The following is a 96313-nucleotide window of genomic DNA, read 5'->3' as shown; positions in this document are numbered from 1 at the left end:
ACCGACCAAGAGGTTGCTGAGGCCGAAGCATTGCTGAATAACCGGCCGCGGGTGGTACTCGGCGGGTTGACTCCCCGGGAGGTAATCTCTGGTGTTATCCATGATGCAATGACCGCCTGACCCTACCGCCCGAAAAATGGCCTGAAAGTGTCATAAACTCACACAGTTTCAAATTTGCAGCCCTCAGTTTTTGTTACTTAACTCTGTTTTGAGTTGAACTCAGAGCCGAAAATCCCCTGTCAGTGGAAGAAAAGTCTTCCGCCGACAGGGGATTTTTGTGTAGGACCCAACGCGGACGCGGCTAGTGCCGCTCGATCAGCACGATGGTCGACCGGGCCGGCACGCGGAGCTCACCTTCCGGCTCAACGATGCGCTCGCGGGTCGGGCGACCCGTGATCTCTGTGGTGTCAATGATGACTTCCCAGCTGTGTGCGTATTCGGTGCCCGGAATTTGGAACATGATGTCCTCGTGGTGGGCGTTGAAGCACAGCAGGAAGGAGTCATCTTCAATTCTGTGACCTCGGCGATCAGGCTCGGTGATGGCATCGCCGTTGAGCCAGACCATCAACGACTTGCCGAAGTCGAAGTTCCAGTCATCGGTAGTCATGACACGGCCCTCATAGGTCAGCCAGGCAATGTCACGATCGTCGGTTTCCGCACCGAGCGGGCCACCGCGCAGGAAGCGGCGGCGTCGGAAGACTGGGTGCTCCGCACGCAGCTCAGTCAGGAACTGGGTGTATTCGACCAGTTCAGAGTTGGTACGAGTCTGATTCCAGTCGACCCAGGACAAACGGTTGTCCTGGCAGTAGACGTTGTTGTTGCCCTTCTGCCCACGTCCCATTTCGTCACCGTGGCTAATCATCGGAGTGCCCTGGGACAGCAGGAGAGTGGTCAGGAAGTTACGACGCTGGCGGGCGCGCAGCGAAATGATGCGCTCGTCGTCGGTCGGGCCTTCCACACCGCAGTTCCACGAACGGTTGTGGGACTCGCCATCGCGGTTGTCCTCGCCGTTGGCCATATTGTGCTTCTCGTTGTAGCTGACCAAGTCGTTGAGGGTGAAACCGTCATGCGCGGTCACGAAGTTAATCGACGCAGTTGGGCGACGGTCATTGTTTGCATACAGGTCCGAGGAACCGGTGATACGTGAAGCGAACTCGCCGAGCGTGGATGGCTCACCGCGCCAGAAGTCGCGGATAGTGTCGCGGTACTTACCGTTCCATTCAGTCCACTGCGGTGGGAAGTTACCGACCTGGTAGCCACCTTCGCCGACATCCCACGGTTCTGCGATGAGCTTGACCTGGCTGACAATCGGATCCTGCTGCACCAAATCAAAGAAGGCGGAGAGGCGATCCACGTCGTGGAATTCTCGAGCCAGGGTGGATGCCAAATCGAAGCGGAAGCCGTCGACATGCATCTCGGAGACCCAGTAGCGCAGCGAATCCATGATGAGCTGCAGCGAGTGGGGGTGGCGCACATTCAGGGAGTTACCGGTGCCGGTGTAGTCCATGTAGTGCTGGCGGTCACCCTCGACCAAACGGTAGTAAGCCTCGTTGTCGATGCCTCGGAAGCAGATAGTTGGGCCCATGTGGTTGCCCTCGGCGGTGTGGTTGTAGACCACGTCGAGGATGACCTCAATACCGGCATCGTGAAATGCGCGCACCATGCCCTTGAACTCGCTGACTGCGCCGCCTGGCTTTTGGGAAGCCGAGTAGTCCTGGTGTGGTGCCAGGAAACCGAAGGTGTTGTAGCCCCAGTAGTTGCGCAGCCCCTTTTCGCGCAGGTGGTCGTCCTGGAGGAACTGGTGGACCGGCATCAGTTCGATAGCCGTGACACCAAGGTCCTTGAGGTAGTCAATAATCGCCGGATGAGCGAGACCGGCATAGGTACCACGTAGCTCCTCCGGAATATCCGGGTGAGTCATGGTCATGCCCTTGACGTGGGCCTCGTAAATCACGGTCTCGTTGTACGGCGTGCGAGGTGCGCGGTCAGCGCCCCAGTCGAAGAATGGGTTGATGACCACGGAGGTCATGGTGTGTCCCAGGCTGTCGTCGGTGTTGCGCTTTGAGTGGTCATGAATGTCATAGTTGAACAGTGATGGGTGACCGTCGAATTCGCCGTCGAAAGCCTTGGCGTATGGGTCGACCAGCAGCTTGTTGGGGTCACAACGCTTACCGTTGGCCGGATCGAATGGGCCGTGTACGCGGTAGGCGTAGCGCTGACCCGGCATGATGGACGGGATGTAGCAGTGCCAGATATGCGCATCGACTTCTTCGAGCTCAATGCGTGTTTCTTCGCCTTCGGCGCTAATCAGACAAAGCTCCACCTTCTCCGCAACGTCGGAAAAGAGCGCAAAGTTGGTGCCAGCGCCGTCGTAGGTAGATCCGAGCGGGTAGGGCTCACCCGGCCATACTTGATAATCGCCGACTGTATTTGCTTGGTTCATGTGACTACCTTAACTGTTTTGTAAAAAACATGAGCCTTTTTCGGCCCCGTGTGGGCGCGCCATCCGTCCCATCTGTCGAGCGCACTTCGCAAAAACGACCCCCAAGGAAAATTTCGAGTCGAACGATTAAGAGCATAAACTTCGCGCGAAAATAAGTATTTAACCCTGCAAGTGGGCAATTTGACACTCTAAACGCACCTTGGCGGGCGCCGAATCCCCAATATTCGCGGTCACCAACGCGCGAAGATCCCCAAAGGCCTTTACTTTTGGAGTTATGAGTCCACGAACCATTGGTGTAACGGAAGTAGCGTTCCGAGATGCTCATCAGAGCCTCATGGCAACGCGAATGGCTATGGAAGACATGGTCGATGTCTGTGAAGAAATGGACAAGGCCGGTTTTTGGAGTGTGGAGTGCTGGGGCGGCGCAACCTTTGACGCCTGCATCCGCTTCCTTAATGAAGACCCCTGGGAGCGCCTGCGGACATTCCGCAAGCTGATGCCGAACAGCCGCCTGCAGATGCTGCTGCGCGGCCAGAATCTCCTCGGTTACCGCCACTACGAGGACATGGTGGTTGACAAGTTCGTCGAAAAGTCCGCTGAAAACGGTATGGACGTATTCCGTGTTTTCGACGCCCTCAACGACCCACGCAATCTCGAGCACGCCATGCGCGCGGTCAAGAACGTCGACAAGCATGCGCAGGGCACGATTTGCTACACGACGTCCCCGCTTCACGACGTCGACGGGTACGTTAAGCTCGCTGGTCGTCTAATGGATATGGGGGCGGACTCCATTGCGTTGAAGGACATGGCAGCGCTGCTGAAACCCCAGCCGGCTTACGACATCATCCGCGGCATCAAGGAAACCTACGGCGAGGACACCCAGATTAACGTCCACTGTCACTCGACCACCGGTGTCACGATGGTGACTTTGATGAAGGCCATCGAAGCTGGTGCGGATGTCGTGGACACGGCAATTTCGTCGATGTCGCTGGGCCCGGGGCACAACCCGACCGAGTCGCTGGTGGAAATGTTGGAGGGAACCGACTACACCACCGACCTGAACATGGATAACCTGATCACCATTCGCGACCACTTCCGCAAGGTGCGTCCGAAGTACGCAGAGTTCGAGTCGAAAACCCTGGTCAATACTGACATTTTCATGTCGCAGATTCCTGGCGGAATGTTGTCGAACATGGAAAACCAGCTCAAGGCCCAGGGTGCGGGTGACCGCGTCGAAGAGGTCATGCGTGAAGTACCGATTGTCCGAAAGGATGCCGGTTACCCGCCGCTGGTGACTCCGAGCTCGCAGATCGTCGGCACGCAAGCTGTGTTTAACGTGCTGATGGGACGCTACAAGGTTATGACGGCTGAGTTCGCCGACCTCATGCTCGGCTATTACGGGCAGTGCCCGGGTGAGCGCAACCCAGAGCTGATTAAGCAGGCAGCGGAACAGACCAAGAAGGAAGAAATCACGGTTCGTCCGGCTGATCTACTCGAGCCCGAGTGGGACGATCTGGTCAAGCAGGCCAAGGAGCTCGATGGTTACAACGGCACCGCCGAGGATGTCCTGACCAACGCACTGTTCCCGTCCGTCGCACCGGGATTCTTCACCACGCGCGGCGAAGGGCCGAAGAACGTCGGTAAGACTGCCGAACAGCTCAAGCGTGAGGCGGAGCAGGCCTCTGGTGCTGCCAATGCCATTCGCGAGCCAATTCGCTACAAGGTCACCGTTGGCGGTCGCTCGCAGACCGTCCAGGTGGAACCCGCCTAGGAACATCGGGAGAAGAGATAGCAATGTCGCAAAGTTCAGCAAACCAGCCGAATTCGGCGGATGCCGTCGCGCCGGGCGTCGATGCCTCGATGGCGGAGCGCCTGGATTATTTGGATGCTCAGCGTCGTCGTGTTGAGGCCGGTGGCGGTGAAGCCCGCCAGGCCAAGCAGCACGAACGTGGGAAGATGACTGCCCGCGAGCGTATCGACAACTTCGTCGACGAGGGCACTTTCCGTGAAACCGGCATGTTCATGACTCACCGCACCACCGACTTCGGCATGGACACCGCCGACGCGCCTGCCGACGGCGTGGTCACCGGCACTGCCGCGGTTCTCGGCCGGGCAGTGCACGTGGCCTCCCAGGACTTCACGGTCATGGGTGGCTCCGCTGGTGAAACGCAGTCCCGCAAGGTTGCGGCCACCATGCGCGCTGCTGCCGACAACGGCACTCCGTTCGTGTTCATCAACGACTCCGGTGGTGCTCGCATTCAAGAGGGGATTGACTCTCTGTCGGGCTACGGCCAGGTCTTCTACAACAATGTCTGGCTTTCCGGTCTGGTGCCGCAGATTTCCATCATTGCAGGTCCATGTGCTGGTGGCGCTGCCTACTCGCCAGCGCTGACCGACTTCATCATTCAGACTCGCAAGGCACAGATGTTCATTACCGGTCCGGGCGTTATTAAGTCTGTGACCGGCGAGGAAGTCACCTCCGAGCAGCTCGGTGGCGCTGATGCGCACATGGCCAAGGCCGGCAATATTGACTTCGTTGCCGACGATGACGAGCAGGCCATCCTGATTGCGCAGAAGCTCTTAAGCTTCCTGCCACAGAACAACACGGAAGAGCCGCCAATCGTGGATCCGGTATTCGACGCCGAGCCGGATCCAGAGCTCCGTGACATCGTCCCCGTCGATGGCAAGAAGGGCTACGACGTTCGCGAGGTCATCATCCGTATCGCCGACAATGGCGATTTCCTCGAGTGCCAGGCGGGTTTTGCCACCAACCTAGTCGTTGGTTTTGGGCGAGTTTTGGGCCGTACCGTGGGCTTTGTCGCCAACCAGCCGAACGTGATGTCCGGCGTGCTGGACATCAATTCCTCGGACAAGGGCGCAAAGTTCATCCGCTTCTGCAATGCCTTTAATATCCCGCTGGTCACCCTGGTTGACGTTCCTGGCTTCATGCCGGGCGTCACCCAGGAACACGGCGGCATCATCCGCCACGGCGCAAAGATGCTCTACGCATACTCCGCAGCGTCTGTGCCCAAGGTGACCGTCGTCATGCGTAAGGCTTACGGCGGTGCGTACCTGGCGATGTGCTCGAAGGATCTCGGCGCGGACTACGTATTCGCATGGCCGACCGCGGAAATTGCGGTGATGGGCGCAGAGGGCGCGGTCAACGTGGTCTTCCGAAAGGAAATTGCCGCCGCGGGCGACGAGGAAGAGCAGGCGCGCGTGCGCGACGAGCGTATCGCCGAATACAAGACACGCTTCTCGACGCCGTATGTCGCCGCCTCGCGCGGACTGGTCGACGACGTGATTGACCCGGCGGAAACCCGCCTGCGTGTGGCTGACGCACTGTCGGTTCTGCGTAACAAGCGGGAGGTTCGCCCGGCCAAGAAGCACGGATTGGGGCCACAGTAATGTCTGACGGCATCGGTGAGATTAAGGAGCTGCGAGCGCTCGTCGCTGAACTGACCGACCGGTTGGATGCGACCTCGACAAGCTTGCAGAAGGCCACGGCACGACTGAATCAGGCAGAGAGCGAGTTGGCTGAACTGCGCAAACGCGTGGACGCAGATATCCCCGAGGATACTGTCATCGCCATTTCGGCAGCAGTGTCTGCGTACCTGGGCAATCGCGGCAAGGTGAAGGCAATTCGATACAACCGCCATAAGACGTGGGCTGCGCAGGGACGCCAGATCCAGCAGCAGCGCAACCTGCGTTAGTTGGAAATTTTCGATACCCGACTTAATTGAGTCTGACTCATTGACTTTTGCTACGTGAGGATTGTTGAGCCATGAAATTGAAAGTGACTGTCGGCGGCATTGCCTACGATGTCGACGTTGAAGTAGTTGAGGAGCCCAAGCGTCTTTCGCCCATCGTGTTGGGTGGATCGTCGAGCGCTTCCGTTGAGCCGGCCACCGCTAGTGTCTCGGGTGTCTCCGCCAATTCGGTGGTGGCGCCACTGGCAGGTTCGGTCAGCAAGATTTTGGTCGAGGAAGGCCAGAAGATTGAGGCTGGGGAGGTGCTGCTCATTCTCGAGGCAATGAAGATGGAAACCGAGATTACGGCCCCGGCTGCAGGCACCGTCGGCTCTATTCATGTTGAAGTCGGCGACGCAGTGCAGGGCGGCCAGGGACTCGTCTCGATTGATTAGCCGCATTAGCCGGGGTGTAAAGATTTTGGGGTGAAGTCTTTCTAGCCCCGGTTGCTGGAAATACTTAAGGTTGCCTTAATATTTTCCTTATGAATGCCGTTCTTCTCGCCGTTTTGGTGATGCTAATCCTGGCGGTCTGCCGGGTACACGTTGTGCTAGCGCTGTTTATTGGCGCCTTAGTCGGTGGTCTTTCCGCCGGTATGGGGCTCGATGCCACAATGGTTGCCTTCCAGGAAGGCCTCTCTGGTGGTGCGAAGATTGCCCTGAGCTATGCCATGCTGGGCGCCTTTGCCATGGCAGTGGCATCCTCCGGGCTGCCCAAACTGCTGGCCGATTGGCTGATTGCCAAGATCGGTACGGAGGATGAAGGCGCTAAATCTAAGGCAGAGGCATGGACCAAGTGGGGTATGGTCGCCGGCATTTTGGCCATGGCGATCATGTCGCAGAACCTCATCCCAGTTCACATTGCGTTTATCCCGCTGATTATTCCGCCGCTGTTGCCGGTATTTAACCGCCTCAACATCGACCGTCGAATGATTACCAGTGTGATGACCTTCGGTTTGGTCACCACCTACATGTGGGTTCCGGTCGGATTCGGTTCTATCTTCCTGAACGACATCCTGCTGGGGAACATCGAGAATGCTGGCCTTGATGTTTCCAATATCAACATCATGACGACGATGGGCATCCCGGCTCTCGGCATGCTGGCCGGTCTGGCCATCGCCGTATTTTTCTCCTACCGGAAGCCACGGCATTACGAAGATCGGCCGATTGCCGAGTCCTCACATACGGAATCCCAGTCTGACGAACCGGTGTCGAAGTACCGAGTTATCGTTGCTCTCGTTGCAATCGTGGTGACCTTCGTCGTCCAGATTGTGATGAATTCTATGGGGACCGATGCCGATCCATTGCTGATTGGTGCACTCACTGGTCTGGCAATCTTCATGCTCACCGGTGCCGTGCGCTGGCGTGAGGCGGACGACGTGTTCACCGCCGGTATGAAGATGATGGCCCTGATTGGTTTCATCATGATTTCCGCACAGGGCTTCGCCTCGGTGATGTCGGAGTCCGGCCAGGTCGAGCCGCTGGTGACCGCTACTGCAGAGCTGTTTGCGGGCAACAAGCCTGCCGCTGCATTCGCCATGCTGGTCGTTGGTCTGGTGGTCACGATGGGTATTGGTTCGTCCTTCTCGACGTTGCCGATTATCGCCATCATCTATGTGCCGTTGTGTCTGTCGCTGGGCTTCTCGCCGATGGCTACCGTCGCCATCATTGGTACTGCAGGTGCTCTAGGTGATGCTGGTTCGCCGGCATCGGACTCGACGCTCGGCCCGACGATGGGTCTCAATGCCGACGGGCAGCACGACCACATTCGCGATTCGGTTATTCCGACCTTCCTGCACTTCAACCTGCCGCTGCTGGCAGCTGGTTGGGTAGCAGCTCTGGTGCTCTAGCGCCGGGGCTTGACCGTGAGCGTGATTGTTTCAGCGGGGCTTACTGACCTGCAATCCCCTTAGTCTCCGCAACCCCCGCAATTCCGGCGATAAAGAGCTCGGTTCCCAGTGCAATGCGCTGGCGGCCGAGCTCTTTTGTCTGTGTAGCCGTATCTTCAGAGGAAGTCTCGACCTCAGCGTCCTTATCGGCGGTGTTCTCGCCACTGGCATCACCATTGTCGGAAACGCCCTTGGCGCCGTTCAGGTCAAGCGCGATGGCTGTCTGCTGGTCGACTGTCGCACCGAGAATGAAGTACACGAGGACAGACGCGGTATCAGCCGCTGATGGGGTGCTGATGGAGGTTTCGGGTGCATTCTCCAGGACGTCGGCAAGCAGTTGTTCGGGGCGAATCGTGGCGGTGCCCGTAGCGAGCGCGGCCGAGACGACCTCGGCGCCATCCCGATGAGCGGTGAGGCAGGAGTAGAGCAGCTCGGCGACGGCTTCGATGTCGGCACGCCAATCGCCTGTGGCGGAAAACTCTGTGCAGGGAGCCAAGATGCGGTCAGCGACGGCGCCCAGCAGTGCCTGCTTGGAAGGGTAGTGCCAGTACATTGCGCCAGCGGCGGTACCCAAGTGGCGAGTCAGGCGGCGGATCGTGAGATCGCCGAGTCCGTACTCGTTGAGAATGGTGAGAGCTGCGTCGACAATGATGTCCTTGGTCAATTGCACACTGCCTACCGTAGACGAAAGAAGAATCATCTGGAAGATGTCTCAAGGCTGAAATGGGGAGCGTAAATCCGCGACACGACGGGAATTGAACCCTGTTCGACATTCTGTAGCTGCGGTATTAAGTTTGATAACTGAACAACTTCTGAAACGGTGTTCAAGTTTTATCCCCAGCCTCAAGGAGCATCACCCCCATGACTCAACAGCAGCAGGACATTTTGGAACTCGCCCGAGAAAAGGTGCTCGGCCGCGGTGAGGGGCTGAACTATGAGGAGACCCTGGCAGTTCTGAACCTCGATGACGACAGCATCGAGGATCTGCTGGCACTGGCGCATGAGGTGCGCTTGAAGTGGTGCGGCGAAGAGGTCGAGGTTGAAGGCATTATCTCGCTGAAGACTGGCGGCTGCCCAGAGGACTGCCACTTCTGTTCGCAGTCGGGTCTGTTCGAGTCCCCGGTGCGTTCGGCATGGCTGGATATCCCGGCACTGGTGGACGCCGCAAAGCAGACTGCAAAGTCGGGTGCGACTGAGTTCTGCATCGTTGCTGCAGTAAAGGGGCCGGACGAGCGACTGCTCAGCCAGATGGAACAGGCCGTCGCCGCCATTCAGGCAGAGGTTGACATTAATGTGGCCGCCTCTATGGGCATTCTGACGCAGGAGCAGGTGGATCGCCTGGCCAAGGCTGGTATTCACCGCTACAACCACAACCTCGAGACCGCCAAGAGCTACTTCCCGCAGGTCGTGACCACCCACACTTGGGAAGAGCGCCATGACACCCTGCGCATGGTCGGCGAAGCCGGTATGGAGGTCTGCTGTGGCGGCATCCTGGGTATGGGAGAGACGCTTGAGCAGCGTGCCGAGTTCGCTCAGGACCTGGCGGAGCTCAACCCGACCGAGGTGCCGATGAACTTCCTCGACCCGCGTCCGGGCACTCCGTTCGCCGGTCGCGAGCCGATGCCAGCCAAGGACGCACTGCGCGCCATCGGTGCCTTCCGTCTGGCCCTGCCGAAGACTATCCTGCGTTTTGCTGGCGGTCGTGAACTCACCCTGGGCGACCTGGGCGCAGAAAAGGGGCTGCTCGGCGGTATCAACGCTGTCATTGTCGGTAATTACCTGACCACTCTGGGCCGTCCGGCGGAGCAGGATCTGGACATGCTTGGCAAGGTACGACTTCCAATTAAGGCCCTCAATGCAACTGTCTAAGCCTCGGACATCTAGCCCGCGCGCGACGCGGGGTAAGAAAGTCGACTCCACGGAGCTGCTCCAGGCCATGGTGCTGGGAGACGATCCCAAGTTCGATCCTTTTACCGGCGCCGACCTCGAAGCTGGTGAAGTGCGCGAACGCTCCTATGGTGCAAAAGCTGGACTGGAGGCGCCTCGGTTCTGCCAGCTCTGTGGGCGCCGGATGGTGGTGCAGGTGCGTCCGGACGGCTGGACTGCAAAATGCTCGCGCCACGGCGAAGTGGACTCCGTTATGTTGGAGCAGCGATAAAAGGCGCTGGTTGTGCTAGTGCGCCATTCGGGCACGCTAGTACTGGATGTGCGCCGTGAGGTAAATTAGGCAACTATGACTATGAAAAATACCCGAGTCCCGCACGTTGAAAAGCAAAGCGTGGCAATGGCCTCGGGTATTGTTCTCTTTTCCGTTGTAACGGGAACGATAGCCGGAGTGGCCTGGGCATTCCTACGCCCCAAGCAGCAGGTGCAAATGCTCCCAGATAACCAACTGGCGATTATTCAGGAAACCGTTGACGCTGGTTTTATCGGGCTGCTCTGGTTTGTTGCTGTCACTGCCATCAGCGGCCTGGTGCTGGGAATTACTACCTTCCGAAACCGTGCCATCACGACTCTTGTGCAGATGCTCACGGCAATTGGATGGGCAGGTTTCTCCGCGTTGATGAGCGCAGCAGTGACGTACCTCGTCGGTCAGTCGGTTGCGGCATTGCTCCAGCCGGATCTGGCGGGAATGCAGCCGGGCGATAAGTTCTCGGTGATTCCAGACTTCAAAACCTATGTAGCACTGCTGGTCGCGCCACTGGTTGCCATGCTCGCACTGTGGTCCCGGGTGTTGTTCCAAACGGACTTCACGGAAGGCAACGAGAGCGCTGCGGACAATGCTACGGACGCAGATTCGGTCACTAAGTGAGACGGTGAGGTTCGGCGCGGGGGCCGTCGTAAAGCACTAATTCCTACTGAACAGGGGTAGTTATTGGGAAATAGGCTTATACAAGCCTTACAATTTTGGGAAATAGGTTCGTCCTCGATGTCAGTATTCGCCCCGATTTAGGGGCTTTTTCGATATTGTGTGGCGAGCTTAGGTCTCTTGCACTTGCCCGTTTGAGTCCGCTGCGAATGCCTCCGGGGGCCGTTGCCGGTAACGGTGACGGCGTTTTCTCCGGTCGTAGCCACAGCCCATTGAAGTAAGGACGTAGTTTTCCGTGAATACCAGCCTTGCGGCCAATGCTTCCAGCCTGCCGCGCCTTGAATCGGATCTGTACGAATCGGTAGTCGATAAAGATGGCCGCTACGGTGGCGTAATTGCAGATGAGCGCTGGGCCCAGGAGATTAAGCGCCTCGCCCGCGAACGCAATGCCGTAATTCTTGCGCACAACTACCAGCTGCCGGAGATTCAGGATATTGCCGATTACACAGGCGACTCCCTCGGACTTTCCCGCATCGCTGCGGAAACCGATGCCGACGTCATCGTCTTCTGTGGTGTCCACTTCATGGCGGAAACCGCCAAAATTCTGAGCCCAGAGAAGACCGTCCTTATTCCGGACGAGCGCGCCGGCTGCTCCCTGGCGGACTCCATCACCGCAGATGAACTGGCCGAGTGGAAGGCAGAGAATCCCGGCGCACTGGTGGTCAGCTACGTCAACACCACGGCAGACGTAAAGGCTCTGACCGACATCTGCTGTACTTCCTCCAACGCCGTCGACGTGGTCAAGTCCATCCCGGAAGACCAGGAGATTCTGTTCAACCCGGATCAGTTCCTCGGCGCACACGTCCGCCGTGAGACCGGCCGCGACAACATCAAGGTATGGGCTGGTGAGTGCCACGTCCACGCCAACATCAACGGTGAGGAACTCGCGCACCGCGCGGAGGAGAACGCCGATTCGCAGCTGTTCATTCACCCGGAGTGCGGTTGCGCGAACTCTGCGATTTACCTCGCAGGTGAAGGCACCATCGAGCCCGAGCGTGTGCAGATGCTCTCCACCGGCGAGATGCTGACCGAGGCGCAGAAGCTGAAGGAGAACAAGCCCAACGGCAAGGTGCTCGTGGCCACTGAGGTGGGCATGCTCCACCAGCTGCGCAAGGCCGCGCCGGATGTCGACTTTGAGCCGGTCAACGACCGCGCTTCCTGCTCGTACATGAAGCTCATCACTCCGGCGGCTCTGCTGCGATGCCTCGTCGAAGGCACCGACGAAGTCGATGTCGAGCCGGATGTCGCCGACAAGGCGCGCGCTTCGGTCGAGCGCATGATCGCCATCGGTAATCCAGGCGGAGGCGAGTAACACGTTTGGTCCGCGCCCATCATTTGACAGTTGGACACTGACGTGTGACTTCCTCGTCATCGGCGGGGGAGTCGCAGGGCTCAGTGCTGCGCGTCGGGCCCTTGAGCTCGGCCTCGACGTGTTGGTTATCGACAGCGTCGAGTGGCGTGTCGGTGCCCGCAAACAGCTGCGTTTCGCCGATGCTGCCACGAATCTCGCTCAGGGCGGGCTCGCGGTCGTCGGGCTTGACGACGACCCCAGCGGCCATGTGGCCAATGGGTTCGACGACACCACTGATTCCCATATCGCGGATACTCTCGATGCCGGTGCCGGGCACTGCGATGAAGAGGCCGTGGCTTCCATCATCCGCGCCGGCGCTGCGGCGACCGAGTGGCTGATTGGGCTAGGCGCTACATTCGACCCGGCACCGGATAACCCGGCCGTTTATTCCCGCACTAAAGAGGGCGGACACCACGCGCGGCGCATCATTCATGCCGGCGGTGACGCCACTGGTGCTGAAATCGAGCGCGCCCTAGAAGCCGCAGTTACCGGCGTGCGAGTACTGCAAAACGCCACAGCGCGCCAGCTCATCGTTGGCAAAGACGGCCGCGTGCTGGGGGCGCTGGTAGCGGATCCCCGTGGTGGCGGCGCTATTCGCGCTAGCGCAACTCTGCTGGCTACCGGCGGCGTGGGCCATATTTACCGCGCGACCACGGCCCCCTCGGGTGCCCGCGGTGAGGCTATCGGCATGGCCTCCGATGCTGGCGCAGAGATTCGGGACATGGAGTTTATCCAGTTCCACCCGACGGTGCTCTATGACGAGCGCTCGGCATCAGATGGCACCGGCCGACGCCATCTCATCAGCGAGGCGGTCCGTGGTGAAGGAGCCATTCTCGTCGACTCCCGGGGCAACAGTGTGACCGCCGGCGTTGACCCTCGCGGGGACCTGGCTCCGCGCGATATCGTCTCGCGCGCCATCGCGACCCGCATGCGCGAGCTCGGCGAGGACCACGTCTTCCTCGACGCACGTCACATCGACAACTTCGCCGCCCGCTTTCCGACGATCACAGCGGGCCTGACCGCAGCGGAGATTGATCCGACCAAGGACCTCATACCCGTGGCTCCGGCAGTCCACTACACCTGTGGTGGCATTGCCGTCGACCCATTCGGTGCAACTAGCGTGCTGGGTCTCTTTGCGGCCGGCGAATGCTCCGCAACAGGGCTCCACGGTGCCAACAGGTTGGCCTCCAATTCGTTGCTGGAGGGACTGGTCGTCGGCAAGCGGGTGGCCGAAAAAGTCGCTGAAACACACGCTGTGCCGGTCGGGGACGAGGAATTCGCAGCGGCCGTTGAAAGCCTGCCGCAGCCACGGCCAGAACTGGAGCCGCGCCAGCTTTTCCGGTTGCAGACGGCGATGCAGGAAGGCGCTGGTGTAACGCGCAATGAGCAGAGTTTGCGGCAGACGTTGGCGGTTATCGATCGGCTCCCGCAATCGGTTCAGGTCGTAGCCGCAAGGAAAGTCGTCGAAGCGGCATTGGCACGACCATATACTTTGGGGTGCCACACTTGGTTTGAAAAGGACGGGGATTAGCTAACCATGACTCTTGAGAAGGACACTCTGCGCGGGGTGCTGAACGAAAACATCACCCGTGGCCTCATTCGGACGGCACTACAGGAAGACATGAGCTTCGGGCCGGATGTGACCTCGCTGTCGACAGTCTCAGCATCTGCGCAGGCACGCGCCCGCCTGGTGGCCCGGCAAGAGGGCGTTATAGCGGCTATTGATGCGGTGGAGTGGACGCTGCAGGAGGTCATCTCGGGTGAGTTCACCGTCGAAAAGCACGTTGAAGATGGCACCCTGGTGCGTCCTGGCACAGTGCTGGCAACGATTTCTGCGCCGACTCGGGGGTTGCTGACTGCTGAGCGGACAATGCTGAATATCCTCACGCACGCCAGTGGTGTAGCTACTGCGACGCGTGAGTGGGCTGACGCGATTGTTGGTACCGGTGCCCGGGTGCGCGATTCCCGAAAGACGCTGCCGGGTCTGCGTAACTTGGAGAAGTATGCGGTGACCTGCGGTGGCGGTATTAACCACCGCTACGCTTTGGGTGATGAGGCGCTGATTAAGGACAACCACGTAGTGGCTGTCGGTTCCGTGTCCGGTGCGTTGAAGAGAGTGCGGGCTCAGTATCCGGAGCTGCCGTGTGAGGTGGAAGTCGATACCCTCGCACAGCTCGATGAAATCCTGCCGATGAAGCCGGATATTGTCATGCTGGACAACTTCGAGGTCTGGGAGACCCAGATCGCGGTGCAGCGCCGCTCGCAGATTTCTCCGGCCACCCAGCTGGAGTCCTCTGGTGGGCTGACCATCGACGTGGCGCGTGAGTACGCGTCCTGTGGTGTCGATTACCTGGCTGTGGGCGCGCTAACCCACTCGGCCAAGGTGTTCGATGTCGGACTCGACTTCGACGAGCAGTAGCTGAATCAGCCCCCGGTATCGCTTCGCAGCTTCGCCTACAGGTGACGGGCGATTTCCGCGCCAATCTCGCTTAGTGCCGATCCCCAGCGCTCCCGCGATTGCTCATCACAGGTTTCCTGTGCGCGGTAAAGTGCCTTCTCCGCAGCACCGACATCGCCCAAATGCAGGTGGCACTGTGCAATTTGTGCAAGCAGAGGCACGGCTTGGATATTGAGGTTATCGGACTGGAAAAGTCCCGCCGCCAACTCCAGGTGATCAATGGCGCGCCCTTGATGTCCTCGACGAATCTCTGCTTGGCCGTTCAAGGTGTGCCACATCGCCCAGCGCAGGTGGCGCGGTGGGGTGTCCGCGGTCGGCTCGAAGCCGTCTTTCTCCAGGTTATCCAGCAAATCCAACCAGTCCGCGGCCTTGTCCATCAGCTTCGGTGCAGAGCCACGGATGGGGCGTCCCAGACTGTCGGTCTGCGGGGCATCAGCCTTGTCGCCGAGCTCCTCGAACCCCTGCATCAGAGTTAGGGCTGCTTCCCAGAGGTTGTTTTCCTCAGCCAATGCCGTGGCGGCGTCGAAAAGCTGCTGCGGGCTAGAAGTCGCGGAATCACCAGAAGTAGTCATGACCTAACACTCTACTTTGTGCCACCGCCAGCACCGAAGTGGGCGGGGCGCTAGTATTCGTCGTCAAGCGACTGAATGATGATGACGTCAAGGGCATCGAGAACAGGATGGCCTTCCCACACGTCGCGGGGCAGAAGCTCCTCGACGCGCCGGGCATAGGCGGCGGCACCGTCGGAATCACCCGCGTCGAGACGGTATCGAACACCCGCCAGCAGCGCACGGGCGGCTTCCTCGCCATCGCCGGACTGCAGGTAGCCCTTGGCGGCGGCTTCCACATGGTTGATGGCCAAAGTGTCGCGGCCAGCGGAGTAGAAGACGTAGGCGGCATCGTCGTGCCAGTCGGCGAGTGACCAGTCGTCGGAGATGAGCTTCTGAGAACGCAGCAGAAGGTCCTCAGCCTCGTTGAGCGTGTGGTCAATGGCGGTGGAAGCGTCCTCGGAGACGATCTCGGCGGTGAATTCGGAGCCCTCTTCGGAAATGACCAGGTCAATAACATGAATGATAGAACGCGCAGCCTGGCGGTAGGCCTTGGCAGCGCCCTTGGTTTCGCCGTTGCGTTCAAGGTGCTCGCCGTGTTCGATGAGCAGCTTTGCCGCCTGGCGGGGATTATTGCCGAGACCCGCGGCTGTGGAGGCAATAGAAAACGCCGCGTCAGTGCGTTCTTCATCGGCGGTAAATGCTGACCAGTGCGCAACTGGTTCGGCAAAGCGCAGCGCCTCGTCAACCTCATCGGCGTCGAGGAGACTGCGGGCCAAAACGAGCTGGATATCCATGGTGATGGGGTTAACAGGCATGCCCTCGGCGCTGGCGAGCGCGCGGCGGGCAATCTCGGCGGATTCCGCGAAATCGCCGTGGGCGTTGAGAAGCGCACAGAGCAGACGCACGCTGCGAAGCACCGCGACCGTGAGTCCTGCATCGAGACCAGCCTGCACGATTGGGCGTAGCTGGCGGATTGCCTCTGCTTCCTCACCGGCTTCCAGAGAGAGGAAAGCCAGGAATTGGCGAGCTTCAATCGTCGTGGTGACGGGTTCCGACTGAGGTGCTGCCGCCACGCTGGCTGCGATGCGGGCGGCCCTGCGCAGCTCACCACGGCTGTGCGCGAGCTGCGCCTCCAACAGCTTGCGGTCGTCGAAACTGCTTCGCTTTGGTGCCCAACGTGCGGACCATTCAGAGAGCTGACCGGCGATTTCCGCCCGGCGCGCCAGCGATGCTGCGGCGCCGGCGACAGCCGCGCTGACCAGGTAGTAGTAGGCCTCGCCGGGCTGTGGTGTGGTGGCGACGATGTCCTTAGTAAGACTGATCAACTCGGGGATTTCGGAGTCCTCGGGGCGCCGGCCGGTGATGGCATCACCTGGGTTGGCGTCGATGAAGGCCTCAGCCTCGGCGAATGCTCCGTAGGAGCGTGCGTGCAAGATCGCGGGGCGGATGTTGGCCTCAGTTGCCCAGCGCAGCCACTCGGCGCGTGCAGCAGCGGCTTCTTCTACTAATTCGAGTTGGTCGGCAACTGCATGCCTGAGTGCGTGGAATTCGCCAATGACATCGGGGGAGTTGGTAGGTGCGTCGGCCAACCAGTGCGTGTGGGCGAACTTGGTGACCGCGCGCCAACTGGTGACGTGGTCGAGCGTGGCTCCGGCCTTGCGGGAAATAACCAGCAGCTCCGGGAGGGAGTCCGGCAATGCCTTTAGCGGATTGGGCAGGGGAGGAAAGCCCAGTGGTTCGGACGAGGTCTGCGTTGCTGATGCGTTTTCCGAATTCACTGACGAGTAGTCGGCAGCGATGCCGGCATCCCAATCGCCAACGTGAATTTCAGACTCAGAGTTTTCTTCTTCCCACCAGACCATTGGACTATCTTCGCCCGTGGCATCGGGAAGATGCAAAACTGCTTTGCTTTTCAGACCTGTACAGCCGGATGCGCTATTAATCCGGGTTTGAAAAGCTACGCATTAGTCCACGAACTTCATCGCGCACCGGGTGATCCGGGCCGACTAGGTCGCCGATGCGAACCGCGAACCGGCGGGCGCGTTCCTCATTGTTATCACTAGCAGCAGCACGCACCGCGATAGTCAGTGTGCGGGCGGCGTCGGCAGGGGCGTGGGCTTCTAAGAAAAGCTCGGCAGCTTCGTCGGCGTACTTGTACACGCCGTCGTTGTCCCACACAGACCAGCACAACAGCGCCTGTGCTTCGTGCCACTTGGCCGATTCCCAGGACCCAACCACGTAGCCACGTGAGCGTTCCATCAGGTGGTCGGTCAGCTCACTTGTGGCGCCCACGTTACTGAGTGATAGTGCGGCATCCATCAGAGTTTCCGCAGGCGAAATCGGGGACGAGTATCCGGCACGAATATCGGCCAGTGCGTCGAAGAGCACTGCAGCATGCTCAGTATTGCCCTCTTGGACTGCCGATTCCGCCGCAATGGCACAGGAAAAATCAGTACGTGCGGAATCCTGGGTAGACTCAGACCACTTTGCAACCGACTCCGCTTCCTGGCCGGCATGGCGGAAATCTCCGAGCTCGTACAGTGCCGTTGCCTTCAGCAGCGCGATTTCCATGGTGACTTCACAGTCGGGGTAGTCTGCCGACACATCCTGGGCGCGCTGAGTTAGCTTCAGCATCTCCCCGGCATCGGGCTTGTTGTGTGCCACCTCGAAGTTGATGTCTGCCATCTCACGAACCGCGAGAATATAGTCAGTGTCCAGTCTGTGCTGGTCCGCGACTGCCACGTTGTTCGACAGCATTCGGAACGCAGTATCGCTATTACCGGTCTCTATCGAGTACCGTGCCAAATTCTGCCTCAGCTCGAGGCCCGCGATTACGGAGCGGTTACCGATTGCATTGAGCTGTGAGGCGCAAAGCCGCGCTGCGTCGACGACTTTCCCGGCTCGGTGCAGCAGTGATGCCTCCGTCAGAGTCTTCGCCAACGCAATCGACTCAAACTTATCCTCATTCGGCAGTGCCCGAATCATCTCGTGCAGCTCCCGTGCCAAGTCCTCACGGTTGACCTTTCGCAAGGCGCTCGCAATCCGAATCAGCGCGTCAGTCAGTGCCGCCCGCTTCTTCCACTGGCGTGGGCTAAACGGCTCCTCCGCTTCTTCGCTTGCCGACGATTCCTGCGGCCGCGGCCCATCCGCATCCGTGGTCACCGCGCTGTGACTGCCGGTTGGGGCATCCAGATCGTCGGCAAGCACGAGTGCCCGGTACGAGGTGATTTCCCTGCTCATGCGTGCGATGAGGGGGATTTCGGTCTCTGCGGCAGCAGAGGTGGGGCCATCGGCGATAAAGGTGGTGTAGCGGCGGGCTTCGTCTGCCGCCAGCCGTGCCCGGGCGCGCCAGTACTCCGGGACGTTGTCGTTATCGGATGCCCATACCATCCAGTTCAGGGCGGCATCGTGCGCAGCCGTCATCATGCCGAGCGATTCGGTGACCTCGCGGACTATGCGGTAAAACGCACCGACGTGTTCGGTAACGCCGTGGGCTTCCGGGGCAGAAAAGAGTTGTGGGTTGTAGAAATGATGCGCGAAAACTGATTCCAGTTGGCGCGTGGCCAGGGAATTGTCGGCTGCGGTCGCGTCTGCATAGGCTGCGACGAGCTCCGGCAAATCCGGGCTGTTTCCTTCCTGGTTCAACAGCTGACCTTTCTACGACTGGTTACTACTTTCCTTAACACTGTAATGGGTCACTGTGGCGGAGCTAACTTGTGCCACAGTATGTGGGGTTAAATGGGGCAATCGGTATGAACCTAACGTGAGAAAGATATGCTTAGTTCATACTCAAGGGTGCCTTTAAGGGCGAATAGTAGCGAAAACCGTGGATAAAGTCTTTGGCTTTGACCCAGTTTTTCAATACTTTGTTGTCATTTCTGTGTCACTCTGAAGTGCTCACGTATGAATCCATCGTGCGAATAGGCGGTTACTAATTAATTATGTTGTCCACTATTGATCTTCGCGGTCAGACTCCCACCACCGCCACTCTGCGTCGAGTGTTGCCACGTGGTGCGGCAGACGTTGATTCGATGATTCCCACGGTCAAACCCGTCGTCGATGACGTGGCAGCCCGTGGTGTGGAAGCGGCGATGGAGTACTCCGAGAAGTTCGACCGTATTCGTCCGGCATCCATGCGCGTTCCAGCGGAGGTTATCGATGCCGCGGAAGCCGCGCTGGAAGACGATGTCCGCTCTGCTCTGCAGGAGTCCATCGGGCGCGTGCGCGCGTTCCACGCTGCTCAGAAGCCGAATGACAAGACTGTTGAAATTCTGCCCGGCGGCATTGTCCGCGAGAAGTGGATTCCGGTTTCGCGCGTCGGTCTTTACGTCCCCGGGGGCAACGCCGTCTACCCGTCGTCCGTATTGATGAACGTCATCCCAGCTCAGGAAGCTGGTGTGGAGTCTCTCGTCGTCGCCTCTCCGCCACAGGCCGACAACGACGGCTGGCCGCACCCGACCATCCTGGCTGCCTGCAAGCTGCTTGGCGTGACCGAGGTATGGGCCGTCGGTGGTGCACAGGCCGTCGCGCTGCTCGCATACGGCGATGAAAACGAGAGCCTCGAGCCGGTCGACATGGTCACCGGCCCAGGCAACATCTTCGTTACCGCCGCCAAACGCCTGTGCCGCTCGGTCGTCGGTATCGATGCTGAAGCTGGCCCGACCGAAATTGCTATTCTCGCAGATAACACCGCTGATCCAGTCTCCGTCGCCTACGACCTTATTTCCCAGGCTGAGCACGACGTCATGGCCGCCAGCGTGCTTATAACCGACGACGCAGATTTCGCCGCCACCGTCGACCGCGAGGTCGAAAACCGCTACGAGGTCACCATGAACGCCGACCGCGTTCGTGAGGCGCTCACCGGCGATCAGTCTGGCATCGTGCTTGTCGACGACATGAATATCGGCATCCAGGTTGCAGATGCCTACGCCGCTGAGCACCTGGAGATTCATACCGAAAACGCGCAGGCCGATGCCGAACGCATTACCAACGCCGGCGCAATCTTCATCGGTCGCTTCTCGCCGGTGCCGCTGGGCGATTACTCGGCTGGCTCTAACCACGTGTTGCCGACCTCCGGCACCGCCCGCCACGCCTCGGGCCTGTCAACGCACACCTTCCTCAAGTCGGTCCACATGATTGACTACAACGAAGCCGCGTTGAAGGAAGTTGCCGACAGCGTAGTAGTCCTGGCCAACGAAGAACGACTGCCAGCGCACGGCGAGGCCATCCGTGCCCGCTTTGAGACGCTTCTCGGCTCTGAGAGCAATGGCGCAGAAAAGGGGAACAACTAATGAGCAACCAGCCTGAGAATCAGCCACAGCCGTCGGTAGCCAAGTTGACGCTGGCAGATTTGCCACTGCGCGACGAACTGCGCGGCGAGGAAGCCTACGGTGCCCCGCAGCTCGACGTCGATGTTCGCCTGAACACCAACGAAAACCCGTACCCGCCATCCGATGACCTCATCGCCGACCTGGTGGCGCAAGTGGAGAAGGCCGCCTCTGACCTCAACCGCTACCCGGACCGTGACGCAGTAGCACTGCGCAGCGCACTCGCCGACTATGTCACCCGCCAGACTGGCGTAGACATCACCGTCGACCAGGTATGGGCTGCCAACGGCTCCAACGAGATTCTCCAGCAGCTGCTGCAGGCATTCGGCGGGCCGGGGCGCAGCGCAATGGGGTTTGTGCCCAGCTACTCGATGCACCCGATCCTCTCGTCCGGCACGCAGACGGAGTTCATCGGCATCGACCGCGACCCGGAGACCTTCGACATCGACATGGATAGTGCGCTCGCGGCAATTGCCGAGCACCGTCCTGACGTCATCTTCATCACGACTCCGAACAACCCGACTGGCAACCTGACCACGCTCGCTGACCTGCGCCGCATTATTGAAGCCGCGCCGGGCATCGTCATTGTCGATGAGGCCTACGCCGAGTTCACTGAGGAACCGTCGGCGACAACGCTGCTGGCTGAGTTCCCGTCGAAGCTGGTTGTCTCCCGCACGATGAGCAAGGCTTTCGACTTCGCAGGCGGCCGCCTTGGCTACTTCGTTGCTAACCCAGCATTTATTGATGCAGTGATGCTCGTGCGTCTGCCATACCACCTGTCGACGTTGACGCAGGCCGCTGCCACGGTTGCACTTCGCCACTCGGATGCGACGCTGTCGACCGTCGCAAAGCTTGCCGACGAGCGTGACCGCGTCGTAGCCGCCCTGAACAGCTATGGCTACGACGTGATTGACTCGTACTCCAACTTCGTCTTCTTCGGGCGCTTCGCCGATGCCGCGACGGCATGGCAGAGCTTCTTGGATGAGGGAGTACTCATCCGCGATGTTGGCGTGCCCGGTCGTCTCCGTGCCACTATTGGTCTGCCCAGCGAAAATGATGCGCTGCTGGCGGCGGCCAAGAAATTGGCAGCGACCGCGCTGGCTTAAGCGAAATGCTGCCGGTATATCCCACTACAAGGAGAGATCTGACTTATGCACTTCAGTGATAAGGACCATCTGGAGGCAGAGCGCACTGAGCGCGTTGGCCGTGTCGAGCGCGCCACCCGCGAATCGAGCATCGTCTGCTCGGTGAATCTCGATGGCACCGGCAAGACCGATATTTCGACCGGTCTGCCGTTCTTCGACCACATGTTGACCGCTTTCGGCTCCCACGGCAGCTTCGACCTGACTGTGCACGCCAACGGCGACACCGAGGTCGATGCGCACCACACGGTGGAGGACACCGGCATCGTTATGGGGCAGGCGTTTGCCCAGGCACTGGGGGATAAGTCCGGTATTCGCCGCTTTGGTGACAGCTTCATTCCGATGGACGAAACGCTGGCGCACGCAGTGGTTGACGTGTCGGGCCGTCCGTATTTTGTTGGCACTGGCGAGCCAGAGCAGATGTTGACTGCCGTTATTGGTGGCCACTACGCGACGGTTATCAATGAGCACTTTTTTGAGTCCTTCGCCCTAAATGCCCGTATTGCGCTGCATGTTCGCTGTCTCTACGGGCGCGATCCGCACCACATCACCGAGGCTGAGTACAAGGCTGTGGCCCGTGCCCTGCGTGCTGCCGTCGAGGATGACCCGCGCGTCCACGGTGTGCCGTCGACCAAGGGCACTCTGTAGGGCGCAACTGTAGTAGACAGCCGCCGTAGGAAACCGGAAAATCCGCCTTAGCTGGCATTTTAGGGGAATCGATGGTAACAACGTCTGTAGACGTGCTTTTAGCGCAGGTGTCTACCGCATCGACGCTGAGCACTTATTTTTTGTTCATTGTCGCTGGTCTGCTGGTGGGCGGAACATGGTCACTCTATAAATCCGGATCGAGGGTCGGAACAATTGTCCTTGGTCTCTTATCTGTGATCGCGCTCGCCGGCGCAATTTTGTGGTTGATAGGAGTGATGGAGTAAATGGCGTCCCGGGTGATGGACCGCAGGCAGTTGGACGAACTGGACAGCATGTGGAAAGCGCCCGGACTAGTACCTACGCTAGTCGCCGTGATGGCCGCCTTCGGTGGCTGGTCACTCCTCATGCCTGTCATTCCGCAGGCAATTCTTGACGATGGCGGTGGAACCTCGCTCGCCGGTGCCTACACCGGTGTTTTTATGGCCGCTACCGTTCTCACACAGACGCAGACTCCACGTATGTGTCGCCGTCTTGGCTACGGCATGACCATGCTGATTTCAGGTCTGTTTCTGGGCTTGCCGACGATTCTGCACATCTTTGGCACCGATGCTGCTTTGGTGCTCATTATTGCGGTTCTCCGCGGTATGGGCTTCGGTGCGCTGACTGTCGCCGAGTCCGCATTGATTGCAGAGCTTGTGCCCCTGAAGTTCCTGGGGAAAGCCTCCGGTGTGCTTGGTGTGGCCGTTGGTTTGTCCGAGCTCATTTTCCTGCCGCTTGGTCTCATCATCGCGGACAAGACTGGCTCCTACACTCCGGTTTATATTCTGGGTGCTGTCATTTCGCTCGTTGGCTCGGTGATGGCCCTATTCATTCCGAAGATTAAGCCAGCGCCGAAGGAGGGCAAGGGCGGCAAGGAAGACGTCGGCGATCCTGTGCCTGGATCTGCAGCAACGCAGCCGAGCCCTGTTGAGCACGTTGCCACTTGGAAGCTGGTGGCCATTCCCGCGCTCGCAATTTGCACGATTGCGATGGGCTTTGGTGGTATTTCCGCATTCCTTGCCCCGGCAGCTCGCGAAATTGATCTGGTCTCCGGTGCGGTTGTAGCTGGCCTGTCGCTGAGTGTTCTCGGTGGCGCGCAGATGGTGTTCCGTTACCTCGCAGGAATCTACGCCGACCGGAAGTCTGAGGCTGGAATTCTGCTGATTCCGGCATTGATCAGTGGTTTTATTGGCCTGCTGATGATGTCCGGCGTGGTTCTCTTTGATCTGTCAGCCTGGCTGCTGCTGGTTGCGGCCATTTTCTACGGCGCGGGCTTCGGCATAGTGCAAAATGAGGCTCTGCTGCTGATGTTTGCCCGCCTGCCGCGTGACCGTACCGCTGAGGCCAGTGCCTTCTGGAACATGTCCTTTGACTCGGGCACAGGTATCGGCTCGTTCGTTCTGGGAGCCGTAGCTGCGGCCGCACTCCGTCCGTACCCGGCCGTCTTTGCCTTTGCGGCAGCTCTGCTGGCAGTTGGCCTCATTGGTGCGGTGCTTGACCGAATCATCGGAAAGCACCGTGTGGCGGAGTACCAGAACACCCGCGCTACGCTGCGTCGTCTGGGGGATGCCGTGAAGCGTCGTACGCCAGAGGCCGCTGTACGTGTTGCCCGACCTGCAAAGAATGCAGTGACGCGTTTGACGGTTCGGGATCGCAAGAAGAAGTAACTACATAAAAAGAGACGTGAGAAAAAGACTGGCTGCGCAAGTTCTTGCGCAGCCAGTCTTTTTGGTTAATAAATGCACCCTTGGTGTGGGGCCAGCCATGCCTGTTTACGCGACGGCAACGTCCATCTCGGTGAAGAGAGCCCGCAGGCGGGTTTCAATATCGTCGATAAGCGACTGGAGCTCGTCGTCTGCGAGATTGTCCGGATCTGCGACATCCCATTCCACGTAGCGGTCGCCGGGGACTGCTGGTGTCTCGTCGATGCCCATGAGTACGACAACGTCGGCGCGGTGGGAAACTCGGGGAGTAATCGCCTTTTGAGTGAGGCGTGAGGTGTCCACGCCACGGTCGTGAAGAGCCTCGACGACGCGAGGGTTCAGGCCATCCTCTGGATTGAGGCCGATAGTGCGGATAAAGACTTCGTCACCGACCAGGTGGTAGGCCAGGGCAGTGGCAATCTGGCTACGGCCGGAACCGCGGCTATCGGCAAAGAGAATCTCTTGGCGCGGGGCGAAGTCCTTGCATCCGCTCGCGGCCTTTATGCGCTCGGTGGCCTCGCGTTCGGCGAGGACGGGCAGGAAGTTAGTCACCTTCGCAGAGCTGGACAGCTCTGCAATGACATCGTCGAGGATGGAATCGATAGTCGTAGCATCGCAGGCTGCACCGTAGAGCCGGTGAAGGTCCTCGCGGACAATGGCAAATGATTTACTAAGAACGGATGCGGTAGTCATAGCGTCGGAGCCTCTCTGTGAAAAGTAATCAGGGGTATTAGGGATAAATCAATAACTTAGTTAACCTGTTGTTAACCTTGAGTTTACCAAAGTATTCGGTGGTTGTATACCAGCGCTTTTGCCTGTCCAGGCAGTTTTCTTGGGGTAAGTGGCAAACATCGATTCCCAGCGCCTTAAAATGTCCAACTATGGAACAAGTCTCACCTTCGACGAAGACCCCGACCGTTGCCATCCTTGATTACGGCTCCGGTAATTTGCGTTCAGCTGAGCGCGCTGTGGCCACCACGGGTGCCGAGGTTATTGTGACCGCCGATCCGAAGACCGTGATGGAGGCCGATGGTCTGCTCGTTCCCGGCGTCGGTGCCTATGCCGCATGCATGGAGGGGTTGCATCGAGTGCAAGGGCCGCGCCTGATTGGCTCTCGACTCGCAGGTGGTCGGCCCGTGATGGGAATCTGCGTGGGTATGCAGGTGCTCTTTGACCGCGGCGTCGAGTATGCCGACGGCATCCACGCAGCGGAGACCGACGCATCCGCAGCTGTCACCGGCACCCCGGGGTGTGGTGAATGGCCCGGTACTGTCGAGCGTCTCGAGGCGTCGATTCTGCCGCACATGGGCTGGAACACGGTTGAAGCACCGGAAGGCTCAAAGATGTTTAAGGGGCTGGAAGATCAGCGTTTTTACTTCGTCCACTCCTATGGTGTGCGCAAGTGGGACCTCGACACGGATTCTCGCATCGCTCCGCCGCTGGTGACGTGGTCTGCCCACGAATCCGATCGGTTTATCGCCGCTGTGGAAAACGGTCCGCTGTGGGCCACGCAGTTCCACCCTGAGAAGTCTGGTGAAGCAGGGTTGAAGCTGCTGCAGAACTGGGTGGACACGCTGTAGTTGCCCAATCGGTAGTATCTGCCCTAACCGCACTACCTGGTAGGTGACGGAATTTCGCCACCTAGACCACCTATACTGAGATAACTAGCAACAAGCGTCGTGGTGACAATCGCCACAACGCCCAAAAGTCGAAGAGAGTAGAGCCCCATGAGTTTGACCCTGCTGCCCGCTGTAGACGTAGCCGATGGCCAGGCTGTGCGCCTTGTTCAGGGTGCTGCTGGAACCGAGACTTCCTACGGTGCACCGCTGGAAGCTGCCATGAATTGGCAGAACGCAGGCGCTGAGTGGATCCACCTGGTCGACCTCGACGCCGCGTTCGGTCGCGGTTCGAACTACGACCTGCTTGCCGACGTCGTGGGCAAGCTCGACGTGAAGGTAGAGCTCTCCGGCGGTATTCGTGACAACGCTTCGCTCGAAGCTGCGCTGGCCACCGGCTGTGCCCGCGTCAATATTGGCACCGCCGCACTGGAGAACCCGGAGTGGTGCCGCGAGGTTATCGCCAACTACGGCGACCGTGTGGCCATTGGTCTGGACGTTCTTAACGAAGAGGGGCAGTGGCGCCTGCGTGGCCGCGGCTGGGTCTCCGACGGCGGTGACCTCTGGGAGGTGCTGGAGCGCCTGGATGCTCAGGGTGCATCCCGTTTCGTGGTGACTGACGTCTCCAAGGACGGTACCCTGCAGGGGCCTAATGTGGAGCTGCTGCGCGAGGTCGCCGCTGCTACCGATGCTCCAATCGTCGCTTCCGGCGGTGTCAGCAGCCTGGACGACATTGCAGCTATTGCCACACTGGTCGATGAGGGCGTTGACTCCGCAATTGTGGGTAAGGCGCTCTACGCAGGGCGTTTCACTCTGGAAGAGGCCCTGGCAGTAGCTCGCGGCTAAAGAGAACACTTTCGTGGCCGGACCGGGGAGACGTCGTCAAGCGAAAGCGTTAACGAGCAAACGGCACCCCGGCTGAGACGGCGGATGAAGGACTTAGAAAGTATGGATGCCCTGGAACCGCGGGCGATGCTCGCTATTGCTGAAGCGGCGCTCGATGAGGTCGAAGGCCTGTTCACGCAGCAGGTGGGCGCGGACCCGGTTGTCATGAAGCCGCGCGGAGATTTCGCGACGGAGACCGACCTGGAAATTGAGCGTCGTCTGCGCCAGCTCCTCACGCAGTACTCTGGCTTGCCCGTCTACGGCGAAGAATTCGGTGGCAAAGTTCCCGAGGAACATACCGCCTGGGTCATCGATCCGATCGACGGCACGACGAACTATTCCAACGGCTTTCCACTGTGTGCCATGCTGCTCACGCTCATGCATGAAGGGGAGCCGGTGGTCGGCATTACCTCCATGCCTCTGCTGCGCCGTCGTATCACCGCAGCTAAAGGTAGCGGCACATTTGTCAACGGCCGTCGCGTCAACATCGATGCCGAGGCCGGCCGCCCGGTTTCGATTGCCTTCGGCTCCGTCATCGCGAGTACCGACGGCACACTCCCGCGTAAGTGGCGCCAACTGCTGCTGTCAAAGGTGGGCGAACGCTATCCGACGATTCGAATTACTGGCTCTGTTGGAGTGGACTTGGGCTCCACCGCGATGGGGGCATTCGGCGGCACCGTGACTTTCTCACCGCATGTGTGGGATAACGCAGCTGGTGTACTGCAGATTTCCGAAGCTGGTGGCGTGGTCACAGACTTGGCGGGCAATCCCTGGCGGCATGATTCCGTAGGCGTGCTGGCGGGAACTCGAGACGTTCATGCCACGCTGCGGTCGATTATTGACCAACTGGGTCGTCCGGAGACTTTCCGGAGCTAAACCGTGGGCGACGCCCCTGAGCTGGGTGGTTGCGCAAACCGTCGAGCCACAACTTTGAGCTAACACGAGGAGAACTTAAAAACTATGTCTCTGGCAGTACGCGTGATTCCTTGCCTGGATGTCAACAATGGGCGGGTCGTCAAGGGGGTTAACTTTGAGAATCTCCGCGATGCCGGCGATCCGGTGGAGCTGGCCCGCCGCTATGGTGAGGAGGGCGCTGATGAGCTGACCTTCCTGGACGTCACGGCTTCCAAGGATGGCCGTGGCACCATGCTTGACGTGGTGCGCCGCACCGCAAGTGAGGTCTTCATTCCGCTGACGGTCGGCGGTGGCGTGCGCAGCGTCGAGGATGTCGATCAGCTGCTCCGCGCCGGAGCTGACAAGGTCAGTGTCAATACCGCTGCGATTGCACGTCCAGAACTGCTCAGCGAGCTGTCGCGCCGCTTCGGTGCGCAGTGTGTCGTCCTGTCGGTGGATGCCCGCCGCGTTCCCGAGGGAGGCACGCCGCAGCCGTCGGGCTTCGAGGTGACGACGCACGGTGGTTCACGCTCGGCCGGGATTGACGCCGTCGAGTGGGCATGCCGTGGCGAGGAGCTCGGGGTCGGCGAGATTCTGCTGAACTCCATGGATGGCGACGGCACCAAGGACGGCTTCGACCTGGAGCTGCTGGAGAAAGTCCGCGCTGCCGTCGACGTCCCGGTGATTGCCTCTGGCGGTGCGGGTAAAGCGGAGCACTTCCCGCCGGCAGTGCGCGCCGGTGCCAACGCGGTGTTGGCCGCATCCATTTTTCACTTCGGCGAGGTCAGCATTGCTGAGGTTAAGGAAGAGATGGCCCGCGAGGGAATCGAGGTGCGCCAGTGACTGGTCTAGCCCCGGGCGCTGCAGCTCACGGCGCCGGAGACGATCCGCGTGAGTACACGCTCCCGGCAGATATCGCGGACATCGCCAAGTTCAACGCTGACGGCTTGATTCCGGCCATTGTGCAGGAAGAATCCACTGGTCGCGTGCTCATGATGGCGTGGATGGATTCCCACGCACTGGCGTACACCATTGCTACCAAGCGCGGCACTTACTGGTCACGGTCCCGGTCGGAGTACTGGATTAAGGGGCTTACCAGCGGTCATTTCCAGACCGTGACATCGCTGGCGTTGGACTGTGATGGCGATACCGTGCTGATGCAGGTAGTGCAGGACGGCGCGGCATGCCACACTGGCTCGCATAGCTGCTTTGACGTGCATCCCGTGTTCGAGGGCTAATCAGTCGATCCGGGTTGCCGAGGTGGGGATTTCGTCGTCAAGCGCGCCCACCTCCGGTGAAGTCCGGGGTTAAGTGATGTGCAATCCGGGGTGCGTGGCACAATAGCGGCTATGACTCGTATCACCATGACCACGCGTGAGCGCTTTCGTGAACTGGCTGCACACCATCGGGTCGTGCCCGTGGTTCGCAAGGTTTTGGCGGACGGCGAAACGGCGCTGTCGGCCTACCGCAAGCTCGCGGCCGATCGTCCCGGCACTTTCTTGCTGGAGTCCTCCGATGTGGGGCAGTCGTGGTCGCGCTGGTCATTTATCGGTTGCGGCAGTCGCGCCGCGCTGACGGTGGATGATGCGGGGGAGGCAACCTGGATCGGCAATGCGCCGTCGGGTGCGCCAGAGGGCGGAAATCCGCTGGATGCGCTGCGTCGCACGCTGGAGCTGCTGCACACGGAACTCCCGCTTGCCGACGACGCTTCGGTGCCCAAGCTCACCTCTGGTCTGGTTGGCTACTTCGGGCATGACATTGTCCGCTACATCGAGCCACAGCTGCCGGATACCACTGACAATGATTTACAGATTCCGGAGCTCATGCAGCTGCTGGTGGAGGACCTGGCTGCTTTTGACCACCACGAGGGCGTGCTGTGGCTGATTTCCAATGCTGTCAACTGGGACGGCTCGGATGAGCGGATTGACCAGGCGTATGACACCGCCTGTGACCGTGTCAATGCGATGGTGGAGCGGTTGTCAGAGCCTTCTGATCTGCGTCCGGCGGAAGTTAGCTTCCCAGAGCCGGTAATTCGCCGCCAGCGCGCCGCCGAGGACCACATGGATCGTATTGAGCGCTGCAAGGATCACATCCGCGCCGGTGATGCGTTCCAGATTGTGCTCTCGCAGCGGTTCGAAATGGACACGCAGGCCTCCGCTTTTGATATCTATCGCATCCTGCGGGTTTCCAATCCATCGCCCTACATGTTCCTGGTCAACGTTCCAACCAAGGACTTCTCCGATACCGCTTTCCAAATTGTCGGTTCCTCCCCGGAATCGCTCGTGGCAGTCCAGGGCAGTGAGGTCATCACCAACCCCATCGCGGGCACACGTCCGCGCGGTGCCACGGTGGAGCAGGACAATGCCCTGGAAGCTGATTTGTTGGCAGACGAGAAGGAAAACAGTGAGCATCTGATGCTCGTCGACCTTGGTCGCAATGACCTCGGACGTGTCTGCCGCCCGGGCAGTGTTGTTGTGCACGACTTCCGTCATATTGAGCGCTACAGTCACGTTATGCATCTGGTCTCTACGGTCACCGGCGAGCTTTCCAGCGATGCCACGGCCGTCGACGCGTTCGCGGCCACCTTCCCAGCGGGAACGCTGTCGGGTGCGCCGAAGCCTTCCGCGCTGAGCATTATCGACAAGTTCGAAGACACGCGCCGGGGTGTTTACGGCGGCACTGTTGGTTACTTTGACTTCCGGGGCAATACCGATCAGGCAATTGCCATCCGCACAGGTGTGAAGAAGGGCGATACGGTCTATGTTCAGGCTGGCGGCGGAATTGTCAGCGACTCTGACCCGGTGGCAGAGGATGAGGAGACCCGCAACAAGGCCGCGGCTGTGCTGCGAGCTGTCGCGGCAGCTGAGACACTAGTCCCAGCGGAAAGGAGCTAGGTTTTCGATGAAGTCGACAACGATGCTCTCCGGTGGTCTCATTGGCGTGGCCGCAGCGGGAATGTGGTTGTGCAGCCGTAGTGCGTGGCTGACGGTCGATACTGTTGATGACAAGTCCGGTCCGGCGACCACAGATTTGGTGGGCGCTGTCTGGGCTCCAGAGTTGACGTCGATTGCGCTGGCAATGGTGGCTGCATTGTTTGCCACCACCATTTTGGGCTCACTGGGGCGCCGTATCGTCGGTGGTCTCGCGGCGCTGCTCGCAGTTGCGGCGTCGTGGACTCCGATGACTCTGCTTGCCAGCGGAGAAGACGGTGTGGATTCCCAGCGGGCACTGGATTTGTTGACGTCGGGAAGCGCCTCACAGCGCGCCAGTGATGCGGTGACTGTGGCAGACTGGGCGCAGATCTCAGCGATTGAAGTGCATGCGATGGGGCCAGCCCTGGCCTTGCTATGCTGCGCATTGGCGCTGGTCGGAGCGGTATTGCTGGTGCGTCGCCCGGGTACTGTGAAGAAGCAGAAGTCCAGCGCGTATGAGACCCCGGAGGTACGCCGTCAGCGTATCGCCGAGGACCTGGAGGAAGACCCGCAGTCGGGTCGAGTTCTGTGGGATGCTTTGGATGCCGGTGTAGATCCTACGGATCTGGATAAGGAGTAAGGCCGTGGCTAACGTTCTGGACAAGATTATTGAGGGCGTGCGGGAAGATCTCGCTGCTCGGGAAGCCAAGATTTCCTACGGTGAAATCAAGGAGCTCTCGCTGAAGGCGCCGTCGCCAATTGATGCTGTGGCGGCACTGGCTAAGCCCGGGGTGCAGGTGATTGCAGAGGTCAAGCGTGCCTCTCCGTCGAAGGGAGAGCTGGCTGACATCCCTTCGCCGGAGGTTTTGGCGGCAGAGTACGAGCAGGGTGGCGCGGCTGTCATTTCCTGTCTGACTGAGGAGCGCCGCTTCCGCGGTTCGCTCGCCGACCTCGATGCCGTGCGCCGCGCGGTGAACATTCCGGTGCTGCGCAAGGACTTCATCGTCACTCCGTACCAGGTCCATGAGGCCCGCGCACACGGTGCCGACCTCGTGCTGCTGATGTGCTCCGCTTTGGATCAGCCGACGCTGGAATCCCTGCTGGATCGCACTGAGTCGCTCGGCATGAACGCTCTGGTTGAGGCGCACACCGCAGAAGAGGTCGAGCGTGCCGAGGCCGCTGGCGCCAAGATCCTCGGCATCAACGCCCGCAATCTAAAGACCCTCGACGTGGACCTCTCCGTGTACGAACGCCTTGCGCCGATGCTGCCGGATCATGTTGTGAAGGTGGCAGAGTCCGGTGTCAAGGGGCCGGAGGAACTGCGCTACTACGCCTCCCACGGCGCCGACGCGGTGCTGGTGGGCGAGGGCCTGGTTACCGCGGGCAAGCCGGGTGAGGCTTGCCGACGTCTCGTTGCCGCCGGTGTCCACCCGACACTCCGCAGCGAGTAGTGGCAATTCGCGGTTGCGATAAGCAGCTGCATCGCACCGCGAACTTCGCCTCTTTTGGTTGCCAGCCACACCTGTTGTGCTGGCACGCCACAGTTTCTTAGGCCTTATGTCCCCGCAACGGGTGGGGATAGTCCACAATAGATAACTGTGAGTGACCAAGATTTCAAGAATCATGATGCCCGCGGTGACCGCCTGCCCACGATGGGTGAGGTTATCGCGGAGACAACGAACCACGAGTCAGATGCCATTGGGCACTGGGGTAAGTGGGGCGGCCAGTTTGTGCCGGAGGCGCTGATGGCCGTTATCGGTGAGGTCACCGATGGCTACGCGAAGGCCCGCGTTGATCAGGATTTTCTCGATGAGCTCGACCGGCTGCAGCGTACTTATGTCGGACGTCCCTCGCCGCTGTACTACGCGGAGAAGTTCTCCGCTGATATCGGCGCTGACGTCTGGCTCAAGCGCGAGGATTTGAATCACACCGGTAGCCACAAGATTAATAACGTCTTGGGTCAGGTTCTGCTTGCCAAGCGCATGGGCAAGAAGAACATCATTGCCGAGACAGGTGCTGGCCAGCACGGTGTCGCAACCGCGACTGCCTGTGCGCTGCTCGGCCTTAACTGCCGTATCTACATGGGCAAGGTCGACGCAATCCGCCAGCGCCTCAATATCGCCCGCATGCGCCTGCTTGGTGCCGAGGTTATCGAGGTCGAGATTGGCTCGAAGACTCTCAAGGACGCGATCAATGAGGCCATGCGTTTTTGGGTTTCACACGCCGATGACACCTACTACTGCTTCGGCACTGCAGCCGGCCCGCACCCGTTCCCAACAATGGTGCGCGACTTCCAGCGCATCATCAGCGCCGAGGCACGCCAGCAAATCCTCGCGGAGACCGGCTCGCTTCCCGACGCTGTCGTGGCCTGTGTCGGCGGCGGTTCTAATGCGATTGGCGCGTTCCACCACTTCATCGATGATGAATCGGTTCGACTGATTGGCGCTGAAGCTGGCGGTGACGGTGTTGAGACCGGTCGCCATGCAGCACCGATTTCGGCCGCCGGTAATCCGGGTGTGTTCCAGGGCTCCTTCGCCGCCCTGATGCAGAACGAGGACGGCCAGATTACAGAGTCCCACTCGATTTCCGCCGGTCTGGATTACCCGGGCGTGGGCCCGGAGCACTCGTACCTGGCTGATATTGATCGCGCCTCCTACCTGCCGGTGACCGATACCCAGGCGATGCAGGCATTCCAGGATTTGACTCGAATGGAGGGCATCCTGCCCGCTATCGAGTCCGCACACGCGGTGGCTGCCGCTCGGCTCATCAGCGGTGATCTGAATGAAGAGCTGGGCCGTAAGCCGCTGATTATTGTCAATGTTTCCGGTCGCGGTGACAAGGATGTCGACACCGCTGCTAAGTGGTTTGATCTGATGGAGGAGTCCTAAATGAGTCTGAGTGACATCTTCGACAAGGTCCGTGAGGAAAACCGTGCAGCATTTATCGGCTACTACCCAGCGGGTTTTTCAACCACCGACAAGTCGATTGAGAACATCAAGGCGATTGTCGACGCTGGCGCCGACATCATCGAGGTTGGTCTGCCTTTCTCCGACCCGATGATGGATGGCCCAACCATTCAGGATGCCGCCAACGTGGCTCTGGATGCGGGCTTCCGCACCCGTGAGATTATGCGTGTGGTCCGCGAAGTCACCGAGCACGGCGGTACCTGTGTGGTCATGAGCTACTGGAATCCGATTCTCCAGTATGGTCCGGAGCGTTTCGCTGAGGACTTGGCCGCCGCTGGTGGTCGTGGCACCATCATCCCGGATCTCATCCCCGAGGAGGCCGGCCAATGGCAGCGTGCAGCTGAGGCCAATGGTCTGTCCAACATCATGTTGGTTGCTCCGTCATCGACCAACGAGCGTCTGCAGCTAACCGCTACCGCTTCGACCGGCTTCGTCTATGCCACCAGCCACATGGGTGTCACAGGTGCCCAGGCCAGCGTCGACTCGGCCGCTGGCAAGCTGGTTGCCCGTACGCGAGAGGTCACCGACACCCCGGTGTGCGTTGGTCTGGGCGTCTCCAATGGGGCACAGGCCGCCGAGATTGCCGAGTTCGCAGATGGTGTTATCGTCGGCTCGGCACTGATTAAGGCTGCGATGAAGAGCACCGATGACCTGGTAACGCTCGCCCATGAACTCGCTGCGGGCGTACGACGAGAGAGCTAGCGTACCTATGAGTTCCACCCTTGTCCTCGCTGAAACTGCAACGACGTATCTGGCTAACATTCCCTCTCCGTCGCAGGGGGTGTGGCAGTTAGGGCCGCTACCACTGCGCGGCTACGCGATTTCCATCTTGGTTGGCGTACTCGTCGGCATTTACTGGATGCAGCGTCGCTACGCGGCCAGGGGTGGAGACCCGGAGTTGGTCCTCGACATTGCCATTGCGGTTATTCCAGCGGGCATTATCGGCGGCCGTCTCTACCACGTCGCCACCGACTGGGAAAAGTACTTCGGCCCCGGCGCCAATCCCGCCGATGCGCTGAAGATCACTAATGGTGGTCTCGGTATTTGGGGCGCGGTGGCGCTGGGGGGGCTGGCCGCGTGGGCGGTCGCCAAGTGGCGGAAGGTTCCGTTTGCGCCTTTGCTCGACGCGGCTGCACCCGCCATTATTCTTGGGCAGGCCATTGGGCGTCTGGGCAATTGGTTCAACCAGGAACTCTACGGTGGCCCAACGTCACTTCCGTGGGGCCTAGAAATTTACCAACGAGTTGATGAGTTTGGCCGGGTTGCCCCTGTCACCGGAACGTCGACAGGCGAAGTGCTGGCCGTGGTGCATCCAACGTTTCTCTACGAGATGGTGTGGAACGTCCTCGCCTGTCTGGTCATTCTCTGGGCGGACCGAAAGTTCATGATGGGCGGAGGACGCGTCTTTGCGCTCTATGTCGCGGCCTACACTTTGGGGCGTTTCTTCATCGAACTCATGCGCGTCGATGACGCAACGCTGATATTCGGTGTGCGTATTAATAACATCACGTCGCTCGTGGTCTTTTTCTGCGCTGTCATTGCTTTGTGGATTCTGCGGTCCAAGAGCCGCGAAACCGCAGCTGAAGTCAGGGGAGAGCGCGAGGCTGCTGAAGCTCACAGTGCTTCCAACTGACGCATAGCCCGTTAAGGGACTAGGCTGGAGGCCGTGCTTAGACGAACGAAGATTGTATGTACCCTCGGTCCAGCAGTTGCTTCGCTGGAGGGGATTACCGGGCTGGTCAACGCCGGCATGGATGTTGCCCGTCTGAATTTCTCTCACGGCGAGCATGAGGACCACGCTCAGAACTACCATTGGGTGCGTGAAGCATCCGACGCTACGGGACATGCCGTCGGTATTCTCGCCGATTTGCAGGGACCAAAGATTCGCCTCGGTCGTTTTAAGGAAGGCTCGACGTATTGGGCTGACGGCGAGATTGTGCGCATCACCGTCGACGATGTCGAAGGCACGCACGACCGCGTTTCCACCACGTACAAGAACCTCGCTGATGATGCCCGTCCGGGCGATCGCCTGCTTGTCGACGACGGCAAGGTGGGCCTGGAGTGCATCGAGGTAGATGGCAATGATGTGGTGTGCCGTGTCATCGAGGGCGGTCCGGTCTCTAACAACAAGGGTGTTTCCCTGCCGGGGATGAACATCTCGGTGCCGGCTCTGTCGGAGAAGGATATCGCTGACCTGCGCTTTGCCCTCAAGCTAGGGGTGGACTTCATTGCGCTGTCCTTCGTCCGTTCGCCTTCCGACGTCGAACTGGTCCATGCGGTCATGGATGAGGTTGGCCGTCGTGTCCCGATTATCGCCAAGCTGGAGAAGCCAGAGGCAGTCGAGTCTCTTGAGGCGATTATCCTGGCCTTCGATGCCGTGATGGTTGCCCGTGGCGACCTCGGTGTTGAGGTGCCGCTGGAAGATGTTCCGCTGGTTCAGAAGCGCGCTATTCAGATTGCCCGCGAGAACGCTAAGCCGGTCATCGTGGCCACCCAGATGCTTGATTCCATGATTGCGAATTCGCGCCCGACTCGTGCGGAGGCCTCCGACGTGGCCAATGCTGTGCTCGATGGCGCAGATGCCGTGATGCTTTCGGGTGAGACTTCGATTGGTAAGTACCCGCAGGCCACGGTAAAGACCATGGCTCGCATCGTTACCGCCGCTGAGCGCGAGGGCGAAGTTCCTGCGCTGACTCACATGCCGCGCACTAAGCGTGGTGTTATTTCCTACGCAGCTCGCGATATCGGTGAGCGCTTGAATGCCCGCGCTATGGTTGCTTTCACCACCTCGGGTGATACCGCTCGCCGTGTGGCACGTTTGCACTCTCGCCTGCCGCTGCTGGTATTCACTCCGAATCAGCAGGTTCGTTCGCAGCTTGCGCTGACGTGGGGCGCGGAGACCTTCTTGGTGCGCGAGGTTAACAGCACGGATGAGATCATGCAGGTCATCGATGAGCAGCTCTTGACCATGGAAAACTACAACGCTGGTGACACGCTGGTCGTTGTTGCTGGTACCCCTCCAGGAAATGAGGGCAATACCAACATGATTCACGTCCACGTTATTGGCGAGGACGCACGCTAGCTCTTTGGCACGTTTGAAAAGCCGGTAAGCCCTTGTGGGGCCTACCGGCTTTTTGCTAGAGCCTTTCGACCTGGGGTTAAGTAGCAAAACTCACAACCCGAAACCTGAGCTGTCTTTTCTTGCGCGGTGCGCGGTGGCAAGCGGCCGACAAACGACCCTTACTTTGCCAAGTAGGACAGCACGGCGGCAGCGGCGGCAGAAGTCGCGGAGGTAGCCGTCGGCTCGAAGTCCGGCAGGAATGTCGGCATGTGGTTCGACGGCACGTCTTCGACCACGCGGTCGGCAGCAACGGCGGCTTCCCACGTATCCCGAGGTGTGGCGCCAACGGTCCAGTAGACATATGGGCAGTTCAGGCCACGCGGTAGGTCTGAGAAGTCCTCCGACGCGGTCCACGGCACAGCGTCGGTGGAATCGTCGCCAAGCACAGCGTCCATGACCGGGCGAATCGTGGCAAACGCCTCCGGATCATTGTCAGTGACTTCGCCGTGATCGGAGTACTCAATCACAGGCTCAACCTCAGTGCCGGAAGCCAGGCACTCGCCACGTACAACGCGCTCAATGCCCGCAATGAGCTTCGCGCGCACCTCGTTGGAGTAGTAGCGAATGTTCAGCACAATCTTGGCCTGGCCAGGGATTGTGTTATTCGAATTGCCGGACTGCAGCGTGCCGACGGACAAAACACCAAACTCGTGGGGAGGAATCTCGCGCCCCACAATTCCTTGCAAACGCAGAACGATTGCAGCGGCCAAGTACGTCGGGTCAATGGCGTTATGAGGCATAGATCCATGTGCGGAGCGACCTGTCAGCGTGATGCTAATGGTGTCACAGCCAGCAAGCGCCGGGCCGGGCATGGTCATAACCTGACCTGCGGGGCCGGGAACAACGTGCTGGCCGAAGCACACATCTGGGGTGGGGATGAGGTCTGCCAGGCCGTCGTCAATCATGGCCTGTGCACCACAGGCCAGTTCCTCGGCGGGCTGGAACAGGGCAATGAAAGTACCCGACCACTCAGACTTAGTTGCTGCCATCAGGCTAGCCAGGCCAAGACCGGCCGTCATGTGCATGTCATGGCCACAGGCGTGCATGACGGCGGTGGCAGAACCATCGCGGGCGGTACCGGTGGCAGAGGAAGCGAAGTCCACACCTGTTTCCTCGAAAACGGGAAGCGCATCGATATCAGCGCGGAATAGCACGGTAGGGCCGGGGCCATTTTCCATGACACCAACGAGGCCGTGACCGCCGATTCCCTCATGCACTGTGTAAGTGCCCATGTCGCGAAGAGCACCGGCCAGATACGCGGCAGTTTTCTCCTCCGCCTGAGATAGCTCCGGATGCTGGTGCAGGTAGCGGTAGATTTCCCACTGCCGCTCCAATGGCACTCGATGGGTGGCGATGAGGTCGCGAATGCGGCTCAGTCGTGCTTCATTGTTGCTCACCTGGTTTAAGACTCCTAACTTCTCTCTACTCTGTGCCAGAGGACTACAGCCGCGACCCGTCTTCGACGAGCGGGTTGTACTTCAGCGAGTTTGGCTGGCACTGGCACTCGGTCGCAATGTGAATGCTGTCCGAGATCTTCCCGGTCTCCCGTAAACGGTACATCTCCGGGACAACGCGGTCGCGCAGATCCCATGGGGAGATGGTGTTCAGATAAATCTTGGTGCCACCTTCAAAGCCGGCCAAGTTTGAGGTGCGCCACTTAATCATTACGCGCCACGGCATCCGGGCATCCAAATCGACAGGGCGGTGGTGCCATTCCTCGTTACACGGAATGGTGGGGCCGGCAGCGGCATGACAGGCGTGAATCAGGTCCGACATTGCGTCGATCTCAGCCCGGGTTTGCAGCCACGGTTCGCAGACATCCGACTTCGAGAAGATCTCCAGCGTCGGGTAGCGGTGTCCGAATCCTGCGAAAGCCACCGCGTGCTCGTTTTCCGCGATAACCAGGTTGTGGCGGGCCGCATAGTCCACTGCGTATTCGTTGTAGATATTCGGGTTCTTGCGCACCGCCTGCACTTCGCGCTTGAGCTGCTCGCCGTGCTCATCGATGGCCACAAGCTGCTTGTGCAAGTGATCGAAGCTGGCGCCTGCCGGCTTCAGCCAGTTTTGGAAAGCGGCCACATAACGCACGTAGCGGTTACGTCGGTACAGGTCAGCAATCGACTCGACGGTAAACGCAATGAGTGCGCGGTGCTCGGCAACGCTCAATGTGCCAGATGAAGCCAGCTGGTTATCGTGAGTAGCGCCGTCGACAAAGTGGCGACGGGCAACAATCACATCGTGGCCACCGGCGAAATAGCTCGGGGCGCGGCGCAGCAATTCCTCGTCGGAAAGCGCGCTGATTTCCTCTTCGCTGCATCCAGCGGCGCGGTAGCGCGTGCGAATGATGTTGAGCACATGCTCGCGGCCTTGCGGATCGTCGAGGTAGGCCTCCATACGCTGCTGAGTTTCGCGGTCGGGCTCGAATCCGTAGTTGTCCGCCCAGTATTCATAGGAGACGATTTCGAACAGGTTGGGCACGCGACGGAATTCGGCAGTGGTGTCGAAGAGCTGGTCGGGCAGTACTCCCGTTAGAGTGCTGTAGCCGCCGAACACCGATTCGTCGAGGACCACGCGGGCCTTCTCCGGCGGGGTTTGCAGCAGATTGTTCCAGCCGAAGGAATCGCGGGAACCAAAATCCTCCTCGCTCAGCGGCTGCGGATCCGTGTGTTTCACTCCCAACGGCCGATTGCCACGACCAGGGACGGTCCACACCTGAGTACCGGAAAAAGGATTGACTTGCTTCACCGTGCCGTCGGCAAGCGTGATGAGAGGATTGCTGAAAGCCTGCATAAGTCCAACACTACGTCGTTGCTGGCGGTCGGCGCGCCAACGTAGGGGGACAGGGGCTTGACGACGGTTAGCTATTGTCTGGCCGTCTCGCGTGGCTTAGCCTGTGAAGTTATGTCGAAGATTGTTTTTCACTGCCTGGTGAAGCCGGCCGAATCGGAGGCGCTGGCCGAGGCATTTCGTACCAAGTTGAGTGAGTTTGACCGCGCCGGGCGAGTTAGTGATGTGGATGTTTCGGTGGCGTCGGCGGACACTGACGCGCAGTTGGTGGAGCAGTGGGAGCGCGAGAACCCGAAGGAGCCGCTCGGAGAGAGGAAGGTATTCCGTTATCTCTTGAGCTTCGATCAGCACGGTGGTTCTCTCAATGAACTCGCTATGGACCTCTCGGAGCTACTGACTCCGCGTGCAGAATTGCCCCCGGACCCGGTGCTGCGTGAGTTCGACGAATTACTCGAATCTGTTGCGACGTATCCCTGGAATGTTGCCGTATTTAGGTAATTTCCTACCTAATCGGTGAAAAGTGTAACCGGTCACAGTGGCGGTGCTTGGCTCGGAGAGCGGGTGTAGTGCGAAACACTACGAGTTTTCCCAGCAATATGCCGTTGTATAATTATGTCCGCTTCAATATCTACAGTTGCCCAGTCCTTGTGCACACAACCTGTGCCGCCGAGTTACGGCAACCGAGAAGTGGTTTACAACCGCTGACGGTTTGTTCTTCGTGGGCGCCATAATGGTTTCGCAGAGAGGTTTATTTTGAATATCGAGCAGAAGGTTTCGGGACTCTATGACCAGATTCTCACCCGAAACGCCGGTGAGCCGGAGTTCCACCAGGCAGTGGCAGAAGTTCTGGAGTCGCTGAAGGTCGTCCTGGAAAAGGACCCGCACTATGGTGACTACGGCTTGGTTCAGCGTCTGTGTGAGCCGGAGCGCCAGATTATTTTCCGCGTGCCGTGGGTCGACGACCAGGGGAAGGTCCAGGTCAACCGTGGCTTCCGTGTTCAGTTCAACTCTGTGCTGGGCCCGTACAAGGGCGGTCTGCGCTTCCACCCGAGCGTGAATCTGGGCATCATTAAGTTCCTGGGCTTCGAGCAGATCTTCAAGAACTCCCTGACCGGCCTGCCAATCGGTGGCGGCAAGGGTGGCTCCGACTTTGATCCGAAGGGCAAGTCCGAGCTGGAAATCATGCGCTTCTGCCAGTCGTTCATGACTGAGCTGCACCGCCACATCGGTGAGTACCGTGACGTCCCGGCCGGTGACATCGGCGTCGGTGGTCGCGAGATTGGCTACCTGTTCGGTCAGTACCGCCGTATGGCGAACCAGCACGAGTCCGGCGTTCTTACCGGTAAGGGCCTGACCTGGGGCGGTTCCCTGGTTCGTACCGAGGCCACCGGTTACGGCTGTGTCTACTTCACTGAAGAGATGATGAAGGCCAACGGTGCTGACATCAACGGTGCCAAGGTCATCGTTTCCGGTTCCGGTAACGTCGCCATCTACGCCATTAGGAAGGCTCAGGAGCTCGGTGCTACCGTCGTCGGTTTCTCTGACTCCTCCGGTTACGTCTCCACTCCGAACGGTGTCGACGTCGAGCTGCTGAAGGAAATCAAGGAAGTTCGTCGTGCTCGTGTCTCCGAGTACGTCGCTGAGGCTGAGGGCGCTGAGTTCCACGAGGGTGGCAACATCTGGGAGCTCAAGGCCGATGTCGCACTGCCGTGTGCAACTCAGAATGAGCTCAATGGCGAGTCCGCAAAGTTGTTGGTCGAAAACGGCTGCCGCTTCGTTGCCGAGGGCGCAAACATGCCGTCCACTCCGGAGGCCATCGAGGTCTTCAAGACTAACGGTGTCCACTTCGCACCGGGCAAGGCCGCTAACGCCGGTGGTGTTGCTACCTCCGCTCTGGAGATGCAGCAGAACGCTACCCGCGATTCGTGGTCCTTCTCCTACACCGATGAGCGCCTGAAGCGCATCATGACCAACATCTTCAAGAACTGCGAGACCACCGCAGCTGAGTACGATCACGAGGGTAACTACGTGCTCGGTGCCAACATCGCTGGCTTCAAGAAGGTCGCTAACGCAATGCTGGCTCAGGGCGTCATCTAGTCTGTTAACGTTTCCGCTTTACGACGGATCCTCGGCAACCCCGCCCGTCGAATAGCCAAAAAGCCCACGCTGTAAACTCCCTCCCATGGAGTTATCAGTGTGGGCTTTTGTCTTTATCGTGGCAACGATTTTTGTCGGGGCCCTGATGCAGCGAATAGCCGGTATGGGACTCGGACTGTTGGGAGGTCCGGTCCTCTCACTGGTTGCAGGTCCAGTAGCAGGAATTTTGATTATTAACGTGCTCGCATCGGTCAATGCGATTATGCAGACCATCTCGGTGCGAGAAAACGTCGACTGGAAGAAGTTCTGGCTAATTGGTCCGGTGATGGCTTTTGGGGCGCTGCCAGGCGCCTGGGTGGTTCACAATACGCCCAGTGGGCCACTCCAGGTTCTGGTCGGTGGGCTAGTGCTGCTTGCGCTGCTGGTGACATCCTTTATGCCTCAGCGCATGCGTGTCGACGGCCCACAATACGCCGTTGCTTCTGGCGTGGCCGGCGGCTTTATGAATACCTTGGCGGGCATCGCGGGCCCGGCCATCACCGTTTACGCACAGGCTTCCCGTTGGCCAGCGCAGACGTTTGCGGCCACCCTGCAGCCGCTCTTCTTTGTCTCCGGTGCGTTGTCCTTGCTGTTCAAGGAAATCAGCGCTGATGTTTCTGTCTTCGCCACCACGCCGGTTATACTCTGGCCGCTGTGTTTGGTTGCCATGATTGTGGGTATATTTTTGGGCACCCGCGTTTCTCGACGAGTGCCCATTGTGCAAGCCCGAAAGCTCGCGGTCATTCTGGCGACTACCGGCGCGGCAGTCACTATGTTTCGCGGAATCTCCGCAACTTTTGGCGCTTAGGCCTGCTGTTCCGCCTGCCAGCCTCTCCTTGCTGTTACTTCAGCAGCGAAGACAGGAAGTTGCGGGTGCGCTCGTGCTGCGGATTACCCAGCACCTCATCCGGGGTGCCCTTTTCCACGACCACGCCGTCAGCCATGAACACAACCTGGTCGGCGACTTCGCGGGCAAAGCCCATCTCGTGCGTTACGACGACCATGGTCATGCCCTTATCGGCCAAACCACGCATGACGTTGAGAACCTCACCGACGAGCTCCGGGTCAAGAGCTGAAGTCGGCTCATCGAAGAGCATCAGCTTCGGTTCCATGGCCAGCGCACGGGCAATGGCAACCCGCTGCTGCTGGCCGCCCGAGAGCTGAACAGGGTAAGCATCGGCCTTGTGTGCCAGACCAACAGTCTCCAGCAGCTCCATGGCGCGCTTTTCAGCCTGCTCCTGGGAGACACCCTTTACCAGCACTGGTGCCTCGGTGATATTTCCCAGCACCGTGCGGTGCGGGAACAGGTTGAAGTTCTGGAATACCATGCCAATGTCGCGACGCTGACGGGCAGCTTCTGCGGCGGAAATTTCGTAGAGGCTGCCGTTCTTTTCGCGGTAGCCAATCAGGGAACCGTCGACGTAGAGACGGCCGGCATTGACCTTCTCCAGGTGGTTGATACAGCGCAGCAGCGTAGACTTACCGGAGCCCGAAGGCCCGATGAGGCAGGTAACCGTACCGCGTGGAACCTCCAGGTCGATGCCCTTGAGGACCTCGAGACGGCCGAAGTTCTTCCGAACCCTTTGCGCCTCAACCATCAAATCTTTGGTAGTCATTTACTGCGGATCCTCTCGGTAGAAGTGCTCTTCGTCCTTATCGACAACGCGAGCATTTGCAAGCGGCACACCTTCGGCGTCGGCAAGCGCGGCCAGCTGGCGGGCGGTGAGCTGACGGGTAGCGCCGCGGGCGAAGTAGCGCTCAAGGTAGAACTGTCCGACCATCAGAATCGATGTGATGACCAAGTACCAGGTGGCGGCGACAAGCAGCATCGGTACCGGCAGGAACAGAGCATTGGCGATGTCAGTGGAGCGACCGTAGAGCTCCAGCGAGAACGGCACCGCGATGACCAGCGAAGTGGTCTTCAGCAGGGAGATGAACTCGTTGCCCGTCGGCGGGATGATGATGCGCATAGCCTGCGGCAGGATGGTGCGGCGGACAGTCTGCCACCAGCTCATCCCCAGTGCCTTCGATGCTTCGGTCTGCCCCTCTGGGACAGCCTGGATGCCAGCACGCACAATTTCAGCCATGTATGCGGACTCATTCAAACCGAGACCGACAAATGCCAATACAAAGGTATTGGACAGGACAGTGCTGAGATCAACCTCGGCAACGCCCAGGTCAATCGTCGAGTAGATAGTGCCGAGGAGACCCCAAAAGACCAGCTGCACGTAGACCGGAGTTCCTCGGAAAACCCACAGGTAGAACCAAGCAACAGTGGACAGCACAGGGTTGTCCGACATGCGAAGTACCGCGACGATAGCACCACCGACGATACCGATGAGCATGGCCAAGACCGTCAGTGCAATGGTCCAGCCAGCGGCAGCGGCGACTCGCGTGTCGAACAGGTACTGGAAGTAAACATCCCAGTGGTAGGCCTCGTTGCGGGCGGCACCGATGATGAACCAGAGGAAGAGCACCAGCAGCACTGCTGCGGTGATCCAGCGACCCGGGTGCGGCAGCGGTTTGGCCTTAATTTCTTCGTTGAGTTCCGCCTGTGTGGCCTCGTAGCGGGCGCCAGACGCAGATGAGTCGCTCACTTAAAGTTCCTCTCCGTTAATAGTGGCGCGTTCCAAAGCACCGTCTTCCAAACCCCATGTGGTCAGGATTTGCTTGTACTGGCCGTTGTCGATGAGGTACTGCAGTGCCTGCTGCAGCACTGGGCCGAGTTCTGAATCCTTCGGAATAGCGAATCCGAACGGGGCACCATCGTAGATATCTCCGGCAAGTTCGAGTTTGCCCTCAGAACGATTGACCGCGTAGGCACTGACTGGTGAGTCAGCTGCCAGCGCGTCAGCACGCCCCAGCACCACAGTGGTAGCGGCGGTACCAGCATCCTGGTAGGCCAATTTGTTAATTGGTGGCAAACCGCGATCCAGACAATCCTGATTCTTTACCGGCAGGTCCTCCATGTCAGCGACGGTATTGCGCTGAACGGCGACAGTTTTGCCACAGTAGTTGTCGGAGCTGGCGTCGCTGCCCGGGCGACGTGCCCACTGCAGGCCGGTATCCAGGTAGTCGACGAAGTCGTAGGTCTTGCGGCGCTCCTCGTTTGAGGTGAAACCGGAGGCTCCAACATCAACTGCGCCGGCCGACAGAGCCGGCAGAATCAGTGCGAAATCCTGTTCTTGGATTTCAATCTTCAGGTCCAAGACACTGGCCATGGCTCGGATGAGATCGATGTCGAAGCCGATGATGGAACCGGCGGAATCCTTGAACTCTGCCGGGGCGAATGTTGGGTTGGTGCCGATGCGCAATACTTCGCGCTTACGAAGATCTGCTGGGACCTGTTTCGCCAGTTCGGGGACCGCTGCCGGTTTGATCTCTGACCAGCCCTCGGGGTTACCGCTTTCGTCATTGGTGACACAGCCTGTAAGCCCTAAGAACAAGGTCGCAGTCAGCGTGGCAGCCGCCAATGCGATGGGTCTTTTCATATCTGAATATGTTACCTAGGCACAGGAATACCTTAAATTCGGTACCCCTATTCAGCTGCGTCTTAGGCTGGTACAGGAAAACCGCACACTTTTCAGACTTCCCGAGGGATAGTCAGCGCGGGTTGGATAGTCAGCGCCGGTTTTCTAGTTCGCTTCAGCTGCGGCAAAGCCATTGCCAGTGACATCGAGCGCGCCGACCGCGCCGGAGGCCGGGTCGCTCAGCGCAGCATCGCGGACAGCCTTCGCTACAGCCGGCATGACGCGCGAATCCAGCGCCGACGGAATAATGCGGTCGGCACTCAAATCTTCTACGCCAACATTTGCAATCGCCTGAGTACCAGCCAGCTTCATGGCCTCGGTGATCCGCTTGGCACCCGCCTCTAGTGCGCCGCGGAACAGACCCGGGAAGGCCAGCACATTATTAATCTGGTTCGGATGATCCGAGCGGCCAGTGGCCACGACGGCTCCGTACTTGCGGGCGACTTCCATCGGAATCTCCGGAATCGGGTTGGCCAGCGAGAACAGAATCGGGTCAGCGGCCATCTGGCTAATCGCATCCTCGCCGATACGGCCGGCAGAGACGCCGATGAACACGTTAGCGTCGACAAGCGCATCGTTGATCGAACCGGTGATACCGCGCGGGTTAGTCATGCCGGCGACCCACTGCTTGATGTCGCTCAGTGGCTCGCGGTCCGGATGGATGATGCCGCGCGAATCGACGACGACGATGTCGGACACGCCAGCGGACAGCAGCATCTTCGTCGCAGCGACACCAGCAGCACCAGCGCCGGAGATGACCACGCGGAGATCCCGGAAGCTGCGGCCGGTCAGCTTGCAGGCGTTGATCAGTCCGGCGGCGATGACGATGGCGGTGCCGTGCTGGTCGTCGTGGAAGATAGGGATGTCGAGCTCTTGGTCGAGACGCTGCTCAATCTCGAAGCAGCGAGGCGCGGAGATGTCTTCGAGGTTTACACCGCCAAACGACGGCGCCAGCGCCTTCACCGTCTGGATGATTTCCTCCGTGTCGAGGGTATCCAAGACGATCGGCACAGCGGAGATACCGGCGAACTGTTCGAAGAGCTGGGCCTTTCCTTCCATCACCGGTAGCGCGGCCTTGGGGCCGATGTCGCCGAGGCCAAGCACTGCGGTGCCGTCGGAGATCACTGCGACGTTCTGGCCCGTCCAGGTGTAGGTGCGTGCCAAGGCCGGATCTTCGTGGATAGCCTCACAGACGCGAGCGACGCCTGGGGTGTAGCCGATGGAGAGGTCGCGAATCGTCTCGAGCTTCATGGTCGAGTGCGAGCGGAGCTTGCCGCCTCGGTGCGCCTCGAAGATTTCCGCATCGGTGATGGTGGACGGATCCGTAGGGGCAGTGTCTTCCGGCACGGCGTGAAGCGGCGTCTTAGCGGAGTTCGCGTTCGCAGAGTGGGCGGAGGAGCTAGAAGAAGAATTCGCAGCAGGCATGATGACAGTCCAAAACGTGTTGAGTACTGAGTACGTTGTACTTTGAGAAAACTCGACCGCGGCGAGAGCTGCTGGTGGGCAGCGCGTAAAGCCGGGAGCAAGGCTGGCCGGTGATACGTAGTGGTGTGCGTAAAACTAGACCATTCTTGCTATACGGGATTGGTATCTCATTATATGGACAGTGGGGTGGAAAATAAAATCTTTTGGGAAATTCTGTGGGGATTGGGGAGTGTGGTGGAGCCGGGGAACTGAGGCTGTGGGCTCCACTCCTCGGCCTCTTTTGGCTTTCTATTGGTTTGGAAAATGTTGGCGATATTATTGCCGACATTGAACAAGCGCAGGCCGAGGTCGAAGGCTAGTTTGCGGAGAATTTAACCAGGTCCAAGGCCTGTTTTTGCGGGGAGGGCCCGGTTATTCTTGTCCTCGGCGGCGTTTTATGGTTCGCGAATCGAAAATATTTGTGTAATGGCGGAAAGTTGAATCCGGGGTTCCTGGGATAGTTCCAACTGACGACAGAGAGCTGTTCGTTTATTGCAACTTCTACACAGGAGGCTTCTTACGATGTCCGATTCCACTTTCCCACAGAACCTGCAGAGCCCACAGAACCCGTATGGCTCCCAGAATCCGTATGTCTCCGAGAATCCGCAGGATTCGCTGGGGCAGCAGTACTACCAGCACAACCCGCAGGATCCGCTCGGCCAGCAGCCCTACCCGCAGGGTCCGTCGGCAGCGGGGCAGGTGCCTCCGGCTCCGAAAGAAAAGAAGAAGGGTGGCTGCTTCAAGTGGGGTGGTATCGCCGCGGGTGCTGTTGTGGTCCTAGCTGTGGCGGCCAGCTTGACTGGTGGCGGTGACACTGACTCGGGTTCCGATTCTGAAGCTGCGTCTCTCTTTGGCTCGGAGACTGCCGTTGCGGCTGATTCTGGGACTGTTGAGAATGCCGATTTCGCTGAGTCTTCCGAGGCGGGTGTAGATGAGCAGCAAGGTCAGACGGGGGAGCAGCAGAAGCAGGATGAGAAGGTCCCGACCGAATACAAGAATGCTCTCCGCAAGGCAGAGATTTACGCGAATCGCATGCACATGTCGAAGGCCGGTATTTATGATCAGCTGACCTCGGAGTATGGCGAGAAGTTCTCACCGGAGGCTGCCCAGTATGCAATGGATAACCTTGAAGCGGACTGGAATAAGAACGCACTGGAAAAGGCGAGAATCTATCAGGATTCGATGGCAATGTCCCCGGATGCGGTTTACGAGCAGCTGACGTCGGAATACGGCGAGCAGTTTACTCCGGAGGAAGCTCAGTACGCGGTGGATAACCTGTAGCAGCGGACTTCGTTTGGTGATGACGCCAATTGGCCAGAGTCCAGTTGGATGCATGCTGCAAAAGGACGGCTTCCGCTTCACCAGAATGGATTTGCTGCACACTGAACGGCTGTTGGTGAAGCGGAAACCGTCTTGACTGTTTTAATGCGTGACCGGGCAGTTGAGCGAGTGTCGGCAGCACAACTTCGGCGCGGTACAATTCGTGCCGTTTATAAACCGCGCCCGCATCGGCGACCGCGGCGGCAAATCAGAAGTAACCGCGCCACTGCGCCGCTACACAGACGCAGCCACCTATCTTGCAGAAGACATCGCTGAGTTTCGAGTCTCCATCACAGAAGAGCAGCGGCAAGCTTTGTTGAGTGGGATTTCCGAGTACGCCGATGGCGATGAAGAAGTTTTCAGAGCGTATGCTCGCCTGTTGAAATCATCGGACTCAAAAGCCATGGAGCAGCCACATTCGCGAGGTGCGAGTCCCCGCCATGGCACTGCCCCGTTCACTCAATCGGTAGTGGCGGGGTTTTCTTATGCCCAAAAACAGATTCACCCAGGAGTTAACGCAGGCCTCAGGACGTAATACGTCGCTCATTTGTCGCTCATTTTTGGTGCAAAATACCCGTGAAAGTACGTGAAAGTGCGTGAAAGATAGTGAATACTCAGACAACCAAAAACCCGCTCCCACCAGGCTAAAAGCCAGGTGAAAGCGGGTTTTGAAATCGTGCCCCCGGTGAGACTCGAACTCACACTGGACGGGTTTTGAATCCGTTGCCTCTGCCAATTGGGCTACAGGGGCGCAAAGCCGTCGATAAGCGAAAATGCTCTATCGAAGCGACTCTGACTAGTTTAGTCCATCGACCCCGAATTAGAAAAACGGCGCTGCGCATAAGCAACGACGCTGACGATTGCGGCGCCGAGAATGAACAGTCCGAGGGCGAGCCCCCAGTCGGAGCCGATGCCCTGGAGCTCGTTGTTTTCGGTCTGCCACGGCCAGAGAGCGCGCAGCGAACCGAGCATGAGGCCGGACATGGCGACCAACGTGAGCGCCTGGTGCGTACTCAGGAGCCATTCGAGGAAGCGGATGAACAGGACGATGCCGATCAGCGCGCCGACGAAGAACGTGCCGATGTAAGCGAAGTCGCGGTCGTGAATTGCGCCCATGGTCGGTGCGTAGAGGCCGATGACCAACAGGAAGAAGGAACCGGAAACGCCCGGCAGAACCAGCGCGCACACGGCAATCGAGGCGGCGATGAGCACGAGCCAGAGAGGCGGCTGCGTCGGTGCGGCCTGCGGTAGGGAAGTAAGCGCGAACAGGGCGATGCTGAAGAACAGGAAGACAGCGATGGCCTTGCCGCGCATGCCCGGCTGACGCAGAGCGCCCGGCTGTAGCTCGTTCAGCGGCATGGTGATCGAGGCGGCGATCATGCCCATGAACAGTGCTCGGGAAGCGACTGGCTGGTTGGTGACGAAGCTCTCCATGACGCCTGCCATGGAGAAGACCACGGCAACCATGCCGATAGCCACTGGAATAAGCAGCCACCAGTCAATTCTGCGCAGGTCCTCCTTGAAGGTGCCCTTCGAGATTGCCCGCGGCAGGTCGGTGATGCGCTTGGCCGATTCAATCAGGCGTCCGTAGATGCCCGTGATCAGCGCAAGCGTACCTCCGGAGACACCTGGAATCGTCTCGGCGAGACCAATGAGGCCACCGCGAACTGCGTTGGCGATGACACCCAGCGGGGTCGGCTTCGGGATTTCAGAGTAGGGGCTCGTGGTCGGCAGCGTGGTCGACTCTGCGCCAGGAGCGCTCATATTTTCAGTAGACATCGCAGGCCATTGTATGTCTTCCACCTGAGAAGAAGCGTATTTCCGTGTGTGTATAAGAGGCTTCGGGGTGCGATTAAGGACACAAAGTAAAAAAGCAGCGCCTGGGGCGGCGCTGCTGATTCAGTGAGTTACGCAGGAGTAGGCGGTGGGCAGTGGGAGCTGGAGCTGCTTCCTTATCCGTGCTCGGTTCTTAGCCGTGTTCGATGATCTGCTGCAGGCAGCTGCCCAGGGCCTCCACCGAAATCCTCGGCGCGTTGGCCTCATCGATCAGACCAGTATCAGACAGGACTAGGTATCCGACGCAGAGGGAAATAGCCATCTGGCTGCGGTGCACAGCAGTGTCGTGGCTAACGTCTTCCGGTCCGTCTTCTTCGACGCGGCGAATCAAGTCATCTGCAACAGCTTCATTGAACCGCTCGGCAATGACTTTTGCGGTTTCCTCGGAGTCGAGGGATCCGACAATCAGCGGAATCATGGACTGCCCGGCCATTCCTTGACCAGTCAAAATAGCGCTGGCCATCCGCTGGCCAAGTTCATTGAAGGGAGCTCGGCTGAGTGTGCCTTTGAACTGGCTGAAGTTAATCAGTTCGGCCATGAGGCCTTCTTTGGAGCCGAAGTACTTGATGATGAGCGGCGCGCTAACGCCCGCATCGCTGGCAATTTCCTTCAGCGGCACGCTTCGCAAAGGCTTGCGCGCGAAGTGCCGAGCTGCAGCCGCGATGATGCGTTCGCGGGTGGACTGGGCGCTCCGTTGGAAATCGGTCGAATCGAACTCACTCATGCTGAAGAGTCTAAAGCCATGAAAGCGTAACTACGCCAATTGATTTCAGACGCATGCGCAGGACGTGGCGATATGTTTTCGCGGCCACCTCAAAGAGGGGGTAATTACTAGGTGCCTCATTTGGGGCAGGTTCCGTGCATGTTGTCGAACAATCGCTGGAAAATATGGAAAAACTCCAGGAAAATAAGGCGAATATTAAAGTTGGATTACAGCATTTTGGAAACTGAAACGAAGTGCCAAGCGATGCTCGGGAGGCTCACTCTTGCGAATCACTGTTCAGGTGGACTAAGGGGCTGCTGAACCCGTTTCAAAATACAGCCTGATTACCGTAATTATTATTCACTGAAGCTGGCCGGCCAACAGCTCATCCTCCGCAGCTCGCGATTCCTCAGCGCGAATCTCAGTTTTCCTACGCTGTTCAATATTTTCCTACGCTGTTCAATATTTTCCTACACTGGGATGTCATGAAGAAGACCCTCATGCTTATCGACGGTCATTCCATGGCCTTCCGCGCGTTCTTTGCCCTTCCGGTGGATAATTTCTCGACCACCGGTGGTCAGACAACGAACGCGGTGTACGGCTTCCTTTCTATGCTGTCCAATATCCTCAGCGAGGAAAAGCCCACGCACGTGGCTGTCGCCTTCGACGTCGCCCGCGAGACGTTCCGCAATGAGATTTTCCCGGAGTATAAGGCCCAGCGTGAGAAGACTCCTGAGGAATTCCGTGGTCAGGTGCCGCTTATTCAGCAGGTGCTGAAAGAGATGGGTATCGTCACGCTGGAGAAGGACAACTACGAGGCCGACGACATTATCGCGACGTTGGCTACCCAGGCCAAGCCTGAGGGTTTCGAAACGCTCATCGTCACCGGTGACCGTGACTCGTTCCAATTGGTCAACGACACCACCACGGTGCTTTATCCAATGCGCGGCGTCACCACGCTGCATCGCTTCACGCCTGCTGCTATCGAGAAGAAGTACGGTCTGACACCGACTCAGTACCCGGACTTCGCGGCTCTCCGCGGCGACCCCTCCGACAACCTCCCGGGCATTCCGGGGGTCGGCGAGAAGACCGCGACGAAGTGGATTGTTCAGTACGGCACGCTGGCAAACCTCATCGACCACGCTGACGAAATCCGCGGCAAAGTCGGCGACAACTTCCGCGAGCGCGTCGCAAACGTCCAGCTGAACCGCGACATCACCGAAATGGTCAAGGATCTGCCCTTGCCGTACGGCCCGAACGAGCTCGAGCTCCGCCCCGCCGACGCCCAGGGGATCATCGACTTCTTCGACCGCCTCGAATTCGGCGACAACCTTCGCGAGCGCGTGTTTCGCACCCTTTCCATCGAAGGCGCGGGCGTCACCGCCTCCACCAGCGACAGCGCGACAAAGCTCGAGGCTGTTTCGCTTGACGACGGCGCCCTGGCTGCCTGGCTCGGTGAACTGCACGAGCCGGCCGCGTTGCAGGTCGGGGAGCACACCCTGATGATTGGCTCCGCCGATGAAAAGGGCAAGACCTCCGGTCAGGCTGTTTCTCTCGACTTGGGCGGGCTTTCCACTGAAGATGCCGACGCACTGCGTGAGTGGCTCGCTGGCGACCATCCGAAGCTGGTGCATGACTCTAAATCGGCCATGCATGCACTCTGGAATTACGACTTCGAGCTGGCAGGGGTCATCCACGACACCTTCTTGGCCGCGTATCTGCTGCGCCCAAGCCAGCGCAGCTACAGCTTGGACAATGTCGTCCAGCGTCACCTGGGCCAGACTCTTTCGCAGGCCGATGGCCAGATGACCCTGCTCGATGGCCCGGCCGAAGACGCTTCCCATGTCGCCGCCGTCATCGACCTGGCTGAGCGATTGGCGGTCGAGCTCGACGAGGCCGGGCTCTACAGTGTGTACGCCGACCTGGAAGTCCCGCTCGCTCCAGTGTTGGGCCGGATGGAGCGTGCCGGTATCGCTGTCGATGTTGATGCGCTCGAGGAGCTCCGAAAGCAGGCGCAGGCGGCTACCGATGAGGCGGAGAGTGAGGCTCGCAACCTCGTCGATAAGCCTGAGCTGAATCTCGGATCTCCGAAGCAGTTGCAAGAAGTGCTGTTTGACCAGCTGGGGATGCCCAAGACGAAGAAGACGAAGACGGGCTATTCCACGGCGGCGAAGGAGATTGAGGGGCTGGCGAAGGTCAACCCGCATCCGTTCCTGGATTACCTGTTGAAGTTCCGCGAGTCGCAGAAGATGAAGTCGACCGTGGAGGGGCTGATTAAGGCTGTCGCTGATGATGGCCGTATTCATACGACCTTTAATCAGGCGGTCGCGGCGACGGGGCGTCTGTCGTCGACGGAGCCGAATCTGCAGAACATCCCGGTGCGCACGGAGTTCGGACGCCGGATTCGTGAGGCGTTTGTGGTGGGCGATGGCTATGCGAAGCTGATCACCGCGGACTACTCGCAGATTGAGATGCGTGTGATGGCGCACCTGTCGCAGGATCCAGGGCTGATTGAGGCCTACCGCCAGGGCGAGGACCTGCACAACTATGTCGGCTCGAAGGTTTTCGGTGTCGGCATTGATGAGGTCACGCCCGAGCTGCGTCGTCGTGTGAAGGCGATGAGCTACGGTCTCGCCTACGGTCTGAGTGCTTTTGGTCTGGCACAGCAGCTCGACATTCCGCAGCGTGAGGCGAAGAAGCTTATGGAGGACTACTTCGAGCGCTTCGGCGGTGTGCGCGATTACCTGCACCAGGTTGTTGAGCAGGCGCGCAAGGACGGCTTTACGGCCACGATGTTCGATCGTCGTCGCTACCTGCCGGAACTCAACGCCGACAACCGCATCGCTCGCGATAACGCGGAACGCGCGGCATTGAACTCGCCGATCCAGGGGTCGGCGGCAGACATTATTAAGATTGCGATGCTCCGGGTCGACGATGCTTTACGACGCGGCGGGTTGCGCTCACGTGTCCTCCTGCAGGTTCATGACGAACTGGTTGTGGAAGTTGCCGATGGGGAAGAGGAAGCCATCAAGGAGCTGCTCCATCGCGAGATGGACTCGGCGGCTGAATTGTTGGTGCCTTTGGATGTTTCCATCGGTGCTGGTGTGAACTGGGATACTGCTGCGCATTAGTGGTGCGAAGGTCGGGCCGTAGTGCTGGTCGGCGGACTTGTTGCGGGCTTGCCGTGGATGTGTTGCGGACTTGAATGTCGCAGCTCAAATCGGTATTGTTCGCTAGGTATGCATTAGCGTGCCGACTTTGCAGCCTCGAACTTCATGGACATCGGGTTAACTAATTGCCAATGGCGAGATTCGCCGAAAGCGGATTTAGCCCGGTTGTCCAGGGGTTTCTTTGAGGGGCAAGGCCGAAATTGTCCGTTTTTCGATTTCTATCCGCTTCGGAGCACATCTTATATGTCCACTTCTAACGTCCCTCAGGTTGCCATCAACGACATTGGCACCGCTGAGGATTTCCTGGCCGCTGTCGACTCGACGATGAAGTACTTCAACGATGGTGACATCGTTGAGGGTACCGTCGTTAAGGTTGACCGCGACGAGGTTCTTCTCGACATCGGCTACAAGACTGAAGGTGTCATTCCTTCCCGCGAACTGTCCATCAAGCACGATGTCGACCCTGACGAAGTGGTCGAAGTTGGCGATGAGATCGACGCGCTGGTCCTGACCAAGGAAGACAAGGAAGGCCGCCTCATCCTGTCCAAGAAGCGCGCTCAGTACGAGCGTGCTTGGGGCACCATCGAGCAGCTCAAGGAGAATGACGAGCCGGTTACCGGTACCGTCATCGAGGTCGTCAAGGGCGGCCTGATCCTCGACATCGGCCTGCGCGGCTTCCTGCCGGCTTCCCTCGTCGAGATGCGTCGTGTCCGCGACCTCCAGCCGTACATCGGCCAGGAGATTGAGGCAAAGATCATCGAGCTCGACAAGAACCGCAACAACGTCGTTCTGTCCCGCCGTGCATGGCTCGAGCAGACCCAGTCTGAGGTCCGCTCCGAGTTCCTGCACCAGCTGCAGAAGGGTCAGGTCCGCAAGGGTGTCGTTTCCTCCATCGTCAACTTCGGCGCATTCGTCGATCTCGGCGGTGTTGACGGCCTGGTTCACGTTTCCGAGCTTTCCTGGAAGCACATCGACCACCCGTCCGAGGTCGTCCAGGTTGGCGACGAGGTCACCGTCGAGGTTCTCGAGGTCGACCTGAACCGCGAGCGCGTTTCTCTGTCCCTGAAGGCTACTCAGGAAGATCCGTGGCGCGTCTTTGCCCGCACTCACGCAATCGGCCAGATTGTTCCGGGCAAGGTCACCAAGCTGGTTCCGTTCGGCGCGTTCGTCCGCGTCGAGGAGGGCATCGAGGGCCTGGTTCACATCTCCGAGCTGGCTTCCCGCCACATCGATGTTCCGGACCAGATCGTCTCCGTCGACGAGCAGGTCATGGTCAAGGTCATCGACATCGACCTCGAGCGTCGTCGTATCTCCCTGTCCCTCAAGCAGGCTGACGAGGACTTCACCGAAGAGTTCGACCCGACCAAGTACGGCATGGGCGACTCCTACGACGAGCAGGGCAACTACATCTTCCCGGAGGGCTTCGACCCGGAGACCAACGAGTGGATGGAGGGCTTCGAGGCCCAGCGCGCAGAGTGGGAGGCTCGCTACGCAGAGGCAGAGCGTCACCACCAGCTGCACGCTGCCCAGATCGAGCGTCACCGCGCTGCAGCTGCCGAGGCTGCAGAGACCGCTTCGAACTACTCCTCCGAGTCCGGCGAGGCAGCTCCGGCTGCTCCGGCCGCACCGGCTGCAGACAACGCTGGCGGCACCCTGGCTTCCGACGAGCAGCTCGCTGCTCTGCGTGAGAAGCTGGCTGGCAACTAAGCTAGACCCCTAAGGGCTTATACGTCCTTTTGAGAAATCGCCCCGGCGAGGTTTTCCTCGCTGGGGCTTTTTCGTGTCTTCTTTGCTTTACGACGGGCACCTGCTCGGCCTTGTTTTTATAGCGGCGGCTTGGGTGCTTGCTGCATCTTTGGTCCTGGTGTTGGGGCCTCGGACGATGAAGGTGGCGCCGCTGTTGCCTAAAGCGGGCTTGCGCTTCACCAGGAGTGGTTTGCCGCACAGTAACCGGCTGCTGGCGAAGCGCAAGCCGTCCTATTGTGGCCCTATTGGCCCTAATATCCTGGTGGCCCTGTCGATTTTGGTGGCTCTGGCTGTCCTGACCGCCATTGACAGCCGGTCTCTCGGTCCATATGATTGGTGACATGACAACAAAAAATCAGGCTAACCAGACAGAGGACTCCGCGCACTCCACCGGTGGTGTGTACTCCCAGGAGGGCAAGGACTTTAACCGCGACACCCGCTATATCAACGACCGGATTGTTAAGAACGATCGCGAGGTAGGCGAGGGGATTAAGACGTGGCCAGTCGAAGCTGGTCGCTATCGCCTCATCGCGGCTCGCGCATGCCCATGGGCACACCGTACGCTTATTGTTCGCAGGTTGCTCGGCCTGGAAGATGCAATTTCGGTCGGTATTCCGGGGCCGGTTCACGATGCCCGCTCCTGGACATTCGATAAGGGACCAGGTGGCCGTGACGAAGTGCTCGGCTACGAGCGCCTGCAGGAGGCATTCCTCAAGCGTTTCCCGGACTATCAGCGCGGCATTACTGTCCCTGCCATCGTCGAGATCGAGTCGGGCGAGGTTGTGACCAACGACTTCCCCTGGATAACCTTGGACTTCATTACCGAGTGGACCGAGTTCCACCGCGAAGGCGCCCCGGATCTCTACCCGGAGGAGATGCGCGAGGAAATGGATGAGCTTATGCAGTTTATCTACACCGAAATCAATAACGGTGTCTATCGCTGCGGCTTCGCGGGTTCGCAGGACTCCTACGACAAAGCTTACGACCGGCTGTTCAATGCCCTAGACAAGGTGTCTGAGCGCTTAGAGACCCGCCGCTACCTCATGGGCGACCACATCACTGAGGCCGACATTCGCCTTTACACAACCCTCATCCGCTTCGATGCCGTCTACCACGGCCACTTCAAGTGCAACCGGAGCAAGATCTCCGAGATGCCGGTTCTATACAACTACCTGCGTGATCTCTTCCAGACTCCGGGTTTCGGCGACACCACTGATTTCGTCGATATCAAGCGCCACTACTACGAGGTCCACCGCGATCTCAACCCTTTAGGGATTGTCCCGAAGGGCCCGGAGCTCTCCGACCTGCTCCAGCCGCACGGCCGTGAGGCCCTTGGTGGCAGCCCATTCGGTAACGGCACCGCCCCGGCCCCAGTCAACCCAGATCCCGTTGAAGAGGGCCACCGTATCGAGGATCTCGTCGTAAAGCACTAACGTGCGGGGGCGTGTCCACGTACCCTTAGAAACATGCTCAAAGTAGGACTAACCGGTGGCATGGGCAGTGGAAAATCTACGGTCGCCCGTAGGTTTGCCGAGCTCGGTGCCGTCATCATCGACGCTGATCAGATCGCTCGCGAAGTCGTCGAACCCGGGGAACCGGCGCTGGCCGAACTCGCCGAAGCTTTCGGCGAAGGCATTTTGCTTGACGACGGCTCCCTCAACCGCGGCGAACTTGCGAAGCGGGCCTTCGTATCCGCGGAGAAGACGGAGCTGCTGAACTCCATCACCCATCCGCGTATTGAGCAGCGCACCGAAGAGCAGTTCAACGCGGCAGGTGACGCCATCATTGTTTTTGACTCTCCGCTGCTGATTGAAATGGGGCAGTCGGAAGCACAGGACCTCGTCGTAGTTGTGCATACCCCGGTGGAGGTCCGTCTCGACCGTCTGGTCGAAAGTCGCGGTGTAGACCGAGAGGATGCGAAGCAGCGCATCGCTAAGCAAATCAGCGATGACAAGCGCCTGCAGTTCGCCGACGTGGTTATGGAAAACTCAGTCACCGAGGATGACCTCGTGCGCCAGGTCGACCGGATTTGGGAGCGGATTATTCAGCCGCTGAATCAGATTCGTCAGCTGCAGGCCGGGCAGCAAGATAATCCCGTAGCCGCGCAATAGCCTCCTCAATTACCTCGGAGCGCTTGCAGAAAGCGAACCGCACCAGGTAGCGGTATTTTTCTGACTCCGGGTCATCCACAAAAGCGGTGACGGGGATGGCTGCGACGCGGCATTCCTTGACCAGCCGGGTGCAGGTCTCCAGGGCGTCGCCAAGCCCCCAGCTCGAGACATCGGCGACGACAAAATACCCTGCCTGCGGCGTGAAGACATCGGCGCCAAGGCCCTCCAACCCATCGGCGAGGAGCCGCATGTTGTCCTCGAGCTGACCCGCCAGCGCGTCCACCCATGGGGAACATTCCTGCAGGCCACGGGCGACTGCAGGCTGAAGGGGAGTGGCGCCGACATAGCTCAAGAACTGCTTAGCCTTGACCACACCATCGAGTAGTTCGGTCGGGGCGAGCGCCCAGCCAATCTTCCAGCCGGTGACGTTGAAGGTTTTTGCGGCGCTGGACACGACAATGGTCCGCTCACGCATGCCGGGCAGAGCGCTGATGGAAGAGTGTGACAATCCGTTGAAGTACAGGCGTTCGTAGACTTCGTCGGCAAGCACGAGCAGATTGTTTGCGATGGTGACATCGGCGATGGCCTGCAAGTCCTCGTCGGTCAGGACGGTGCCGGTGGGGTTGTGCGGCGAATTGATGATGATCATCGCCGTTTTAGTGGTGACGGCATCGGCAAGCGCGCTGCGGTCGAGCGACCAGGAGCGTGCCGTGCCGGAAGCTGCGGGGATGAGCGGCACCGCGGTATATGTGCAGTTAGCCAGTGCGATGGCGGCTTTGTACGAGTCGTAGTACGGCTCGATGACGATGACGTGGCTGCCGGGTTCGAGATGCCCCAAGGCGGTGGCGGCGATCGCCTCCGTGGCACCGACCGTGACGAGGCATTCGGTGTCGGCATCGTAGACCTGCCCCGTGCGGTGGGCGCGATCGGCGACGATGGCATCGCGGAGCACCTTCATACCGCGGCCGGGGCCGTACTGGTTGTTTCCGCGAGCTATCTGATGTCGCGCCTCCGCGAGCACTTCCTCCGGCCCATCCCAATCCGGGAAGCCCTGCCCGAGATTGATTGCCTCGTGCTCGGTAGCGAGGCGGGACATGGTGGCGAAGATGGTCTCGCCGAAGGGGCGCAAGCGGGAAACTGTCATGGTTTCACTGTAGGCGGGAGTTTGCGGGCTTGTTGCGATTCCCCGTCGGCGAATCGCGGCTGGCGGCCAGCAGTTGCACCGACTGCCGACCGCCACCTGGTGTGCTAGTACATGTAAATCTTCGCGTTGTTGCCGCCGGTGCACACGACAACGTCGTCTTGTGTGCTGCAGCTGAGGTCGTAGGTCTTCTCGGTCGCGGGGCTCTTGGCCTTGATGTTTGGCTGCAGGTGGTCGCGGATATTGTCCTCCGAGGCGTTAAGCCCCTCGGTCTGCTGGTTGAAAACGGCCTTCGCAAAGTCGCAGCTGGTGTTTGGCCCCGCCGCGATGAGGTTGAGGCCGTACCCATCGCCGTAGATGCAGGTGGTTGCCTGTTCGCCGGCCGCCATGAAGGTGGATCCCGGCGAGGGGTTGTTGTAGATCTCGGCGGTCATGTCCTGACGAAGCTCGCTCCCGTCGCCGTTGTCGCCGCTTTCGCTTGACGACGTCGACGTGCCACCAGTCTCCGCCGTCGTTGTGTCGCCTCCCTGGTCCGGTGCGGAACCGGTTGGGTTAGGCGTGTTGCCCGAACCCTTGTCAGATACGCCATCCTCGGTCTGAGTAACGGTGGTGGTTTCAACCGGAGTAGCAGATTCGGGCGCTGCTTCGGTTTCCTGTGTTGAGCAGGCGGTGAAAGCCAATGCGGTGGTGGCGAGGATACCGGCCACAAGGGCTCGGTGTGAGGTTGCTTTTCGAGTGGTGGAACCTGGGCGAGTCGTAGCGTGCGTGTGGACTGGTGTGCGGCGCGAGGTGTTCATAGGCGCCAGGCTAGTTGCTGTTCAGTCAGTTTTCACTACAAAATAAATAACAATTCGGCAAATGGATGGCTGTTTTTCTTGTGATATCGGCTGTTTATCGCTGCTTATTGGCGTAGCCGACCGTTGGATTCCATTCCCAAACTTTCTGGCAGGCGGGCCATCCTGGTTTATAGTCCACGCGGGGACGGCGCTTTTGTACCCATCGAATTGCCTGCTCGATTTCGTCGAGGACGCTGTCGAGATTCCAATTGATGCATGAGTCTGTGAACCGTAGGATTATCCAGCCGTGCAGCGTGCCGGAGTTGGTCTTCCAACGATCTGTGATGAACGAGTCTTCGTTGGCGTGGTACTTCTCTGAGTCGACTTCGATGGCTATTTTCCACTGGTCAAGCAGGATGTCGAAGCAGTAGGGGCCGATGAATTGGTTCATTCGGATGCGGTACCCGCGCTTGATTAGTGGGCGGGCCAGCTTGCGCTCGAGTTCGCTGCATGAGCCAATCGGCGTGGTAGCGATGGTTTCACGCAGCCAGGCGGGGACTTTCCGCATCCGGCGGAGGTCGTGGTTGAGTCGCTTCTCGCCGTCGCGACCGGAGTAGTGTGTTTCGAGGATTCTGCGTGCATAGTCTTTTGAAGCGCGTGCTGCCCAGAGGGCTTCGACAACTGGTATGCCATTGATGCTGGTGTAGGCCGGCAGACGGCTGTGCCTAATGGAGAAGGTCTCGGCCTGAACTGATCCCGCGCCCTCTGCCTGGATAGGAAGTGTCAGGGGAAGTCTCAAGTGGATTTGAGCTGCGCTTTTGCCGCTTAGCGCAATGCGTTTGTAATGCCCCGTGATTGCTCGGGCGACTGAGGCGGGAGAGTGGTCGTCAATGTAGAGGCCACGTACCAATTTAATTAGCCTGCCTTGTTGTAGGAGGGCTCTGGTCTTTTTCTCTCCGATGCCGAGTGCACGTAACTCGGCCGTGGTGAAACTTCCCATGGTCGGGACTCTAAGCTTTTGCGGCCCAGGGGATTTTCTGTGAGAGAGGCTCCGCGTCCAATCTGTGGACAACTTTCAGGGTGTGGATAACCTCTGGCGCTCAGGTCGCCCGCAGCCCCGCATCCTCGCAGCTTCGCAGCCGCAGCCGTGGACCATCGATAAGACGGCTTGCGCTTCACCAGGAGCCAGCAGCTGCGCACTAAGGGCCAGCTGGTGAAGCGGAACCCCGCCTTTGCTGGCCTGGCACCGACTTTATGCCAGCCTTGTCCACATCTGTGCCGGTTTTAATGTTGGTCCGGAACTCGACAGCCGCTCCTAAGCCCCTGAACCCTAGCCCTGGACAGCTCAAAGCCCCAGGAAGTAACGTAACCAGCCGCTTTCAAGACAGCCTTCGCTACGCTGGGAACTATGGCATTTGCAGCAGAGCAACCCGTCCTCGCACACTCGGAGTTCCGTCCAGTCGGTGAAGTCGAACGCGCTGAGGGAACCTTCGAGGTCATCAGCGAATTCGAACCGTCGGGCGACCAGCCGCAGGCAATCGCGGAACTGTCGGAGCGCCTGGATAGAGGCGAGCGCGAGGTCGTTCTGATGGGTGCCACGGGTACCGGTAAGTCAGCCACCGCAGCGTGGTTGATCGAAAAGGTGCAGCGGCCAACCCTCGTCATGGCACCGAACAAGACGCTTGCGGCCCAGCTGGCCAATGAGCTCCGCAGCCTGTTGCCAAACAACGCGGTCGAGTACTTCGTTTCGTACTACGACTACTACCAACCCGAGGCCTACATCGCGCAGACCGATACCTATATTGAAAAGGATTCGTCGATCAACGAGGACGTGGAGCGCCTGCGCCACTCGGCTACTTCAGCGCTGCTGTCGCGTCGCGACGTAGTCGTCGTTAGCTCTGTTTCTTGCATCTATGGCCTGGGTACCCCGCAGTCTTACCTCGATCGTTCGGTGTGGCTGAAGGAGGGCGAGGAAGTCGATCGCGACCAGTTCCTGCGCCTTTTGGTGGACATTCAGTACGCCCGCAATGACATTGCCTTTACCCGCGGCACCTTCCGAGTAAAAGGTGACGTGGTCGACATCATCCCGGCCTACGAAGAAAAGGCCGTGCGGGTGGAGTTCTTCGGCGACGAGATTGATTCGCTGTACTACCTCAATCCGGTCACAGGCGACGTCATTGACCAAGTCCCGGAGCTGCGCATCTTCCCAGCTACGCACTATGTCGCAGGTCCGGAGCGCATGGAACGGGCGGTCGCGGACATCAAGGCCGAACTCGCCGAACGCCTGGCGGATCTGGAAAACCGCGGGAAGTTGCTGGAAGCACAGCGTCTGCGCATGCGCACGGAGTACGACCTCGAAATGATTGAGCAAGTCGGCTTCTGCTCTGGCATCGAGAACTACTCGCGCCACATCGATGGTCGCGCGCCGGGCTCGGCCCCCGCGACGCTCATCGACTATTTCCCGGAGGACTTCCTCACCATCATCGATGAGTCGCACGTCACCGTGCCGCAGATTGGCGGCATGTTCGAGGGCGATGCCTCCCGTAAGCGCAACCTTGTCGACTTCGGTTTCCGCCTCCCATCGGCGCTGGATAACCGCCCGCTGACGTTCGACGAATTCGATGCCCGAGTGGGCCAGGTCGTGTTCATGTCCGCAACGCCGGGTGACTATGAGCTCGAAAAGACCGGTGGCGAGTATGTGGAGCAGGTCATTCGTCCGACTGGGCTGGTGGACCCCAAGATCGTCGTTAAGCCTACTGAGGGGCAGATCGATGATTTGATCGGCGAGATCCGAAAGCGCACCGAGCGTGACGAGCGCGTGCTCGTGACCACCCTGACGAAGAAGATGGCGGAGGACCTGACCGACTACCTGCTCGAAAATGGTGTGCAGGTGCGGTACATGCACTCGGATGTGGATACGCTCAAGCGCGTTGAGCTGCTGCGACAGTTGCGGCTCGGCGAGTACGACGTGCTGGTCGGCATTAACCTGCTGCGCGAGGGCCTCGACCTGCCCGAGGTTTCGCTGGTGGCAATCCTCGACGCTGACAAGGAGGGGTTCCTGCGTTCGGAGCGCTCGTTGATTCAGACGATTGGTCGTGCCGCGCGAAACGTCTCCGGCGAGGTGCACATGTACGCCGACAAGATCACCGATTCCATGCAGTTCGCCATCGATGAGACGGAGCGCCGCCGCGAAAAGCAGATCGCGTACAACACCGAGCATGGCATCGATCCGCAGCCGCTGCGCAAGAAGATTGCGGACATCCTGGATCAGGTCTACGACAACGCTGACACCGATTACGAAGGTAAGACCGGTGCGGCCGCTGATGCGCTGCTCTCGCGTGCCGACGGCTCGGGCGCGGCCGATGGTGCCAGCGGTAAGCAGATGCCGCGCGCTGAGCTCGAGGCGCTTATCGCGGATCTGTCGGAGCAGATGGCCGCGGCTGCGCGTGAGTTGAAGTTCGAGCTTGCGGGGCGCTTGCGCGATGAGATTTTCGACCTCAAGAAGGAACTTAAGGGGATGATCGAGGCCGGTGTCGAGTAGTTTTTTGCTACTGTTGTGGGAAGTAAAACAGTGTATTCGCGAAAGTGCCTCTGGCCAGTGAGTTCGGGGCAATTACGGCGTTACGCACGATGAACTGTTTTAATGCAACTTCCACAGTGAGGGATAGTTTTCATGAGTGATTACAAGACCATTGTTGTCGGCACGGATGGTTCTAAGTCGTCGCTGCTCGCAGTAGAGCGCGCTGCCTCGATTGCCGCTGCTTTCGACGCGACCCTGGTTATCGGCTGCGCTTACTACGAGACCGCAGAGGATGCCTCCCAGACTCTGCGCCAGGATTCGGTTCAGGTCCTCGGTGATGATCCGGCTCAGAAGAACCTGGCTGCTGCTAAGGAGGCCGCAGAGGCCGTCGGCGCTACCAAGGTTGAGACCGAGGTGCGCTCTGGCTCCCCGGTTGAGGCTCTGATGTCCCTGGTCACCGACCGTCGCGCTGACCTGCTGGTGGTTGGTAACCGTGGTATTAACTCGCTGACTGGTCGTCTGCTGGGCTCCGTGCCGGCTGATGTTGCTCGTCAGTCGGACTGTGACGTCATGATTGTTCACACCGTGAGCTAAAAGCCGTGAGCTGACAATTTAGCTTTCGCTTTAAACCGGCGTCTCTGGGTTGAGGTGCCGGTTTTGCTTTTGTTGGGCGTCGGGTGGTGTCTCGGGACGGTGAGGAGCCGAGAGGCTAGGCCCAATCCAGCTCGGGCAGGTGCTCAGGGCTCTGCTTATCGACGACCACGAGTCCCTGGGTCGCACGAGTCAGTGCAACATATAGGTCCTGTAGCCCCTGCGGAGATTGCGCCACAATCTGGTCGGGCGCAATGACGATGACCTCGTCGAATTCCAGGCCCTTTGAGGTCGTGATGTCGTAGACCGCGCAGTTGGTGAGCTTGCTGGGGCGAGTAGCAGGTGCGTCACCGGCGCTAGTCGAGTCGGCAGCATTAGCGCCACCATCTTCGCCATCTCCATCATCTCCGCCAGCGCCAACACCGAGAAACTCCCGCACCTCCGCGCGCGTAGCTTCGAGCAACTCTGCCGGGGCGATGACCGCGACCAGGCGGTCCGGCTGCGCAACCTGCTCCACATGCGCAAGCGCCTCCGCCACGGTGTGCGCCAGAACAGGCTTGCGGCCGGTGGCGCGAATCGACTGGGGCGCCTCCAGCTCCGGATCAATCTCAGCCAGGACACTGGCAGCAACCTCCATCACCTCAGCGGGGGTGCGGTAGTTGACGGTCAGCTCGTGGAGATGCCATCTCGATCCAATAATTGGTTCCAGCACATCGTGCCAGGTCGCGGCACCTGCGGGGGAGCCCGTCTGGGCCACGTCGCCGACGAGGGTCATCCAGCCGTTGGGGCTGCGGCGGCGCAGCATTCGCCAGGCCATTGCGGAGAGTTCCTGAGCCTCGTCGACGATGACGTGGCCGTAGGCCCATAGGCGATCCGCCGCCGCGCGCTCGGCGGTGGATCGCAGATCCCGCTCACGGTGGCGTTCAGCCAGTGCCTCGGCATCAATGACGTCATACGCCGACAAGATCTCGGCCTCGAAGCCGTCGTCAAGATCTTGGGACGCAGAACTGGACAGGGTATCCAGCGCCCCCTGCGCCTCCTCGACGCGGGCTTGCCAATCCTCTTCATCGGCCTCCGCCTCGCCAACCGGGCCGAGGAGCTCCGCCAGCTCGTCGAGAAGCGGGGCATCGGAAGGCATCCAGTCGGTGCCTTCCGGCCGGTAGAGAGCCTCGCGCGTCAGCTCGTCGTAATCGCCGGCGGCATAGTCGATGGCCTCACGGGAACTCAGCAGTTCCGACAGCACCTGCTCGGGCGTGAGGGCGGGCCACAGCTCATCGAGGATGTCGGCGACTGCTCCGGATTCGTCGATTTCGTCGCGCAGGTCGGCAACGTCGGTCACGGACAGCAGGTTCTCACCGCCCAGCGGGTCGGCGCCGATGACCTCGGCCATCTGTGCGGCCAGGAGCTCCACCACGTGATCGCGGAAAATCGGCCGGGCCAGATTGTGGGGTTTACGAGTCCGCCGCGCACGCGTCCGCGCAGCTTTCACCATGTCCGGTGTGATGGTCAGGGTGATGTTGTCGTTCCGGACTTCAAGCGGCTCCGCGGGTAGCTCCTGGTAGGCCCGCACGGCTTCGCGCAGGATAGTGAGCATCTCAATCGAGCCCTTGACCTCCTGCGCAACCAGGGGTTCGGGGTTGTGTCCGTCGATAAGCGCGTCGGAACCGCGCACGCCGGGGTAGAGATCGGCGATGGTGGTCAGCACCACGCCAGTTTCGCCGAGGCTCGGCAGCACTCGCGAGATGTAGTCGAGGAAAGTCGTGTTCGGGCCGATGATGAGGACACCGGTTTTCGCCAGCTGATCGCGGTAGGTGTAGAGCAGCCACGCGACGCGGTGCAGCGCCACCGCCGTCTTGCCCGTGCCGGGACCGCCCTGGACGACGAGGGTGCCGCGGGTGGAGTCGCGGATGATGAGGTCCTGCTCGCGCTGAATGGTCTCCACAATGCCGCGCATATGGCCGGTGCGCGCTTGATTCATGACCTCGCGCAGCACCGATTCGCCACCGACGCCAGCCTCAACTTCGGTCTCGTGTGCGCTGTCGGCTTCCTCGCCGGAGAGCCATTCGTCGTCAATGCTGCGGACCTTCCGGCCGTGCGTGCGCAGGTGGCGCCGCAGGCTGACGCCCTCGGGATGCGCGGTCGTGGCCAGGTAAAACGGGCGCGCACCATCGGCACGCCAATCCATGATGACCGTGCGGTAGTCGTCGTCTTCATCGGACAGGCCGATTCGCCCGATGTATCGCTTATCGACGGTCGCCCCCGGCCCTTCCGCTGCCAAAGGATTGTCGGGGTCTGTGTCATCGATATCGATTCGACCAAAGACCAGGCCGATTTCGGCTGAGCGGTAGCGGTCCAGATTAGCCTGTAGCCGGTGGTATTCCACCTCGCGTTCAACACGGGCTTGCGGGTCTGGATCGTCGATAAGCATGACCTGGCGCAGGTATTCTTGGTCGCGCTCGCGTGCCCGGTCGAGGAAGCTGAACGCGCGATCGACGTAGGCCTGTTCTGCAGCGAGGATCTTTTCTTCTTCTCGCTGTGGTGCTGAACTTGCCTGGTCCGGCAGACCTGCCTGGCCAGTGCGGCCAATGCGGCCTGTCTGGTCCTGCCCGGGCTCGGATGCGCGCGACGCCAACCTGGTCTCCTCAACGAATCGCAAAATTAGTGGTAATTGATGTGCTGAATGAATATAGAAATATGAAAACGCCCCCGCACGCGTAGTGGCGTGGGGAGCGTTTAAGTATACCGCTTTAACTGCGGCAGCAAACTTACTGCAGGCGCTTCTGCGCCTTCTTAGCAGACTTCTTGGCCTCCTTGGAAGCCTTGGCTGCGCGCTTGCGCAGTTCCTTGCGCTGCTTGCGAGTGTCCTTCTTGAGGTCCTTGCCCAGGTCTTCGGCGTAGTCGCGAGCGTCCTCAGCGAGTTCGCTAGCCTTGGCAATCCAGTCGTCCTTGTTGTCCTCGACGTAGCTCTTAGCGGTGTCGAAGGCGCCGGTGAGCTGCTCGCGCCAGCCGTCCTTGTTGTCTTCGACGTATTCACCAGCCCCATCGGTGGCCTCAGAAGCGCGGTCGCGGAGCAGGCCAGCCTTTTCTCGGACGTTCTCGCCGGCGGAAGCGAAGGCTGCACTGATTTCCTCAGTGCGCTGCTCGGTTTCAGACTTGGTCGGCAGGGCAGCTTGAACCTTCTTGTTCAGCTGCTTGCCAGCCTTCTCAGCGCGCCAAGCGACACCCGGCTTGCCGTCGGTGTCAGCGGTAGCCAGGAAGAGGCCACCCAGCAGACCGATGTCGGTCAGGAAACCAGTGCGGCGAGCTGCCTTCTCCTTCGAATCCTGGGTCTCCCAGAATGCGTGGCGAGCCAGCATCGTCGGAACTTGTGCAGCGACCAGAGCGGTGGCGGACAGGCGTGGGGCCTTACCCAGAGCGTAGAGGGAACCCGCGGCAACCTTGGTGCCAGCGACGACCTGGACAACCAACTTTTCGCTATTTGGCACGTACTTGTTGTACTGGTTCGGGGTTACGGAGCGGACGCGGGCAATCAGGTCGCGTGCGCCCTCTTCGTGATCCTTCTGGTTCATCAGCGTGTCGACACCGTCGGCAACGAAAACCGAGGCCAGCATTGGTCGGGCAAACTTGCGAATCATCTAAATTCCATCTCCTTTATCGTCCAGGTGAAACCGTGTTTTTGGCCATCTGGTCGCTGTAATTCACTATTAATCCTACGCAGCCTGGCCTATTTATGTCGCGGGAATGACGAGTTTTTCAGAAGCTGCGGCTGCATCCAGCACTGCTAACGACACTCATCCAGCACTGCCAACGACGCTCATCCAGCATTGCCAACCACGCTCATCCAGCGCTACCAACCACGCTGGCGCCAGTTCTCGACCTCGGGGCTCTCGACGCCAACAGTGGTGTCCTTACCGTGGCCGGGGTGAATCACCGAGTCGGCGGGGTAGACGTGGAAGACACGGCTCTCGACATCGTCGATAAGCTGCGTGAAATCCTCGGGCGAGTACGTTTTACCGACACCGCCTGGGAAGATGCTGTCACCGACGAAGAGGTGGTGTGACGGGGCGTCGTCGGAAAGCGCGCCGGCTTCCTTTGCGGACAGGTCGAGGCAGAGGCCGCCCTTGGTGTGTCCGCGCAGGATGAACGTGGGCAGCGTGATGTCCTGGCCGAACGTGATGGTCTCGCCGCCGTCGAGCTGCTGGTCGGCGGGCTCGGGAATGTCGGCAGCGTCGAGGCTGGACGTGATGTGGCGGGCCGGGAATGACTGCAGGAGTTCGCCGAGCGCCTGGACGTGATCGCCGTGGGAGTGCGTGGTGACAATTGTGCGGACCTGCGCGCTGACGTGCTCAACCAGGCGGATTAGGTGGTCGGCGTCGGTGGCGGCGTCGATAAGTAGGGAATTGTCGGGATCGCGGGAGTCGACCAAAAGGTAGACGTTGTTTTCCATCGGTCCGACGGAGGTCTTATAAATAGTGACATTGCCGTAGTCAATGCGCTCAACGCCGCGCGTGCTCGGCGAGTTGGAGTAGGGGCTGATTGTCATGTCGTCGTTCATGCGCCCCAGGGTAATGAGGTGTCTGTCGGCGCGCTAGGAACGCAACGTAACCGCGAGTCTCTGAACACATGTGCGAAAAATTGGTTGTGGACTGTAGACTAGTCGGCAGTGAATCGTCGACGAATTGAGGTTTCCCACTGTGGCTGAACGTCTAGTGGTCAGAGGCGCCCGCGAGCATAACCTGCAGGGTGTTGACATCGATTTGCCCAGAGACAAGATGGTGGTTTTCACCGGTCTGTCGGGGTCGGGTAAATCGTCACTGGCATTTGACACAATTTTCGCCGAGGGTCAGCGCCGTTACGTGGAGTCGCTGAGCTCCTATGCGCGCATGTTCCTGGGGCAGATGGAAAAGCCCGATGTAGAGATGATTGAGGGGCTCTCGCCGGCGGTGTCGATCGACCAGAAGTCGACGAACCGCAACCCGCGCTCGACCGTCGGAACCATCACTGAAGTGTATGACTACCTGCGTCTGCTCTACGCGCGCACCGGTACACCGCACTGTCCGACCTGTGGGGAAGTAATCTCCTCACAGACTCCACAGCAGATCGTCGATCAGGTCATGGAGATGCCGGAGGGCACCAAGTTCCAGGTCCTGGCACCCGTCGTGCGTACGCGCAAGGGTGAGTTCGTCGACCTGTTTGAACGCCTCGCATCCGAGGGCTACGCGCGTGTCATCGTCGATGGTGAAATGCATCGCCTGACGGATCCGCCGAAGCTGAAGAAGCAGGTTAAACATGACATTGACGTGGTCATTGACCGTCTCCAGGTGAAGGAGTCGCAGCAGCGCAGGCTCACCGATTCCGTCGAAACGGCGCTTCTGCTTGCCGACGGCGTCGTGGTCATCGACGCCGTCGGGCTAGAGGCAGATGACCCGCGTCGAACCCAACGGTTCTCGGAGAAGATGGCCTGCCCGAATGGGCACCGCATTGCTATCGATGAGTTGGAACCGCGGTCGTTTTCCTTTAACTCGCCGTATGGTGCGTGCCCGGAGTGTGACGGCATCGGCACCAAGCTAGAGGTGGACACGGACCTGGTGATTCCAGATCCGTCGTTGCCGACGATTGAGGCGATTGCGCCATGGCGGCAGACGCTGAACAAGAAGTACTTTGAAAAGCTGGTCGAGGGGCTCGCCACCGAGATGAGCTTCGACCCGACCACGCCTTTTGAGGAACTCACAGCGCCGCAGCGCAAGGCCCTGCTGCACGGTTCCAGCCACAAGGTCACGGTGCGGTACCGAAATCGCTACGGCCGTACTCGTCAGTACACCGCACCTTTTGAAGGCGTGATGCCGTACCTGCACCGCAAGCTGTCGCAGGCGGAGAGTGACTCTCAGAAGGAGCGTTTCCAGGGGTACATGCGTGAGGTGCCGTGCCCGGCATGTAGCGGCACGCGTCTGCGTCCGGAAATTCTTTCGGTGACGTTGAATTCGGCGGAGTTCGGGCAGAAGAATATTGCTGAGCTCACAGAGCTATCGGTTCACGATGGCTCGGCATTCCTGAATTCGCTGACTCTGGGCAAGCGCGAGGAAATGATTGCCGGGCGTGTTCTGCGTGAGGTGCAGGCTCGTCTGAAGTTCCTGCTGGACGTTGGCCTGGACTATCTGTCCTTGTCGCGTTCGGCGGGCACGCTGTCCGGTGGTGAAGCGCAGCGAATTCGTCTGGCCACTCAGATTGGTTCGGGACTTGCTGGCGTGCTCTACGTCTTGGATGAGCCCTCGATTGGTCTTCACCAGCGCGATAACAACCGTCTGATCAAGACTCTGAAAAATCTGCGTGACCTGGGCAATACGCTGATTGTGGTCGAGCATGATGAGGACACGATTCGTGAGGCCGATTGGCTGGTCGACATTGGGCCAAAGGCCGGTGAATACGGTGGACAGATCGTCTACCAGGGCGAACCGTCGGGCATTGTTGACTGCGAAGAGTCGCTGACAGGTGCGTATCTCTCGGGTCGTCGGGTGTTGGCAGTGCCGGAGAACCGTCGTGCGATTGATAAGTCGCGCATGGTGACGGTCAAGGGCGCTCGCGAAAACAACCTGAAGAAGATCGACGTGAAGTTCCCCCTCGGCGTGTTGACCTGCGTCACGGGTGTTTCCGGGTCCGGCAAGTCCACCCTGGTCAACGAAATTTTGGCCAAGGTGATGAGCAACGAGCTCAACGGTGCTCGTCAGGTGCCGGGTCGACACAGCCGCGTGGAAGGCCTGGATCAGCTGGACAAGCTGGTGCAGGTAGACCAGTCGCCGATTGGTCGCACCCCGCGTTCCAACCCAGCGACGTACACCGGTGTGTTCGACAAGATCCGCAACCTCTTCGCAGAGACGCAAGAAGCCAAGGTTCGTGGCTATAAGCCGGGCCGCTTCAGCTTCAACGTCAAGGGTGGTCGCTGTGAGGCGTGTAAGGGCGACGGCACCATCAAGATTGAGATGAACTTCCTGCCGGATGTCTATGTGCCCTGCGAGGTTTGCCATGGCGCGCGCTACAACCGCGAGACGCTGGAGGTTCGCTACAAGGGCAAGACCATCGCTGAGGTGCTGGACATGCCCATCTCCGAGGCGGCGGAGTTCTTCGAGCCGATTCAGTCGATTGCGCGTTATCTCAATACGCTTGTCGACGTCGGCCTGGGCTATGTCCGTCTCGGGCAGGCGGCAACCACACTCTCGGGTGGTGAGGCTCAGCGCGTGAAGCTGGCCAGTGAGCTGCAGAAGCGCTCCAATGGCCGGACGGTTTACATCTTGGATGAGCCGACCACGGGTCTGCATTTTGAGGACATCCGCAAGCTCATGTTGGTGTTGCAGGGCCTGGTGGACAAGGGCAACACCGTCATTGTCATTGAGCACAATTTGGATGTCATCAAGTCTGCGGATTGGATCATCGACATGGGGCCGGAAGGCGGCTCCGGCGGTGGCACCGTGGTTGTAGAGGGCACCCCGGAGGGTGTCGCGAACTGTTCCGGCTCCCACACCGGGCAGTACCTGAAGCCGCTGCTTAAGTAGCTTAGGTAGTCGGCTCGTTTCCGTCGTAGATCTCAGGACCGTCGGAGCGGGTGACGCCTTCCATTCTGTCAGCAGCGGGGTCGGCATCGGCAGCGGCGGCGGCGTCAGAATCGCTAGCGGTGGCAGCGTCAGAATCGCTGACGGTGCCGTCCCGGTCCGGTGCCGCCGGCTCCTCGGCACTCTTCTGCTTCGCCCCGGAGACTGCCATGGCCAGCAAAATCAGACCACAGCCGAGGAACGCCAAGGCGCGGATAACGCCATCGAGCGTTGCCATGTCGTAGAAGATCAGCTTGACGATAGACAGCGCCGCAATCGTCAACCCCGCTGCCAGTCGTGCTGGAATGTGGTGGAACCTCTTCGATAGCACCAGCATGCCGGCAATCGTGGCCCAGAAAATACTCAGCAACATGTGTGCGGCGTTGAAGCTCACGCCAATGGTTGTGAGCAGCACGATAAATGGCATACCCAGCGCAGCCAGGCCAATCAGTGCAAAAGCTGGCGGTAGCTGCGACCTCGCTGCCGTCACGGCCAGGCCGACGTCGGCGCACAGCAGGAACAGCAGCGAAAGCACTTCTGCCCAGGTTGCCGAGTAGTCAGCCGCAGCACCGGCATTCAATGCTGCGGGCAGGATGTAGAGGTGTACTACCGTTGCGCCGAGCAGCCAGGTCAGTGCCGCAATCTTTGTATAAGGTGCGACGGCATCCCGGGTTGGTTCAGGAGCCTGTAGTCGTGCGCCAATCGCGCCGTGCTTCGGTGCTGCGGCGAGCGCCCAGACAAAGAGCGCGGCACCGATGGAGATTGGGATGAGACCCCAAGTGTCGGTTCCAGTACCGGTTCCTGAGCTCCTTTCTGGACCCGCCACCGCGAGCGCCAGCCAGGGCAGAATTGCCGTGGCCAAGGCCATTGGTGCGAGATAGCGGAAGATGGCACGGTTCCAAAGGAATACTGCAGCAATTGCGATGAACAGCACGAATCCGCCGTAGAGCAGCAACCAGAGGCTGGAGGTGGACTGTGTGACGTTGACCGTTGGGACTGCAGCTACAACCGGAGTCGAGAAGGCAACTACTGACGTGATCGTGACCAGATCGTCTTCCCAGGTGCTGGCTTCCGAAGGCTCGTCGTCAAGCTCGGGAGTGAGTTGGCGAGCCAACGCCAGCGGACCGAACTGGGCAAACACGAAAAGGGCAATGGTGAGTGCGGCGATTGCGGGCATCACCAGTGCATTGTTGGTCGTGATTACGCCGATGAGAACGTTTGCGCCGAGCAGGAATGCGACTACGTACTTCCGGAAGGGGATATTCAAGAAGCAGACGATAGCGGCGATGACCATCAATTGAAGGGTGATCTGCGCGAGCGAGGAGCTCAGCGGGCGGGCGTGGAAGTCGAGGCCGATCGTCGCCCACAGCATTAATCCGGTGTTGATCGTGATGGCCCACGCGGCGGTTGCGCTCGACTTTGTCCACCGCGCGCCGTACAGACCGACGGCGGCGAAAGGCAACATGATGACCAGCGTCGCCGCCACCGGAATCCAGTCGAGGAGGTAGGACATCGACATTGTTGTCAGGTGCGCAGCGGCTAGTGATGTCGCAATCAACGCCGTCACACCAGCAGGTGGTGCTTGACGACGGTGCGTTCGCACAGCCGCAACTGCGAGCACGGCGGCCAACAAGTAAGCCAGGACCACACGCCCGGCCGGTCCAATCAGGCCGGATTGGATTGCGACCGCAACGAAAAATGCGATACCGGCAGCGGTGATGAGACCACCGAAAATGGCAATTATTTTGATGATTGCTTTCTCGTTGCGCCACCAGGGCTCGCGAGGTTCGCGCGGTGCCTCTGGCAGCTTCGGCGGCGGGGCGGAGTCGGTGGGAGAAGACTGCGGCGAGGTAGAAGACTGCGGCGACTTCGAATCCCGCCTCCATTGGTGGGCAGAGGGGAAGCCGAACATCGGCTGCGCAGTTGCGTCGCTCTGTGGCAGGGGAGCAGGTTGATTCCGCCAGTCCGCTTGTGTTGGCGGTGGTGGGACCTGCATCTGCTGAGACTGCTGGGGATACCGCGGCGTGGCCAGCGTCTGCTCAGCATGCGGTTCCCAGCGGGGAGGAGATGCCTGCTCTAGTGATGGACGAGACGCTGGCGGCGGTTGCGGATTGTGTTGAGGCGACCCTTGGGGTGCAGCATGGGGCGGCGCTTGAGGCGCCGGCTTAGGTACAGCTTGAGGTACTGGCGCGGATTCCGTTCCCGTAGTTTGAGGCGCGCGCGGTACGGTCGGCGCTTGCCCGCTTGCCTGGGAAAGGCGTACCTGCCAAGTATGAGTCAGCTGAGCCAGCCGAAGCGAGCTGGCCTCCAGATCTGCCAGAGCATGGGAAAGCTCTGAGACGGAGTCGCCAGTCAGGACAAAATCGCCGGTCGGAGGCTTGTCGTATCGGGCGGAATGCTGATTAGGATTGGTGTTCTCGGCTTTAGGGCCAAAGCCGTTGGAGCCAGTATTCATGGTGACAACTTTAATCGTGTTTGCCCTAAAAACTATGGAGAGAATCTACCAATCTGATTACAATTCTGATTGCACTTTTTAACGCTCGGTAGGGCGTCGGGGGCTGACGGCAAATAACCTGGCGTAAGAACCGGTTTTGGTATGCGAGAACAGCTGTGTTAACATCTCGTCTACGACCGCCAGAATGTGATGCTTGCTGCCTCCGGGGAGCATTTAGTTGCATTCGGCAGCGAAGAGGATTTAAGTCCCACCCTAGGTGCGCCAAAGAATTACGGTAGCGCCGGGGTCCACCCTAATCGGTGATGTCACATCACACGATTGGAAGGCGTCCTTATACAGTGTGTAGTAATCCGCTGTAGACGCGTGGCTTTTCTTCCTTTCCCGCTTGCTATCGCGGTTTGAAACGAAGATTGTTCAGGTTCAACCTAGGAGGCCACATCAGCGCTGAAGCTCGTATTAACGAGGATATTCGAGTACCGGAAGTCCGCCTTGTAGGACCGAATGGTGAGCAGGTGGGCGTTGTCCGCACCGGTGACGCACTCAAGCTCGCTTACGAAGCAGACCTTGACCTGGTTGAGGTTGCTCCGCGAGCAAAGCCACCGGTCGCCAAGATTATGGACTACGGCAAGTTCAAGTACGAACAAGCCCAGAAGGCACGCGAGGCTCGAAAGAACCAGCAGCAGACTGTGGTCAAGGAGCAGAAGTTCCGTCCGAAGATTGATGACCACGACTACGAAACCAAGAAGAACAACGTTGTTCGTTTCTTGGAGAAGGGTTCGAAGGTCAAGGTCACGATTATGTTCCGTGGCCGTGAACAGTCTCGTCCAGAACTGGGATTCCGCCTGTTGGAGCGTCTGGCCGCCGATGTCGAAGAGTACGGCACCGTCGAGTCTCGCCCGAAGCAGGACGGTCGCAACATGACTATGGTCCTGGGGCCGGTTCGGAATAAGGGTAAGAAGTAACCGACCTGACCAGAAATGGTTGTAAACGAGATTTTTGCGCCACGAGCGTCAAAGATCGGTAGGGGAGAGTTTTAACATGAAGCAGAAGACCCACAAGGGCACCGCAAAGCGCATCAAGGTTACCGGTTCCGGCAAGCTGCGCCGCGAGCAGGCTAACCGCCGCCACCTCCTGGAGGGCAAGCCGTCCACTCGTACCCGTCGCCTGAAGGGCACCACGGACGTTGCTAAGTCGGACGTCAAGCGCGTCAAGCGTCTGCTGGGCAAGGCTTAATTTTTCAAGCCTCGTCCCAGGGCAATCGCCCTCTTAATTTCACTAGTTCTTAAAGACAACGAAAAGGAAGTATCACCGTGGCACGTGTGAAGCGGTCTGTTAACGCTAAGAAGAAGCGTCGCGAAGTTCTCGATTCCGCAAAGGGCTACCGTGGTCAGCGCTCCCGCCTGTACCGCAAGGCCAAGGAGCAGATGCTCCACTCCAAGACCTACGAGTTCCGCGATCGCCGCCACCGTAAGGGTCAGTTCCGTCGTCTGTGGATTCAGCGCATCAACGCTGCTGCCCGCGCTAACGACATCACCTACAACCGCTTCGTCCAGGGCCTGAACCTGGCTGGCGTTGAGGTTGACCGTAAGAACCTGGCTGAGCTGGCTGTCAACGACCCGCAGGCATTCGCTGCTCTGGTTAAGGTCGCTAAGGACGCTCTGCCGGAGGACGTCAACGCTCCTGCTGCTAAGTAAAGCAGCTACGAGGTAGCTCGTACGTAGCGTCGGCAAGCGCCTGCGACTGGCAGTGCGCCTGCCAACATCTTTGAAAACCACCGTTGATTGGGTTAACGAATAACCTCGACGGTGGTTTTTCGTATCCGCACTGGCCTGCTGGCGGTTATGAATCCCGAGTCGCATCACTAGGATTAATCACTATGAACTCTGCGCTGTACTTCAACGACGAGCCGTTTACTCCTCGCACTCCGCGAGTCTCGGCGGCTATTCAGCTCCACCGTGCGGCCAAGCGGAAGAAGGCCGGGCGCTTCCTCATCGAGGGCTTCAATTCCGTCGATGCGGCTATCCGCGCAGAGGCTGTCGTGGAAATCTTTGTCACCGCTGCCGCCGCCGAGCAGTTCCGTGAGCTGCTCACGGGGTATCTCGAATCTGGGACGCAGCGCAAGTCTGTTTCGCTTATCGACGACTCCGCGGCTCGCTCTTTAAGTGAAACTGTCACCACTACCGGACTCTTCGCTGTCTGCGACACCAATCCGGTATCCACTTCGTTGGAAGAGGCCATTGAGGTTGGAAAGCAGTCCGGCTGTTTGGTGATTCCGGTGGAGTGCAATGACCCGGGCAATGTCGGCACGATTGTGCGCATGACCGATGCCCTTGGAGCTGGCGCGGTTATTCTTGCTGGCGATTCGGTTGACCCGTTGAACTCGAAGGCCGTGCGTTCTTCGGCAGGTTCTGTTTTCCATACTCCTGTCGCACGCGAGCGCGATATTGACGTCGTTATGGAGAAAGTCAGGGAAGCGGGCTTTACCACCCTCGCTACGGCGATGGATGGCGCTCTCACGCTCGGCGTTGATGCGCTTCCCGACGGTCCCGTTGCCTGGCTTTTCGGCAACGAAGCACATGGCCTGTCCGAGGAGATTACGTCCTCGGCGGGGGCAAGTGTGTCCATCCCGATTAAGGGCGAGGCAGAGTCGTTGAACCTCGCCACCGCAGCGGCCATGTGCCTGTGGGAGACGGTTCGGGGTAAGTAGGAAACCTCGATGGTGAGGTGCATGCACGTGTGCAGTTATCCTCGACTATGATTGTTCCATCACAAGAACTGATAGTCCTATATAGAAGTGGTTGACACGTGAGCGATTCGCCAAATCCTATCGATCTTTCCGAGGACGCCCTCCAGGCGGCTGCGCAGAAGGCCACGGATGCCTTTGATGCTGCCGGCAACCTGGATGAGCTTTCTGCCGCCCGCCGTGAGCACTTGGGGGATGAAGGCTACATTCCGCAGGCTCGCCGCGCGCTGGGCTCCATTCCGAAGACTGAGCGCAAGGATGCTGGTCGTCGCGTAAATGTTGTTCGCGGAGCCGTCGAGAAGCACTATGCTGAGCGCCTTGCGGTGCTGGAGGAAGAGGAAAACGCGCGTCGCTTGGTCGCGGAGCGTATCGACGTGTCGGTGGACACCACGCGGAGCCAGCGTGGCGGTATGCACCCAATTACCATCCTGTCCGAGCAGATCGGTGACATCTTCGTGGGCATGGGCTGGGAAGTTGCCGAGGGGCCGGAGGTGGAAGCCGAGTACTTCAACTTTGACGCGCTGAACTTCCTGCCGGATCACCCGGCTCGTACTCTGCAGGACACTTTCCACATTGCGCCGGAAGGTTCCAAGCAGGTGCTGCGTACGCACACCTCGCCGGTTCAGGTTCGTACTCTGCAGTCGCGTGACCTGCCGATTTACGTTATCTGCCCGGGCCGTACCTTCCGTACTGATGAGCTCGACGCCACCCACACGCCAGTCTTCCACCAGGTCGAGGGACTGGCCGTGGACAAGGGCCTGACCATGGGGCACCTGCGCGGCACGCTGGATCACATGGCAAAGGCGCTGTTCGGTCCGGAGACCAAGACCCGTATGCGCACCAACTACTTCCCGTTCACCGAGCCGTCGGCTGAGGTTGATGTCTGGTTCCCGAACAAGAAGGGCGGCGCTGGCTGGATCGAGTGGGGCGGCTGCGGCATGGTCAACCCGAACGTGCTGCGTGCTTCCGGCATTGACCCGGAGGTCTACTCGGGCTTCGCGTTCGGCATGGGTCTGGAGCGCACCCTGCAGTTCCGCAATGGCCTGACCGACATGCGCGACATGGTCGAAGGCGACGTCCGCTTCACGCAGCCGTTCGGTATCCGCGGCTAATTCACTGACCTACAGATAGGAGTTTTACTTACATGTTCATTCCACAGTCGTGGGTCACTGAAATCGTTCGCGGCCCAGAGAACACCATCAACCCGGACTGGTCCGTCACCCCGGACGAGCTGGATGAGGGCTTTGTTCGCGTTGGTTTTGAAACCGAGGGGCACGAGCCGCTGGAGAAGGTCGAGGGGCCGCTGGTTTTCGGCCGCGTCGACCACATTGAGGAGCTCGAGGGCTTCAAGAAGCCAATTCGCTTCTGTCAGGTCAATGTCGGTGATGCCAATGGCACCGGCGAGCTGCAGGAGATTATCTGTGGTGCCCGCAACTTCGAAGAGGGCTCCATTGTCGTCGTCGCGCTGCCGGGCTGCGTGCTGCCAGGTGGTTTCGAGATTTCCGCGCGGAAGACGTACGGCAAGGTTTCCAACGGCATGCTCTGCTCCGAAGCTGAGCTGGGAATGACCGATTCCTCCGCCGGCATTCTCACGCTGCCGTCGGCCCCAGCTGAGCTGGGTTCGTGCGCCAAGGAGTTCATCGGTCTCGATGACGAGAAGTTCGAGGTCAACATCACTCCGGACCGCGGTTACGCGCTGTCGGCCCGCGGTCTGGGCCGCGAGATCTGCTCCGCCTTCAACCTCGACTTCGCCGATCCGGCCAAGGTCAAGGAGCTGCCGGTCGAAGGTGAGGTCCTGAACGTCACCATCGACGAGGACACCGACACCCGCCGCTTTGGTCTGCGCCGTGTCACCGGCATCGACCCGAACGCCGAGACCCCGTGGTGGATGCGCCGCCGCCTGCTGCTGGCTGGTCAGCGTCCGGTCAACGTGGCTACGGACGTCACCAACTACGTGATGCTGCTGCTCGGCCAGCCGATGCACGCTTTCGATGGTTCCAAGATCGCTGGTGGCCTGCATATCCGCAACGCTAAGGCCGGCGAGACTCTGACCACTCTCGACCACGTGGATCGCAAGCTCGACCCGGCGGACGTTGTCATCTGCGACGACAACGGTATTCAGTCGTTGGCCGGCATCATGGGTGGTCTTACCTCCGAGATCGCTGACGACACCACCGATGTTGTCTTCGAGGCCGCCAACTGGTCGCCGCTGCACGTCTTCCGCAGTGGTCGCCGCCACAAGCTGAGCTCCGAGGCTTCCCGACGTTTCGAGCGCGGCGTGGACACCGCTCTGGTCGAGCCGGCTCTGGATTTGGCCTGCCAGCTGCTCGCTGACATCGCCGGCGGCACTATCGACACTGGTCGCACCCTGCTCGGTGAGGTTGCCACCATGCCGACTATTGACTTTGCCGTCAACCGCGCCAGCGAAGTTGCGGGCGTTGATTACCCGCGTGAGACCGTCATTGGTCGCCTGCGTGAGGTCGGTTGTGAGGTCGTTGACAACGGTGACCGCCTGGCTGTCACTCCGCCAACCTGGCGCTCGGACCTGACCATGTCCGCTGACCTGGTTGAGGAAATCCTGCGTCTGGAGGGCCTGGAAGACATTCCGGTTATCCTCCCAATCGCCCCGGCCGGTCGCGGTCTGACTGAGCGTCAGCTGCGCCGCCGCTTCGTCGGTCACGCGCTGGCCCACAATGGCTACCTGGAGATTCTGCCGACACCATTCATTGCCAACGATGTCTTCGACGTCTGGGGCCTGGACGCCGATGACCCGCGTCGTAACACCGTCAAGGTCATCAACCCGTTGGAGTCCGACCACGCTCAGCTGGGCACGACGCTGCTGCCGTCCATGCTGGAGTCGCTGAAGCGCAATGTTGCTCGCGGCCAGGTCGACCTGTCGCTCTACGGTGTGGAGCAGGTATCCATCGAGCGCGGCAACGGTGTCTCGCCGATGCCGTCGACTGCCGGCTTGCCGAGCGAGGTCGAGCGCGCCGAGCTGCTGGACTCGCTGCCGGAGCAGCCGCTGCACGTCGCCACTGTCGCCTGCGGGCGTATCCGCCTGGATAGCCCGTGGGGTGACGAGGCCGCGTACACCGTCGCCGACGCCATCGAAGCCGCGCGCATTGTTGCCCGCGCTGCCAACGTCGAGCTGGAGATCCGTAACGCTGAGGTGCTGCCGTGGCACCCGGGCCGCTGCGCTGAGCTGCTTGTCGACGGTCACGTCGTCGGCCACGCCGGTGAGCTGCACCCGAAGGTGTGCAAGGACGTTGGTCTGCCGGAGCGCACCTGCGCGATGGAGATTAATCTCGATGCACTGCCAGTGACGGAGCACCTGCCGGCGCCGGTACTCAGCCCGTTCCCGGCTGTCCACCAGGACGTCGCGCTTGTTGTCAGCGATGAGGTCTCCGCCGCAGAGGTGGAGAAGACTCTGGTGGAAGGTGCCGGTGAGCTCCTCGAATCCATTCGTATCTTCGATGTTTACCGTTCCGAGCAGATGGGCGAAGGCGTTCGCTCACTGGCGTACTCCCTGCGTTTCCGCGCACCGGACCGTACGCTGAAGGAAGAGGAAGCTTCCGCGGCTCGCGAGGCGGCCATTGAGCTGGCCACTACCCGTCACGGCGCTCAGCTGCGCGGCTAAAAGGGGAGACCACAGGGAGAGATACCCATGATTGGCATCTTGCGGCACCGCGGCAACAGGCTGAATAGCGCAGAGGCACGAGAGCAGCGCGTTGGAGCGCGCGCGGTGAGCAGCGCGAAGCCTGCGGTGACTGTGGCTGCAGCTGCTGTCACGGCAGGTCTGTTGCTCACCGGCGCGCCGAGTGCGGCTGCGCTGGTTGGCGGGGAGGCTGCTGCGCCTAGTGCGGCGGCGGACTCCGTGGTGTCAATCATGGTCCAGACCAGTCCCCATACCGGAAACTTTTGCACGGGAACTGCAATCGCCCCACAGTGGGTAATGACCGCCGCCCACTGCGTGCGTGATGTCCCGCAGCAGGCTGGGGAAGTAGAGGTCGGTTTCGGTCAGGATTCCCACCGTGTTCCTATCGATAGCTGGGAAATTGCGCCCACCGGTGACGTAGCGCTTGTTCACCTTGCGGGCGACGCAGCTCTTCCGGGGTATCCCGCAATGGAACGTCGTCAAGCGTTTTCAGAACAAGAAACGGCAGGCACTGTCTACGGGCGCTCGTTGCTCGGCGAAGTTGCGGATGGCGCGCTGCCGACGGCGACCGTCACCGCTTCGATGTGCCCGGTGAAGTATCAACAGTGCGTGCGAGAAGACTCCGTGCTGGCGCACATGGAGCGACCCGCGGCGTTGCAGGTGGGCGATTCGGGCGGACCGCTCTTTATCGACGGCCAGCTAGCGGCGGTGTTCTCGGGTGCGGTGGCTTTTGACGGCAGCGTTGCACCGGAGGAGTCGGGTTACTACCTCTACACCACGACGTCATCGGTGGCGCAGTGGGCAGATGGCGTGATGCGCCAGGAGCCAAGCGTCGTAGTTGAATAGTCCGGCGTTGAGTAAGTCGGCATCGAGTAATCCGGCGTGCTCGGTGAACGAATTTTTACCCTATGACGGCGTCATATCCATAATTAACTCACGTCACATCGGTTGAATTCCAGCACTTTGGCAACGAATTCTATGAATATCTTGCAACACAGTGAATAAAAGTGTTGAATGTTTGGCATGAGTATTTCCGTTGCCATTGCCGGTGCGACCGGTTACGCAGGAGGAGAGATCCTCCGCCTCCTGTTGTCGCACCCGGCGTATCTTTCCGGCGAACTGACCATCGGCGCACTGACGGGAGCATCCAACGCAGGTGCTCGTGTGGGCGACATTATGCCTCATGTGGCACCTTTGGCTGACCGCCGTATTGAGCCGACAAATGGTGACACGCTCGCTGGACATGACGTGGTGTTCCTCGGTCTGCCCCACGGTCATTCGGCTGCGATTGCAGAGCAGTTGGGGGATGACACGGTGATTATTGACTGCGGCGCGGATTTCCGCCTGCAGGACGCCGCTGAGTGGGAGCACTACTACGGCTCGGACCACGCCGGTACCTGGACTTACGGTATTCCAGAATTGCCGGGCAACAGGGAAGTAGTGGCTGCTTCGAAGCGCATTGCTGTGCCGGGTTGTTTCCCCACTGGCGGTACCATTACGGCGCTGCCGGCAGTTGCAAAGAACCTGGTCAAGCCGGATCTGTCCGTTGTTTCCATCACCGGTACCTCCGGCGCGGGCAAGAAGGCAGCTGTGGCTCTGCTCGGGTCAGAGGTCATGGGCAATCTCCGCGCTTACAACACGGCGGGCAAGCACCGCCACACCGCGGAGTTCCTGCAGAACCTCAAGCCGTACGCAGAGGACCTCACCGTCAGCTTCACGCCGGTACTCGCTCCGACGTCGCGCGGCATTCTCACCACTATTACCGCCCCGCTTGTCGACGGGGTTACGGAGGCAGCCGCACGGGAGGCCTACCTCGAGTTCTACAAGAATGAGCCATTCGTGCAGGTGTTGGCCGAAGGGCTGCAGCCGCAGACGCAGTCGGTAATTGGCTCTAACGTGGTTCAGATTCAGGTTGAGGTGGATGAGCGCGCCAAGCGCCTGGTGCTGACGTCGGCGATTGACAATCTGACCAAGGGCACCGGTGGTGCCGCAGTTCAGTGCATGAATTTGGTTACTGGACAGAATGAAACTGCAGGACTTCCACTGGTAGGAGTTGCCCCATGATGAAGGAAGAAAAAGAAGGTCTCGTCAACGTCGCTGGTGACGAAGGCGGCGTATGCGCACCTCAGGGGTTCGCGGCCAGTGGTGTCATTGCAGGCATCAAGGTCAGCGGTAACCCGGATATGGCGCTTATCGTAAACCAGGGCCCGGAGAAGACCGCTGCGGCTGTCTTTACCACCAACCGTGTCCAGGCTGCGCCGGTCACGGTATCCAAGAAGCACATCGCTGACGGTGAGCTGTCGGCAGTGGTGCTGAACTCCGGCAATGCCAACGCCTGCAATGGTCAGCCGGGTATTGCCGACGCCCTCGAAGTCTGCCAAAAGGTCGCAGATGGGCTCGGCGTCGACGTTACCGAGATTGGCGCCTGTTCCACGGGCTTGATTGGTGACCGGTTGCCGATGGACATTGTGCTGGCGGGTGTGCCGAAGCTGATTGAGAAACTGGGCACCGATGCCGCCGCAGGTACGGCTGCAGCAGAGGCCATCTTGACCACTGACTTGGTGGCAAAGCAGGCCGTTGCGCATGGTGACGGATTTACTGTCGGTGCTATGGGCAAGGGTGTTGGCATGATTAGCCCGTCGATGGCCACGATGCTCGGTGTGATTACGACGGATGCGTCGGTAAGCGCCGAAATGGCGCACGAGGCTATTGCCAAGGCTAGCGAGGTTACGTTTAACCGCCTAGATATTGATGGCTCCACCTCCACCAATGACACCGTCATCATTCTGGCCAACGGCGCCTCTGGTGTGAAGCCCTCGCAGGAGGAGCTCGACCAGGCGGTGCTCAGCGTGTGTGATTCCATCGCACGCCAGATGCAGTCGGATGCCGAAGGTGTGACCAAGCGTGTGTCGGTGACCGTGCGTGGCACCGGTGGCGCTGAAGATGCACTGGTAGCTGCTCGAATTATCGGCCGCGACAACCTCTTCAAATGTGCGATGTTCGGTTCGGACCCGAACTGGGGTCGTGTGCTAGCGGCTGTCGGCACAGCGCCGGTGGATATGGATCCGGAGCACATCACGGTTTCCTTCAACGGTCACGTAGTCTGCCGCGATACCGGTGGCACCCCTGATGCTCGTGAAGTGGATCTGTCCGGCAAGGACATCGCCGTTGAGGTTGACCTCGGTACTGGTAATCCGGAAGAGGCCACGATTCGTACGACTGACCTTTCCCACGACTACGTTCACATCAACTCGGCATATTCGTCGTAAAGGTTTTGAGGAGACTCTGCAATGGTTCACCAGTTGACCGAAGGGCTGTCCTTCGAACAGCGGGCACATGTGCTGGCGGAAGCACTGCCGTGGCTGCAGCACCACCGCGACAAGATTGTGGTGGTCAAGTACGGCGGTAACGCGATGACCGACCTGAAACTGAAGAAAGCCTTCGCGCAGGACATGGTTTTCCTGCGCACCGTGGGTGTGAAGCCGGTGGTTGTCCACGGTGGCGGCCCTCAGATTTCGTCGATGCTCAAGCGCCTGGGGCTGGAGGGAGAGTTCCGAGGCGGTTTCCGTGTCACGACTCCGGAGGTCATGGAAATTGTCCGCATGGTCCTCTTCGGGCAGGTCGGGCGCGAACTGGTGAATCTCATCAACGCCTACGGCCCCTATGCAGTGGGTACCTCTGGTGAGGACGGTGGCCTGTTCACCGGTACTCGACGCACGGTAAATGTCGGTGGCAAGGAGACAGATATCGGGCTGGTTGGCAATATCACCGAGGTGCACTCGGAAACGCTATTGGACCTGATTGATGCCGGACGTATTCCGGTGGTCTCTACGATTGCGCCGTCCGCTGATGGCAAAGAGGTCTACAACATCAACGCCGACACGGCAGCAGGTGCACTGGCATCGGCAATTAACGCGAACCGTTTGGTGATTCTGACTAATGTCGAGGGTCTCTACACGGATTGGCCGAATCGCGATTCGCTGGTGTCGAAGATTTCCACTTCGCATCTGCGAGAAATCCTCCCGACGCTGGATTCCGGAATGATTCCGAAGATGGAGTCCTGCCTGAACGCAGTGGATCGGGGAGTGCCTGCGGCCCACGTTATCGACGGTCGCCAGCCACACTCGGTGCTGCTGGAGCTGATGACTTCCGGCGGTATCGGCACAATGGTAGAGCCCGGATAAGGCAGAAAAGACTGACAAGAATTTAGCTACACACGTTAGGCAGGTCGAAAGACGACATGAGCGACTTCAAGCAGCAGTGGCAACACACGATGATGAACAATTACGGCACGCCGCGCATTGAGCTTGTGCAGGGTAAGGGCGCTATTGTCACGGATTCCGAGGGCAAGGAATACCTGGACCTGCTCGCCGGTATTGCAGTCAACGCGTTGGGTCACGCACATCCGGCCATCGTGGAAGCTGTGTCCAAGCAGATTTCCACGATGGGGCACGTGTCCAACATCTTCGCCTCTGAGCCTCCGCTGGCACTGGGCGAGAAGCTCATTGAGCTCACCGGCTGGGACACTGATGACACCCGAGTTATGTTCTGCAACTCCGGCACCGAGGCCAACGAGGCCGCGTTCAAGCTGGCGCGGTTGACGGGGCGCAATCGCATTATCGCTACCCACCACGGGTTCCACGGCCGCACCATGGGCGCACTTGCCATGACCGGTCAGCCGGATAAGCGCACCCCGTTCGAGCCGATGCCGGGTGGAGTCGAGTTCGTGCCCTACGGTGACATTGACTTCCTCACCAAGACCATCGAATCCGATCCGTTGGGTGTCGCTGCAGTGATTCTGGAACCAATTCAGGGTGAGACCGGCGTGGTCGCACCGCCAGAGGGATACCTCGCTGCCGTCCGCGAACTGACCAAGCGCTTCGACGTCCTCATGATTGTCGACGAAGTACAGACCGGCATTGGCCGTACCGGCCAGTGGTTTGCGCACCAGCACGATGGCATCGTGCCGGACGTTATGACCCTGGCCAAGGGCCTCGGCGGAGGCCTGCCGCTCGGCGCTGTCATCGCTAACGGCCGCGCAGCAGAACTGTTCACCCCAGGTGCGCACGGCACCACCTTCGGTGGCAACCCGGTCTGTGCCGCCGCGGGTTTGGCCGTTATCGAGACGCTGGAAGAAGAAAAGCTGCTCGATCGAGTCACCGAGAAGGGCAAGGTTCTGGCTCGCAAGCTCGCGTCGTTAAGCCATGTCGATCACGTGCGCGGCCGCGGCTTCATGCTTGGGCTGGTGCTGACTGACAACCTGGCCAAGGAAGCGGTCAATGCTGGTTATGAACGCGGTGTCATTTTGAACGCGCCGCAGGCGAATGTGCTGCGGATCGTGCCGCCGCTGAACCTCAGCGATGAGGAAATCAACCGAGCTGTCGAGTTGATTGATGCCTGCCTGAACGACGCCGCGGAGGCTGTCGCCAACAATGGAAGGAATTAGGAACTGATGCTCCGTCATTTTCTCGCCGATGATGACCTGACTCCACAGGAGCAGGCTGAGGTGCTGCAGTTGGCTGCAGAGCTGAAGGCAGCGCCGTACTCCCGCCGGCCATTTGAGGGGCCACAGTCGGTTGCGGTGCTGTTCGACAAGACGTCGACTCGTACCCGTTTCTCCTTCGACGCTGGCATTGCGGCTCTGGGCGGCAACGCGATTGTGGTCGAAACCGGAAACTCGCAGATGGGCAAGGGCGAAACCTACCAGGACACCGCTGCTGTGCTCAGCCGCTTTGTCTCGGCAATTGTCTGGCGCACCTACGCGCAGTCAGGGCTGGAGGCCATGTCTGAGACCGCGACGGTGCCGATTGTCAACGCGCTTTCCGACGAGTTCCACCCGTGCCAGATTCTCGCTGACCTGCAGACCATCATCGAGCACAAGTGCCCGGAGGAAGGCCAGGCGGGACTGCGTGGCAAGAAGGCTGTGTACTTCGGCGATGGTGCCAACAACATGGCCAACTCCTACCTCGTGGGCTTCGCCACCGCAGGCATGGACGTCACCATCTGTGCACCGGAGGACTTCCAGCCGGAGCAGGTCTACGTCGACCGCGCCAAGAAGGTCGCGGAGCAGACCGGTGCGGCCGTGTCCGTGACCGCGGACGTTGATGAGGCCATTGCCGGTGCCGACGTTGTCATCACCGATACCTGGGTCAGCATGGGGCAGGAGAACGACGGCCTGGATCGTCGTACTCCGTTCCTGCCGTACCAGGTCAACCCTGAGCTGATGGCGAAGGCAAATGAGGATGCCATCTTCCTGCACTGCCTGCCGGCATACCGCGGCAACGAAGTTACTGCCGAAGTCATCGATGGCCCGCAGTCGGTAGTCTTCGACGAGGCGGAAAACCGCATGCACGCTCAGAAGGCATTGCTGACCTGGCTGGTGGAGAGGCAGTAAGGTCATGACCGCAGCACAACCAGGTTCTCGCACAGCTCGCCAGACGCGCATCGCTGACCTGCTGGCGCAGCATCACGTGTCCAGTCAGGTTCAGCTCGTCGAGCTGCTTGCCGACGAAGGCATTGAGATTGCGCAGGCGACGTTGTCCAGAGACCTCGATGAGCTGGGCGCCCGAAAGATTCGCGATGGAGCCAACGGTTCGCGTTATTCCATCGTCGAAGATGCACTCGCTGTCTCCAGCGGGGCAGTGGCCAGGATGCGGCGCGTTTTAGACGAGCTGCTGGTCTCTATTGATCATTCGGGCACCATCGCGGTTGTGCGTACACCACCGGGAGCCGCACAGTATCTAGCCAGTGTGATTGACCGTGCGGGACTCAAAGAAATCGTTGGCACAATTGCGGGAGATGACACCGTAATGTGCCTGGCTAGAGAACCACTTTCCGGCGCTGACCTAGCCCAGCGTCTAGCCGCCGGAACGAACCAGTAAACTATTCCACGAAATGCTTTAAAGCACCGATTAAAGGAGCGCTTACCCTATGACCAACCGGGTTATTCTTGCTTACTCTGGTGGCCTCGACACCACCGTTGCTATTCCGTACCTCAAGGAAATGACCGACGGCGAGGTCGTCGCAGTTTCCATCGATGTCGGACAGGGCGGCGAGGACATGGAGTCCGTGCGTCAGCGCGCTCTGGACGCCGGCGCTGTCGAAGCTGTCGTTGTCGACGCTAAGGACGAGTTCGCCGAGGACTACTGCCTGCCGACCATTAAGGCCAATGGTCTCTACATGAAGCAGTACCCGCTGGTTTCTGCACTGTCTCGCCCGCTGATTGTTAAGCACATGGCGAAGGCTGCAGAGCAGTTCGGTGGCACTCACGTCGCACACGGCTGCACCGGTAAGGGCAATGACCAGGTCCGTTTCGAGGTTGGTTTCGCCAACACCGCCCCGGATCTGAAGATTATTGCCCCGGCTCGTGACTTCGCTTGGACCCGCGACAAGGCTATTGCCTTCGCTGAGGAGAAGGGTCTGCCAATTGAGCAGTCCAAGTCCTCCCCGTTCTCCATTGACCAGAACCTCTTCGGTCGTGCCATTGAGACCGGCTACCTGGAGGACCTGTGGAACGCACCGACCAAGGATGTCTACGCGTACACCGAGGATCCGACGCTGAACTTCAGCTCCCCGGACGAGGTCATCATCTCCTTCGAGGACGGTAAGCCGACTGCCATCGACGGCAAGAAGGTTTCCGTGCTTGAGGCCATCGAAGAGATGAACCGCCGCGCTGGTGCTCAGGGCATCGGTCGTCTGGACATGGTTGAAGACCGCCTGGTCGGCATTAAGTCCCGCGAGATTTACGAGGCTCCGGGCGCAATTGCCATCATGACCGCACACGCAGCGCTCGAGGACGTCACCGTTGAGCGTGAGCTGGCTCGTTACAAGCGCCAGGTCGAAGGCGAGTGGGCCAACCTGGTCTACGACGGCCTGTGGTTCTCGCCGCTGAAGCGCGCGCTGGATGCCTTCATCGAGGAGTCCCAGAAGGGCGTTTCCGGTGACATCCGCATGGTCATGCACGCAGGTCACTGCAACGTCAACGGTCGCCGCTCGAACACTTCGCTGTACGACTTCAACCTGGCTACCTACGACGAGGGCGACTCCTTCGACCAGACCCTGGCTCGCGGTTTTGTCGAGCTGCACGGCTTGTCCTCGAAGATGGCCGCAAAGCGCGACTTCAACCTGTAAAGATTCTCCAGAGCGACTAGAGCGAAAGGCCTATTGGAAAAGACGATGGTCGAAAAGCACGGTACCAACGAAGGCTCTCTGTGGGGCGGCCGCTTTGCCGGTGGCCCATCCGAGGCGATGGCCGCATTGAGCAAGTCCACCCATTTTGACTGGGTGCTCGCGCCTTACGACGTTCTCGCGTCCAAGGCCCACGCCCGAGTGCTGCATGCCCGTGGGCTGCTCAGTGATGCCGACTTCGACACCATGATCGAAGGCCTTGATCAGCTCGGTCGCGACGTTGCCTCCGGCGAATTTGGTCCGGAGCCGACGGATGAGGACGTTCACGGTGCTATGGAGCGCGGTCTGATTGATCGCGTCGGCCCGGAGGTCGGCGGTCGCCTGCGCGCTGGTCGTTCCCGCAATGACCAGGTGGCAACCCTGTTCCGCATGTGGCTGCGCGATGCCGTGCGCGGCGTTGCACTGGATGTCTCTGACCTGGTTGACGCCCTGGTGGCTCAGTCCAAGGCACATCCGGATGCCATCATGCCGGGCAAGACCCACTCCCAGGCAGCGCAGCCGGTATTGCTGGCACACCAGTTGCTGGCTCACGCGCATCCGCTGCTGCGCGACCTGGATCGCATCCGCGATCTCGACCGTCGACTGGCTGTGTCCCCGTACGGTTCCGGTGCGCTCGCAGGGTCCTCGCTGCACCTGGATCCGGAGGCCATCGCGGAGGAACTCGGCTTCGACTCTGCCACGGACAACTCCATCGACGGTACTTCTTCGCGTGATTTCGCTTCTGAGGCGGCTTTCGTCTTCGCCCAGATTGCGGTGGACATGTCTCGCCTGGCAGAGGAAATCATCTACTGGGCCACCCCGGAGTACGGCTACGTCACTCTGGCTGATGCCTGGTCGACTGGATCCTCCATCATGCCGCAGAAGAAGAACCCGGACGTGGCAGAGCTGACCCGCGGTAAGACCGGTCGCCTGATTGGTAATCTTGCAGGGCTCATGGCCACGCTGAAAGCGCAGCCGCTGGCCTACAATCGCGACCTCCAGGAGGACAAGGAGCCTCTGGTGGACTCGGTTGAGCAGCTAACCCTGCTGCTTCCGGCTTTGACCGGTCTGGTGGCAACGCTGACCTTCCACGAGGACCGTCTGCGCGAGCTCGCCCCGGCAGGCTACACCCTGGCCACGGACTTGGCTGAGTGGCTGGTCCGCGAGGGCGTACCGTTCCGCGACGCCCACGAGGCATCCGGCCAGTGCGTCCGCATCGCGGAGTCCAAGGGCGGTATTGGTCTGGACGAGCTTTCCGACGAGGACCTCGCCGGTGTCCACCCGGCACTGACTCCGAAGGTCCGTGAAGTGCTGACTATCGATGGCGCTGTTGCTTCCCGCGACACCCGTGGCGGTACTGCGGGTGTCCGTGTTGGAGAGCAGCTCGCTCGTGTCGACGAGAAGAACACTGAGCTGAAGCAGTGGGCTGAAAAGCCGGTTCGCGGTTAAAGCTGCTTGAGCGTCTAGCTCAGCTAACGCGGCTGGAGCGGTTAAAGTAGCCGCCTCAGCTAACGCACCTAATTAATCGGTGTGCGGTCAATCGATCGCACGCCGATTTTTTACAGCCGGGGGGGGGAGTAGCAAAACCAGCAACCCGATAACTGATGATCCGGTAACCAGCAACCCGATAACTGGCAACCCGAAAAATTACGGGCTGCACGTGTGGCGACGGGCTTCGCATGTGAATACGGGCATGGGCTGCAAATGTGAAACTGTGCGAGTTTATGACACTTTCATGCCATTTTTCGAGCCATTTTTGTCATAAACGCAGTCAGTAACTCGGATCGACCCGCCGCCAGCCATAAACGTAGTCAGTAACTCGGCTCGACCCGCCGCCGCCAGTAAATCCGTAATACCAGGGTGCCCCCGAAATGACGCAGATTACTGATTATTTCAATATCTGTTGCCAGGTTTGGCCGGCTCTCTTACCATAATTTCATGGCGGAAAGTACGCGGTCGAGCGGTGGAAATCGCAGCTCACGAGATAAAAATAAAAATCAGAGTGGTAGCAAGAAAGGGTGCATGGGCCCGGGGGCAATTCTTGCAGTCATTTTGATTGTCATCGCGGCTGTTGCAGTTTATGTCGGTCGCGGCGGTAGTATTCCAGGTTTTTCTGGTGGCAGCTCCGGAGGAAACCGTGATTTCTTCGGTGGTGAAAAGACCGTCGTCAAGGCGATTGTTGGCTCTGAGAAGAAGCCCTTCTTCGAAGACAAAGAGGTCCAGAAGGCTCTTGCCTCTCACGGCTATGTAGTGGAAGTAAAGACGGCGGGTTCGCGTCGGATGGCCACGGATGTGGATTTGGATTCCTTCGACTTGGCGTTTCCGTCGTCGGCACCGGCAGCGGAGAAAATTGCCGAGAAAATGAGCGGGGCTGAGCGGTACGACGTCTTCTACACACCGATGGCGATTGCTACTTTCGACAACATCTTGCAGGCGCTGGAGCGGGAAAATGTTGCTCGCCAACAGGGCAATACGTGGCAGGTAGATATGGCAGCCCTGGCCACGATGCAGCACGACAATGTCCGCTGGCGTGACTTCGCGGAGAACGATTATCCGTCGCCACGCACGGTGCAGATGTCCACGACGGACATTCGTTCGTCGAACTCGGCCGCAATGTACTTGTCGCTCATGTCTTGGATTACCAATGAAGGCCGGATTGTGTCTGACAATGGGCAGGTCAATGCGGTCTTGCCGGAGCTCACCCCGCTGTTCACTGGCCAGGGGTACACGGAGTCCTCATCGGCTGGGCCATTTTCGGACTACCTCTCGCAGGGTGTCGGTTCGAAGCCAATGGTGATGGTTTACGAGTCGCAGTTCCTGGGGGAGAACAGTGCCCCGAACAGCCGGTTGAAGCCGGAAATGCGCCTGGCGTATCCATCTCCGACGATTCTGAGTACTCACGTGGCGCTGGGCTTTAACGACAACGGCGCTGCGGTCGCACGGCTTCTCGCCGAAGACCCTGAGCTACAGAAGTTGGCGGCCAAGCACGGTTACCGCTCCAGCCAGCCTGAGGCGATGGAGGAATTCCAGACGCAGTTGAAGACGGGCCAGGAGGTCTCCACCGATTTTGTGGACTCCATTGATCCGCCGAGTTTCGACATCCTCGAGCAGCTTATTGAGGGTGTTTCCCGTGGATACCAGAGCCCGCCGAGGCCGGAAACGGAAGAGGGGTAAAGCCGAATGAACACGGATAAGGCACCATCTGCCCTCCGCAAAATGCTTCTTGCCCTCGTCGGTGTGCTCGGCATCTTCGCTGTCGCGGCCTGCTCCGACGGTGGCCTGAACCTGCCGCTGGGCTCCGACGATGACAAGACGAATAAGATCAACGTCGATTCTGACCTCAAGGGCTCGACTATGCGCATCGCCGGGGCCACGGAGCTTGCAGAGCTCCAGCCACTGATGCAAAAGGCCTCCGACGACCTCGGTTTTACTATTAACCTTGAGCTTCTCGACGGCACCGTGAAGAACAGCCACGCGCTTGTCGCAGGTGATTTCGACAACGACTTTGACGCCACTTGGTTTGCTACCAACCGGTACGTTGATCTGCTCGGCGGGGCTGACAAACTGGGCGAAGCCAAGAAAGTTGCCACCTCACCCGTAGCGTTTGGTATCCATTCGGCGAAGGCGCGGGAGCTCGGTTGGGATACCAAGCAGCCGACGTGGGCTGAGATCGCGGAGGCTGCGTCGTCAGGCAAATTGACCTACGGCATGACTAACCCCGCGGAATCGAACTCGGGCTTTTCCGGTGTGGTGTCGGTTGCGACCGCGTTCGCCGACACCGGATCGGCGCTGACCACCGGGGATATCAACCGCACCACGCCTGAACTGCAGAAGTTCTTCGAGGGGCAGAAGATGACCTCGGGCTCGTCGGGGTGGCTGCGTGACAAATTCCTGGATGAGCCGGACTCCGTCGACGCGCTCATCAACTATGAAGCTGTGTTGCAGCAGATGAACAAAGAGGGTGCTGACCTGGAAGTTGTTGTTCCGAGCGACGGTGTCATCAGTGCGGACTACCCATTGACGCCGCTAGCACAGCCCGCTAATGACCTCGCCGCGCGGCAGACGGAGGCACTCGGGCAGTGGCTGGAAGCGAACTCGCAGGTTCTCGCCGACCACTTCCTGCGCCCGGTCTCCGCTGACGCCAACCTGCCGGAAAGCATGACCAACAGCGTCATTATCGAGCTGCCGTTCCCGGGTGATCGCGCCGTCACGGATCGTCTCATTGAGGCGTACGACAATGACCTGCGCGTGCCCGGCGAGTCGGTCTTTGTTCTCGACACCTCCGGTTCAATGTTCGGTGAGCGCATCGCTGATCTACAGGCGACGATGCGCGCAATCGTCGACGGCAGCGCACGCACCGAAACGGGAAGCGTGGGGTTGCGAAACCGCGAGATCGCGACGATTCTGCCGTTCAGCACGAGCGTCGGCGCGCCCACGACCACGACAATCGACGGTCCGGAATCGCGCGCGCAGCTCACTGCCGCCGTCGATGGCCTGTACGCAGAGGGCGAGACCGCGCTTTACGACGCACTGATTCAAGCCTTCGACCTCCTCGGCAGCTCGGATAAGAACTCGATTCCATCCATCGTGGTGTTGACCGATGGTCAGGTCACGTCGGGCAAGAGCTTTGCGGAATTCCGCGATTTCTACCAGTCCAAGGGCGGGAATCTGCCGCCGGTATTCGTCATCCGCTATGGCGAGGCAGATCCGGGAGAAATGCAGGAGCTTGCAAACCTCACTGGTGGTAAGGTTTTTGAATCCCGTGAGACCGAGCTTGCTGATGTGTTCAAGGAGATTCGTGGCTACCAGTAAATCCTCCGGCACTTCCTCTGGCGGTGGCTTTCTCAACAGTCCCGCCAACATTGTCGGGCTCATCCTTGCCATCGCCGTCGTGCTGCTGCACCTGACCGTGGGGCTTGGTTTCCTGTGGCCGGTTGTTGCGATTGCCGCGTGGGGCGCGTCGGTTGCTTTGTTGCCGAGGCAGAGCAAAGGGGCTCAGAAGTCCGTTAGCTCGGCGCCGAAGCCTGAGGTCCCACAGCGTCACCCGCTCAATCCATCTGAGCTGCGTAGGAATCTCCACCGGACATTGGGCCGGCTTTTCGATGCGCAGCCTGGCGACGATCTTGGCAACGCCGCAAATGACCTGGGTGCGACGCTGGAATCGGTCTTGAGCGAGTGGAAGTACCTCAAAGATTATCCCGAGCAGAAGGTAGTCATCGGCGGCATTATCCAGGAGTACTTGCCGCAGACAGTCAACTCCTACCTCGCGGTCCCGGAACGTCTGCGTCACAAGGCCGAGGATCCGGCTCGGGAGTCCATCGACCTGCTGCATTCCGCGGTTCAGAAAATCCAGGATGCTATCGGTCAGGACAACCTGATTGCTTTGGAAGGTCAGCGTGACACCCTGGCAATTCAGTTCGGTAAGGTAGTGGACTATGAGCCTTGATCCGAAACTCCTTGATATCCTCGCTTGCCCGCGTGACAAGGGGCCACTTGAATACCTCGATGATGAGCAGGTGCTGGTCAATCCCCGCCTGAAGATTGCCTACCGCATCGACGAAGGCATTCCGGTCCTGCTTTCCGACGAAGCTATCGCCTGGGACAAGTAATTGCCTTTCCCGCTTCCCGACGGCTACAGCGCCCTCGACCGCTCTGCGCTATCGGGAGCGCCCATTGAGGCTGCGCAGATGCTGCTCGGGTGCGTAATTGTCATCCCCGCTGAGGATGTCATCGCCACCATCACGGAGGTCGAGGCCTACGGCGGTCCAGCTGACCAGCGCTATCCCGACCCGGCCGCGCACTGCTTTATGGGGCCAACCGAACGCAATCGCGCCATGTTTGGCCCGGCGGGGCATTGGTATATCTACCGCTCCTATGGCATCCACTTTTGTGCCAACATCACCAGCGCTACGGACGGCACGGGCGGGGGAGTGTTAGTCCGTTCCGTTCGCATTGAGCAGGGCATGGATGCGGTGCGTCGTCGCCGTGGTGAAAAGCCCGCGGTTGCGGGTCTCGGACGTGGACCGGGCAATGTTGGTCAGGCGCTTGGCCTTGACCTAAGCGACTATGGGGCAGATGCGCTGGATTCGTCGTCACGCGTGTTTGTGGCGCAGCCAGCGAACACCGATTCGGTTAGAGACATCCATGCAGGCCCGCGTGTGGGCGTTCGGCGAGCGGCGAATCGGCCGTGGCGGCTGTGGCTTCCGGACGATTCCGTCTCAGTCTATCGGCGCCACAAAAAGGCCGTTGAGGAGTTCTAGGTCACCCTCGCGGTGAACGTCGGCAAGCGAAACGTTACGATAGGGGACGTGACTGAACAGAACATTATCGACGAACTACAGTGGCGTGGCCTGATTAATCAGTCCACCGATATTGACGCGCTGCGCGAGGCGTGCGAAAACCCCATTACTCTGTATTGCGGTTTTGACCCAACGGGCGATTCGCTGCACGCGGGCCACCTGGTTCCGATGATCATGTTGCGTCGTTTCCAGCTTGCCGGTCACCACCCAATTGCGCTTGCGGGTGGCGCCACGGGCTTCATTGGTGATCCGCGTGATGTAGGTGAACGTTCGATGCTCAGCCAGGACGCCATCGAGCACAACCTGGAGGCCATCAAGGGCCAGCTGCGTCGTTTCATTGACTTTGAGGGCGAGGCCCCGGCGACGATGGTCAATAATGCGGACTGGACTATGAACATGTCCGTCATTGACTTCCTTCGCGATGTCGGCAAGAACTTCTCCCTCAACACCATGCTCGATCGCGACACTGTGAAGCGTCGCCTCGAGTCTGACGGTATCTCCTACACCGAGTTTTCCTACATGCTGCTGCAGTCCAACGACTACGTGCAGCTGCGCCGCAACTACGATTGCGTGCTGCAGATTGGCGGCGGTGATCAGTGGGGCAACATCGTCTCTGGTGTTGATCTGAACAGGCGTATCGACGGCGCCAAGGTGCACGGCCTGACCGTGCCGCTGGTGACCGATGCGCAGGGTCAGAAGTTCGGTAAGTCTACCGGTGGCGGCAAGCTGTGGCTGGACGCTGAAAAGACCTCGCCGTACTCCTGGTACCAGTACTTCCTCAACGCTGGTGACTCGGTTGTTATTGACTACCTGCGTTGGTTCACCTTCCTGTCTCAGGAGGAAATCGCGGAGTACGAGGTTGCTGTTGCGGAGCGTCCGTTCAAGCGTGAGGCGCAGCGTCGTCTGGCGCAGGAGATGACCAACCTGGTTCACGGCGAAGAGGCCACCAAGGCAGTTGAGCTGGCAGCGCAGGCCCTGTTTGGGCGTGCTGAGCTGACCGAGCTGGACGAGGCCACCCTGGCAGGTGCCGTCTCTGAGACTGAGGTTGCGGAGATCGCCGAGGGTGAGCCGCGTACTGTGGTTGACCTTCTGGTTGCTGCGGGTCTTGCCAAGTCGAAGGGCGAGGCACGCCGCACTATAAAGGAAGGTGGCGCATACGCCAATAACCAGCGCATCGAGGACGAAGCGTGGGAGCCGGCTGCCGAGGACCTGCTGCACGGCAAGTGGATCGTGCTGCGCCGCGGTAAGAAGAACTTCGCTGGTGTGAAGTTCGTGTAGGTGCTGGTTGGTCTTTGTGTAGGCGCGCTGCTGATCTCTCGATTAATTGGTGTTTATACAGCTTGATTCCTTTTAGGTAGCTGGGCTAGGGCTCCGGGCAGGCTAGGGGATTGATGATTTCAGAATCATCTGCTCCTGGTCAGCTTGGAGCCTTAGTTGTTTTAAAGGGAGCGGTTGTCTGTCAGGGAAGCGTAGAAACCGGCGCAAAGGTGGTAGCGATGAGTGAAAGCTCCCGGCTTTCGTCACGGTGTTGGGAGTGTCGATCCTGATGAATCGTTCTACTCCACAGGAAAAACGCTAGTTCATATCCATCTACCTGGGGTTTTGTGTCTTTGGGCGGTGTGTGTGTAATGTATCTGGAGGTCAGCGCGGCCAGGCAGTTTATGTGTTTGGTTGGTTGATGTGGGGGAAATGTTTTCGTGCGGTTAGCCGCTGGGAGTCGTTGGTTTGACTTTCTGGTTAATTATTTGTTAATGTTTTCTCTCGCTGCTCACGTGGTGGTTGCCCTGGTTGGGGTGGTTGTTTTCGTGGGTGTGTGTTGTGTGAGAACTCAATAGTGTGCCGATGTACTAACTAATACTTTTTTGGGAAAGTGCTTGTTTGGTTGTCGTTTGCGCGTGTGTGTTGCTGGTGGGTGCCGGGGGCCTTTGTTTGTTTTGGGTCCTTGTGTGCTTGCGGGTGATGGATTGCGTGGCGGCGCCTTTGTTTGGGTGCTTTTCGCGTGGTTTTTTCATTTGTGGG

At 59.6% G+C, this 96313-nt stretch carries 82 protein-coding genes and 1 tRNA gene; 61 read left to right on the top strand and 22 right to left on the bottom strand.

The window, feature by feature from the left end:
* Nucleotides 1–301 precede the first annotated feature (301 nt).
* Nucleotides 302–2443 (bottom strand): glycogen debranching protein GlgX, encoded by a 2142-nt coding sequence (gene glgX / locus NQ014_RS08460; protein ID WP_257074754.1) that lies wholly within the window; start codon nucleotides 2441–2443, stop codon nucleotides 302–304.
* Nucleotides 2444–2717: 274 nt separating this feature from the next.
* Here glgX and NQ014_RS08455 point away from each other — a divergent pair, with 274 nt between their 5' ends.
* From NQ014_RS08455 to NQ014_RS08435, 5 genes are all read left to right on the top strand, one after another.
* The gene (locus tag NQ014_RS08455; RefSeq protein WP_257074753.1) at nucleotides 2718–4214 is read left to right on the top strand and encodes a methylmalonyl-CoA carboxytransferase subunit 5S; all 1497 of its coding nucleotides are present in this window, start codon (nucleotides 2718–2720) and stop codon (nucleotides 4212–4214) included.
* A 23-nt stretch (nucleotides 4215–4237) separates the two neighbouring features.
* Nucleotides 4238–5851, top strand: a complete 1614-nt coding sequence (locus NQ014_RS08450; RefSeq protein ID WP_049193986.1) for an acyl-CoA carboxylase subunit beta — start codon at nucleotides 4238–4240, stop codon at nucleotides 5849–5851.
* Entirely contained in the window at nucleotides 5851–6156 is a 306-nt protein-coding gene (locus tag NQ014_RS08445; RefSeq protein ID WP_016422965.1) for a hypothetical protein, read from the top strand. Before NQ014_RS08450 ends, NQ014_RS08445 begins: the two co-directional genes overlap by 1 nt.
* Nucleotides 6157–6227: 71 nt before the next feature.
* Nucleotides 6228–6587 (top strand): biotin/lipoyl-containing protein, encoded by a 360-nt coding sequence (locus NQ014_RS08440; RefSeq protein ID WP_016422964.1) that lies wholly within the window; start codon nucleotides 6228–6230, stop codon nucleotides 6585–6587.
* Between the two features lie 89 nt (nucleotides 6588–6676).
* Nucleotides 6677–8041: a Na+/H+ antiporter family protein gene (locus NQ014_RS08435; RefSeq protein ID WP_257074752.1), complete on the top strand. Its 1365-nt coding sequence runs from the start codon at nucleotides 6677–6679 to the stop codon at nucleotides 8039–8041.
* 40 nt (nucleotides 8042–8081) lie between these two features.
* Here the strand turns inward: NQ014_RS08435 and NQ014_RS08430 are convergent, their stop codons facing one another.
* The gene (locus NQ014_RS08430) at nucleotides 8082–8750 is read right to left on the bottom strand and encodes a TetR family transcriptional regulator (RefSeq protein ID WP_257074751.1); all 669 of its coding nucleotides are present in this window, start codon (nucleotides 8748–8750) and stop codon (nucleotides 8082–8084) included.
* A gap of 191 nt (nucleotides 8751–8941) precedes the next feature.
* On the opposite strand from NQ014_RS08430, the gene bioB reads away from it, so the two are divergent.
* The 6 genes from bioB to nadC all read left to right on the top strand — a co-directional run bounded on the left by bioB (nucleotide 8942) and on the right by nadC (nucleotide 14719).
* Nucleotides 8942–9949: a biotin synthase BioB gene (gene bioB, locus NQ014_RS08425; RefSeq protein WP_016422961.1), complete on the top strand. Its 1008-nt coding sequence runs from the start codon at nucleotides 8942–8944 to the stop codon at nucleotides 9947–9949.
* On the top strand, nucleotides 9936–10238 hold the full coding sequence (locus NQ014_RS08420; protein WP_048734678.1) for a hypothetical protein: 303 nt from the start codon (nucleotides 9936–9938) through the stop codon (nucleotides 10236–10238). The genes bioB and NQ014_RS08420 overlap by 14 nt, the downstream gene beginning before the upstream one ends.
* Nucleotides 10239–10313: 75 nt before the next feature.
* Complete coding sequence (locus tag NQ014_RS08415) at nucleotides 10314–10892, top strand: hypothetical protein (RefSeq protein WP_257074749.1); 579 nt, start codon at nucleotides 10314–10316, stop codon at nucleotides 10890–10892.
* A 292-nt stretch (nucleotides 10893–11184) separates the two neighbouring features.
* Complete coding sequence (nadA, locus tag NQ014_RS08410; RefSeq protein WP_016422958.1) at nucleotides 11185–12261, top strand: quinolinate synthase NadA; 1077 nt, start codon at nucleotides 11185–11187, stop codon at nucleotides 12259–12261.
* A complete protein-coding gene (nadB, locus tag NQ014_RS08405; protein ID WP_257074767.1) occupies nucleotides 12242–13831 on the top strand; it encodes an L-aspartate oxidase in 1590 nt (529 codons plus the stop codon). The genes nadA and nadB overlap by 20 nt, the downstream gene beginning before the upstream one ends.
* Nucleotides 13832–13837: 6 nt before the next feature.
* Complete coding sequence (gene nadC, locus NQ014_RS08400; protein WP_257074748.1) at nucleotides 13838–14719, top strand: carboxylating nicotinate-nucleotide diphosphorylase; 882 nt, start codon at nucleotides 13838–13840, stop codon at nucleotides 14717–14719.
* 35 nt (nucleotides 14720–14754) lie between these two features.
* Here nadC and NQ014_RS08395 read toward each other — a convergent pair whose 3' ends face one another.
* From NQ014_RS08395 to NQ014_RS08385, 3 genes are all read right to left on the bottom strand, one after another.
* Entirely contained in the window at nucleotides 14755–15330 is a 576-nt protein-coding gene (locus NQ014_RS08395) for a hypothetical protein (protein WP_257074746.1), read from the bottom strand.
* A 50-nt stretch (nucleotides 15331–15380) separates the two neighbouring features.
* Nucleotides 15381–17171: a hypothetical protein gene (locus NQ014_RS08390; protein WP_257074744.1), complete on the bottom strand. Its 1791-nt coding sequence runs from the start codon at nucleotides 17169–17171 to the stop codon at nucleotides 15381–15383.
* Between the two features lie 76 nt (nucleotides 17172–17247).
* Nucleotides 17248–18954: a hypothetical protein gene (locus NQ014_RS08385; protein WP_257074743.1), complete on the bottom strand. Its 1707-nt coding sequence runs from the start codon at nucleotides 18952–18954 to the stop codon at nucleotides 17248–17250.
* Nucleotides 18955–19250: 296 nt separating this feature from the next.
* Between NQ014_RS08385 and hisD the strand changes: the two genes are divergently transcribed.
* The 4 genes from hisD to NQ014_RS08365 all read left to right on the top strand — a co-directional run bounded on the left by hisD (nucleotide 19251) and on the right by NQ014_RS08365 (nucleotide 24132).
* Nucleotides 19251–20600, top strand: a complete 1350-nt coding sequence (gene hisD / locus NQ014_RS08380) for a histidinol dehydrogenase (protein ID WP_257074740.1) — start codon at nucleotides 19251–19253, stop codon at nucleotides 20598–20600.
* Nucleotides 20600–21742: a histidinol-phosphate transaminase gene (locus tag NQ014_RS08375; protein ID WP_257074739.1), complete on the top strand. Its 1143-nt coding sequence runs from the start codon at nucleotides 20600–20602 to the stop codon at nucleotides 21740–21742. Before hisD ends, NQ014_RS08375 begins: the two co-directional genes overlap by 1 nt.
* A 45-nt stretch (nucleotides 21743–21787) precedes the next feature.
* Nucleotides 21788–22426, top strand: a complete 639-nt coding sequence (hisB, locus tag NQ014_RS08370; protein ID WP_257074738.1) for an imidazoleglycerol-phosphate dehydratase HisB — start codon at nucleotides 21788–21790, stop codon at nucleotides 22424–22426.
* Between the two features lie 284 nt (nucleotides 22427–22710).
* On the top strand, nucleotides 22711–24132 hold the full coding sequence (locus NQ014_RS08365; protein WP_257074737.1) for an MFS transporter: 1422 nt from the start codon (nucleotides 22711–22713) through the stop codon (nucleotides 24130–24132).
* A gap of 105 nt (nucleotides 24133–24237) precedes the next feature.
* On the opposite strand, the gene NQ014_RS08360 is transcribed toward NQ014_RS08365, so the two are convergent.
* Nucleotides 24238–24861, bottom strand: a complete 624-nt coding sequence (locus tag NQ014_RS08360) for a low molecular weight phosphatase family protein (protein WP_257074736.1) — start codon at nucleotides 24859–24861, stop codon at nucleotides 24238–24240.
* Nucleotides 24862–25049: 188 nt separating this feature from the next.
* Between NQ014_RS08360 and hisH the strand changes: the two genes are divergently transcribed.
* The 12 genes from hisH (at nucleotide 25050) to pyk (ending at nucleotide 36523) form a co-directional block, all read left to right on the top strand.
* Nucleotides 25050–25748: an imidazole glycerol phosphate synthase subunit HisH gene (hisH, locus tag NQ014_RS08355; protein WP_257074735.1), complete on the top strand. Its 699-nt coding sequence runs from the start codon at nucleotides 25050–25052 to the stop codon at nucleotides 25746–25748.
* A gap of 147 nt (nucleotides 25749–25895) precedes the next feature.
* Complete coding sequence (gene priA, locus NQ014_RS08350) at nucleotides 25896–26630, top strand: bifunctional 1-(5-phosphoribosyl)-5-((5-phosphoribosylamino)methylideneamino)imidazole-4-carboxamide isomerase/phosphoribosylanthranilate isomerase PriA (RefSeq protein WP_016422946.1); 735 nt, start codon at nucleotides 25896–25898, stop codon at nucleotides 26628–26630.
* 102 nt (nucleotides 26631–26732) lie between these two features.
* Nucleotides 26733–27545 (top strand): inositol monophosphatase, encoded by an 813-nt coding sequence (locus tag NQ014_RS08345; protein ID WP_048734639.1) that lies wholly within the window; start codon nucleotides 26733–26735, stop codon nucleotides 27543–27545.
* Between the two features lie 84 nt (nucleotides 27546–27629).
* On the top strand, nucleotides 27630–28406 hold the full coding sequence (gene hisF / locus NQ014_RS08340) for an imidazole glycerol phosphate synthase subunit HisF (protein ID WP_257074734.1): 777 nt from the start codon (nucleotides 27630–27632) through the stop codon (nucleotides 28404–28406).
* A complete protein-coding gene (hisI, locus tag NQ014_RS08335) occupies nucleotides 28403–28801 on the top strand; it encodes a phosphoribosyl-AMP cyclohydrolase (protein ID WP_373467716.1) in 399 nt (132 codons plus the stop codon). The genes hisF and hisI overlap by 4 nt, the downstream gene beginning before the upstream one ends.
* 111 nt (nucleotides 28802–28912) lie before the next feature.
* On the top strand, nucleotides 28913–30457 hold the full coding sequence (locus NQ014_RS08330; protein WP_257074733.1) for an anthranilate synthase component I: 1545 nt from the start codon (nucleotides 28913–28915) through the stop codon (nucleotides 30455–30457).
* Between the two features lie 7 nt (nucleotides 30458–30464).
* Nucleotides 30465–31115, top strand: coding sequence for a TIGR02234 family membrane protein (locus NQ014_RS08325; RefSeq protein WP_069359163.1), 651 nt, complete (start codon nucleotides 30465–30467; stop codon nucleotides 31113–31115).
* 4 nt (nucleotides 31116–31119) lie between these two features.
* Nucleotides 31120–31926, top strand: a complete 807-nt coding sequence (gene trpC, locus NQ014_RS08320; protein ID WP_049170320.1) for an indole-3-glycerol phosphate synthase TrpC — start codon at nucleotides 31120–31122, stop codon at nucleotides 31924–31926.
* A gap of 147 nt (nucleotides 31927–32073) precedes the next feature.
* On the top strand, nucleotides 32074–33363 hold the full coding sequence (gene trpB, locus NQ014_RS08315) for a tryptophan synthase subunit beta (RefSeq protein ID WP_005510336.1): 1290 nt from the start codon (nucleotides 32074–32076) through the stop codon (nucleotides 33361–33363).
* Nucleotides 33364–34143: a tryptophan synthase subunit alpha gene (gene trpA, locus NQ014_RS08310; protein WP_257074731.1), complete on the top strand. Its 780-nt coding sequence runs from the start codon at nucleotides 33364–33366 to the stop codon at nucleotides 34141–34143.
* Between the two features lie 7 nt (nucleotides 34144–34150).
* Complete coding sequence (gene lgt, locus NQ014_RS08305; RefSeq protein ID WP_257074728.1) at nucleotides 34151–35074, top strand: prolipoprotein diacylglyceryl transferase; 924 nt, start codon at nucleotides 34151–34153, stop codon at nucleotides 35072–35074.
* A 33-nt stretch (nucleotides 35075–35107) separates the two neighbouring features.
* A complete protein-coding gene (pyk, locus tag NQ014_RS08300) occupies nucleotides 35108–36523 on the top strand; it encodes a pyruvate kinase (RefSeq protein ID WP_257074727.1) in 1416 nt (471 codons plus the stop codon).
* Nucleotides 36524–36681: 158 nt separating this feature from the next.
* Here pyk and NQ014_RS08295 read toward each other — a convergent pair whose 3' ends face one another.
* Complete coding sequence (locus NQ014_RS08295) at nucleotides 36682–37959, bottom strand: amidohydrolase (RefSeq protein ID WP_257074726.1); 1278 nt, start codon at nucleotides 37957–37959, stop codon at nucleotides 36682–36684.
* Between the two features lie 43 nt (nucleotides 37960–38002).
* Nucleotides 38003–39352, bottom strand: coding sequence for a DUF4921 family protein (locus NQ014_RS08290; protein WP_257074725.1), 1350 nt, complete (start codon nucleotides 39350–39352; stop codon nucleotides 38003–38005).
* A 111-nt stretch (nucleotides 39353–39463) separates the two neighbouring features.
* Between NQ014_RS08290 and NQ014_RS08285 the strand changes: the two genes are divergently transcribed.
* The 3 genes from NQ014_RS08285 to NQ014_RS08275 all read left to right on the top strand — a co-directional run bounded on the left by NQ014_RS08285 (nucleotide 39464) and on the right by NQ014_RS08275 (nucleotide 42293).
* Entirely contained in the window at nucleotides 39464–39847 is a 384-nt protein-coding gene (locus NQ014_RS08285; RefSeq protein ID WP_257074724.1) for a hypothetical protein, read from the top strand.
* 255 nt (nucleotides 39848–40102) lie between these two features.
* Nucleotides 40103–41446, top strand: coding sequence for an NADP-specific glutamate dehydrogenase (gene gdhA / locus NQ014_RS08280; protein ID WP_257074723.1), 1344 nt, complete (start codon nucleotides 40103–40105; stop codon nucleotides 41444–41446).
* An 85-nt stretch (nucleotides 41447–41531) separates the two neighbouring features.
* Entirely contained in the window at nucleotides 41532–42293 is a 762-nt protein-coding gene (locus NQ014_RS08275; protein WP_257074722.1) for a sulfite exporter TauE/SafE family protein, read from the top strand.
* Nucleotides 42294–42327: 34 nt separating this feature from the next.
* On the opposite strand, the gene ehuA is transcribed toward NQ014_RS08275, so the two are convergent.
* The 4 genes from ehuA to NQ014_RS08255 form a co-directional block, all read right to left on the bottom strand.
* On the bottom strand, nucleotides 42328–43101 hold the full coding sequence (gene ehuA, locus NQ014_RS08270; protein ID WP_115598647.1) for an ectoine/hydroxyectoine ABC transporter ATP-binding protein EhuA: 774 nt from the start codon (nucleotides 43099–43101) through the stop codon (nucleotides 42328–42330).
* Nucleotides 43102–44019 carry an amino acid ABC transporter permease gene (locus NQ014_RS08265; RefSeq protein WP_373467717.1) on the bottom strand — a complete coding sequence of 306 codons (918 nt, stop codon included), beginning with the start codon at nucleotides 44017–44019 and terminating at the stop codon, nucleotides 43102–43104.
* Nucleotides 44020–44082: 63 nt separating this feature from the next.
* A complete protein-coding gene (locus NQ014_RS08260) occupies nucleotides 44083–44976 on the bottom strand; it encodes an ABC transporter substrate-binding protein (protein ID WP_038625697.1) in 894 nt (297 codons plus the stop codon).
* Nucleotides 44977–45120: 144 nt separating this feature from the next.
* A complete protein-coding gene (locus NQ014_RS08255) occupies nucleotides 45121–46440 on the bottom strand; it encodes an NADP-dependent malic enzyme (RefSeq protein ID WP_257074720.1) in 1320 nt (439 codons plus the stop codon).
* Between the two features lie 561 nt (nucleotides 46441–47001).
* Here NQ014_RS08255 and NQ014_RS08250 point away from each other — a divergent pair.
* Both NQ014_RS08250 and NQ014_RS08245 read left to right on the top strand, forming a co-directional pair.
* Nucleotides 47002–47760 carry an Ltp family lipoprotein gene (locus NQ014_RS08250; protein ID WP_257074719.1) on the top strand — a complete coding sequence of 253 codons (759 nt, stop codon included), beginning with the start codon at nucleotides 47002–47004 and terminating at the stop codon, nucleotides 47758–47760.
* Nucleotides 47761–47908: 148 nt separating this feature from the next.
* Entirely contained in the window at nucleotides 47909–48334 is a 426-nt protein-coding gene (locus tag NQ014_RS08245; protein ID WP_257074718.1) for a hypothetical protein, read from the top strand.
* A 142-nt stretch (nucleotides 48335–48476) separates the two neighbouring features.
* Here the strand turns inward: NQ014_RS08245 and NQ014_RS08240 are convergent.
* From NQ014_RS08240 to NQ014_RS08230, 3 genes are all read right to left on the bottom strand, one after another.
* Nucleotides 48477–48550 (bottom strand) — tRNA-Leu (locus tag NQ014_RS08240).
* Between the two features lie 50 nt (nucleotides 48551–48600).
* Nucleotides 48601–49578 (bottom strand): DUF368 domain-containing protein, encoded by a 978-nt coding sequence (locus NQ014_RS08235; protein ID WP_257074717.1) that lies wholly within the window; start codon nucleotides 49576–49578, stop codon nucleotides 48601–48603.
* A gap of 190 nt (nucleotides 49579–49768) precedes the next feature.
* Nucleotides 49769–50359 (bottom strand): TetR/AcrR family transcriptional regulator, encoded by a 591-nt coding sequence (locus tag NQ014_RS08230; RefSeq protein ID WP_257074716.1) that lies wholly within the window; start codon nucleotides 50357–50359, stop codon nucleotides 49769–49771.
* Between the two features lie 464 nt (nucleotides 50360–50823).
* Here NQ014_RS08230 and polA point away from each other — a divergent pair, with 464 nt between their 5' ends.
* From polA to coaE, 5 genes are all read left to right on the top strand, one after another.
* Nucleotides 50824–53469 carry a DNA polymerase I gene (gene polA, locus NQ014_RS08225; protein WP_257074715.1) on the top strand — a complete coding sequence of 882 codons (2646 nt, stop codon included), beginning with the start codon at nucleotides 50824–50826 and terminating at the stop codon, nucleotides 53467–53469.
* Between the two features lie 282 nt (nucleotides 53470–53751).
* Nucleotides 53752–55215 carry a 30S ribosomal protein S1 gene (rpsA, locus tag NQ014_RS08220; protein ID WP_257074714.1) on the top strand — a complete coding sequence of 488 codons (1464 nt, stop codon included), beginning with the start codon at nucleotides 53752–53754 and terminating at the stop codon, nucleotides 55213–55215.
* Between the two features lie 73 nt (nucleotides 55216–55288).
* Nucleotides 55289–55594, top strand: a complete 306-nt coding sequence (locus NQ014_RS08215; RefSeq protein ID WP_257074713.1) for a hypothetical protein — start codon at nucleotides 55289–55291, stop codon at nucleotides 55592–55594.
* A gap of 1 nt (nucleotide 55595) precedes the next feature.
* Nucleotides 55596–56687: a glutathione S-transferase family protein gene (locus NQ014_RS08210; protein WP_257074712.1), complete on the top strand. Its 1092-nt coding sequence runs from the start codon at nucleotides 55596–55598 to the stop codon at nucleotides 56685–56687.
* A gap of 33 nt (nucleotides 56688–56720) precedes the next feature.
* On the top strand, nucleotides 56721–57365 hold the full coding sequence (gene coaE / locus NQ014_RS08205; protein WP_257074711.1) for a dephospho-CoA kinase: 645 nt from the start codon (nucleotides 56721–56723) through the stop codon (nucleotides 57363–57365).
* Here the strand turns inward: coaE and NQ014_RS08200 are convergent.
* From NQ014_RS08200 to NQ014_RS08190, 3 genes are all read right to left on the bottom strand, one after another.
* On the bottom strand, nucleotides 57295–58509 hold the full coding sequence (locus NQ014_RS08200; RefSeq protein WP_257074710.1) for an aminotransferase class I/II-fold pyridoxal phosphate-dependent enzyme: 1215 nt from the start codon (nucleotides 58507–58509) through the stop codon (nucleotides 57295–57297). The genes coaE and NQ014_RS08200 overlap by 71 nt on opposite strands.
* Nucleotides 58510–58613: 104 nt before the next feature.
* Nucleotides 58614–59303, bottom strand: a complete 690-nt coding sequence (locus NQ014_RS08195; RefSeq protein WP_257074709.1) for a hypothetical protein — start codon at nucleotides 59301–59303, stop codon at nucleotides 58614–58616.
* A gap of 94 nt (nucleotides 59304–59397) precedes the next feature.
* Nucleotides 59398–60282 (bottom strand): type IV toxin-antitoxin system AbiEi family antitoxin domain-containing protein, encoded by an 885-nt coding sequence (locus tag NQ014_RS08190; RefSeq protein WP_257074708.1) that lies wholly within the window; start codon nucleotides 60280–60282, stop codon nucleotides 59398–59400.
* A gap of 408 nt (nucleotides 60283–60690) precedes the next feature.
* Between NQ014_RS08190 and uvrB the strand changes: the two genes are divergently transcribed.
* Both uvrB and NQ014_RS08180 read left to right on the top strand, forming a co-directional pair.
* Nucleotides 60691–62823, top strand: a complete 2133-nt coding sequence (uvrB, locus tag NQ014_RS08185) for an excinuclease ABC subunit UvrB (RefSeq protein ID WP_197914607.1) — start codon at nucleotides 60691–60693, stop codon at nucleotides 62821–62823.
* Between the two features lie 132 nt (nucleotides 62824–62955).
* Nucleotides 62956–63396: a universal stress protein gene (locus NQ014_RS08180; protein ID WP_257074707.1), complete on the top strand. Its 441-nt coding sequence runs from the start codon at nucleotides 62956–62958 to the stop codon at nucleotides 63394–63396.
* A gap of 115 nt (nucleotides 63397–63511) precedes the next feature.
* Here the strand turns inward: NQ014_RS08180 and NQ014_RS08175 are convergent, their stop codons facing one another.
* From NQ014_RS08175 to NQ014_RS08165, 3 genes are all read right to left on the bottom strand, one after another.
* Entirely contained in the window at nucleotides 63512–66025 is a 2514-nt protein-coding gene (locus tag NQ014_RS08175) for an AAA family ATPase (RefSeq protein ID WP_257074706.1), read from the bottom strand.
* 133 nt (nucleotides 66026–66158) lie between these two features.
* Nucleotides 66159–67028, bottom strand: a complete 870-nt coding sequence (locus NQ014_RS08170) for a DoxX family protein (protein ID WP_257074705.1) — start codon at nucleotides 67026–67028, stop codon at nucleotides 66159–66161.
* A 212-nt stretch (nucleotides 67029–67240) separates the two neighbouring features.
* Complete coding sequence (locus NQ014_RS08165; protein ID WP_257074704.1) at nucleotides 67241–67948, bottom strand: MBL fold metallo-hydrolase; 708 nt, start codon at nucleotides 67946–67948, stop codon at nucleotides 67241–67243.
* A gap of 139 nt (nucleotides 67949–68087) precedes the next feature.
* On the opposite strand from NQ014_RS08165, the gene uvrA reads away from it, so the two are divergent.
* Nucleotides 68088–70940: an excinuclease ABC subunit UvrA gene (gene uvrA / locus NQ014_RS08160; RefSeq protein WP_257074703.1), complete on the top strand. Its 2853-nt coding sequence runs from the start codon at nucleotides 68088–68090 to the stop codon at nucleotides 70938–70940.
* A gap of 1 nt (nucleotide 70941) precedes the next feature.
* Here the strand turns inward: uvrA and NQ014_RS08155 are convergent, their stop codons facing one another.
* A complete protein-coding gene (locus NQ014_RS08155) occupies nucleotides 70942–73431 on the bottom strand; it encodes a DUF2339 domain-containing protein (RefSeq protein WP_257074702.1) in 2490 nt (829 codons plus the stop codon).
* A 410-nt stretch (nucleotides 73432–73841) separates the two neighbouring features.
* Between NQ014_RS08155 and infC the strand changes: the two genes are divergently transcribed.
* From infC to tyrS, 21 genes are all read left to right on the top strand, one after another.
* The gene (gene infC / locus NQ014_RS08150) at nucleotides 73842–74393 is read left to right on the top strand and encodes a translation initiation factor IF-3 (protein WP_005511730.1); all 552 of its coding nucleotides are present in this window, start codon (nucleotides 73842–73844) and stop codon (nucleotides 74391–74393) included.
* 76 nt (nucleotides 74394–74469) lie between these two features.
* Nucleotides 74470–74664 carry a 50S ribosomal protein L35 gene (gene rpmI, locus NQ014_RS08145; protein ID WP_005511726.1) on the top strand — a complete coding sequence of 65 codons (195 nt, stop codon included), beginning with the start codon at nucleotides 74470–74472 and terminating at the stop codon, nucleotides 74662–74664.
* Between the two features lie 77 nt (nucleotides 74665–74741).
* Nucleotides 74742–75125, top strand: a complete 384-nt coding sequence (rplT, locus tag NQ014_RS08140; RefSeq protein WP_005511721.1) for a 50S ribosomal protein L20 — start codon at nucleotides 74742–74744, stop codon at nucleotides 75123–75125.
* A gap of 182 nt (nucleotides 75126–75307) precedes the next feature.
* A complete protein-coding gene (locus NQ014_RS08135) occupies nucleotides 75308–76138 on the top strand; it encodes an RNA methyltransferase (RefSeq protein ID WP_257074699.1) in 831 nt (276 codons plus the stop codon).
* 98 nt (nucleotides 76139–76236) lie between these two features.
* Complete coding sequence (pheS, locus tag NQ014_RS08130; RefSeq protein ID WP_257074698.1) at nucleotides 76237–77286, top strand: phenylalanine--tRNA ligase subunit alpha; 1050 nt, start codon at nucleotides 76237–76239, stop codon at nucleotides 77284–77286.
* 32 nt (nucleotides 77287–77318) lie between these two features.
* Nucleotides 77319–79811 (top strand): phenylalanine--tRNA ligase subunit beta, encoded by a 2493-nt coding sequence (gene pheT / locus NQ014_RS08125; protein ID WP_257074697.1) that lies wholly within the window; start codon nucleotides 77319–77321, stop codon nucleotides 79809–79811.
* A gap of 27 nt (nucleotides 79812–79838) precedes the next feature.
* Nucleotides 79839–80675 carry a trypsin-like serine protease gene (locus NQ014_RS08120; RefSeq protein WP_257074696.1) on the top strand — a complete coding sequence of 279 codons (837 nt, stop codon included), beginning with the start codon at nucleotides 79839–79841 and terminating at the stop codon, nucleotides 80673–80675.
* A gap of 177 nt (nucleotides 80676–80852) precedes the next feature.
* The gene (argC, locus tag NQ014_RS08115; protein WP_257074695.1) at nucleotides 80853–81893 is read left to right on the top strand and encodes an N-acetyl-gamma-glutamyl-phosphate reductase; all 1041 of its coding nucleotides are present in this window, start codon (nucleotides 80853–80855) and stop codon (nucleotides 81891–81893) included.
* Nucleotides 81890–83098 (top strand): bifunctional glutamate N-acetyltransferase/amino-acid acetyltransferase ArgJ, encoded by a 1209-nt coding sequence (gene argJ, locus NQ014_RS08110; RefSeq protein WP_257074694.1) that lies wholly within the window; start codon nucleotides 81890–81892, stop codon nucleotides 83096–83098. Before argC ends, argJ begins: the two co-directional genes overlap by 4 nt.
* 21 nt (nucleotides 83099–83119) lie before the next feature.
* A complete protein-coding gene (gene argB, locus NQ014_RS08105) occupies nucleotides 83120–84013 on the top strand; it encodes an acetylglutamate kinase (RefSeq protein WP_049193940.1) in 894 nt (297 codons plus the stop codon).
* A 56-nt stretch (nucleotides 84014–84069) separates the two neighbouring features.
* Nucleotides 84070–85275: an acetylornithine transaminase gene (locus NQ014_RS08100; protein ID WP_257074693.1), complete on the top strand. Its 1206-nt coding sequence runs from the start codon at nucleotides 84070–84072 to the stop codon at nucleotides 85273–85275.
* Between the two features lie 6 nt (nucleotides 85276–85281).
* Nucleotides 85282–86223, top strand: coding sequence for an ornithine carbamoyltransferase (gene argF / locus NQ014_RS08095; protein WP_257074692.1), 942 nt, complete (start codon nucleotides 85282–85284; stop codon nucleotides 86221–86223).
* A gap of 4 nt (nucleotides 86224–86227) precedes the next feature.
* Complete coding sequence (locus tag NQ014_RS08090) at nucleotides 86228–86710, top strand: arginine repressor (protein ID WP_005511719.1); 483 nt, start codon at nucleotides 86228–86230, stop codon at nucleotides 86708–86710.
* Nucleotides 86711–86759: 49 nt separating this feature from the next.
* Complete coding sequence (locus NQ014_RS08085) at nucleotides 86760–87959, top strand: argininosuccinate synthase (RefSeq protein WP_257074691.1); 1200 nt, start codon at nucleotides 86760–86762, stop codon at nucleotides 87957–87959.
* Between the two features lie 45 nt (nucleotides 87960–88004).
* Complete coding sequence (argH, locus tag NQ014_RS08080; RefSeq protein ID WP_257074690.1) at nucleotides 88005–89444, top strand: argininosuccinate lyase; 1440 nt, start codon at nucleotides 88005–88007, stop codon at nucleotides 89442–89444.
* 573 nt (nucleotides 89445–90017) lie between these two features.
* Nucleotides 90018–91169, top strand: coding sequence for a hypothetical protein (locus tag NQ014_RS08075; protein ID WP_049189986.1), 1152 nt, complete (start codon nucleotides 90018–90020; stop codon nucleotides 91167–91169).
* A 6-nt stretch (nucleotides 91170–91175) separates the two neighbouring features.
* A complete protein-coding gene (locus NQ014_RS08070; RefSeq protein ID WP_257074689.1) occupies nucleotides 91176–92807 on the top strand; it encodes a VWA domain-containing protein in 1632 nt (543 codons plus the stop codon).
* On the top strand, nucleotides 92794–93441 hold the full coding sequence (locus tag NQ014_RS08065; RefSeq protein WP_257074688.1) for a hypothetical protein: 648 nt from the start codon (nucleotides 92794–92796) through the stop codon (nucleotides 93439–93441). The genes NQ014_RS08070 and NQ014_RS08065 overlap by 14 nt, the downstream gene beginning before the upstream one ends.
* A complete protein-coding gene (locus tag NQ014_RS08060) occupies nucleotides 93431–93604 on the top strand; it encodes a Trm112 family protein (protein ID WP_257074686.1) in 174 nt (57 codons plus the stop codon). Before NQ014_RS08065 ends, NQ014_RS08060 begins: the two co-directional genes overlap by 11 nt.
* Complete coding sequence (locus tag NQ014_RS08055) at nucleotides 93605–94255, top strand: DNA-3-methyladenine glycosylase (RefSeq protein ID WP_257074685.1); 651 nt, start codon at nucleotides 93605–93607, stop codon at nucleotides 94253–94255.
* A 48-nt stretch (nucleotides 94256–94303) separates the two neighbouring features.
* The gene (gene tyrS / locus NQ014_RS08050) at nucleotides 94304–95572 is read left to right on the top strand and encodes a tyrosine--tRNA ligase (RefSeq protein WP_257074684.1); all 1269 of its coding nucleotides are present in this window, start codon (nucleotides 94304–94306) and stop codon (nucleotides 95570–95572) included.
* Nucleotides 95573–96313: the final 741 nt, after the last annotated feature.

Source organism: Corynebacterium sp. 5QC2CO (genome assembly GCF_024580435.1).
Lineage (GTDB): Bacteria > Actinomycetota > Actinomycetes > Mycobacteriales > Mycobacteriaceae > Corynebacterium > Corynebacterium jeikeium_D.
Note: the sequence above shows the minus strand (reverse complement) of the source record. Positions and strands in the feature narration are given on the sequence as shown.

Excerpts from the sequence above, each read along its gene's own strand:
- NQ014_RS08360 (WP_257074736.1), bottom strand. The coding sequence starts at position 24,861 with ATGACTACCGCATCCGTTCTTAGTAAATCATTTGCCATTGTCCGCGAG.
- NQ014_RS08415 (WP_257074749.1), top strand. The coding sequence starts at position 10,314 with ATGACTATGAAAAATACCCGAGTCCCGCACGTTGAAAAGCAAAGCGTG.
- NQ014_RS08420 (WP_048734678.1), top strand. The coding sequence starts at position 9,936 with ATGCAACTGTCTAAGCCTCGGACATCTAGCCCGCGCGCGACGCGGGGT.
- NQ014_RS08090 (WP_005511719.1), top strand. The coding sequence starts at position 86,228 with ATGACCGCAGCACAACCAGGTTCTCGCACAGCTCGCCAGACGCGCATC.
- NQ014_RS08365 (WP_257074737.1), top strand. The coding sequence starts at position 22,711 with ATGGCGTCCCGGGTGATGGACCGCAGGCAGTTGGACGAACTGGACAGC.
- NQ014_RS08085 (WP_257074691.1), top strand. The coding sequence starts at position 86,760 with ATGACCAACCGGGTTATTCTTGCTTACTCTGGTGGCCTCGACACCACC.
- NQ014_RS08450 (WP_049193986.1), top strand. The coding sequence starts at position 4,238 with ATGTCGCAAAGTTCAGCAAACCAGCCGAATTCGGCGGATGCCGTCGCG.
- NQ014_RS08195 (WP_257074709.1), bottom strand. The coding sequence starts at position 59,303 with ATGAACACCTCGCGCCGCACACCAGTCCACACGCACGCTACGACTCGC.
- NQ014_RS08455 (WP_257074753.1), top strand. The coding sequence starts at position 2,718 with ATGAGTCCACGAACCATTGGTGTAACGGAAGTAGCGTTCCGAGATGCT.
- ehuA (WP_115598647.1), bottom strand. The coding sequence starts at position 43,101 with ATGACTACCAAAGATTTGATGGTTGAGGCGCAAAGGGTTCGGAAGAAC.
- argH (WP_257074690.1), top strand. The coding sequence starts at position 88,005 with ATGGTCGAAAAGCACGGTACCAACGAAGGCTCTCTGTGGGGCGGCCGC.
- argJ (WP_257074694.1), top strand. The coding sequence starts at position 81,890 with ATGATGAAGGAAGAAAAAGAAGGTCTCGTCAACGTCGCTGGTGACGAA.
- NQ014_RS08445 (WP_016422965.1), top strand. The coding sequence starts at position 5,851 with ATGTCTGACGGCATCGGTGAGATTAAGGAGCTGCGAGCGCTCGTCGCT.
- nadC (WP_257074748.1), top strand. The coding sequence starts at position 13,838 with ATGACTCTTGAGAAGGACACTCTGCGCGGGGTGCTGAACGAAAACATC.
- polA (WP_257074715.1), top strand. The coding sequence starts at position 50,824 with ATGAAGAAGACCCTCATGCTTATCGACGGTCATTCCATGGCCTTCCGC.
- rpmI (WP_005511726.1), top strand. The coding sequence starts at position 74,470 with ATGAAGCAGAAGACCCACAAGGGCACCGCAAAGCGCATCAAGGTTACC.
- NQ014_RS08440 (WP_016422964.1), top strand. The coding sequence starts at position 6,228 with ATGAAATTGAAAGTGACTGTCGGCGGCATTGCCTACGATGTCGACGTT.
- NQ014_RS08170 (WP_257074705.1), bottom strand. The coding sequence starts at position 67,028 with ATGATTCGCAAGTTTGCCCGACCAATGCTGGCCTCGGTTTTCGTTGCC.
- NQ014_RS08235 (WP_257074717.1), bottom strand. The coding sequence starts at position 49,578 with ATGTCTACTGAAAATATGAGCGCTCCTGGCGCAGAGTCGACCACGCTG.
- argF (WP_257074692.1), top strand. The coding sequence starts at position 85,282 with ATGCTCCGTCATTTTCTCGCCGATGATGACCTGACTCCACAGGAGCAG.
- pheT (WP_257074697.1), top strand. The coding sequence starts at position 77,319 with ATGTTCATTCCACAGTCGTGGGTCACTGAAATCGTTCGCGGCCCAGAG.
- priA (WP_016422946.1), top strand. The coding sequence starts at position 25,896 with ATGAGTTTGACCCTGCTGCCCGCTGTAGACGTAGCCGATGGCCAGGCT.
- NQ014_RS08165 (WP_257074704.1), bottom strand. The coding sequence starts at position 67,948 with ATGAACGACGACATGACAATCAGCCCCTACTCCAACTCGCCGAGCACG.
- glgX (WP_257074754.1), bottom strand. The coding sequence starts at position 2,443 with ATGAACCAAGCAAATACAGTCGGCGATTATCAAGTATGGCCGGGTGAG.
- NQ014_RS08290 (WP_257074725.1), bottom strand. The coding sequence starts at position 39,352 with ATGCAGGCTTTCAGCAATCCTCTCATCACGCTTGCCGACGGCACGGTG.
- NQ014_RS08260 (WP_038625697.1), bottom strand. The coding sequence starts at position 44,976 with ATGAAAAGACCCATCGCATTGGCGGCTGCCACGCTGACTGCGACCTTG.
- rpsA (WP_257074714.1), top strand. The coding sequence starts at position 53,752 with ATGTCCACTTCTAACGTCCCTCAGGTTGCCATCAACGACATTGGCACC.
- NQ014_RS08135 (WP_257074699.1), top strand. The coding sequence starts at position 75,308 with ATGAACTCTGCGCTGTACTTCAACGACGAGCCGTTTACTCCTCGCACT.
- NQ014_RS08210 (WP_257074712.1), top strand. The coding sequence starts at position 55,596 with ATGACAACAAAAAATCAGGCTAACCAGACAGAGGACTCCGCGCACTCC.
- NQ014_RS08255 (WP_257074720.1), bottom strand. The coding sequence starts at position 46,440 with ATGCCTGCTGCGAATTCTTCTTCTAGCTCCTCCGCCCACTCTGCGAAC.
- NQ014_RS08395 (WP_257074746.1), bottom strand. The coding sequence starts at position 15,330 with ATGACTACTTCTGGTGATTCCGCGACTTCTAGCCCGCAGCAGCTTTTC.
- NQ014_RS08325 (WP_069359163.1), top strand. The coding sequence starts at position 30,465 with ATGAAGTCGACAACGATGCTCTCCGGTGGTCTCATTGGCGTGGCCGCA.
- NQ014_RS08200 (WP_257074710.1), bottom strand. The coding sequence starts at position 58,509 with ATGACAGTTTCCCGCTTGCGCCCCTTCGGCGAGACCATCTTCGCCACC.
- argB (WP_049193940.1), top strand. The coding sequence starts at position 83,120 with ATGGTTCACCAGTTGACCGAAGGGCTGTCCTTCGAACAGCGGGCACAT.
- uvrB (WP_197914607.1), top strand. The coding sequence starts at position 60,691 with ATGGCATTTGCAGCAGAGCAACCCGTCCTCGCACACTCGGAGTTCCGT.
- NQ014_RS08435 (WP_257074752.1), top strand. The coding sequence starts at position 6,677 with ATGAATGCCGTTCTTCTCGCCGTTTTGGTGATGCTAATCCTGGCGGTC.
- NQ014_RS08060 (WP_257074686.1), top strand. The coding sequence starts at position 93,431 with ATGAGCCTTGATCCGAAACTCCTTGATATCCTCGCTTGCCCGCGTGAC.
- NQ014_RS08390 (WP_257074744.1), bottom strand. The coding sequence starts at position 17,171 with ATGGTCTGGTGGGAAGAAGAAAACTCTGAGTCTGAAATTCACGTTGGC.
- NQ014_RS08120 (WP_257074696.1), top strand. The coding sequence starts at position 79,839 with ATGATTGGCATCTTGCGGCACCGCGGCAACAGGCTGAATAGCGCAGAG.
- NQ014_RS08230 (WP_257074716.1), bottom strand. The coding sequence starts at position 50,359 with ATGAGTGAGTTCGATTCGACCGATTTCCAACGGAGCGCCCAGTCCACC.
- NQ014_RS08070 (WP_257074689.1), top strand. The coding sequence starts at position 91,176 with ATGAACACGGATAAGGCACCATCTGCCCTCCGCAAAATGCTTCTTGCC.
- trpA (WP_257074731.1), top strand. The coding sequence starts at position 33,364 with ATGAGTCTGAGTGACATCTTCGACAAGGTCCGTGAGGAAAACCGTGCA.
- NQ014_RS08375 (WP_257074739.1), top strand. The coding sequence starts at position 20,600 with ATGAGCAACCAGCCTGAGAATCAGCCACAGCCGTCGGTAGCCAAGTTG.
- hisF (WP_257074734.1), top strand. The coding sequence starts at position 27,630 with ATGTCTCTGGCAGTACGCGTGATTCCTTGCCTGGATGTCAACAATGGG.
- bioB (WP_016422961.1), top strand. The coding sequence starts at position 8,942 with ATGACTCAACAGCAGCAGGACATTTTGGAACTCGCCCGAGAAAAGGTG.
- NQ014_RS08100 (WP_257074693.1), top strand. The coding sequence starts at position 84,070 with ATGAGCGACTTCAAGCAGCAGTGGCAACACACGATGATGAACAATTAC.
- lgt (WP_257074728.1), top strand. The coding sequence starts at position 34,151 with ATGAGTTCCACCCTTGTCCTCGCTGAAACTGCAACGACGTATCTGGCT.
- NQ014_RS08190 (WP_257074708.1), bottom strand. The coding sequence starts at position 60,282 with ATGGGAAGTTTCACCACGGCCGAGTTACGTGCACTCGGCATCGGAGAG.
- NQ014_RS08285 (WP_257074724.1), top strand. The coding sequence starts at position 39,464 with ATGTCGAAGATTGTTTTTCACTGCCTGGTGAAGCCGGCCGAATCGGAG.
- NQ014_RS08275 (WP_257074722.1), top strand. The coding sequence starts at position 41,532 with ATGGAGTTATCAGTGTGGGCTTTTGTCTTTATCGTGGCAACGATTTTT.
- NQ014_RS08180 (WP_257074707.1), top strand. The coding sequence starts at position 62,956 with ATGAGTGATTACAAGACCATTGTTGTCGGCACGGATGGTTCTAAGTCG.
- argC (WP_257074695.1), top strand. The coding sequence starts at position 80,853 with ATGAGTATTTCCGTTGCCATTGCCGGTGCGACCGGTTACGCAGGAGGA.
- NQ014_RS08075 (WP_049189986.1), top strand. The coding sequence starts at position 90,018 with ATGGGCCCGGGGGCAATTCTTGCAGTCATTTTGATTGTCATCGCGGCT.
- hisB (WP_257074738.1), top strand. The coding sequence starts at position 21,788 with ATGCACTTCAGTGATAAGGACCATCTGGAGGCAGAGCGCACTGAGCGC.
- hisD (WP_257074740.1), top strand. The coding sequence starts at position 19,251 with ATGTTGTCCACTATTGATCTTCGCGGTCAGACTCCCACCACCGCCACT.
- NQ014_RS08330 (WP_257074733.1), top strand. The coding sequence starts at position 28,913 with ATGACTCGTATCACCATGACCACGCGTGAGCGCTTTCGTGAACTGGCT.
- NQ014_RS08250 (WP_257074719.1), top strand. The coding sequence starts at position 47,002 with ATGTCCGATTCCACTTTCCCACAGAACCTGCAGAGCCCACAGAACCCG.
- coaE (WP_257074711.1), top strand. The coding sequence starts at position 56,721 with ATGCTCAAAGTAGGACTAACCGGTGGCATGGGCAGTGGAAAATCTACG.
- hisH (WP_257074735.1), top strand. The coding sequence starts at position 25,050 with ATGGAACAAGTCTCACCTTCGACGAAGACCCCGACCGTTGCCATCCTT.
- NQ014_RS08345 (WP_048734639.1), top strand. The coding sequence starts at position 26,733 with ATGGATGCCCTGGAACCGCGGGCGATGCTCGCTATTGCTGAAGCGGCG.
- NQ014_RS08155 (WP_257074702.1), bottom strand. The coding sequence starts at position 73,431 with ATGAATACTGGCTCCAACGGCTTTGGCCCTAAAGCCGAGAACACCAAT.